Genomic DNA, 102,512 nt, shown 5'->3' with positions numbered 1-102,512 from the left:
TTCTTCGGCAGTGATCATGGTGGTGAACGTGGTGCCCTGCTGTATGGTCTGATCGGAACGTGCAGGCTGAACGGTATCGATCCAGAGGGTTACCTTCGCCATATCCTGAGCGTATTGCCGGAGTGGCCCATCAACAAAGTGGCCGAACTGCTGCCATGGAACGTAGATCTCACCAATAAATAGCCGTCAATACGGCGCTCACTTAACGCTTACGATATGTTAGAAGGTTACACGACTAAAACAACAGAAGACCGCGAAAGAATTTTGGCTGTACAGGCCGCGTTAGAGATAGCCAAAGCATCGGTAGGTTCTGTCGGAGCCAGCACACAATCAAGAGTAGCGGCTGACTTAAAAGCTGTTGCCAATGAAATCAGCGGATTGGCCGATGCTATACAAGCAGCTCTAGCCAAAAAGTAATCCGTAATTGCCTCTGTGTTAATCAACCCGCTTCGGCGGGTTTTTTTATGCGATCTGGGCTGATATCACATGAACAAAGAACCACGCATATACGGCAGCAAATGGGACCGTGAGCGTCTTATATTCCTTCGCGCTCATCCCTTATGCGTCATGTGTCACGAGCAAGGCAGGGTGACAGCGGCCACGGTGGTTGACCACATCATCCCGCACAAGCTGAAAGAGGCTCTGCGCTCTGGTGACAGCCAGGCAATAGCGAAGTCGCAGAAGCTTTTCTGGAGCCGTAAGAACTGGCAAGGGCTGTGTAAGCAGCACCATGACTCCACGAAGCAGAGGATGGAGAAACGCGGCACCGTCATCGGTTGTGATGAGCACGGCGTGCCGCTTGATCCTAACTCGCACTGGTTCAAATGATATCAATTCTCATATGAGGGGGGGCGGGTTAAAAGTCCAGAAAGCTGACTCTAAATGACCGCCGCCCATCCTTTTTGTACACAACCGCGAAATGAAAAGTTTTTTTCCGGGAGGTTCCGATGGCAGGACGTCGCCCGAAACCGTCCCACCTAAAAGTGGTGACCGGCAATCCGGGCAAGCGAAAACTTAACGATAAAGAACCCCAGCCCGCGAGAGAAATACCCAGCCCTCCGGCCCACCTTACCGACTGGGGAAAAGTCGCCTGGGGGAAACTCACTGTGCTGCTTGACGGTATGGGCGTACTTACCGTAGCTGACGTGCTGGCGCTGGAGCGCCTTTGTGATATTTACGCCGACATACTCCAGTTGCGACTTACGATCGCTGACGAGGGGAGGACGTATACCGTTCAGACTGAAGGCGGTTTTTTAATTAAGGCTAACCCGGCGGTTGCAATGCTGGCCGACGCGGATCGCCGCTTTAAAAGTTACCTGGTTGAATTCGGTCTTACCCCGGCTGCCAGAACGAAGGTGAAAGTTGATGGTGGAGAAAAAGAAGAAGACCCGCTCAACCAGTTCTTCGGTTGACCCCGCCACACGATACGCGATGGATGTGGAATCCGGCAGGGAAATTGCCGGACCCGATATACGCAATTCCTGCAAGCGTCACCTTAAAGATCTGGATTCTTGCCATGCGCGGGGCCTGCACTGGGACGCGTCGGCGGCACAGCGTGCTATCGACTTTTTTGCAAAAGTGCTGAAGCTCAATGGTGGTGAACATGAAGGCCAGCCCTTTAATTTATTGCCGTGGCAATGCTTCATCGTTGGTTCGATATTTGGCTGGAAAAACTCAGACGACTATCGCAGATATCGCATGGCTTATGTTGAATCCGGGAAAGGTTCCGGGAAGTCGCCGTTGGCAGCGGGTATAGCCCTTTACTGTCTGGTCGCCGACAAAGAGCCACGCGCCGAAGTGTATGCCGCTGCAACGAAAAAGGACCAGGCTATGATCCTGTTTCGTGATGCAGTGGCGATGGTGGATCAGTCACCGGCGCTGGCGCAGCGAATCCACAAATCAGGCGGAGCCGGGAAAGAGTGGAACCTTGCATTCCTGCAAACTGGCTCATTCTTCAGGCCTATCAGTTCTGATGACGGTCAGTCAGGTCCGCGCCCGCACTGTGCGCTGATTGACGAAATTCACGAGCACAAAAACAACCAGGTGGTTGAAATGATGCGCGCTGGGACGAAAGGCAGGCGGCAGGCGCTGATTTTCATGATCACCAACAGCGGCCACGATAAAACCAGTGTCTGTTATGACTATCACGAGTACGGGCGCAAGGTCGCTGAAGGGGCTATTGAGGATGACAGCTTCTTCTCATTCATCTGCTCACTTGATGAAGGGGAGGACCCTTTCAAGGATGAATCCTGCTGGAAAAAGGCGAATCCGTCGCTGGGTCACACCTTTACCGAGCGCTATCTGCGTGAGCAGGTCACACAGGCACGCGGCATGCCATCGAAGGAGAGCATTGTCAGACGCCTGAATTTCTGCCAGTGGGTTGACGCTGATAACCCCTGGATGAGCAGCGATGTCTGGATGGGGTGCGAAGAGGATTTTGACCTTCAGGAACTGCAGGGGGAGGAATGCTACGGTGGACTGGACCTCTCCGGTAGCCGTGACCTTACTGCGCTGGCACTGTTCTTTCCGAAAAAGCGGAAACTGCTGGTAGAGTTCTGGACACCAAAAGACACGCTGGCAGATCGCGCCAAAACAGACCGGGTTCCGTATGACGCCTGGGAGCGGGACGGATATATCCACACCACGCCAGGTAAAGCGGTTAAGTATGGGTTTGTTGCTGAACGAATAGCCGACCTTTCCCAGATGTTTTTTATAAAAGCTATCGCCTTTGACCAGTACCGCATCAAATATCTTGAACCAGAGCTGGAGGAAGCCGCTGTTTCTGTGCCGCTGATCCCTCACGGCCAGGGCTACTACAAAGCGCAGGAGTCAGGGTTGTGGATGCCACACTCTATCGAGCTTTTCGAACAACGTCTGGATGACGGCGAAATCATCATTAAAACAAATCCCTGTCTTCGCTGGAACGCGGCTTCTGCTGTAACTGAAGCCGATCAGAAAGAAAACCGCATATTTGCCAAGAAGAAAAGTACCGGCCGTATTGATGGTGTGGTTGCTTCAGCTATGGCAATAGGCGCAGCAGAAGGTGATGTCACTGACGATGGTGATTTAGAGGGCTTTTTTGACGATCCAATCATAGTGGGTATCTGATGGCTAAGAACAAGCAACCAGGGCGCGTAAAAAGCGCCCTTCTAAACTGGCTGGGCGTACCCATCAGTCTCACAACTGGTGAGTTCTGGCGGGAATGGTTTGGAACCAGCAGTAGTGGAAAAGTCGTTACCGCAGATAAGGTTATCCGGCTGTCTGCTGTGTGGGCATGCGTCAGACTTCTGAGTGAATCAGTTTCTACATTACCGCTGAAAATATACGAGCGGCAGCCGGATGGCTCACGTAAGTTAGCGCAGAATAATACGGCCTACCAGGTGCTGTGTCGACGACCTAACCCGGAAATGACCCCGTCGCGATTTATGCTGATGATCGTTGCCAGTATCTGTTTGCGTGGTAATGCCTTTGTCGAAAAACGTTTTATTGGTAGCAAGTTGGTATCCCTGATTCCGCTGTTGCCGCAGAATATGGTTGTTAAGCGTCTGGACACAGGGCAATTGCAATACACGTACACTGAGAATGGTACCCAGCGGAATATCCCCCTGAACACCATGATGCATATTCGTGGCTTTGGCCTCGATGGTGTGTGCGGCATGATGCCGACAATGGCGGGAATTGATGTGTTCGGTGCTGCTATGTCAGTGGATGAAGCTGCTGCAAAAATCTTCGAGAACGGTCTACAGAGTACGGGGTTTCTGTCTTCAAAAACCGCGCTCTCTAAAGAACAGCGCACCCGACTTCGTGAGAATCTTCAGGCGTTCATCGGTTCGAAGAACGCCGGAAAGCTTATGGTGCTGGAAAACGAACTGACTTATCAGAATGTCACGATGAACCCGGAGGCTGCACAGCTTCTTGAAAGCCGATCATTCAGCATTGAGGAAATTTGCCGATGGTTCCGCGTGCCGCCTTTTATGGTTGGGCATACGACAAAGCAAAGCAGTTGGGCTTCAAGTCTGGAAGGGATGAACCTGCTGTTCCTGACGCATACACTCAGACCGCTCTTGATAAATATTGAGCAGGAAATATCGCGCTGTTTACTTAATGGCGATGATGATCTCTTTGCCGAGTTTTCTGTTGAAGGCCTGTTGCGTGCTGACAGCGCCGGTCGCGCTGCATACTATACCAGCGCTTTGCAGAATGGCTGGATGTCGCGCAATGATGTTCGCCGTCTCGAAAACCTTCCACCAATTGAAGGCGGAGATATCTATACGGTTCAGCTTAACCTTACCCAACTGAAAAACCTTGAAAATGCCAACCCACAAGTTCAGGCACTGGCGCTGAGAGAACTGCATAACCATGTTTTCCCGGATATTCCTTTCGAACAGACACCGCTAAAACAGGCTGCTTAGGAGCCATTTCCCATGACAAAAAAACAACTTCCGGTTGCTCCGGCGGGTCGCCTCTGCGCGGGTGTAACCAGCGAGCCAATGCCAGCAGCGCTTGAGCGCTGGAATGGTGGCATTCGTGCGGCATCAAGCGATGACAACACCATCTCAATTTTTGATGTGATTGGGAAAGATTACTGGGATGAAGGCGTGACGGCAAAACGCATTTCTGGCGCACTTCGTTCACTGAATGGCGCTGATGTGACTGTCAACATCAACTCTCCCGGCGGCGACATGTTCGAAGGTCTGGCGATTTACAACCTGCTACGAGAGTACCAGGGGAAAGTCACAGTGAAGGTTCTGGGCATTGCCGCCAGTGCTGCCTCAATCATTGCTATGGCCGGGGATGATATTCAGATTGGTCGTGGTGCTTTTCTGATGATTCACAACTGCTGGGTGATTGCTGTAGGTAATCGTCACGACTTTGCCGAACTGGCTGTTTCGCTTGAACCTTTCGATAAAGCAATGGCAGATATCTACGCTGCCCGCTCCGGCCTTGAAATGGAGACGGTACAGAAACTGATGGATGCAGAGAGTTACATCGGCGGTAGCGATGCTGTTGAAAAGGGACTTGCTGACAGCCTTCTTTCTGCCGATGCCGTCAGTGACGGTGATGAATCACCCGCAGCAGCGCTGAGAAAACTGGATGCGTTGCTGGCAAAAACAAACACTCCGCGCTCTGAACGGCGGAAACTGATTAAAGCCCTCTCCGGTGGCATGCCAGGCGCTGTTACCAATCCTGACGGTACGCCGTGCGCTGCCGACGACATTAAACCTGAAACCATCAATTCACTTGAAAACGCACTGGTTGCGTTAGTCAAATAAGGACCATTTATGTCTGAAGTAAATGAAATTCTGAAAAAAGTTACCGCCAGCATCGAAGAGGCAACCAGCAAATTTAATGCAAAGGCAGAAGACGCGCTGAAAGAAGCGCAAAAGTCCGGCCAGCTTTCAGAAGAAACAAAAGCGGCTGTCGACAAAATGGCGTCTGAATTTAACGCTCTTCGTGAAGCAGAAAAGACGTTGAAAGCAGCCGTTGGTGACCTTGAACAACATGTCGCGCAGATGCCGCTGGCAAATGCAAAACAGGTTGTCGAGACTGTTGGCCAGCAGGTTATTTCTTCTGAAGCGCTGAAAACTTTTGCTGCCAGCATTGATGGCGGTAAGCGTATTAGTATTCCGGTTAAGGCGGCTCTTACTTCTGCCGATGTAGCAGAAGGAGTGGTTGAACCGCAGCGTTTGCCGGGTATCGATACGGCTCCGAAACAGCGTCTCTTTATCCGTGATCTGATTGCGCCAGGCCGTACTTCCTCTCCGGCCATTTTCTGGGTACAGCAAACGGGTTTTACCAATAACGCAGCCGTGGTACCGGAAAACACGCAGAAGCCGTACAGTGATATTGAGTTCACCCCTAAAATCACTGGCGTCAGTACTGTCGCCCACCTGTTCAAAGCATCCAAGCAGATCCTGGATGATTTCGCGCAACTTCAGTCAACCATCGATGCCGAAATGCGCTACGGGCTGAAGTACGCTGAAGAGCAGGAAATCCTCTTTGGTGACGGAACCGGAGTTCACCTTCATGGCATCGTTCCTCAGGCGTCTGTGTTTAACCCGGCGTTCACTGTTGCTCAGCAGAGTGGGATTGACGATCTGCGACTGGCAATGTTGCAGGCTCAACTGGCGCGCTTCCCGGCATCCGGTCACGTTTTGCACTTCATTGACTGGGCGAAGATTGAACTGACTAAAGACAGTCTGGGGCGCTATATCCTGGCGAACCCGGCGGCACTGACGGGTCCGACTCTTTGGGGGCTTCCGATTGTTGCCACCGAAGCTGCTGCCTTCCAGGGTAAATTCCTGACAGGTGCCTTCAACGCTGGCGCGCAGATCTTCGACCGTGAAGATGCAAACGTGGTCATTTCCACTGAGAACGCCGACGACTTCGAGAAAAACATGATCACAATCCGCTGTGAAGAACGTCTGGCGCTGGCCGTCAAACGTCCTGAAGCGTTCGTGTATGGTTCATTTACCGTACCGGCTCCGGGTGGAGAATAATACCTTATGCGGCCTGCGGGCCGCTTTTTATAGGTGGCATTATGAAGTTAATAGCACTTAAGCCGATCTATTTTGGCGGTATCGTTATTGTTGAAGGTCAGCAATTGAAAACGCTCGAGCAGCATGGGCGCGAGTTAATTGCTAAAGGTTATGCGCGACTGGCGGATGATGGCAATTCTCCACAGCTGGAACCGACTGACGCTAAAGCTGATAAAAAGGCGAAAAAGTAATGATCGATCTTGATGTGGTAAAACAGCACTGCCGCATTGATACCGACTTTACCGGCGATGATGCTTTGCTGAATTTATACACCGGCGCGGCTGCGAGGTATGTCCAGACATGGACACGGCGAACGCTCTATGAAAATGAAAACAGCCCTGGCTACGCAGAGGATGAAGATTCAATTCTGCCTGGTGATGATGTGAAAGCGGCCATGCTGCTGCTTATCGGTCACTGGTATGCAAATCGCGAAACGGTTTCAGTTGGTCAGACCGTGGCAGAAGTTCCTTTCGCCGTTGAGGCATTGTTGCAACCTTACCGTATTTATGGGGTGTAAACATGTCCTGTTCAGGATGCGCGCAACGTCGCGAGTGGATAAAAAAGTGGGCGAGAATTGCTTATGAACGAGCAACTGGTAAACGAACTGATGGTGGCACTGCGGGAACAGACAGCAGCACAGAAAGAACAGACGGAAGCGATAAACCGTCTGGCTGAATCAAACGTAGCTTTATGCGACGTCATTATTCAGGCGATGGCTGATGAAGACAGAGTTGATATTACTACCGTTAACGATATCACTCCGCAGTATCTAAGCCAAAAAGCTCGGGGGTAACATGCAAGCTGGGAAATTACGGCATCGGGTAACGATACAGGAACCGGTAAAGATTCAGAATCCTGAAACCGGTTCGGTCAATAACACCTGGCGTGATGTTGCGACTGTCTGGGCCGAAGTTTCCCCATTGTCAGCGCGTGAATTTATTGCTGCGCAGGCTTCTCAGGGTGAAATAACCACCCGTATTGTTATTCGCTACCGTGCCGGAGTTACCAGAAAACATCGCATCTTGTTTCGTGGTGCTGTGTATAACATCCATGGTGTTCTACCCGATCCAAAAAGCGGACGTGAATACCTGACGCTTCCCTGTTCTGAGGGGGTTAATGATGGCTGATAGTGTTGAGGTAAGTCTTACCGGGCTTGAATCACTTCTTGGGAAAATGGAGGCCATATCAGAAGTCACCCGTAATAAAGCCGGTCGGTTTGCATTGCGTAAGGCGGCAAACATTATAAGGGATCGGGCCAGAAGCAACGCGTCACGGGTTGATGATCCTCTGACTAAAGAAGCGATCCACAAAAATATCGTCGCCAGCTTCAGCAGCAAGCAATTCCGCAGGACGGGGGATTTGGCATTTCGTGTCGGGGTAATGGGCGGTGCGAGGCAGTATGCAAATACAAAGGCAAACGTCAGGAAAGGCAGAGCAGGCAGGACATACAAGACAGCAGGCGACAAAGGGAATCCTGGTGGCGACACCTGGTACTGGCGTTTTCTGGAATTCGGAACTGAACACGCCGCTGCAAAGCCTGTACTGCGACCTGCCATGAATGGCGTTGATAATGCGGTTATCAGTATTTTCGCTGAGGAAATGGAAAAGGCTATTGATCGTGCCGTTCGTCAGGCTACCAAAAAAGGAATAAAAGCATGATTGCGCCAGTTTTTGCCGTCTGCTCGGCGGACCTGAAAGTAAAGGAGTTGCTGGGCGATGATCCGGTGAGGCTTTATCCGTTTGGCATGCATGATGATGACCTGGTGTATCCATACGCGGTCTGGCAAAACATTGATGGTGAGCCAGAAAATTATCTGAAACAGAATCCTGATATTGACCGTTATTCAATCCAGGTGGATGTGTATGGGGACACCGACGAAGATGCTATTGCTGTGGCACGAGCGCTACGCGATGCCATTCAGAGTAAGGCCTACATAACCCGCTGGAACGCACAGGGTCGCGACCCATCAACCCTCAAATACCGCTATTCCTTTGACGTTGACTGGCTGGTCAACCGATAGCTCAAACCACTCACATCACACCGGCTAAAAGCCGGTTTTTTTATATCCGGAGATGACTATGTCAGTAGTGACTCAAGGCACTCAACTTTTTGTGCTCGCGAATGGTGTCGTGAGCGAAATCGAATGTATCACGGCATTTTCACCAGGTGGAAGCCCGGCAGATCAGATTGACGATACCTGTCTGAGTGAACGAAACACCCGTAAATATAAAAAGGGATTACGTACACCAGGGCAGGCTACAGCCACACTCAATGCCGATCCTCAGAACGCCAGCCACCTCATGCTCAGTAATATGGCTGAGTCTAACGACCAGAGTGACGTAACGTTTGCGATCGGTTGGTCCGATGGCGAATCATTACCAACCGTCGCGCCGGAAAGTGATCCGGATGCAGTTGACGGCCTGTCCCTGCCATCTGACCGAACCTGGTATGTTTTCAAAGGATACGTTTCCGACTTCCCGTTTGATTTCCAGGGGAATACCGTCGTGCAGACATCCGCAACTATCCAGCGTTCCGGTCAGGGCGGATGGATTCCGAAAGAGCAACCAGGCAGTTAATTAAGCGCGGGGAGTATTCCCCGCCCCATCGATGCTGATACCGGGAAATTTCATGAAACTGACTCTTGATACACTTAAAAAAACAGGTGCTTTCACAGGCCGTCCTGTTGAGAAAGAAATTAAATGGAAAGGTGCTGACGGGAAAGAACACATTGCTACAACATATATTCGTCCGCTTGGTTACCATACTGCAACGTCTGATGTTCTCGCTGGCTTAGGCAAGATTGATGGCGTGGCTGGTCGCATTGCTGCGTCCATTTGTGATGAGAATGGGCATCAGGTGTTTACCGTGTCTGATGTAACTGGTGAAGCTGATCCAGAGCGTGGCGCGCTGGATGGAAACCTTACGGTAGCTTTGCTGGTGGCAATTCAGGAAGTCAATGATCTGGGAAAGACGGACTCAGCGCAGAAGACGAAATCTGGTGCGAACTAGTCCTTAACGGGATTGGTGGACGTACCATTTCAGAAGCGCAGGAACGCCTCAGTTTTCTTGAGTTCCAGCAGTGGGTTCAGTACCGTCAGAAGTACGGAAGCCTAAACCCTATGATGAGGACAGAATGGGGGGCTGCTCTTGTTTCTTCTGTGCTGGCAAATGTTAACCGTAGCAAAAACACGCCACCTTTTCGGGTAGCAGACTTCGCACCGCATATTGCAGCGGCAGAGCGCACCGCCGCTAACGAACCAATCAGCCTTCAGGAGGCGATGAGGACCTGGGGATAACAGCAAAACTTGCGTCTGAATTTTTGCTTGATACTATCAATGTGCTTAAATTTCAAAGGGCGCTGTTATGAAACGGATAATATATTGTGTCATGTTTTTTTTATCGCTTTTTCAAAGTATATCTTTTGCAAATACAAAAGAATTCGATGATGGCATCAAATTAGTTTGCAACAATACTGGTGGCGAGCGAGATAAGGTTTGCTCACAGTACATTAAAAATCTAATATCAACTGCTATAGATCAAGGTAAAATTTCATATTTATGTGACGAGTGGAGTAAAAAAGGCCATGATGTCACTAAAGAACAAAGATGTATTGACGCAAAAGAATTTGAGTTATATTTCAATAAAAAATGATTAAATGTGAACCTAAAAGCTCGCACTAGCGAGCTTTTTTTATTTTGGAGGGGCTATGGCCGGAAAATCACTCGGTACGCTGACCATTGATCTTATTGCTAAGGTAGGTGGTTTTGTTTCCGGCCTAAGCCAGGCAGAAAGGTCATCACAAAAATGGCGTAAACAGGTACAGGCAGATGCAAAAGCGGCAGCGGTTGCGTTTACCGGGTTTGCAACCGCTGCCAGTGCAGCCGCTGTTGGCGTTGGTGTTGCTGGCTATAATTTATTAAAAAACACGTCAAAACAGATTACCGAGTCTGACCGTTGGGCTAAGTCTCTTAATATGTCTACGCAGTCTTTACTATCATGGCAGTATGCGGCTGAGAAGGCAGGTGTATCTGGCGACCAGATGGCCGATATCTTCAAGGATATTGGCGATAAAATTGGAGACGCTGTACTTAACAAATCTGGTGAGGCTGTAGACGCTTTGGATGCACTTGGGCTATCAGCTAAAAAATTAGCAGGTGAATCCCCAGATAAACAACTTCTAGCCATAAGTAATGCGCTAGGAAAGATAAAAACAAACGCTGAAAAAACCACGATACTCGAAAGTTTGGGCAACGATCTTTCTAAACTGCTTCCTTTGCTTGACCAGGGCGGTGATAAGTTACAGAAATATCTTAAGGCCGCGAAGGATTTCGGTGTTGCACCTGATGATGCTGATATTGAAAGCCTTGTTAAAGTAAATTCAATCTTTGAAGATATGGAAACCCAAATTAATGGGGTTAAGATTGAATTGGCTACTGGATTAGCAAAGGTTGACCTTACAAGTCTTCAGAAATCAATTAGCGACATGGGGGATGTATTTAAAGACCCTGAAGTTATTAAAGGTATCACCGACCTTGTTAGTGGAGTGGTTGACCTTGCTACCTGGCTTGTTAAGGTTGGAGCGGAAGCCGGAAAACTCATTGACCTCTACAAAGGCGGTAGCTCAGTAGGAGAAAATGCATCTAAAGAAGAAATTGAGCGCAGAATAAGGAACCTTACTGCCGATCTTGATGATGAAGGTTTTCTTGCGAGCGTAAACAGAATTGGTATGGATGTAAATAGTAAAAGGAAAGAAAGAGAACAATTAACACAGAGGCTTTTAATTCTTGACACTGCAAACAATCTTCCCCTTACCCCGGCATTTATCGGTAACTTAAATGATAAAACAAAAAGCTATAATAAAGATCCTGGCGAATCGAACGGAAAGACGAAAACCAATTCATCTGCAAATAAACTTGAATCTGCATTTAAATCAATGGAGACAAGTTATCTTCGTCAGATAGCTCTCATCGACACCACGGGAAAGAAAAGCGCCGAAGTAACTGAACAACAAAAGCTACAGTTTGATATCGCCAGTGGAAAGCTAACCGGACTTAATGAAGCCCAGAAGCAACGCCTTGAACAACTGGCAACAGAGGTGGATCGTCTCAATTCGGTTAAAAAGGCCAATGAGGAAAACTTAAAGGTCGCAGAATTTGTCGCAACACTCCAGGCGCAGAATGCTAACGCAGCAGCTTCTATGAATGCAGAAATAGCCGGAGCCGGGTTAGGGGACAAAGAGCGTGAACGCCTTCGTGAGCGCCTTGCCATTGAGCGTGAGTTCCTTGACCAACAAAGTGACCTACAGAAACGTCGACAGGGCAATGAAATTAGCCAGAACGTTTACGACAGAGAAACTGCGGCGCTTAGCGATGCTCTGCAACAACGGCTTGAATTGCTGGAAGACCACTACAAAAAACGAGATGAGCTTGAAGGTAACTGGATCGCCGGTGCACAGAATGGTCTGGCTAACTGGGTAGATACTTCCAGTGATTATTACACTCAGGTATCTGATTTAGTCGGTAATACGCTTGATGGGCTGGTGGATAACATGGCCGATGCGCTAAGCGGAAATAAAGCCGACTGGGCAAGCTGGGCAAACAGCGTGCTCAGCGAACTCCAGAAAGTTCTGCTCAGGGCAATCATGGTAAATAGCCTTAAATCTGCTGGTGAGAGCGGCTGGTTTGGTTCTCTTGGTGGGATGTTTGGTGGTTCTTCTGCCGGAGGTAGCACACCTTCAGGTCTATACGATGGCTTAACACTTAACGCTAAAGGTGGAGTCTATGACTCACCAGACCTGAGCAAATTCAGCAACGGTATAGTCAACAGTCCGACCATGTTTGCTTTTGCTAAAGGTGCGGGACTTATGGGAGAGGCTGGATATGAAGCCATCATGCCATTAACCAGAACCGCTGACGGTAATCTTGGCGTCCGTATGGTGGATGATACAGTTTCTTCTGTTGGCGGCGGTGGAGCCCAGGTTCAGCAAACCATTCAGCAGCATTTTTCCATCTCCGGTAACGGAGATGCGGCACTTAAACAGGCTATGCAGGAAGCCGCCCGTCAGGGGGCGAATGATGGCGCTAAGCAGGCGCGTCAAGATTTGCTTCAGGACTTTTCCAATCGGGGCCAGGCGCGTCGTTTGTTAGGCGTGTGATGCTTATTACCTCAGATGTAAGTTGGTCATACTTTTCTGAAAATAATTAATAAGGAGTTATTGTGAATAAATTTAACTTAACAGTGAAATCCTTTGACTTAAGCGGGGAAAACGTATCTGTATGGTTGGATGTTCACTCATTACGAGCAGCATCAATGCCGTTGTTCAGTATGCAGGTTGAAGTAGAGCGGAAAGAAAACGACAAGCTTTCCTCTTATGAATTGGAGGCGATAAAAAAAGCCGCCTCACTAATTCATGATATAGCTAACGAATTGGATGGGACGGCTTAAGCAATTATTTCAAGAAAGGTTCTGGCTTGCTATTACCAAACATTGCTCTTACTGGAGGTTGCATCAATTCATTGATAGCATGTTTAGGTATTGATGTCCCACCCATGGTTATTTTACTTAGTTCAGTAGTAAGCTGTTCCTTAAGAGCTTCGCTGAATTTCTGTTCACTACTTTGCTGATCGAGAACCTCAACGATGCCGTACAGCAGGAAATTTGCGGCAGCCTTTATCTTTTGATTCTCTTTCTGTAGTTCATTTATTTGACGCATGAGTTCTTGTATGGTTCTTTCCAATTTATTCTCCTTTTCAACATAATTACCCAACTTTTACTTTAAAGGTCAGTGTCCAACCACTGACGGGCTGAACCACACACTTTAACCAGGGTTAATGTCCCTTAACACCCTGACAAATGATCAGTATCGCCGTTGCGCGTATTTCTCCTGGAGTATTTATGGCTGCACTTGAATGGCCGGAAGATGTCTGTCCGGCGTCTTTGACGTGGCGACCAGAAAGCAACACCAAAACATTTCGCTCCCCCTTCAATGGTGCGTCACAGACAGTCCGTTATCCTGGCACCCGCTGGGTATGTTCTCTCACATTCAACAACCTGTCGGATGATAAATCCCGGCGTCTTGATTCGCTGATTGCTGAACTGGATGGTGAATATGGCAGGGTAAAAATCCATGACTGGGGAAGGGGCGGGCGCACTCCCGCGGGTTCGCCGGTGGTGAATGGTGCCAGTCAGACAGGGACACAATTGCAGACGCGCGGATGGACTCCTGGCGTAATGATTTTGAAACAAGGCGACTACATCACAGTGAACGATGAACTGAAGATGATCACTGCCGACGTGACGAGTGCTGCGAACGGGACAGCCATGATTACGTTTGCGCCAATGCTTCGTATTTCCCCGCCTGCTAATGCTGCGATTGAGGTGGCGAAACCTTACGGCATTTTCAAACTGAAGGATAACCAGCAAGGGGCGGGGAACCGGGTGCCTGGTGTGTTCACCAGTTACACGCTGGAGCTTGAGGAGGCGTTTTAATGTTGTATTCCCCATTTTCTGACGCAATGGTTGACCGGCTTTCCCGCGACCGGGTGACTGCGGTTATCGCCGCAAGCATCCAGTTTGAATCCGGCACTGTGTATGTGCATTCCGGTACCGGGACGATCGTACTGGGTGGCTACGTCTATTACGGCATGGGACGCATGGGCTCGATTGATGATGCCACTGAGACGAACACGACCAGCCCGACGCAGGTGAAGATGACGCTTTCCGGGCTTGACCTGTCACTGTTCGCCAAAACACTGAATGAACGTTGTGTTGGTCGCAATGCTGAAATCTACCTGGTTGCGATGGATGACAACGGCGTGGTGCAGGTTGCCGATCTTCTGTTTAAAGGGAAGGTATCGGGTACCGGGGCCACAGCCGGGGAAACCAACGCTCTTCAGTACACCATCAGTAATATTTTTGAAGACTGGCAACGACCTTTCCCGGATCGCTATACCGACGAATCACAGCAAGCCTCTTATTCTGGCGACCGCATATTCCGCTATGTGGCGCAGATGGCTGAGCGTTCCATTTTCTGGGGCAACAAAAAGGATGCGCCTGGGTTTACTTACAAGTGAGGAAGCATGAAGCACCCTGACTGGCAAAACAGATTAAATGCAGTGATGAAGGCCGCCATTGAGCGGCCTTTTTCATGGGGCAAACATGACTGTTGCCTGTTTGCGGCTGACTGCGCACAGGCCATGTGTGGCGATGACTATGCGGCAGACTGGCGTGGAACTTATGACAGTGAACCGGGGGCTAAAAAGGCCATTCTTCGCGGTGGTGGTTCACTTGAAAAAGTGATTGCACGATATCTCGACGAAGTACCGGTGAAACTGGCTCAGCGTGGGGATATCGCCATCGTCGAGAACGGCGGGGCAAAGTGCGCTGGTGTGGTGTATTCCGGTTCGGTCTGGGTGCCGGGTGAAAATGGTCTGGTGAGTTTACGAGTTAAACCGCTGAGTGTCTGGAGGGTTCGTTAATGCCTGCTGCTATTCCTGTCATTGCGACCGTTGCTGCAGGCGCAGCTGCTTCATACCAGTACTACGGGATCGCAATGGCGATCACCGTTGCTGCCCAGGTCGCAACTCAGGCTCTCACCAAAAAACCATCTATCGATTCATACCGTGACACATCAGAACGTAAACAGGTTCTTCGTGCCGCTGCCAGCGCGAAAACTGTTGTTTATGGACGTACCACTGCCGCCGGTACGTTGTTCTTTTCAGAAGAACAGCCAGGTCAGCAGGATGATGGTGAAATGTTGCACCTGTCCGTTGCTCTCGCAGGGCATTCATTATCCAGCATCGGAACGGTATGGCTCGGCGACGAACCCATCAGCAGTTATCCCGAGCATGCATCATTCCAGTTGCACACGAACCGGCAGACCGCTGATCCGTTCATGCTGTCGAACTGCCCGTCATGGAAAAATGACATGATCGGTAAGGGGATCACATGGCTTCGAGTATCCCTGAAATTCAGCGCAGAGAAATTCCCGTCCGGTATTCCCAATATCAAGGTAGAGAAGTTTGGGCGCGTCGTATACGACCCGAGAACAGGCCTGACCGGATACAGCAATAACGCTGCGCTGGTCATCCTGGACTATTACCGCAACTACCTGAAGGTTCCTGATTCAGACATCAACTGGGATCAGTTTCAGGAAGCCGCCAACATCTGCGATGAGGATGTGATCACCGGCGGCAATACCGTCGAAAGACGCTACACGATCAACGGTGAGTTTGACCTCAGCGAAAACAAGGTGAGCATTCTGGAGGGGATGCTTGCGGCCTGTGCAGGAGACGTGACCTACATTGCCGGCAAGCATGGTTTGCTGGTAGGTGCGTACTATGGTCCTGCAACGGAAGTGATCACCGAAAGCCAGCTGGCCGGTGATATTGAAATCATGCCGGAAGTCTCCCAGTCTGAGCGTGTAAACACTATCAAGGGAACCTTCGTCGATCCGCAACAGGGATTTACTGAAGCTGATTTCCCATCTGTCTCTGTAAGCGAGTGGGTGGCGGAGGACGGCGTCGAAATATCGCAGGATATGAAACTGCGATTTGTGACGAGTGAGTTTCAGGCCCAGCGCCTGGCTGATGTGAAGTTAAAGCGTACCCGTATTGCCAGAACGATGAACGTTACGCTGAATCTCAGCGGCTACCGATATCGTCCCGGAATGTATGTGAAGGTCAATTTCCCGTCTATCGGCATCGTGAACGTTGAGATGCGGGTGACGGACTGGAAATTCGGTGTGCAGAATGGCGTGCAACTGACACTGAAACAGGAAACGGCTGATGTATGGGGTGATGCTGTTGGAAAGCCTATAGAGCGGCCTCCGTTAACTCAGTTGCCGTCCGGTGGTGTTGCCCAACCGCAGAACATGAAGTACACCGTCGAAGAAATCGGTCAGGTGGTTCAGGGGATACTGTCCTGGGAAAATATCGGGCAGGTTGTTTATAACAAAGTCGTCATTCGTCGCAATGGACAGATGGTGCTTTCTGCCCAGGTGCCTGGGTCTTTCACTCGTCTGACAGGGTTGCCAAGGAATACCTACACTGCACATGTTTCAGCGGTGAACCAGATGGGGGCTGAATCGCCGGAAGCTTATCTTGAGTTCAGTGTTGAAGCGCCGCCGCCGCCCTCGCATGTTGATATTGAGCAGGGTTTCTTTGCGGTGACAATGATCCCCCGTCTTGCTGCTATCACCAACGTTTCCACCCAGTTCGACTTCTGGACATCAGGTGAAACGAAGCTTCCGGGCACCTCAACTGAAATCGTTGAGGGCAACGCCAGCAGAGAGGGGATGGGGACCACATGGACCAGCAATCAGTTGCAGGTCGGACATACCTATTACTGGTATATCCGGACCATTAACGCATTCGGTGCTTCTGCATTTATCGAAGTTCCTGCGCTGTGCTCAATGGACACGGGAAGCCTGATCGACCTCATTGATGATTCTGTTCAGAATTCCGAAGCGTTCCAGAACGTTAAAGGCGGGGTTGATACAAACCTTGAAGGCATAATGGAAAATGCCCTCGCCAATCACGGTACAGTTCAGCGTCAGTTTGAGCAGTATGGTGAAGTCAAAGCCGAAGTCATGACAGTGGCCACCACGGTTGCAAATCTGGATGGCGCATTCGCTGAACTGGCTGATTATGTTCAGGCGCAGATCGGGCCGGATGGTGAACTGATGGCGGCTGTAAATCAGAAATTAACAGCCGAAGTGAAAAACGATGGCACTGCGAAAGCGTCGTACACACTGAACCTTGGGATTGTCAGAAACGGTGTGAAATATAACACCGGGTTTGGTATGTCCATCGAGCCTTCAGGCAGCACCTATAAATCCACAGTGGTTTTTGCTGCTGATCAGTTCGGCATTTATTCTGGTAGCGATCCGGGAAATTACACCGCCGCCTTCTTTGTCTATAACGGGCAGGTATTTATCCGCGATGCGCTTATTCAGGATGCCAGTATCACCAATGCCAAAATTGCAAACTATATCCGCTCCAATAATTTCCTCGCCGGAACACGTGGCTGGAATATTGATAAGAGTGGTGACTGTGAATTCCATGGGAAACTGTATGCGACCAGCGGCCAGTTTGCATTTAACGGTGTGAACAATACGGTCGTTATTAACGGCAATGGAATTACTGTCAATCTGTCTGGTGGCGGGCGAGTCGTTGTTGGTAAATGGTAGGTGAATTATGCCGGAAGGTATTCTGATTGATTATAACGATGGTCGGCCAGTGATGGCGATTACAGCGGGGCTTCGTGCCCCGTCGTTTTGCACGAACTTTTCGGGGCGCGGTACGGCCGGTAATCAAATGACAATAAGCACCCCGCTAACACCAGGGTCACAGGTGATTGTCGTACCAACGAAGCCGGTCGAAGTACAGGATATCGTCGATAACCAGGTATTTCTTCAGATCCCCGTATTGATGGCGTCAGTTGCACGAAATGGGAATAGCGGAGTAATCATTAGCGGCGGTCCCCAGTTCGGATACAACCTGACTCCGCGGGACTGGAGCGGTACGGTTCTTGAGATATTGCCGGCAGGAACTTACAACACCGGCCTGCTGGTGGCTGACTCTACCGATTTCACTGCTATATCGAACAACGCTAAATTAATGACATGCGCATGGGTTGGGCAGTGGGTTGTGAATGGGTCTCGTGCTCTTCCTGTTAGCGGGATACCCTTCGCCCGCTGGGATAACGGAGGGGTATCAGTAGGATTCGACGGTACCAATATTATTGTGCGGGATACCAATTACACAGGGTCTGATGACGTCACCGGGAGCGTTACATTAGACCTGGTCATATTCAACAACACGGCCCCGGTTGGGGGACCTGGTATCACCATGACCAACTCAGCGGGGCAGGTGACATTTTCCACACTCAAGCGACCGTTTATTTACGAACGCCTTCTTACCGTGTCCGACAGTAACCAGACAGTCGGAACCAGCTTTACACAATTATGCTTCGTCGGGTCAAATAGCCGCAAGATTGGTGACTACGATAATGTGCGCTTTAAGGGGATGATTCGGTCCGGGAATAATATTCGCGCCGGGCTTAGTCGGGTTGTCGGTAATTATTATAACCAGGGGTTTAACAATAATTTTAACCAGAACATCGCAATGCCAATTCTTGTCCTTCCCCCCATGTATTGAGGAAATAATATGTCAGCAGGAACGTTAACCCTGACCAATAACTCAGATTTGGTCTCCGGGGTAGGCACCTCATTTTCCACGGAACTGACCGCTGGTGATTTTGTTGTCGCTACCGTTGGTGGCGTTACTTACACGCTGCCGGTTAAGTCCGTTGAAGGTGATACTGAAATCACCCTCATCAGCAAATATCCCGGACCGACACATCAAGGTTCTGCGTGGAATGCAGTACCACGTGCCACACAGAACCAGGTGACAGCGGCGCTGGTAGTGCAGAGCACCGAGGCGTTGCGTGGGCTGAACTATGACAAACAAAACTGGCAGGCTGTATTCAGTGTGGATGGTCATATCACCGTCATGTTGCCGGATGGCTCCTCCTTTTCTGGTCCTTCGTGGTTAAGTATTGCAAACATTCTGAACACACTGGATGTTGAGTATCTCGATCAACTTGCTGCACAAATCAAACAGGATGCACAGCAGGTTGAAGCCGATAAAAACACTGTCGTTGAAACTGCATCACAGGTATCAACTGATGCGCAGACTGCGTCCACTGCTGCAACTGGTGCGCAGGGCTCAGCCGCTGATGCTGCCGAGAGTGAAACGAATGCCGAAGGCTATAAGGAACTGGCTCGAAAATATGCGTTTAACCCGGAAGATAACCCGGTAACCGGTAGCGAATATTCAGCGCTTCACTATTCGGAGAAAGCGAGGAAATCCGCTGAAGAAGCGGCATCACACAACCCTGTTGAGGCACTCGTTAAATCGCTGAACCTGTCCGACCTGGCAGACCGTGCAGCCGCCTGGCTTAACCTCCGCCCTCTTGGGTCTACTCCGCTGGCAGGAGACCCCATAAACCCATACGACGCAACTACCATGCGTTGGGTTGAGAACTACGTAAGCGGCGGAGGTGGTACAGGGCCGACCATGAACGGGGTACAAAACTTCGGTGTAGGGTTGCCGACTTTGTGGACCAGTCGCGCGTTTATTCCGGCCTGGTCAGTGCTGTCCGACGGGCAATTACTAAACCGCGCTGACTGGCCTGAACTATGGGTGCACGCGCAGATGCACACACCGATCGATGATGCCGATTGGGTGGCTAACCCCGGGAAGCGTGGCAACTACTCAACCGGCGACGGATCGACTACTTTCCGTGTGCCAGACTTTAACGGTGTTCAAGCCAACTCAATTCCGGGACTGTTCGGACGTGGTGATCAGGGTGGGTTATTGCCAGCGGGCAATGTATACGAAAGCGCCGCACCTGACATTGCCGGTACATTAAACTTCCGGCAAGTTCGAGCGCCAGCGGGAGAATTAAATAATAACCTGGTTGGGAGTGGTGGCGCGTTCTCCACATCAACCGGAACAACAGGACAGTACGGACCTATTAGCCTCAACGGCACGCTAGCCACTGCGTTGCAGTTGCTATCATTTAAAGCTTCCGACAGTAACCCTGTATATGGGCGTAGCGCTAACCAGGTATGGCCTAACTCTTTTGTCGGTGTCTGGATCATCCGCGCATCCGGCGGGTTTACGGCGGCTAACACGCTATGGACAGTTACTAACGCGGACGCCTCTTTGCCGGGTTCTGGAACATTAGTAAAAGGCGGGGAAGTAAAATCCGTCTATCGCGCCGATGAGAAAACGGTGCACGAAATGGCTATGCAGTCCGGCTATACGGTTGGAAACAACTTAGCCGAAGGCAATATTACACAATCACGGTATGACGCATCCGGAGTTCTTGTTGAGGCGGAATCATATGGATTCAGGTCTAACGGCCTGGGTGGCTCAGTGATAACGCACATACCAGGACAGACAAACAGTTTTGGCAACTGGCAGAAACTTATCTCAACGCAAAGGACATATTTCTTAACTGGCGACACCGATACCCCGACCGGTGGTGTCGTGTTCGGGTTCAGTACCGGGCATGCTATAGCGGCGGCGGGGCAGTACGGACTTCAGGTATGCGGGCGGAATAGCGGTATGTGGTTCCGTTCAGTAGAGGGTGGCAATTTCCAGGGCTGGCAGAAGGTAACATCAGCAGCCGTATGTGATGCCACGCTTAAGGATGAGATCACTGATACAGACGGCACGTTATCGCTGGAAAACATCAAAGCGATGGAGTTAAAAACATTCGTCTATAAGGATGATGATAAGCGACGTGTACGGCGCGGGGTGATTGCCCAGCAGATCCGCAACATTGATCCGTGCTACGTCAAGGAAGTGCACAACGGTGACGAAGTAAACCTGGTGCTGGACAGCAACCCGTTATTGCTGGATGCCATTTCCGCCGTTAAGGTTCTGGCGCGGCAGGTGGAAGAGTTGCAGGCCGAATTAAAGACGCTGAAAGGCGAGTAAAAGAAGGGGGCCAGTAGGCCCCTTTTTTTGGGTTCAGTCTCTGAACAGTGATCTATGAGTTTAAAGATCAGCAAGATACTCAGCGTTAAATATTGATAGTTTCCGCCTGTATTAAACTGTGTCGAACCGGGCATGATAGTCCATTTCGGCATACTAAAACCTGTAATATTTGCGTATCCGAAGGCTGGTAATCATTATAAAAATTTAGCTCAATTTAGGTAACTAGTGGATATCGTCTATCAGTCTGTAGTAAACAATATAGAAGGATTTTCTTGCGTAAAATGAGGGGAGAGGGATTTGCTTACGTTTTATGAGATTGCATCAATCAACCATAGATTACTGGATATCAGTGATACATGGGCCGATTTGTGGGTGTGCCTTCACTATTTACCAGTTGGTATCGGAAGGGTAAGAATGCTTCGCTATACTAACTTGGTTGGTAGTAATTTGACCTTTGAGCAAAGAGGAAGATTGAAGGAAATAAATATAATAGCTCCTTCGCCGGTTCGAAACATAATTTTACGCAGAAGGGAAATTTATCCTGATGATGTTTATGTTTTCCAGAGTCATTCTAATCGAGTTAAAGCAGAGGAAAAACCCGTGACAGTTGTTGCATTTAACCGGGCGCTTAAGCTCGCCTCTTCGGGGGTTACGACAAAGAATGTCACCAGTAAATGCGCCTGAAAAAAGTTGCCGTTGTTCGTCGTATGCAGGAACGGACGGCGGCTGGCGATCGTTCGATAGTGCGAGTATTGAATGATTGCCAGCCGGTGCGGATTCTACATATGCAATATGACAAAACAATGCTCTTATTCTGACACCAGCCACATATCAGATTCTTCAAACATTTCCTCAAGCATGCGGTTCAGCCGTTCTTTCTCAGTTTTGGTGCAGTCGCTGTTTAAGGCGTTAGCCTGCATTGGCTTTACCCTCACCTCAGCATCGGGAAAAATCCGGTGCACCCGCTTCGTCAATTCGGCCAGAATGATGTTACTTGCACCTGGCAACCCGGCAACGTTTCTCTTGTCATAAACCAGCTCAACAAACATTTTTATCTTCTCCCTTTACTGGTTGGATATACAGTATTTATACTGTGTTTTTATACAGTGTCAATAGTAGATAGAGGTAACTATGGGCTTCCCTTCTCCGGCAGCGGACTACGTTGAGCGGCACATATCGCTAGACGAGAAATTTATTGAGCATCCATCAGCTACATACTTCATGAGAGCAGGGCAGACATACTGGAGAGAAGGCATTTTGAACGGTGCATTGTTAGTCGTTGATAGTTCACTTACGCCATGTGATGGTTCTCTTCTCGTCTGCAACATAGAGAATGAGCTAAGGATAAAGCGTTATCATTTACACCCAAGACCGCACCTGGTGAATCTGGAGAACGGTAAGCGCGAAGAGATACCAGACTTAACGGGTGACTACAATGTGACTTCGCCAGTATTTGGGGTGATCACTTACATCATCAACGATGCTCGCTCTGGTGAGTTTGATGATTGTCCTGTAATGTGAAAGCTTAAAATATTGTGTACATTTTTGGGTACATAATGCATTTAATATTTATGTATAAAATCATTATATTCAATTACTTATTAATTTTAATGACCTTATCCATTTAACTAAGGGGACGAAGCGGCACCGAGTATACCGGTTTTTGTTTGCCTCGGTAAGTGAGGGGCCGCCTGACTGTTCAAACCGTCGCCATTCAGGACTGTTTTTCCACCTTTTTCTGCGCGTTGTCTCTTTTTTGCGCCGCTATCCTGGCTTCTTCTTTACGCTTGTTGCTCATATCATTGCGGATCTGCGCGTGGCTCATCAGGGCAAAGATAAAGGTACCGCCGCAAATGTTTCCAGCAAGCGTCGGTAAGGCAAATGGCCAGAGGAAGTTGCTCCAGTGCAGCGTACCGTTAAATACCAGATAGAGAATTTCAACCGAACCCACCACGATGTGAGTGGTATCGCCCAGCGCAATCAGCCACGTCATCAGGATAATCACCACGATCTTCGCTGCGCCCGCTGCCGGGAACATCCAGACCATAGTGGCAATCAGCCAGCCGGAAATAATGGCGTTGGCAAACATTTCCGTGGGGCTGTTTTTCATCACCTCCATGCCTATCTTAACGAACGCATCACGGGTCTCTTCGTTGAAGATAGGCATGTATTCAAAGGCCCACGCTGCAATCGCAGTGCCCAGTACATTCCCCAACAGCACGATGCCCCACAGTCGCATTAACAGGCCCGCGTTACCGAACGTCGGATTTTGCATCACGGGCAACACGGCGGTGACGGTGTTTTCGGTAAATAGCTGCTGACGAGCCATAATGACGATGATAAAACCAAAGGTATAGCCGAGATTTTCCAGCAAGAAACTGCCCGGGACGCCCTTCAGCTCGACGTGGAAGATGCCTTTTGCCAGCAGTGAGGCTCCCATCGAAAGCCCGGCGGCAATGGCTGACCACAACAGCGCCATCGCATCCCGCTCCAGCTCTTTCTCCCCGTCCTGACGGATATGCTCGTGAATCGCCATCGCCCGCGAGGGGAGGCGGTCCTCATCCACTTCTATCTTCTTCCCGCTCTGTTTCTCTTCACTTTCGACGGCTAGCTCGTCGCTATGTGTATCTATCTTGTCGTTTTCATGATCAACCATCATTCATCCCCGGTATGAGCACAGACAAAATAAAGCGTAGCGGTTTTTCGCCTGAACCCCGTCAGGGCATACTCTGAAAACGCAAAAATGGTAACGTTTGTTTTTCGCTATCTCGCTAGAATAGAAGCGCGGCGATTCTGGTGTGACCAGGCTATGATCACATCAACGAGTTCGGTGATATAGACATCGTTTGACGTACTGTTACAATCGCTCACACCTTTACAGGCGGATACGGTAGCGTTCCGTCATGGATGGCAATCAGCGATAGCCATAATTAACAGGGAGACATTTATGAAGCTTCGCCTGTCGGCGCTTGCGCTGGGAACCACACTGCTGGTGGGGTGTGCAAGTTCTGGCACAGAACAGCAGGGGCGTTCAGACCCGTTTGAAGGGTTCAACCGCACCATGTACAACTTCAACTTTAATGTGTTGGATCCGTATATCGTTCGACCGGTGGCTGTCGCCTGGCGTGATTATGTTCCGCAGCCTGCCCGTAATGGTCTGAGCAACTTTACCGGAAACCTGGAAGAACCGGCGGTCATGGTGAACTATTTCCTGCAGGGTGATCCCTATCAGGGGATGGTGCATTTCACCCGTTTCTTCCTCAACACGATTCTGGGGATGGGCGGCTTTATTGACGTCGCCGGTATGGCTAACCAGAAACTGCAGCGCGTTGAGCCACATCGCTTCGGCAGTACCCTCGGCCACTATGGCGTAGGTTACGGTCCTTACGTGCAATTACCGTTCTACGGCAGTTGGACTATTCGTGATGACGGCGGTGATATGGCGGATACGTTCTATCCGGTTCTTTCCTGGCTGACCTGGCCGATGTCTATCGGTAAGTGGACGATTGAAGGGATTGAAACCCGCGCGCAGTTGCTGGATTCCGATGGTTTGCTGCGCCAGTCCTCCGATCCCTACATTATGGTTCGTGAAGCTTACTTCCAGCGTCATGACTTTATCGCGGATGGCGGGAAGCTCAAGCCGCAGGAAAACCCGAACGCGCAGGCGATTCAGGACGAACTGAAAGAGATCGATTCCGAGTGAGTCGATTGGGCAAATAAAAAGGTGAGCAAAAAGCTCACCTTTTTTACATCTGCAACTTTTACATCTGCAACAAATCAGAATGCGTAGTTGAAGTTGGTACCAAAGAGCCAGGCTTTACCTTCGGACTCGAACTGGTATGGACCTTCGCTAATTTTAACGCTCTGACCGTGCATGTAAGAGACGCCAACGTCCACTGAAGCATCTTTATTGAAGGCGTAGGTGGTACCGGCGCTCAGCCAGAAGCGGTCCTGATCCGGAATTGAGATAGAACGGTTTTGAGATGGAACCGGGCTATCATCGAAGGCGATACCGGTACGGAACGTCCAGTTGTCATCGTAGTAGTAGGTGGTACCCAGTGCGATGCGGTAGGCGTCTTTAAAGCCTTCATCTTTCTGGAACAACGTCTGACCACTGGTGGATTTCGCTTTCAGCTCCTGGAACTGACTCCAGCTGGTATAGGCCAGGCTGTAGTGAATAGCCCACTGCGGCGCCACGCGGTTATAACCCGACACTTCCCACATTTCTGGCAGGTTCAGGGTCAGATAACCCGACTGGGTTGCGCCGCCGGTAGCGGTCGGGATGCCCAGGTTGTAGTTGTTGATCGCTGGCGGCAGATCGCTGCTGTAGTTGCCTTTAAAATCAATTTTGACTTCCGAACGGTAGGTCAAGGCGTAGCGGTTGTTCTTATCCAGTTCATACAGGATCCCGGCGTTCCAGCCGAAGCCCCATTGGTTACCGTTCAGGTGGGCAATTTTAGTATCGCTCGGGATGCCGTTTGCGGTGGCAGCCAGTTGCTGACCCTGCGGCGTTTGTCCGGCAGGCGATTGCATTACCTGACCGGCGACCAGTTGACCCAGGTCACCGGCGAAGCGTTCGATTTTCGCCCGTGCATAAACGGCGTTCAGACCGAGACCAAAGCTCCAGGCGTCATCCAGGCGATAAGCACCGCTCAAGTTGAGGTTCATGGTTTCAAGGTCGGTGGTACCGCCGACAGAACCGCCCGCGTAGGTATCGTTAAACTCTGTCGCCAGACCGTAGTTAGAGGTAATTGATGCTCCCCAACCGAACTGATCGTTAATTGGCGCAACAAAGTGCGCGTTTGGCACCCATGCCGTTGGTGCGATGTTATCCGCATCAAGGCTACGGCCAGACGGCGAGCGTCCGCTGATGTTGACGTCCGGATCGATATAGACCGCACCCGCAGAAAACGTTGGGCGATCGAACATCGTGATCAGCGCTGGGTTACGGCTGACGTTACCTGCATCGTCTGCGATAGCGCCTTCACCCGAATAAGCCCGGCCGAGGCCAGAGGAAGAAAATTCGTTTAACTGAAAGCCTGCAGACCAGGCCTGGGTGGAGATAATTGCCACTGCGACTGCGAGAGCAGACTTTGTTAACAGGGTTTTCTGGCTCATGACCATAACCTCAATTGATTTATTTTTATACAAACTATGTTACATGGTGTAACAGGAGCGCGAAGTGTAGGGTCTGTGGTACGACTTAGAAATCAGACCAGTGGCGTGAGTATAGGTCTGACCAGATGAAATGTTGCAAGTATGTTTATAAGTTTTTTCAATTGTGATCTTAAAAACGCGATCCAGCTGGCAAAATTGACGGTTTGCGCACTCATTCTTTTGGGTGAAATTTGTTCTGGATCATTTTTAAGTGTGATTTCGGTCACTTATCGCATTTCGCACAATTAACAACTGGAGAGGCGAATGTGGGGAGCGTAAAATATCCCCATCGTTTATCTGGCACCCTGGGTGCAAAATACAGAGGAAATCTACAATGAGTAAATGCAGTGCTGATGAAACCCCGGTTTGCTGCTGTATGGATGTTGGTACCATCATGGACAACTCCGATTGCACCGCATCATACAGCCGCGTGTTCGCTAACCGCGCAGATGCAGAAGAGACGCTGGCGGCGCTGACCGAAAAAGCGCGTAGCGTGGAATCAGAACCGTGCAAAATCACCTCAACCTTCACCGAAGAGTCTGACGGTGTGCGTCTGGATATCGATTTTGTCTTCGCCTGTGAAGCCGAAACCCTGATCTTCCAGCTGGGTCTGCGTTAATCCCGCCTCGTTGTTTTTGATGCCCCGGTGATTTTTCCCGGGGCATTTTCATTTCAGGCAGTGATTATTCACTGTGCCATAGCTCTCACTTTCTTTGCGCACCGCTTGGCTAAATGTAAAAAATTGGTTAAGACTATGATCAGGTCAGACCACTTATTTTATTTTTACAGGGGAGTGTTATGCGTCAGGTTTTACCGCTGGTCACCCGTCAGGGCGATCGCATCGCCATTGTGAGCGGATTACGTACGCCTTTTGCCCGTCAGGCGACCGCCTATCATGGCATTCCCGCCGTCGATCTCGGCAAAATGGTGGTTGGCGAACTGCTTGCGCGCAGTGAAATCCCTGCCGATGTTATTGAGCAACTGGTTTTTGGGCAGGTCGTCCAGATGCCGGAAGCGCCGAACATTGCCCGTGAAATTGTGCTCGGGACCGGGATGAATGTGCATACCGATGCCTACAGCGTCAGTCGTGCCTGTGCGACCAGTTTTCAGGCCGTCGCTAACGTTGCGGAAAGCCTGATGGCCGGTACTATTCGTGCAGGTATCGCCGGCGGGGCGGACTCTTCTTCGGTGCTGCCCATTGGCGTCAGCAAAAAACTGGCGCGGGTGCTGGTTGATGTCAACAAAGCCCGCACGATGGGGCAGCGTCTGCAACTCTTTTCCCGTCTGCGCTTGCGCGATCTGATGCCCGTCCCGCCTGCCGTGGCGGAGTACTCTACCGGCCTGCGAATGGGCGATACCGCCGAACAGATGGCGAAAACCTACGGCATTACCCGTGAACAACAGGATGCTCTGGCGCATCGCTCTCATCAGCGCGCCGCCCAGGCGTGGGCAGAAGGAAAGCTGGCCGATGAGGTGATGACCACCTACACGCCGCCTTTTAAAGATCCCCTGTCTGAAGATAACAATATTCGCGGCAACTCCACGCTGGCGGACTATGCCAGACTGCGTCCGGCATTTGACCGGAAACATGGCAGCGTAACGGCGGCAAACAGTACACCGCTGACGGATGGCGCGGCGGCGGTCATCCTGATGACGGAATCCCGTGCCAAAGAGTTGGGGCTGGTTCCGCTCGGCTATCTGCGCAGCTACGCGTTTACCGCAATTGATGTCTGGCAGGATATGTTGCTGGGACCGGCCTGGTCCACGCCGCTGGCGCTGGAACGTGCGGGGATCACGATGGCCGATCTGACGCTTTTCGATATGCACGAAGCCTTTGCCGCGCAGACGCTGGCGAATCTCCAGTTACTCGGTAGTGAGCGCTTTGCCCGTGAGGTGCTCGGTCGGTCCCATGCCACCGGTGAAGTCGATGACAGCAAATTTAACGTACTCGGCGGCTCGATTGCCTTTGGACATCCGTTTGCCGCGACGGGCGTGAGGATGATTACGCAAACCCTGCACGAATTACGCCGGCGCGGTGGCGGCTTGGGTCTGGTCACCGCCTGTGCGGCGGGTGGACTGGGTGCGGCAATGGTTCTGGAGGCGGAATAATGGAAACGACATCGGCTTTTACGCTTAACGTTCGTCTGGACAACGTCGCCGTCATTTCCGTTGATGTCCCAGGAGAAAAGATGAACACCCTCAAGGCGGAATTCGCCTCCGAGGTTCGGGTCATACTTAAACAGATCCGTGAAAACAAGGCGATTCGCGGCGTCGTGATCGTTTCCGCGAAAGCGGACAATTTCATTGCCGGGGCGGATATCAATATGATTAGTCGCTGCAAAAGCGCGCAAGAAGCGGAAACGCTGGCGCGACAGGGGCAGCAACTGATGGCTGAGATCAACGCGCTGCCGATCCCGGTGGTTGCCGCCATTCACGGAGCCTGTCTGGGCGGCGGGCTTGAACTGGCGCTGGCCTGTCATGCGCGTGTCTGTACGGATGATGCGAAAACGGTTCTCGGTTTACCGGAAGTTCAACTGGGACTGCTACCGGGTTCAGGCGGCACCCAACGGCTTCCGCGACTGGTAGGCGTCAGTACGGCACTGGATATGATCCTCACCGGTAAGCAACTTCGCGCGAAGCAGGCGTTGAAAGCGGGGCTGGTGGACGAGGTGGTTCCGCAGACGATCCTGCTGGACGCCGCCGTGGAATGGGCGAAAAAAGATCGCCCCAGTCATCGATCCCTTCCGGTTCGTGAACGTATTCTGGCGGGCCCACTTGGGCGAGCGTTGCTGTTCCGCATGGTCGACAAGAAAACAGAACAGAAAACTCAGGGTAACTACCCGGCGACAGAACGCATTTTGCAGGTGATTGAAACGGGACTGGCGCAGGGCAGCAGCAGCGGCTATGACGCGGAAGCGCGCGCATTTGGCGAGCTGGCGATGACGCCGCAATCCCAGGCGTTACGTAATATCTTTTTTGCCAGTACGGACGTGAAAAAGGATCCGGGCAGTGAGGTTTCGCCAGGACCGTTACGCAGCGTCGGCGTATTAGGCGGCGGGCTGATGGGCGGGGGCATTGCATACGTTACTGCCTGTAAAGGTGGCTTGCCAGTTCGCATCAAAGACATTAATCCCAAAGGAATCAATCACGCACTGAAATACAGCTGGGATCAGCTTGAAACGAAGGTACGTCGCCGGCATATCAAAGCCAGCGAGCGTGACAAACAGCTGGCGCTGATTTCAGGTTCGGTGGACTATCGCGGCTTTTCCCATCGCGATGTGGTTATTGAGGCGGTGTTTGAAGATCTGTCGTTAAAACAACAGATGGTGGCGGAAGTTGAGCAAAATTGCGCATCTCACACCATTTTTGCGTCCAATACCTCATCTTTACCCATTGGCGATATTGCAGAAAAAGCGGCCAGACCCGAGCAGGTGATAGGTCTGCACTTCTTTAGCCCGGTTGAGAAAATGCCGCTGGTGGAGGTGATCCCGCATGCCACGACGTCGGGGCAAACCATCGCCACCACGGTTAAGTTGGCGAAAAAACAGGGCAAAACACCGATTGTGGTGCGTGATAAGGCTGGATTCTACGTAAACCGTATTCTTGCACCGTATATCAATGAAGCGATTCGCCTGCTAACCGAAGGCGAGCGGGTCGAACAGATCGACAGCGCACTGGTAAAGTTTGGTTTTCCTGTTGGGCCAATCCAACTTTTGGATGAGGTCGGAATCGACACAGGCACTAAAATTATACCGATACTGGAAGCCGCTTATGGCGAGCGTTTTAGCGCCCCTGCAAATGTTGTTTCATCAATATTGAATGACGATCGCAAAGGTAGAAAAAATGGTCGGGGTTTCTATCTTTATGGGGCGAAAGGGCGTAAAAGCAAAAAACAGGTCGACCCCGCAATTTATAGGCTTATTGGCGCGCAGGGGCAAAGTCGGCTCTCCACCCAGCAGATTGCGGAACGTTGCGTCATGTTAATGCTCAATGAGGCGGCGCGCTGCTTCGATGAGCAGGTGATCCGTAGCGCGCGCGATGGTGACATCGGCGCGGTGTTTGGTATTGGTTTTCCTCCGTTTCTCGGTGGCCCGTTCCGTTATATGGATTCTCTCGGCGCGGGTGAAGTGGTTGCGGTATTGCAACGTCTGGCTTCGCTGTATGGTCCACGGTTTTTGCCGTGCGATACGCTGTTACAGATGGCGGAGCGGGGTGAAAGTTTCTGGAAAGCAGATGCAACTGACCTGAATTAACAAGGTCAAATGTAAGGTAAATCCGTACTGAATGGTTGTGGTTTGGTTAAATTGTAAACACAGATTGACTATACTTACGCCATTGAGGTAAAACACAGCGTTTCATTCAGTGAACGGATAAGGCACAATGCCGGCCACTGCATTACAGCAACCCTGAGAGGTTTTAGCTGGGGTGCGTGTGATTCTGGTTAACAAAAGCGGTGCAATATGCAAGTTTTTATCATGCGTCACGGCGACGCGGCCCTCGATGCCGCCAGTGATTCGGTTCGTCCCTTAACCACCTGTGGTTGTGATGAATCCCGCCTTATGGCGAACTGGCTGAAAGGTCAAAAAGTGGATATCGAACGTGTTCTGGTGAGCCCGTTCCTGCGAGCCGAACAAACGTTGGATGTGGTAGGGGGATGCATGAACCTGCCAGGCGACGTGGATGTTTTGCCGGAGTTGACTCCCTGCGGCGATGTCGGTCTGGTCAGCGCTTATTTACAAGCTCTGGCCAATGAAGGTGTCGCCACCGCACTGGTGATTTCCCACCTCCCGTTAGTGGGTTACCTGGTGTCCGAGCTGTGCCCAGGCGAAACGCCGCCGATGTTTACCACCTCAGCGATTGCCAGTGTAACGCTGGATGACAGCGGAAAAGGGGTATTCAACTGGCAGATGAGTCCGTGTAACCTCAAAATGGCGAAAGCGATTTAACCTGTCGTCTTATCCTGTATCGGGATGAGGTTTGTCATACTCTCAAAGAGCCGCTGATGCGGCTCTTGTTGTTTTTGCGCTCAGGGCAGTTCCGGCGGTGCCCACTCTTCCACCTCGATCAGCACCAGCAGCGCGGCATCGCCGCCGTACTCTTTTGGTGCTTGATGGAAAGCCATGACATGCGGATGTTGCGCCAGCCACAGGGGCGTCTGTTGCTTCAGCACATGTTTGCCGTGACCGTGCATCACACAGGCGCAAAACACATGCTCCCGTCGACAGGCGGCAATCAGCGCGCCCAGTTCCTGCTTGGCCTGAAGCTGCGTCAGACCGTGTAAATCGAGAAACAATTCCGGAGAGTAATCGCCACGACGCATTTTCTTCAGTTCGAAATGGCTGACGTCAGGACGAACATATTTCACCGGGCCTTCCGTATTCAGCAGCGGCTGAAACTCATCAGAGAAATAGTGGCTGGCATCGGCCTGCTCAGAAAGCAGTCGCTTAACCGGAACTTCGGTGACCTTTTTACGTAGCGGGCGATGAACAATCGTGTCCTGTTTAATCTGACGGGTGCCGGTCATCAACTGTCGGAACAGCGCCTGGTCCTCCTCGCTGAGCGATGTTTTCTTTTTCATTCTGCGGTCTCATCTTTTTTTATTATCCGCTAGTTTACCCGACTCGATGCGGATGCGAATGCTCAAAACGCAATTTTCACCCGCTACCCCTGCGTGATTGCTGATTTATCGCCGTCTTCATGGCAAACTAGCCGCCGAAATTAATGCGAGCATGCCCTGGAGGAACAAATGGATAAAATTTTCGTTGATGAAGCAGTGAGTGATCTGCATACCATTCAGGACATGTTGCGCTGGGCGGTTAGCCGTTTTAGTGCGGCGAATATCTGGTACGGTCATGGTACGGATAACCCGTGGGATGAAGCCGTACAGCTGGTACTGCCCTCGTTGTATCTGCCGCTGGATATTCCCGAAGATATGCGCACCGCGCGCCTGACCTCCAGCGAACGCCACCGTATTGTTGAGCGCGTGATCCGTCGCGTGAACGAACGTATCCCGGTGGCCTATCTGACCAATAAAGCCTGGTTCTGCGGCCATGAGTTCTATGTCGATGAACGCGTGCTGGTGCCGCGCTCTCCGATTGGCGAGCTGATCAACAACCGCTTTGCGGGTCTGATTGCACAACAACCTCACCACATACTGGATATGTGTACGGGTAGCGGTTGTATCGCTATTGCCTGCGCCTACGCCTTCCCGGAAGCGGAAGTGGACGCGGTAGATATCTCGGCAGACGCGCTGGCCGTGACGGAACGCAACATTGAAGAGCACGGTCTGATCCATCACGTCACGCCCATTCGCTCCGATCTGTTCCGCGACCTGCCTAAGGTCCAGTACGACCTGATCGTGACCAACCCACCGTACGTTGACGCGGAAGATATGTCCGATCTGCCTAATGAATATCGTCATGAGCCGGAACTGGGGCTGGCGTCCGGTACTGACGGCCTGAAACTCACCCGTCGCATTCTGGGCAACGCGCCGGATTACCTGTCTGATGACGGTATTCTGATTTGTGAAGTCGGTAACAGCATGGTACATCTGATGGAACAATACCCGGATGTGCCGTTCACCTGGCTGGAATTTGACAATGGCGGCGATGGCGTCTTTATGCTGACCAAAGCCGAATTGATCGCTGCCCGCGAGCACTTCAGCCTCTATAAAGATTAAACCACAACGACAACAACGAGACCGCAATGGCAGGAAATACAATTGGACAACTCTTTCGTGTAACCACCTTCGGCGAATCGCACGGGCTGGCGCTCGGTTGTATCGTCGACGGTGTGCCGCCGGGCATTCCGCTGACGGAAGCTGACCTGCAACACGATCTCGACAGACGTCGCCCTGGCACGTCACGTTACACAACGCAGCGTCGTGAACCGGATCAGGTCAAAATCCTTTCCGGCGTGTTTGAAGGCGTAACGACAGGCACCAGCATTGGGCTGCTGATTGAAAACACCGATCAGCGTTCACAGGACTACAGCGCCATCAAGGACGTGTTTCGTCCCGGACACGCGGATTACACCTACGAGCAGAAATATGGTCTGCGCGATTATCGTGGCGGCGGACGTTCCTCAGCACGAGAAACCGCGATGCGCGTGGCGGCAGGGGCGATTGCTAAAAAATATCTCACTGAAAAATTTGGCATTATCATTCAGGGCTGTCTGACCCAGATGGGCGACATTCCGCTGGCGATCAAAGACTGGTCGCAGGTAGAGCTTAACCCTTTCTTCTGTCCGGACCCGGATAAGATTGAGGTGCTGGATGAACTGATGCGTGCGCTGAAAAAAGAGGGCGATTCCATCGGCGCGAAGGTAACCGTGGTCGCCAGCGGCGTACCGGCAGGGCTGGGCGAGCCGGTCTTTGATCGTCTCGATGCCGACATCGCCCACGCGCTGATGAGCATCAACGCGGTGAAAGGCGTCGAAATTGGCGACGGGTTTGACGTCGTGGCGCTTCGCGGTAGCCAGAACCGTGACGAAATCACCAAAGATGGGTTCCAGAGCAATCATGCTGGCGGTATTCTGGGCGGGATCAGCAGCGGTCAGCAGATCGTGGCCCACATGGCGCTGAAACCGACGTCCAGTATTACCGTCCCAGGGCGCACCATTAATCGCTTTGGCGAAGAGGTGGAGATGATCACCAAAGGACGCCACGATCCGTGCGTGGGGATCCGCGCCGTACCGATCGCGGAAGCGATGCTGGCGATCGTGCTGATGGATCACCTGTTACGTCAACGGGCGCAAAATGCGGATGTCAAAACGGATATTCCACGCTGGTAAGAGATGAAAAAAACCGCGATAGCACTGCTGGCACTGCTTGCCAGTACGACCAGTCTGGCGGCGACGCCGTGGCAAAAAATTGCCCAACCCGTGCCGGGCAGCGCGCAGTCAATTGGTGGCTTCTCGAACGGCTGCATTGTGGGGGCGGACACGCTTCCCGTGCAGTCCGAGCATTATCAGGTGATGCGCACCGATCAGCGTCGCTATTTCGGCCATCCCGACCTGGTGATGTTTATTCAGCGCCTGAGTACGCAGGTGAACAATCTTGGACTGGGAACGGTGCTGATTGGCGACATGGGAATGCCCGCCGGTGGTCGATTTAATGGTGGACATGCCAGCCATCAGACCGGCCTGGATGTGGATATTTTCCTGCAGTTGCCAAAAACGCGCTGGACTCAGGCGCAACTGCTGCGTCCCCAGGCGCTGGATTTGGTCGCCCGTGACGGTAAACATGTGGTGCCGACCCTGTGGAAACCGGAAATCGTCAGCCTGATTAAGCTGGCGGCGGAAGATAACGACGTCACCCGTATTTTTGTGAACCCTGCCATAAAACAGCAACTTTGCCTTGATGCCGGTACCGATCGCGACTGGTTACGTAAAGTGCGACCCTGGTTCCAGCATCGTGCGCATATGCATGTACGATTGCGTTGCCCTGCCGACAGCCTTGAGTGCGAAGACCAACCGTTGCCTCCTCCGGGCGATGGCTGCGGTGCCGAGCTGCAAAGTTGGTTTGAACCACCAAAACCTGGAACAACAAAGCCTGAGAAGAAGACACCACCTCCGTTGCCGCCTTCGTGCCAGGCGCTACTGGATGAGCATGTACTCTAATGGATAATTTTGCGGACCTGTTTATGGTCTCTCCGCTACTGTTGATGGTGTTGTTTTTTGTGGCAATGCTGGCTGGATTTATCGACTCACTGGCGGGCGGCGGCGGTCTGTTGACCATCCCCGCGCTGATGGCGGCAGGGATGTCTCCCGCGCAGGCGCTGGCGACCAACAAACTGCAGGCCTGCGGCGGCTCGATTTCTTCTTCGATTTATTTTATTCGCCGTAAAGTGGTGAACCTCGCTGACCAGAAACTCAATATCGCGATGACGTTTATTGGCTCGATGAGCGGCGCGCTGTTGGTGCAGCATGTGAAGTCTGACGTGTTACGTCAGGTCCTGCCGGTTCTGGTTATCTGCATTGGTCTCTACTTTTTACTGATGCCGAAAGTGGGTGAGGAAGACCGACAGCGTCGTCTGTACGGTCTGCCGTTTGCCCTGGTCGCCGGGGGTTGCGTAGGCTTTTACGATGGCTTTTTTGGCCCGGCGGCAGGTTCATTTTACGCGTTGTCATTTGTCATGCTGTGTGGCTATAACCTCGCTAAATCGACGGCCCACGCCAAGGTGCTGAATGCCACCTCCAATATTGGCGGTCTGCTGCTGTTTGTCATCGGCGGGAAAGTGGTTTGGGCCACCGGTTTTGTCATGCTGATCGGTCAATTTCTCGGGGCGCGAATGGGTTCCCGACTGGTACTGAGCAAAGGACAAAAGCTGATTCGCCCGATGATCGTCATTGTCTCGGCGGTGATGAGCATGAAACTTCTTTATGATAACCATGGACAGGAGATTCTCCACTGGCTGGGGATGAATTAATGAACAGTACGCACCGCTACGAACAGTTGATTGACATTTTTAACGGCTGCTTTGCCGATGATTTTAATACCCGTCTGATTAAAGGCGACGACGAACCGATCTATCTTCCTGCTGATGCAGAGATCCCGTATCACCGGATTGTCTTTGCGCACGGTTTTTACGCCAGCGCATTGCATGAGATTTCGCACTGGTGCATTGCCGGAAAGGCGCGCCGCGAGCTGGTGGATTTCGGTTACTGGTATTGTCCGGACGGTCGAGATGCGGCGACGCAGGGTCAGTTTGAAGATGTAGAAGTGAAACCGCAGGCGTTTGACTGGTTGTTCTGCGTGGCGGCGGGGTATCCGTTTAACGTCAGTTGCGACAACCTGGAAGGCGATTTTGAACCAGACCGCGTGGTGTTCCAGCGTCGGGTTCATGCACAGGTGATGGTGTATCTGGAGAACGGCATTCCCGAACGTCCGGCGCGATTCATTAAGGCATTACAGAATTATTATCACACGCCTGAACTTACGGCGGAACAGTTCCCGTGGCCAGAAGCGCTCAACTGAAGCCAGCGCCACGTTACAATGAGGAAAGAAGATGATCGCGGAGTTTGAATCACGCATTCTGGCATTAATCGATGACATGGTAGAGCATGCAAGCGATGATGAGCTGTTTGCCAGTGGGTATTTGCGTGGCCACCTGACGTTAGCCGTTGCAGAACTGGAAGGTACAGATGACCATTCTGCTCAGGCCGTCTATGCCAACGTCACCCGCAGCCTGGAAAACGCTATCGGTGCCGGTGAGTTGTCGCCGCGCGATCAGGCGTTAGTGAAAGAGATGTGGGACACGCTGTTCGAGAAAGCAGTGCAATAATCACGATAACGCCATCCGGCCTGGTTAACTTGCCGGATGGCGCGTCTGTTCATCCCATCGGTGTTTTAACCGCTTTCCCTTTCAACAATTTCCGCACCCATAAACGATTTGGATTTAATGCTGCCAGCGTGGCGGCATCCATCGGCATCGGTTCATTACTCATTTGTGAAGCCAGTATTTCTGCGCACAGGGGCGCGGAGCACAGCCCGCGGGAACCCAGCGCACCCAGCATAAATAAATCGTCATACACCGGCGCATTTGCCGCGCCCGCTTTGTTGTCGGCTAAATCGGCGTACTGCACCAGTGTGGCAGCGTAGTCCGGAACGCTTCCCACCATCGGCAAATGATCGCGGGTGGCGCAGCGCACGCCGCTGCGCGCCGCGTTGTCGCTGACATCGACCTCTTTGGCCCATTCCGCCGCCGGGAAGCAGTCAATCAAGCGCTGTCGATTTTGCTGCTGATCGTCTTCCCGATACTGCGTCTCTTCGCTGCCGCGATGGTAGCTGGCACCGATACAGTGCTGCTGATTAGCCGGGTTCTGCGGCGTGAGATAACCGTCATAGCACAGCACCTGACGAATCTTACAAAGCGCTGGCTTGGTCGGAATATGGCTGACCTGGCCGGCGACAGCGTAGACGGGCAACGGTTGTGTCTGCGTAAAATGGTTAATCTGATGACCGTTAGCCAGTACCACCACGGCATGTTCAGCGCAATTACCGTGCGTAAACTGCAAATTCCAGCCGGATGCAGACTGATTAAGTGCCGCCAGCGAATGCTGATAGTGACAGCGTAATCCCTGTTTTTCAGCAAGCAGAAGCACGGCGGCGGTTAATTGCGCCGGGCACAGCCAGCCGCCCAGAGGATACGTCACGCCGCCACAATCGGTATCGACGCCGGTAAGACGTCGCGCCTGTTCAGCAGCAACGGCGTTCGCCAGCGCTGACGGTAAATCCAGCGACAGCATCTGCGCGATTTTCTGCTGACTCTTGTCGTCCCAGCCCAGTTGCGTGACGCCACACCAGTCGTGATCGAACCTGACGGGCAGGGCGTCATAGAGACGACGGGCAAACGTAAACGCGGCGGGGAAAAAGAGGTTTATTGCCGCATCGTGTTTGCTGAGAAGAGGGTAGAGCGCCCCCTGACGGTTGCCGGACGCGCCCTGAGCGGGTTTATCATCCGCGCAATAGAGCGTGACCTGCCAACCGCGGCGCAACAGCGCCAGCGAAAGCAGCGCGCTGGCAATCCCGCCGCCAATGAGGGCAACCTCGCGTTTTTCACTGCCCTGACGGGAAAACCACGGCATTGATGCTGGCAGCGCGGGAGCGTGTTCCATCACGCCGCGCAGCATCTCGCGCTTGCGCCCAAAGCCTTTGCATTTCTGCATGGTAAAACCGGCTTCCTGTAAACCGCGACGGACAAATCCGGCAGACGTAAAGGTCGCCAGCGTACCACCCGGCCGAGCCAGTCTCGCCATCGCGTTAAACAGCGTTGGCGTCCACATGTCCGGGTTTTTGGCCGGGGCGAAGCCGTCAAGAAACCAGGCGTCGACTTTTTGATTCAGACTATCGTCAAGTTGATTGGTGAGTTCATTGATATCGCCAAACCAGAGATCGAGCGTGACGCGTCCTTCATCCAGCAGCAGACGGTGGCAACCCGCCAGCGGTAACGGCCACTGGGCCTGAAGCTGTCCGGCAAATTCAGCCAACTCCGGCCAGTGCTGATGTGCCGCCGTGAGATCGTCGCGGGTCAGCGGAAATTTTTCAAAACTGATGAAATGTAATCTTTGTAGCGTAGCCTCGGGCTGAGTGGCGCGAAATTCAGCAAACGCCTGCCAGAGCGTGAGAAAGTTCAGACCGGTGCCGAAACCGCTCTCCGCCACCACAAACAGCGGGTGAGAATGTTTTGCAAAACGTTCTGTGATTCGGTTGCCGCCGAGGAAGACATAGCGCGTCTCTTCCAGACCGTTGTCGTTGGAAAAGTAGACGTCGTCAAAATCTCGGGAAACAGGTGTACCCTCAGCGTTGAATTCGAGGTTGGCGGGTTGTATAGCGTATTGTTTCACGTAAGTTACTCGTCTGACAGGCAGTGTCACGATCTTAGCGATGTGTGCCAGGCGGCGCAAATTTCAGTACAAATTGGCTGATCGGACTTGTTCGGCGTACAAGTGTACGCTATTGTGCCAATCGAAACTTACTATAGTGCGATTACAGAGGTATTGAATGAAACGTGCAGTGATTACTGGCTTGGGCATCGTTTCCAGCATCGGTAATAACCAGCAGGAAGTCCTGGCATCTCTGCGTGAAGGACGTTCAGGGATCACTTTTTCTGACGAGTTTAAAGATGCAGGAATGCGTAGCCACGTATGGGGCAACGTCAAACTGGACACCACTGGTTTGATCGACCGTAAGGTGGTTCGTTTCATGAACGATGCCTCTATTTATGCCTATCTCTCCATGCGAGAAGCGATTGCAGATGCAGGCCTGAGTGAAGACGCGTATCAGAACAACCCGCGCGTTGGTCTGATTGCCGGTTCCGGCGGCTCTTCCAAAGCGCAGGTATTCGGTGCTGACGCAATGCGTAGTCCGCGTGGCCTGAAAGCGGTTGGCCCGTATGTGGTCACCAAAGCGATGGGCTCCGCAGTTTCTGCCTGCCTCGCAACACCGTTCAAAATTCACGGCGTAAACTACTCAATCAGCTCCGCCTGTGCGACCTCCGCACACTGCATCGGTAATGCGGTCGAGCAGATCCAACTGGGCAAACAGGACATCGTATTTGCGGGCGGCGGCGAAGAACTGGGCTGGGAAATGGCCTGTGAGTTCGACGCGATGGGCGCACTGTCCACCAAATATAATGACCAGCCTTCTAAAGCTTCTCGTACCTATGACGCGCACCGTGACGGTTTTGTTATCGCTGGCGGCGGCGGTATGGTGGTGGTTGAAGAACTGGAACACGCGCTGGCGCGTGGAGCCCATATCTACGCGGAAATCGTGGGCTACGGCGCGACGTCTGATGGCGCTGACATGGTGGCTCCGTCTGGTGAAGGCGCGGTGCGCTGCATGCAGATGGCGATGCACGGCGTTGATACTCCAATCGACTACCTGAACTCCCACGGTACCTCTACGCCAGTGGGTGACGTGAAAGAACTGGGTGCGATTCGCGAAGTGTTTGGCGATAACAGCCCGGCTATCTCCGCGACCAAAGCGATGACCGGTCACTCTCTGGGCGCTGCTGGCGTACAGGAAGCGATTTACTCTCTGCTGATGCTGGAACACGGCTTTGTCGCACCAAGCATCAACATCGAAGAGATGGACGAGCAGGCTGCCGGTCTGAACATTGTGACCGAAACTCTCGATCGTGAACTGACCACCGTTATGTCCAACAGCTTCGGTTTCGGCGGTACCAACGCCACGCTGGTGATGCGTAAACTGAAAGCGTAAGTGACTTTCTTAATAAGAAGGGGAGCCCGATTGCTCCCCTTTTTTGTTTCGTTGACAAAATGCATGCGTAGCAGGCAGACTTCAGGCCCATCATTATCTTCTGGATAATGCGTAAGCGTTTGACGTTATCCAACGCACCTTAATCCTGACGGTCAGGTGGAGGGGGCGTGGCAATTCCTCGCCTTACTCTGCATTCTGGAGTAACGCATGACAGCAGTAACCCATAAAGAAAAAACATCTGCAGCGAACACATCGCTTTTTCGCATCGCTTTTGCGGTCTTTTTGACCTACATGACGGTCGGCTTGCCGCTACCCGTTATTCCACTTTTTGTCCACCATGAGCTGGGCTATGGCAATACGATGGTTGGTATCGCCGTGGGAATTCAGTTTCTGGCTACCGTCTTAACACGCGGTTATTCCGGGCGACTTGCCGATCAGTACGGTGCCAAACGTTCTGCGCTTCAGGGGATGTTCGCCTGCGCGCTGGCGGGCGGCGCGTGGCTACTGGCGGCGCTGTTACCCGTTTCTGAACCGATCAAATTCGCATTATTGATAGTCGGACGTCTGATCCTCGGCTTTGGTGAAAGCCAGTTGCTCACCGGCACGCTGACCTGGGGACTGGGCCTGGTGGGGCCTGCACGTTCCGGCAAGGTGATGTCGTGGAACGGGATGGCGATTTACGTTGCGCTGGCTGCAGGCGCGCCGCTGGGGCTGCTCATCCACAGCCATTTTGGTTTTGCGGGTCTTGCGGGCACGACAATGGCGTTACCGCTGCTGGCATGGGCGTTTAACGGAACGGTGCGTAAAGTACCTGCTCATACGGGCGAGCGCCCCTCGCTGTGGAGCGTGGTGGGGCTTATCTGGAAACCGGGTCTGGGCCTCGCGTTGCAAGGTGTCGGATTTGCCGTTATCGGCACTTTTATCTCTCTCTATTTTGCCAGTCACGGTTGGGCGATGGCCGGCTTTACGCTGACCGCGTTTGGCGGGGCCTTTGTCATTATGCGCGTGCTGTTTGGCTGGATGCCGGACCGCTTTGGTGGGGTCAAGGTGGCTATCGCTTCCCTGCTGATAGAGACCGTTGGACTGATACTGCTCTGGCTGGCACCGACGGCGTGGTTTGCGCTGCTCGGGGCGGCATTAACCGGGGCCGGGTGTTCGCTAATCTTCCCGGCGCTCGGCGTTGAAGTGGTGAAACGCGTACCGTCGCAGGTTCGCGGTACCGCACTGGGGGGATACGCCGCATTTCAGGATATCTCTTACGCGGTCACCGGCCCGCTGGCGGGGTTGCTTGCCACGTCCTGTGGCTATCAATCTGTATTTCTTGCCGGAGCGATTTCGGCGGTACTGGGGATTGTGGTGACGCTGTTGTCGTTTCGCCGGGGCTAGATGACCAGCCAGAACACCAGTAACGCGATCAGCAGGGCGATAAACAACAGTCCGGGACGCGCGGTGAACGATCGCAGCGTCTCAATAAACGGTGCAAACGGACTGTAAATCGGCTGAATGTGGCGTGGATCGGTGAATTCCCGATCGCGCTCAACGCGCTTGAGGAAGATCTGATTCAGGAGGTCCTGTACCTGGGCGGTGGTGAGCACGGTTTGCGGTTGGAGCTGCCCGTTCTGCTGGGCGTAATCTTTCAAACTGGCCAGCTCGTCGGCTTCCAGCGGTTGCTTAAGCGCCGCCTGTAGCGATTGCAGAGTGGGAGCATGTTGCAGACTGAGGGTCTGACGCGCCTGTAGCCAGGTCGCCAGATGGGTGAAATGTTTTGCCGGGATCAGCTCACCGCTTTTCACGCCAGAGAGTTCCAGCATCGATTGCCAGATAAGCTTGCCGGATTCCCCCGTGGCGGCGGCCAGTTTAGTCACCAACTGATTTAACGTATTGTGTTCGGCTGGCATCAGCGGGCGATCGGTTGCCGGACGCTGTTGCGGCTGCGGGATCGACAACTGCCCCTGCTGTAAAAGCGTCAGTACGTTCTTAAGCTGTTCCGGTTTGAGTTGACTGAGCGCCGTTTGTCCGTACTGCTGGCGAATAAAATCGCTCACTGCCTGGCGGTTATTCCCCTGACTCAGCAATTCCGTCAACTGTGAAAGTACCTGACGGTTGGCATGATTCTGTTGGGCTACGCCAAGACGCTGGCTGAGATTTTGCTCCGCCGCAGGGAAATGACGTGACAGTAGCGGAGTGTCGCTTTTCACTCCAAGATCGTGCTTCATGCCGGCCCACACTTCCGCACTTTGCTGTTGCGTCAGTGAAATCAGGCGGGTTATCAGTCGTTCCAGTACGGTCCGCTGTTGCGTGGAGAGCGGTTGTTCGCCCGCCGTGGATACCGCAGGTTGCCCTTCGCCGGGAGGGTGCGCGGGAGTACCGGAAATAGGTTGCATCATCACTTATCCTTAAACCATCAATCTTAGCAAAGTATGCCTGGCGGCCAGATTATGGCACACTTGCCCGGTTAACTCTCGTTCTCAAACAGGTACGACAGACGTGAAAATTCTCGTTGATGAAAATATGCCTTATGCCCGCGAATTGTTTAGCCGTCTGGGCGAGGTCAAAGCGGTTCCTGGGCGCCCCATCCCTGTCGCTGAACTGGATGATGCCGACGCGTTAATGGTGCGTTCTGTCACCAAAGTGAACGCGTCATTGCTGGAGGGAAAGGCCATCAAGTTCGTTGGTACCGCAACTGCCGGCACCGATCATGTGGATGAGGACTGGCTTAAGCAGGCGGGAATCGGATTTTCAGCAGCGCCTGGCTGTAACGCCATTGCGGTGGTGGAGTATGTTTTCTCTTCGCTGCTGATGCTGGCGGAGCGTGACGGATTCGCATTGCGCGATCGTACCGTCGGGATTGTTGGCGTGGGTAACGTCGGGGGGCGCCTGCAGGCTCGGCTGGAAGCGCTGGGGATCCGTACGTTGTTATGCGATCCACCGCGCGCGGATCGTGGAGACGAGGGCGATTTTCGCTCGCTTGATGAGCTGGTACAGGAAGCCGATGTCCTGACCTTCCACACGCCGCTGTTTAAAGAAGGGCCATACAAAACGCACCATCTGGTCGATGAGGCGCTGATTGGTCGCCTGAAACCGGGCAGCATTCTGATTAATGCCTGTCGCGGCGCGGTGGTTGATAACGCCGCGCTGCTGGCGCGCCTTAACGCCGGGCAGGCGCTGAGCGTGGTCCTGGATGTCTGGGAAGGTGAACCGGATCTGAATGTCGAGCTGTTGAACAAGATCGATATTGGCACGGCGCACATTGCGGGCTACACGCTGGAAGGCAAGGCGCGCGGCACCACGCAGGTTTTTGAAGCCTGGAGCAAATTTATTGGTCGCGAGCAGCATGTCGCGCTGGATACCCTGCTGCCAGCGCCGGAATTTGGCCGCATTACGCTGCATGGACCGTTGGATCAGCCGACGCTGAAAAGACTGGTGCATTTGGTGTATGATGTGCGCCGCGACGATGCGCTACTGCGCAACGTTGCCGGAATACCGGGTGAATTTGATAAACTGCGCAAAAATTATCTCGAGCGCCGTGAATGGTCCTCACTGTACGTGATGTGCGACGACGCGGATGCGGCGGCGTTACTGTGTAAACTGGGTTTTAACGCGGTTCATCACCCGACACGTTAATGTCTTCTTAATGCTCCCTGACGAATAATCGGCAGGGAGGCTTATGCTTTTCTGGAGTAAACCACCATGTCTGAAGGCTGGAATATTGCCGTCCTCGGCGCGACGGGCGCCGTCGGCGAAGCGTTGCTTGAAACCCTGGCTGAACGTCAGTTCCCGGTTGGGGAAATTTTTGCGCTGGCACGTAATGAAAGTGCAGGCGAACATCTGCGCTTTGGTGGTAAGTCAGTGATGGTGCAGGATGCGGCTGAATTCGACTGGACGCAGGCACAGCTGGCCTTTTTCGTTGCCGGTGTCGACGCCACGGCAGCCTGGGTGGACGAGGCGACAAATGCGGGCTGTCTGGTCATTGATACCAGCGGTCTGTTCGCGCTTGAGCCGGACGTCCCGCTGGTGGTGCCAGACGTGAACCCGTTCGTGCTGGCAGACTACCGCAATCGTAACGTGATCGCTGTGCCGAACAGCCTGACCAGCCAGTTGCTGGCCGCGCTGAAGCCGCTTATCGATGAGGGGGGACTCTCTCGCATCACCGTAACCAGTCTGCTTTCTGCATCTGCGCACGGTAAGAAAGCCGTCGATGCCCTCGCCGGGCAGAGTGCGAAACTGCTGAACGGGATCCCCATTGATGACGATGATTTCTTTGGCCGCCAGCTGGCGTTCAATATGTTGCCGCTGTTGCCGGATCGCGAAGGCAGCGTGCGTGAAGAGCGGCGGATCGTCGATGAAGTGCGCAAAATCATGCAGGATGACGGGTTGATGATTTCGGCAAGCTGCGTACAGTCACCGGTGTTTTATGGCCACGCGCAGATGGTGGCATTTGAAGCGCTGCGTCCACTGGCTGCCGAAGAGGCTCGCGATGCCTTTGCCCGTGGCGAAGACATTGTGCTGTCGCAAGAGAGTGATTTCCCGACTCAGGTTGGCGATGCCACCGGCAGCGCGCACCTGTCCGTGGGCTGTGTGCGTAACGATTACGGTATGCCAGAGCAGGTTCAGTTCTGGTCCGTGGCGGATAACGTTCGCTTTGGCGGCGCGCTGATGGCGGTGAAAATTGCGGAAAAACTGGTGCAGGAGTACCTGTACTGATGTCTGACCAGCAACGCTCGCCGGTGTATAAAATTGCGCTGGGCATCGAGTATGACGGCAGCAAATATTATGGCTGGCAGCGTCAGAATGAAGTCCGCAGTGTGCAGGAAAAGCTGGAAAAGGCGCTCTCACAGGTTGCCAATGAGCCGATTAACGTCTTTTGCGCCGGACGCACCGATGCCGGTGTGCACGGCACCGGTCAGGTTGTGCATTTTGAAACCACCGCTTTGCGCAAAGATGCGGCATGGACATTGGGTGTAAATGCGAATTTACCTGGTGACATCGCGGTGCGATGGGTGAAAGCTGTACCGGAAGATTTTCACGCGCGTTTCAGCGCCACGGCTCGCCGATATCGTTACATCATCTACAATCATCGGTTACGTCCGGCGGTGTTAGGTAAAGGTGTGACGCATTATTATGAACCGCTGGACGCTGAGCGCATGCATCGTGCGGCGCAGTGTCTGATTGGCGAGAATGACTTTACGTCGTTTCGCGCCGTCCAGTGCCAGTCGCGCACGCCGTGGCGCAACGTGATGCACATTACGGTCTCGCGCCATGGCGCGTATGTGGTGGTCGATATCAAAGCGAATGCCTTTGTACATCATATGGTCAGGAACATTGTTGGCAGCCTGATGGAAGTAGGTGCCCACAACCAGCCGGAGAGCTGGATAGCAGAGTTGTTAGCGGCAAAGGACAGAACGCTCGCAGCGGCAACGGCGAAGGCCGAAGGACTGTATCTGGTTGCGGTGGACTACCCTGACCGGTTTGACCTTCCTAAACCGCCCATGGGCCCGCTCTTTCTGGCGGACTAATTCAAGTCGTATAAAGGCACAACTATGGACCTGATTTACTTCCTTATCGATTTTATCCTGCATATTGATGTGCACCTGGCGGAACTGGTCGCACAGTACGGCGTTTGGGTTTACGCGATTTTGTTCCTGATCCTGTTTTGTGAAACCGGACTGGTGGTGACGCCGTTCCTGCCAGGCGATTCCCTGCTGTTTGTGGCGGGGGCGCTGGCGTCGCTGGGCACTAACGATCTCAACGTGCACCTGATGGTGGTGTTGATGCTGATTGCCGCGATTGTTGGCGATGCGGTGAATTACACTATTGGTCGATTGTTCGGTGAGAAGTTATTCAGTAACCCGAACTCGAAGATTTTCCGCCGCAGCTATCTGGACAAGACGCATCAGTTTTACGAAAAACATGGCGGAAAAACCATCATTCTCGCCCGTTTTGTACCGATCGTCAGAACATTTGCGCCGTTTGTGGCGGGAATGGGACATATGTCGTATCGTCATTTTGCGGCTTATAACGTGATAGGCGCGCTGCTGTGGGTTCTGCTCTTCACCTACGCAGGTTACTTCTTTGGTACCATTCCGATGATTCAGAACAACCTTAAGTTGCTGATTGTCGGGATTATTGTGGTGTCTATCCTGCCGGGCGTGGTGGAAATTATTCGCCATAAACGCGCGGCGTCACGTGTAACAAAATAGAAACTAACTCGGCGGTTCGACCACTTTTTTGTCCAAAGTTTCGGGCTGTTATGTTTTAATGTGCAACATTCATGGTCTGTTGGGGGCAAAAATGGCATTATGCGCCCCCACGGCAAAACTGGAACACACCAGGTTCAGGCAGAAAGGTCATAAATGAGCTGGATTGAACGAATTAAAAGCAACATTACGCCCACCCGCAAGGCAAGTATTCCTGAAGGGGTGTGGACTAAGTGTGATAGCTGCGGTCAGGTTTTATACCGTGCTGAGCTGGAACGTAATCTCGAGGTCTGTCCGAAGTGTGACCATCACATGCGTATGTCGGCGCGTAACCGCCTGCATAGCCTGTTAGATGAAGGAACGCTGGTGGAGCTGGGTAGCGAACTTGAGCCGAAAGACGTACTGAAGTTCCGTGACTCCAAGAAATACAAAGACCGTCTGGCTTCCGCGCAAAAGGAAACCGGCGAGAAAGATGCGCTGGTGGTGATGAAAGGCACGCTTCACGGCATGCCGGTCGTCGCGGCGGCATTTGAGTTTGCTTTCATGGGCGGCTCGATGGGTTCTGTGGTCGGCGCACGTTTTGTGCGTGCTGTAGAACAGGCGCTGGAAGATAACTGTCCGCTGGTGTGCTTCTCCGCCTCCGGCGGCGCGCGTATGCAGGAAGCGCTGATGTCGCTGATGCAGATGGCGAAAACCTCTGCGGCGCTGGCAAAAATGCAGGAACGCGGTCTGCCGTACATCTCCGTGCTGACCGACCCAACGATGGGCGGTGTCTCTGCAAGCTTCGCGATGCTGGGCGATCTCAACATTGCTGAACCGAAAGCGCTGATCGGCTTCGCGGGTCCGCGCGTTATCGAACAAACCGTACGTGAGAAACTGCCGCCGGGATTCCAGCGCAGTGAGTTTCTGATCGAAAAAGGCGCTATCGATATGATCGTCCGCCGTCCGGAGATGCGCCTGAAACTGGCAAGCATTCTGGCGAAGCTGATGAATCTGCCGGCGCCAAATCCGGATACCCCGCGTGAAGGCGTGGTGGTGCCACCGGTGCCGGATCAGGAACCAGAGGCCTGATAACTGAAAAGGGCAGGGCCACAGGCGCTGCCCTTTTGCTTTTCTCAACGTAACGAATTTACGGGCATCATGAATAACAAACGTATTCCTAAAGCCGCGTCGCCCCTGGCCTCGTGGCTTTCTTATCTGGAAAACCTCCACGCGAAGACTATCGATCTGGGCCTTGAACGCGTAAGCCAGGTGGCTGCGCGGCTGGGCGTGCTGAAGCCTGCGCCGTTTGTCTTCACCGTGGCGGGCACCAATGGCAAGGGCACCACCTGCCGGACGCTGGAGTCCATATTGACGACAGCGGGATACAAAGTCGGGGTATACAGTTCGCCGCATCTGGTGCGCTACACCGAACGTGTGCGTGTGCAGGGCAATGAACTGCCAGAATCGGCCCACACAGAATCCTTTGCGGAGATTGAAGCGGCGCGTGGGGATATCTCGCTGACATATTTTGAATACGGCACGCTGTCTGCGTTGTGGCTGTTTAAGCAGGCGCGACTGGATGTGGTGATTCTGGAGGTCGGGTTGGGCGGACGACTGGACGCGACAAACATCGTTGATGCCGATATCGCCGTGGTTACCAGCATTGCGCTGGATCATACCGACTGGCTGGGGCCAGATCGTGAAAGTATTGGCCGCGAAAAGGCCGGCATTTTCCGTGCGGATAAACCAGCGATTGTCGGCGAACCCGAAATGCCCTATACCATCGCCGATGTGGCGCTGGAGAAAGGCGCACGCCTACAGCGCCGTGGCGAAGACTGGCAGTTTACGGTAACGGAGACGGGGTGGTCCTTCAGCGACTGCCACGGTACATTGACCGATTTACCGCTGCCACAGGTACCGCAACCCAATGCGGCGACCGCGCTGGCGGCACTGCGCGCCAGTGGCCTGAACGTCAGTGAACAGGCGATCCGCGACGGGATTGCTCAGGCGATTCTACCGGGACGTTTCCAGATTGTGAGCGAGTCGCCGCGCGTCATCCTCGATGTCGCGCATAATCCCCATGCGGCGGAATATCTGACCGGACGGCTGAAAATGTTGCCGAAAAAGGGGCGCGTTCTTGCCGTTATCGGTATGCTACATGATAAGGATATTGCGGGAACGTTGGCCTGGTTGAAAAGCGTGGTCGACGACTGGTATTGTGCTCCGCTGGAAGGCCCCCGGGGGGCGACGGCAGAGCAACTGCTGGAACATCTCGGTAAAGGCAGTGTCTATGACAGTGTCGCGCTGGCATGGCACGCCGCTCTGGCAGACGCGAGACCAGAAGATACCGTACTGGTGTGTGGTTCATTCCACACGGTTGCACATGTCATGGAAGTAATGGACGCGGGGAGAATCGGTGGCGAGTAAGTTTCAGAATCGTTTAGTCGGCACGATTGTGCTGGTCGCGCTGGGCGTGATTGTGCTGCCCGGGCTGCTCGACGGGCAGAAAAAACATTATCAGGATGAATTCGCGGCGATCCCGCTGGTGCCGAAACCCGGCGATCGCGACGAGCCGGATATGATGCCTGCGGCAACGCAGGCATTACCGACTCAACCACCGGAAGGGGCGGCAGAAGAGGTGCGGGCAGGCGATGCGGCGGCTCCGTCGCTGGATCCGTCACGCTATGCGTCAGCGAACAGTCCTGAGCTTGATACGACGCCAGCGCCCGTAGAACAACCCAAACCAAAACCGGTTGAAAAACCGAAGCCGCAACCGAAGCCACAGCCGACTGTGGACGCAACGCCCGCTCCGGTTCCCACTCCTGCGCCAAAACCGGCGGTGGAAGAGAAACCGGCACCGACGGGTAAAGCCTATGTTGTGCAGTTGGGTGCGCTGAAAAATGCCGATAAGGTCAATGAGATCGTGGGTAAACTTCGTGGCGCAGGTTTCCGGGTATATACTTCTCCGTCAACGCCAGTACAGGGTAAAATAACCCGTATTCTCGTGGGGCCGGATGCATCACGCGACAAGCTGAAAGGTTCGCTCGGCGAGTTACAGCAAATCTCCGGATTAAGCGGAGTGGTGATGGGGTACAGCCCGAACTAAGTTAGGGTTGCCTGATGGCGGCGCTCGGCGTCTTATCAGGCTTACCACCTTGTGTTTGTTGGCCGGATGAGGTGTTTACATCGCCATCCGGCAGTGCCCGAAGAGGCATAAAACGGTATGGCGTTGAATATTTTTTCAGCGCCATTTTTATTTACGCGCGGGAAGGAAATCCCTACGCAAACGTTTTCTTTTTCTGTTAGAATGCGCCCCGAACAGGACGACAGGGCGTAAAATCGTGGGACACATATGGTCTGGATTGATTACGCCATTATTGCGGTGATTGGTTTTTCCTGTCTGGTTAGCCTGATCCGTGGCTTTGTTCGTGAAGCGTTATCGTTGGTGACATGGGGTTGTGCTTTCTTTGTCGCCAGCCATTACTACACTTACCTGTCTGTCTGGTTTTCGGGCTTTGAAGACGAACTGGTTCGAAACGGGATTGCCATCGCGGTGCTGTTTATCGCGACACTTATCGTCGGCGCCATTGTGAACTACGTGGTAGGGCAACTGGTTGAGAAAACCGGTCTGTCAGGTACCGACCGGGTTCTGGGGGTCTGTTTCGGCGCGCTGCGTGGTGTGTTGATTGTTGCTGCCATTCTGTTCTTTCTCGACACCTTTACGGGCCTGTCGAAAGGTGAAGACTGGAGTAAGTCACAGCTGATCCCGGAGTTCAGTTTCATCATCAGATGGTTCTTTGACTATCTGCAAAGCTCGTCAAGTTTCTTGCCCAGAGCATAAGCGTTGGGTTGTAGCTTAACGAGGAAAAAGACGTATGTGCGGTATTGTCGGTATCGCCGGTGTTATGCCGGTTAACCAGTCGATTTATGACGCCTTAACAGTGCTCCAGCATCGTGGTCAGGATGCCGCTGGCATTATCACCATCGATGCAAATAACTGCTTCCGTTTGCGTAAGGCAAACGGCCTGGTGAGCGATGTATTCGAAGCGCGTCACATGCAGCGTATGCAGGGCAATATGGGCATCGGTCATGTGCGTTACCCAACGGCTGGTAGCTCCAGCGCCTCTGAAGCTCAACCTTTCTACGTCAACTCCCCGTATGGCATCACGCTTGCCCACAATGGCAACCTGACTAATGCCCACGAACTGCGTAAAAAGCTGTTTGAAGAGAAGCGCCGCCATATCAATACCACCTCAGATTCTGAGATCCTGCTCAATATCTTCGCCAGCGAACTGGATAAGTTCCGCCACTATCCGCTGGAAGCAGACAACATTTTTGCGGCAATTGCCGCGACCAACCGCCAGATCCGCGGCGCGTATGCCTGCGTGGCGATGATTATTGGTCACGGTATGGTCGCCTTCCGCGACCCGAACGGTATTCGTCCGCTGGTGTTGGGTAAACGTGATATCGGTGACGGCCGCACTGAGTATATGGTGGCGTCTGAGAGCGTTGCGCTGGATACGCTGGGCTTTGAGTTTCTGCGTGACGTTGCGTCGGGCGAAGCGGTCTATATCACTGAGAAAGGGCAATTGTTCACCCGTCAGTGTGCTGAAAACCCGGTCAGCAACCCGTGCCTGTTTGAGTATGTTTACTTCGCGCGTCCGGATTCCTTCATCGACAAGATTTCCGTCTACAGTGCCCGTGTGAATATGGGGACCAAACTTGGCGAAAAAATTGCCCGCGAATGGGAAGATCTGGATATCGACGTGGTCATTCCGATTCCGGAAACCTCCTGCGACATCGCGCTGGAAATTGCGCGTATTCTCGGTAAGCCGTACCGCCAGGGGTTTGTGAAAAACCGCTATGTCGGCCGTACCTTTATCATGCCGGGACAACAGCTGCGTCGTAAGTCCGTACGTCGCAAACTGAACGCTAACCGCGCTGAGTTCCGTGATAAAAATGTCCTGCTGGTGGATGACTCCATTGTGCGCGGCACCACCTCAGAACAGATTATTGAGATGGCGCGTGAAGCCGGGGCGAAAAAGGTCTATCTGGCCTCTGCCGCACCGGAGATTCGCTTCCCGAACGTGTACGGTATCGACATGCCTACCGCAAATGAACTGATTGCGCATGGTCGTGAAGTGGATGAGATTCGACAGATAATTGGCGCAGACGGTCTTATCTTCCAGGATCTTGACGATCTGATCGACGCCGTGCGTGCCGAGAACCCGGATATTCAGCAGTTTGAATGTTCCGTGTTTAACGGCGTCTACGTCACGAAGGATGTCGATCAGCAATATCTCGATTTCCTCGATTCCCTGCGTAATGACGATGCCAAAGCGGTCCAGTTGCAGAACGAAGTCGAAAACCTCGAGATGCACAACGAAGGGTAATCCTGACCTGCCAGGGGGCGAATCCCGCCCCCTGACTTGCAACTCCCCATAAAATCCTGCAAAGTCAGCCCAGAAGTCAGACAGGGCGATATATCATGAAACGACTCATAGTAGGGATCAGCGGTGCCAGCGGCGCCATTTACGGCGTGCGGCTGTTGCAGGTTTTACGCGATGTACCGGACGTTGAAACGCATCTCATCATGAGCCAGGCCGCCCGCCAGACGCTGTCGCTGGAGACCGATTTATCGCTGCGCGATGTCCAGGCGCTTGCCAACGTGACGCACGATGCGCGCGACATTGCCGCCAGCATTTCCTCAGGCTCATTTTCGACTGCCGGCATGGTGATTCTGCCATGCTCCATCAAAACCCTTTCCGGTATTGTGCACAGCTATACCGACGGCCTGTTGACCCGTGCGGCAGACGTGGTGTTGAAAGAGCGCCGTCCGCTGGTGCTGTGCGTTCGGGAAACGCCGCTCCATCTTGGGCATCTGCGCTTAATGACTCAGGCGGCGGAAATTGGTGCGGTGATTATGCCGCCGGTTCCGGCGTTTTATCATCGTCCTGTGACGCTGGATGATGTGATAAATCAAACGGTTAATCGCGTTCTCGATCAGTTTGATATCGCCCTGCCGCAGGACCTTTTTACCCGCTGGCAGGGGGCATAACATTGCGCTGTCAGCGTGCCTTTTTGCATCAGTTGCCCTGTTTCAGGGCAATTTTGTAACCGCGATCATATCCTCAACATTTAATTCGCTAAATCCATTCGAAACGCTGCGGTTCATCCGTCAGACCTGCTATCTTCAACATCAGGACAATATTGCAACGTTTTATTAACATATTTAACGTCGAATATCCCGGGCGGCGCGAAAATGGCATAAGACCTGCATGAAAAAGCCTGCAAACACACAACACAACGTAAAACATAATAAAGTCATTCCACTTGAGGGTTATGTATGAAGAAGTCAATTCTCGCTCTGTCATTGCTGATTGGTCTTTCTGCTACTGCATCCAGCTATGCGGCGCTGCCGCAAACGGTGCGCATTGGCACAGACACAACCTACGCCCCGTTCTCTTCGAAAGATGCCAAAGGCGACTTCATCGGCTTTGATATCGATCTGGGCAATGAGATGTGTAAGCGTATGCAGGTCAAATGTACCTGGGTCGCCAGTGATTTTGATGCGCTGATCCCATCACTCAAAGCGAAGAAAATTGATGCCATTATCTCTTCGCTCTCGATTACCGATAAGCGTCAGCAGGAAATCGCGTTCTCTGACAAGCTGTACGCGGCGGACTCGCGGTTGATTGCGGCGAAAGGCTCACCGATTCAGCCGACGCTTGACGCGCTGAAAGGTAAGCACGTTGGCGTGTTACAAGGCTCAACTCAGGAAGCGTATGCCAATGATATCTGGCGCAGCAAGGGCGTGGATGTGGTGGCCTATGCAAACCAGGATCTGATTTATTCCGACCTGACTGCGGGCCGTCTTGATGCGGCACTGCAGGACGAAGTTGCCGCCAGCGAAGGTTTCCTCAAACAGCCTGCGGGCAAAGACTATGCTTTTGCCGGTCCTTCCGTGAAGGATAAAAAGTACTTCGGCGACGGTACGGGCGTCGGTTTACGTAAAGATGATGCTGAACTGAAGGCCGCCTTCGATAAGGCACTTGCCGATCTGCGTCAGGATGGCACTTACGACAAGATGGCGAAAAAATACTTTGACTTTAACGTCTACGGTGACTGAAACCTCAATATGGGGAACGGATTGCACCGGTCGGGTTAACCATTACGGTGCGTGACAGGTGAATTGCACCGTTATGGTGCAATTAGTGCGGGTGAACAGGGTGGAAGTGCATATTTAAGCGCTTTTCATGCAAAATAAACCGGGCGACAGGGTAGAATGTTTTGCCTTGTCGACCCGATTAGTGGCACGATAACTGCACCTGGTCCTGTAAACATCCCCTATAAAAGACAGTCTGTTGAGGATAGTTATGAAAAAACTGGTGTTATCTCTTTCTCTGGTCCTGGCTTTCTCCAGTGCTACCGCAGCATTTGCCGCTATTCCGCAAAAAGTTCGTATCGGTACCGATCCGACCTATGCCCCGTTTGAGTCAAAGAATGCCAAGGGTGAATTAGTCGGTTTTGATATCGATCTGGCGAAAGAGCTGTGCAAACGTATTAATACACAATGTACCTTCGTTGAGAACCCGCTGGATGCGCTGATCCCTTCGTTAAAAGCGAAGAAAATCGACGCTATCATGTCCTCGCTTTCGATTACTGAAAAACGTCAGCAGGAAATCGCCTTCACCGACAAACTTTATGCAGCCGACTCGCGTCTGGTGGTGGCCAATGCGTCTGACATTCAGCCGACCGTTGAGTCGCTGAAAGGCAAGCGTGTCGGTGTGCTGCAGGGCACCACCCAGGAGACGTTTGGTAACGAACACTGGGCGCCAAAAGGCATTGAGATCGTGTCGTATCAGGGCCAGGACAATATTTACTCCGACCTGACTGCCGGACGTATTGATGCCGCATTCCAGGATGAAGTCGCCGCGAGCGAAGGCTTCCTGAAACAACCCGTTGGCAAAGATTACAAATTCGGCGGCCCGTCTGTGAAAGACGAGAAACTGTTTGGTGTAGGGACCGGTATGGGTCTGCGCAAAGAGGATAACGAATTGCGTGAAGCCCTGAACAAAGCGTTTGCAGAAATGCGCGCTGACGGAACTTACGAGAAGCTGGCGAAGAAGTACTTTGATTTTGATGTTTACGGCGGTTAATCACCGCAGGTGCAGATAAAGCCCGAAGATGTTTGACAGACTTTATGCCAGATGACGGCTTCGCCTTATCCGGCCTACGACGATGTTCTTGTAGGCCGGATAAGCGTAGCGCCATCCGGCATCAATGAAGTGTGTCATCACGTCAAAAGAGGCTTCTAACTCGCCACTCACGACAGGACAGGCAGCATGTTGTACGGGTTTTCAGGTGTTATTTTACAGGGCGCAATTGTCACGCTGGAACTGGCTCTCAGTTCCGTGGTGCTGGCCGTTCTGATCGGCCTCGTCGGAGCGGGGGCCAAACTCTCGCAAAACCGGGTGACGGGGCTTATTTTCGAAGGTTATACCACCCTCATTCGCGGGGTGCCGGATCTGGTGCTGATGCTGCTGATTTTTTATGGCTTGCAGATAGCACTCAACGCGTTAACCGATGCGATAGGCATCGGTCAGATTGATATCGACCCGATGGTCGCGGGTATTATTACGCTCGGCTTCATCTACGGTGCGTATTTTACGGAAACCTTCCGTGGCGCCTTTATGGCGGTCCCCAAAGGGCATATTGAAGCGGCAACGGCCTTCGGTTTCACCTCTTCCCAAATTTTTCGCCGCATTATGTTCCCGGCGATGATGCGTTATGCGCTGCCGGGGATTGGGAACAACTGGCAGGTGATCCTCAAAGCGACGGCGCTGGTCTCGCTGCTCGGTCTGGAAGATGTGGTAAAAGCCACGCAGTTGGCCGGGAAGAGCACCTGGGAGCCCTTCTATTTCGCCATCGTCTGCGGACTTATTTATCTGGTATTTACTACGGTTTCTAATGGTGTGCTGCTGTTCCTTGAGCGCCGCTACTCCGTCGGTGTGAAGAGGGCTGACCTGTGATCGAGATTATTCAGGAGTACTGGAAATCCCTGTTGTGGACGGACGGCTACCGCTTTACGGGCGTGGCGATAACGCTGTGGCTGCTGATCTCCTCCGTGGTGATGGGCGGCATTCTGGCAGTAATTCTGGCGATTGGCCGCGTTTCCAGTAACAAATTCATCCAGTTTCCCATTTGGCTATTCACCTATATTTTCCGCGGGACGCCACTGTACGTTCAGCTACTGGTGTTCTATTCAGGGATGTACACGCTGGAGATTGTCAAAGGCACGGATTTTCTTAACGCCTTCTTTCGCAGCGGTCTGAACTGTACCGTTCTGGCGCTGACGCTGAACACCTGCGCGTATACCACGGAGATTTTCGCTGGGGCGATCCGTTCGGTTCCACACGGTGAAATTGAAGCAGCGCGCGCGTATGGCTTCTCCTCGTTTAAAATGTATCGTTGCATTATTCTGCCTTCGGCGCTGCGTATCGCGTTGCCCGCGTACAGCAACGAGGTCATTTTGATGTTGCACTCCACGGCGCTGGCCTTCACCGCGACGGTTCCGGATCTACTGAAAATCGCCCGTGATATAAACTCGGCGACCTATCAGCCCTTTACCGCCTTCGGTATTGCCGCCGTGCTGTACTTAATCATATCGTATGTCCTGATAAGCCTCTTCCGCCGCGCGGAAAGGCGCTGGTTGCAGCATGTTTCCTCTAAATAATTCGAGTAACACGATGTCTGAGAATAAATTAAACGTTATCGATTTGCACAAACGCTACGGCGAACACGAAGTGCTGAAAGGGGTTTCGCTGCAGGCCAACGCCGGGGATGTGATCAGTATTATTGGTTCTTCTGGCTCGGGAAAAAGTACGTTTTTGCGCTGCATAAACTTCCTCGAAAAACCGAGTGAAGGGTCGATTGTGGTCAATGGCCAGAATATTAACCTGGTGCGTGACAAGGACGGTCAGCTAAAAGTGGCGGATAAAAATCAGCTTCGTTTACTGCGTACGCGCCTGACAATGGTGTTTCAGCACTTTAACCTGTGGAGCCACATGACGGTGCTGGAAAACGTCATGGAAGCGCCGATTCAGGTACTGGGCCTGAGCAAACAGGAGTCCCGCGAGCGGGCGATCAAATATCTGGCGAAAGTTGGTATTGATGAGCGCGCCCAGGGGAAATATCCGGTGCATCTTTCCGGCGGTCAGCAGCAGCGTGTGTCGATTGCGCGCGCGTTGGCGATGGAGCCGGAGGTGTTGCTCTTTGACGAACCGACCTCGGCGCTGGATCCTGAACTGGTGGGCGAAGTGCTGCGTATCATGCAGCAACTGGCAGAAGAGGGAAAAACGATGGTGGTGGTGACGCACGAAATGGGCTTTGCCCGCCATGTCTCCAGCCACGTTATTTTCCTGCATCAGGGGAAAATCGAAGAAGAGGGCAATCCGGAGCAACTCTTTGGCAATCCGCAAAGTCCACGTCTGCAACAGTTCCTGAAAGGATCGCTGAAGTAACATTTCTCTGTTGGCGTGGTGTTTTCAGCTAATAGTCCTGATAAGCGCAGCGCCTCAGGCTAACATTCAATGCCGGATGGGGGCGTAAACGCCTTATCCGGCCTACAGATCAACAAACGCCTCTGCCTCCAGACGGTATCCCCAGTCATCATAGTGGATACCGTTGACCTCAAACGCTTTCTCCAGTACCTGCGTACGCACAAATCCGAGCTTTTCCAGCAGACGAACTGAACCCCGATTCTCGGCGAGCACCCAGGCGTTGATGGCTTTCACACCGGCATCGCAAAAGGCATAGTTGCAGACGGCGCGAACGGCCTCGCTGGCGATACCGCGTCCCTGGGCTGCGGGGATGACGCAATAACCGATATCCGCTTCTTGCGGAAAATGATGGCTAACCTGTAAGCCAATGTCGCCCAGCGGTGTGGCATCGTGATGCTGGCGGATCACGAAGGTGTGTTTTGAGGTAAGGCGACGTGCAAACAATAAGCGTGTTTCGCGTTCGGGGCAGAGGTTGCCCATAAAACGCATGACGTCCGGATTTTCACGAAGCGCGAGGAAAAAGGGCCAGTCTGTGGGTTGAAACGGGGAAAGCGTCAGTCGTTCAGTGGTGAGTCGTGCCATAAAATCGCCATTCCGGGAGCCAGTGAGACTACCTTACCACCGGAATAGCGAGGGTGAACAGGGAAGACGTTAACGAACAACATCCGCCAGCGCTTCTTCAAGATCGTACCAACGGAAGGGAAATCCGGCGGCTTCCAGTCGTTTTGGCAGGGCGCGCTGCCCACCCAGCACCAGAACGGACGACTCGCCCATCAGCAGGCGAATCACCGTGGCCGGTACGCGAAGAATCGCAGGTCGCTGCAGGGCATGTCCTAGCGCATGAGCAAACTGTTCATTGCGTACCGGGTAGGGTGAGACCATGTTGAACGGCCCACGCAGATCGTTATCCAGCAGCCAGAGGATCGCATTGACCATGTCATCAATGTGGATCCAGGCCAGATACTGGCGACCGCTGCCGATTGGGCCACCGAGGCCCAGGCGAAAGGGCGGTATCATTTTGGCGAGGATCCCGCCTTTTGGCGCCAGCACCACGCCGGTACGCAGCAGGCACACGCGCGTTCTGTCGCTTTGCGCCTCACAGGCAATTTGCTCCCAGCGCGCGCAAAGCTTATGGGTGAATTCGTTATGCGGCGGCTCTTCCTCGGTGACAACCACTTCACCCAGATCACCGTAATAACCGGCGGCAGAACCTGAAATCAGGACCGACGGCGGCGTTTCACTGGCGTTAATGAGGTCCGCCAGTTTCTGGGTGATGCGCCAGCGGCTCTGGCACAGGCGATCTTTTTGCTCTGTCGTCCAGCGCTTGTCAGCAATGGGTTCACCGGCCAGGTTAATCACCGCATCGATGTCGTCGAGATTGTGCTTATCGTCCAGCGAGTTCCACAGGGTGACCCGATCATTAAGTTTTTTGCGGGCGTCATCGGGGCGGCGGGTCAGTACCGTCACCTGATGGCCCAGTTCCTGCAGGCGCGGGACCAGGTGTCCTCCGATAAGGCCAGTCCCTCCAGTTACCAGTATCTTCATGCAGCCTCCCGTGAAAGCGGTTAGCGCTGCCAGCTCAACGTCATGGAGACAGAATCGGCATAACGCAACGCGTGTAGTTTGTCGACTTCCACTTCAGCATAAGTGACCCAGTGGTGTTCGCGTGCGATATCGAGCACATCCTGGGTTAATTTTTCTAACAATGAGAAGCGGTTGTTCTCAACGTGCAGGATGATATTTTTGGTGATCGTGCGGTAGTTCAGCGCATCATTGATGTCTTCGCTGACGCGGGCTTTGTCTGCCGGATAGTGAATCGCAACGTTGATGACAATGTCCTGTCGGTTATTGATCTCTTCCTCTTTGATACCGATGAAAGTGCGTAAACGAAGGTTTTTTATACGAATAATAGCGTCATGATGTGACATTGCAGGTCTCCTCCATGTATGAACTCTCGCATGATACACGAGAACCCGGCCATGTTATTCTTTTGCACTCGCAGGATCCTGGTGCGCCCGCATCATCGCGCGTTCCGTGGCGGGTCGACTGCGAATGCGGTCAAACCAATTCTTCACAGCGGGAAACATGTCAAGGTCGACGCGCTGACGCTGCCAGGCGTTCACCCACGGCCAGCAGGCAATGTCGGCGATGCTGTAATGTTCACCGCCCAGCCACGGCGACGTTTCCAGCCGTTTATTGAGGACGTTATACAGCCGCTGTGTCTCCACCTGATAGCGTTCGATGGCGTAGGGGATGGCCTGCGGGGCGAAATGGTTGAAATGGTGATTCTGACCGAGCATCGGTCCCAGTCCGCCCACCTGCCAGAATAGCCATTGCAATGTGGTATGGCGCTCGCGCAATTCGCCGCTAAGCAACAGGCCGCTCTTTTCCGCCAGATAGATCAAAATGGCGCCGGACTCAAACAGGCTGAGCGGTGTGCCGCCATCGATCGGGGCATGATCGACGATGGTGGGGATTTTATTGTTGGGTGAAATGGCCAGGAAATCAGGGCGAAACTGATTTCCCTTACTGATATCCACCTTAATGAGTCGGTAGTCCAGTGCAGCCTCTTCAAGGAAGATCGTAATCTTGTGCCCATTGGGTGTCGGGGCATAATAGAGGTCGATCATTTCAGCTCCAGAAAGCATTGAGTGGAATTAGACAACCACAAGTATAGAAAGCCTGTTGCGCTGTGTGAGTTTTCATCAGGTGACAGCAAGCGAAAGACCCTCTATGTTGTGAGAAAAGCCTAATAACGACGAGGATGCTATGAGTAAACCCAACATCACGCTGTGGTCAGACGCGAATTTTTTCTCTCCCTACGTGCTATCTGCCTATGTTGCGTTGCAGGAAAAGGGGCTGCCGTTTAGCCTGAAAACCGTTGACCTGAACAGCGGCGAACATCTACAACCTGGCTGGCAGGGTTTTGCATTGACTCGCCGTGTGCCGTTGCTGGAAATCGATGGCTTTGAGCTGAGCGAGTCCTCCGCGATAGCTGAATATCTGGAAGACAGTTTTGCGCCACCCACCTGGGAACGAATCTATCCCCACGACCTGCAAAAGCGCGCGCGCGCGAGGCAGATTCAGGCATGGTTGCGCAGTGATTTAATGCCCATTCGAGAAGAGCGTCCGACGGATGTCGTTTTCGGAGGGGTAAAAAAAGGGCCGCTGAGCGACGCGGGGAAAGTCAGCGCGGAAAAACTGTTCGCCACGGCGGGGAATCTGCTGGCACACGACATGCCAAATCTTTTCGGAGAATGGTGTCTGGCCGATACCGATTTAGCCCTGATGCTCAACCGTCTGGTCCTCAATGGCGATGAGGTCCCTGAACGACTGGCGGAATATGCAGCATTTCAGTGGCAACGCGCATCTGTCCAGCGTTATATTGCGCTTTCCGCGAAGCGTTCAGGCTGATAAAGCGTCTACAATCCAGTATCATAATGTGGTTTTTGATGACACGGAGTATGTGATGAAACTGATGTTTGCATCCGACATTCACGGGTCCTTGCCTGCCACAGAACGCGTGCTGACGTTGTTTTCCCAGAGTGGCGCACAGTGGCTGGTGATACTGGGAGATGTACTCAACCACGGGCCGCGAAATGCCTTACCCGAAGGCTACGCGCCCGCTCAGGTGGCTGAGCGACTGAACGAACAGGCGGCGCAGATTATTGCGGTACGGGGAAACTGTGATAGCGAAGTGGATCAAATGCTGCTGAAGTTTCCAATGACCGCGCCCTGGCAGCAGGTGCTGTTGGATAATCAGCGGCTGTTTCTGACTCACGGCCATCTCTTTGGGCCGGATAGCCTGCCCGCTTTACGCGCCAGCGATGTCCTGGTGTATGGGCATACGCATCTGCCGGTGGCAGAAAAAAAAGGCGATATTTATCACTTCAACCCGGGTTCAGTAAGCATTCCTAAGGGGGGCTTTCAGGCAAGTTATGGCCTGCTGGACGATAATGTTTTAAGCGTTATCGCACTCAATGATCAAAGTATCATTGCACAGGTTGCGATTAATTCGTAATTTACCCCCACATATGTAAATGCGCCGTAAGAGCGCCAGAAAAAGAAGGTTTCCTGATGGTGGAACAGCGTCGTTTGGCAAGTACGGAATGGGTGGATATTGTGAATGAAGACAACGAAGTCATTGCACAATCCAGCCGGGAACAGATGCGAGCGCAGGGCCTGCGTCATCGTGCGACCTATATTGTCGTACACGACGGGATGGGCAAAATACTGGTGCAGCGTCGTACCGAGACAAAAGACTTTTTACCTGGAATGTTAGATGCCACTGCCGGTGGTGTTGTGCAGGCCGACGAACAACTGCTGGATTCTGCCCGTCGTGAAGCGGAAGAAGAGTTAGGCATTGCCGGCGTGCCATTTGCCGAACACGGTCAGTTCTACTTTGAAGATAAGAACTGTCGCGTCTGGGGGGCGTTGTTCAGTTGTGTGTCGCACGGCCCGTTCGCCTTACAGGAAGAAGAGGTCAGCGAAGTGTGCTGGCTGACGCCAGAAGAAATTACCGCTCGCTGCGATGAGTTCACGCCCGACTCTCTGAAAGCGCTGGCGCTATGGATGACCCGTAACGCCAAAAACGAAGCGGCCAGGTCAGAGTCGCAACAGGAGAAGCAGGAAGAGGCGGAGTAACCGCTCAGCAACTGTCCCTTACGCACAAACTGGAGGCGATCGGTTTTTGATCGCGCCAGTTGCCATCCTCAAACCGTGCCAGTAACGCGCGTCCAGCCTCAATACCAATCTTGCGATGGGGCACAGCCATCGTGGTTAACGGCGGCTGGCAAACCCTGCTCACATCACTATCGCCAAATCCGACTACCGCCAGATCGTCAGGCACTTTGATGCGTCGTCGCTGACACTCATACAGTACGCCACAGGCCAGTTCATCCGACACGCAAACCAGCGCGTCGAGTTCGGGCCAGGCGAGAATAAATTCGGGCAACTGCGAAGCGCCGGTGGAAAAGTTGGGGGGGAGCGCCGCGTTAATCACTCGATTCGGCGACATGTGGTGGCGCAGCATCGCCTTATACCAGCCTTGCAAGTGCTGCTGAAAAATCCACTGTTCCTGATTGGCGCAGAGCAGTCCAATGTTTTGATAGCCGCGTTGAATCAACATTTCGGTGAGTTCAAACATTGCTGCGACGTTATCAATACCAATGTTCATATCAATGGGATCGCTACGAATCGCGCCCATCTCCATGACCGGGATCCTGGCGTTTTTCAGCCAGTTCCGCACGGTGTCGCTGTGCTCGACGCTGAGCAAAATGGCGGCGGCAATATTGGAGGCCAGCAGCGTCTCAAGCAGCGTTTCTTCCTGTTCCAGGCGATGACGGGACTCTGCCAGCATGATCTGGTATCCGGCGGGCTGCAGGACTTCCTGCAATCCAGCGAACATTTCCGAGCAGCCAGCCTCTGAAAGATTTGGCACTACCATCGCAATGGTTCGTGATGACGCAGACGCCAGCGCACTTGCAGCCAGATTGGGCATGTAGCCCAGTTCATGCACTGCAGCGTCTATTTTTTCCCGGAGTTTATCGGAAACCTGTTCAGGCGTGCGCAGTGCACGAGAGACGGTCATGGTGCCGACACCGGCAAGGTGAGCGACATCCGCAATGGTCACCTTGCCTGTACTACGTCGTTTTCGGGTCAGAGACATACACATTCCTGCGCAATTACAATCGGTTGAGCCGCTTTTTATCGTCATTTTTTGCTTCGTATGCAGGGCAAGTATACGCCTTTAATGACTTTCATTGCTGTGATTTTACCCGGCAATTGTATTTTGATAGCGCTATCACATATCTGAACGATATCCCATGATAGCGCTATCTTTGTGAGAATGATCGCAGATAAGGTTTCATGGGTTGAATAAAGTTTGCTCACATTGAGCAAGAAATGAGGAGGGGACGTGCTGAATAAATGGTTAACGGAGTCAACCATCATGCTGCGCGAGAGCGTTGAGGACTGGCAGCAGGCTCTTGCGTGGTGTGCCAGACCTTTGCTTGCTGCCGGGATTATTACACCGGAGTACCTTACCGCCATCGTCGCGCAGCATCATCAACTGGGACCTTACTACGTCCTGGCACCGGGTCTGGCAATGCCGCATGCCAGACCGGAAGAAGGCGCAACAGCATTAGGGCTCTCATTGTTAAAACTGGAGCACGGTGTTTCATTTGGCGCAGGCGAATTTGATCCTGTCGACATTATTATCATGCTCGCGGCGCCGGATAAACATAGCCATATTGCCATGATATCCGCACTGGCTGAATTATTTTCAAGCGACGAGGATCTGGTGCGATTACATCAGGCAACAACCCTGGAGGAAATTAAAAAAATCATTTCACGTTTCTGATGTAAGTCATATTGGCATCTTCTAAAACATGACGCGAAAGCGTGATGCGGACGTACTCTACTTAAAAAAGGGGATAACAATGAAAATTCTGGCAATTTGTGGTTCTGGCCTGGGCAGCAGTTTTATGGTCGAAATGAATATTAAAAAAGTGCTCAAGAAACTTAATATTCAGGCAGATGTTGAACATTCCGATCTCTCCTCCGCCACGCCTGGAGCTGCCGATCTGTTTGTGATGGCAAAAGATATTGCCGCCAGTGCCAGCGTACCGGAAACTCAACTGGTGGTGATTAATAATATTATCGATATCAATGAACTGGAAGCGCAATTGCGCGAATGGTTCGACAAACAATAACTGTAAATGCACACCATCATGCAAACAGCCCGATGGCGGTTGCGCGCTGATGTGCATAAAGCGAGGTGGATATGTTTATCCTTGAAACGCTGAATTTTGTTGTTGATATTCTTAAAGTCCCTTCCGTGCTGGTGGGGTTAATTGCATTAATTGGCCTGGTCGCGCAAAAGAAAGCTTTTTCCGATGTGATAAAAGGGACAATTAAAACGATTCTGGGTTTTATTGTTCTTGGCGGCGGCGCAACGGTGCTGGTGGGATCGTTAAATCCGCTAGGCGGGATGTTTGAGCACGCATTTAATATTCAGGGCATCATTCCTAATAACGAAGCCATTGTCTCTATTGCTCTCGAGAAATATGGCGCCTCAACCGCGCTTATTATGGCGTTCGGGATGGTGGCGAATATTATTGTCGCCCGCTTCACGCGCCTGAAGTATATCTTCCTGACCGGGCATCATACGTTTTATATGGCCTGCATGATCGGCGTTATTCTGACCGTCGCCGGATTCGACGGGATCGGACTCGTCTTTACGGGCTCGCTGATTCTGGGGCTGGTGATGGCTTTTTTCCCCGCGCTGGCGCAGCGGTATATGCGGCGGATCACCGGAAATGATGAGATTGCCTTTGGTCACTTCGGCACTCTGGGATACGTGCTGTCAGGCTGGATCGGCAGCGTCTGCGGCAAAGGTTCCCGTTCGACCGAAGAGATGAACTTACCGAAGAACCTGAGCTTCCTGCGCGACAGTTCAATCTCTATCTCCCTGACCATGATGGTAATCTATCTGATTATGGCGATCAGCGCCGGTCGGGAATATGTCGAAAGTACCTTCAGCGGCGGGCAGAACTATCTGGTTTACGCCATCATCATGGCGATCACCTTTGCCGCCGGGGTGTTCATTATTCTGCAAGGTGTCCGTTTGATTCTGGCGGAAATCGTCCCGGCGTTTACCGGTTTTTCTGAAAAACTGGTGCCTAACGCGCGACCGGCGCTGGACTGCCCGGTGGTCTATCCCTATGCCCCGAATGCGGTACTGATTGGCTTTCTGTTCAGTTTTCTCGGCGGGCTGGTGGGGCTGTTTCTGTTGGGACAGATGAAACTGGTGCTGATCCTGCCAGGCGTTGTCCCACACTTTTTCACTGGCGCAACGGCCGGGGTGTTTGGTAACGCCACCGGTGGGCGTCGCGGGGCCATGATTGGCGCGTTTGCCAATGGCCTGTTAATCACCTTCCTGCCGGTTCTCCTCCTGCCCGTGCTGGGCGCGATTGGTTTTGCCAATACCACTTTCTCGGATGCCGATTTTGGCGTCGTTGGCATTGTGCTCGGCAACCTGGCGCGTTATCTGTCGCCTTTTGCCATCACGGGACTGGTTGTGGCGTTGTTTGCGCTGTTGGTGGCCTGGAACCTGTTCGCGAAAAACCGGACGGTAACGGGTCAGACTAAGGAAAATAATGGAGCCAAATCATGAGTGTGAAGGCGGTAACGCAACTGGCGCGCGAGATTCGCATCGCCACCCTGAAGTCGCTTATTGATCTCGGCTTTGGCCATTTTGGCGGCTGTATGTCGGTGGTGGAAACGCTGGCGGTTTTGTATGGCGAGGTGATGAACATTGACCCTGCCGATCCGGACTGGCCAGAGCGGGACTATTTCGTGTTATCAAAAGGCCATGCCGGACCGGCGCTGTATAGCACGCTGGCGCTGAAAGGTTACTTCCCGGTCGCAGAGTTGAGCACGCTGAACCAGAACGGCACGCGTCTGCCCAGTCACCCGGACAGGCTTAAGACGCGTGGCGTTGATGCGACGACAGGATCGCTGGGGCAGGGCATTTCTATCGCCGGGGGGATGGCGCTGTCGCACAAACTGGCGCAGCGGACTAACCGGGTATTCTGCATTGTGGGTGATGGCGAGCTCAATGAAGGACAGTGCTGGGAAGCGTTCCAGTTTATCGCTCACCATCGGCTGAACAACCTGACGGTCTTCGTTGACTGGAATAAGCAGCAACTGGATGGCGAACTGGATGACATCATCCACCCGTTTTGTCTTGAAGATAAATTTCGTGCGTTTGGTTTTGAGGCGTTCACGGTGAAAGGGGATGATATCCCCGGCCTGCTGGCGGTGGTCCAACCGGTTCTGGATAACCAGGCACGTCCACGCGTTGTGATTCTTGACAGCGTCAAAGGGCAGGGGGTGCCGTATCTGGAGCAATTAACCAACTCACATCACCTGCGCCTGACGGATGAGACCAGACATGCGCTGAACGATAATCTTCGCCAACTGGAGGCTACGCATGATTAAGCTCGCGCCCGCAGGACAAAAAGACAGTGTGGAGATGCGCAAGGTTTATGCCGGTTTTGTCGCGAAAGAAGTGGCGGCGGGAAGCCCGATCATTGCGCTGGAAGCGGATTTGATGAGCTCCATGGCGATGGACGGCGTGGCGCGCGAGTATCCGCAGCATGTCATTAATTGCGGCATCATGGAGGCGAACGTTATTGGTACTGCGGCAGGGCTGGCACTGACCGGACGCAAGCCGTTTGTGCATACCTTTACGGCGTTCGCCAGTCGCCGCTGTTTCGATCAACTGTTTATGTCGCTCGATTATCAGCGGAGTAACGTCAAAGTCATCGCCTCCGATGCCGGCGTGACCGCCTGTCATAACGGCGGGACGCACATGTCTTTCGAAGATATGGGCATCGTTCGCGGGCTGGCGCATTCGGTGGTGCTGGAGGTTACTGATGCCGTCATGTTTGACGATATCTTACGCCAACTGATTGACCTCGACGGGTTCTACTGGGTGCGCACCATCCGTAAACAGGCACCGAGTATTTACGCCCCGGGATCGACCTTTACGCTGGGGAAAGGAAATGTGTTGCGGGAAGGCAATGATGTCACCCTGATTGCCAATGGGATTATGGTGGCTGAAGCGCTGGAAGCGGCACGACAGCTGGAGCGGATGGGGGTCAGTACGGCCGTCATCGACATGTTCACCCTCAAGCCTGTCGATCGCATGCTGGTGAAGAACTATGCCGAAAAAACGGGGCGGATTGTGACCTGTGAAAATCACAGTATCCATAACGGGCTGGGATCGGCGGTAGCGGAAGTGCTGGTAGAAACCTGCCCGGTTCCGATGCGGCGGGTTGGCGTCAGGGAACGCTATGGACAGGTCGGCACCCAGGACTTCTTGCAGGAAGAGTATGGACTCACCGCGGCGGCGATTGTGACTGCGGCAAAATCACTGCTTTAGAAAGGAGAAACCGGATGAGCGCTAACGCTTATCCGGCCTACGAGGATAAGAAATATTGTAGGCCGGATAAGACGCGTTAGCGTCGCCATCCGGCATGTTGGATCAATGGTATCCCATAATCTGTGCGCCAATCACCACCATGCTGGACATAATAAACAGCAGTCCCAACAGCGTCGCACCCACTTTCAGCCAGTTACGAAAATCCACCCGACAGACGCCTAACGTCGCCATCAGTGACGCTGAGGTCGGATAGATGATATGGCTAAAGCCATCGCCAAACTGGAACGCCAGCACGGTTACCTGACGATTAACACCTACCAGATCGCCGAGCGGCGCTAACAGCGGCATGGTCAACGCCGCCTGACCGGATCCCGAGGTAACAAAGAAATTGAACACGGCCTGGAAGAGCAGCATAAACCACGCGGCAACGGCGTTATCCAGCCCGCTGATGCCGTTGGCAATGCTGTGCAACAGCGTATTCAGCACGCTCGCGTCACCTGCTTCGCCGTTGCCTACCAGCAGCAATATGCCTTTGGCAAAACCTACCAGCAGGGCAGGGGCAATCATCATGCGTGCACCTTCGGTGAAAGAGGACGCCATAATGTTGACCGTCATGCCGTTAAGGCGAAAAATAACGGCGATAATGCCAATCACCAGGCCCATGGTGAAGAACTGGCTGGCGATTTCTGGAATAAACCACGCGTTGACGATGACGCCCCAGACAACCCATACCATCACGCCGGTCAGAACCAGTAGTACCAGCCAGTCGCCGATCGTGAAGCGTCGCTCGACAACATCATCCTGCTGCTCGCGGAAGAAACGGTCAGATTCATGTACGCGCGACAGAAGCGGGTTCTTTTTCACCCGCGAGGCGTAGGCCAGGGTAAACGTCAGGCCAATCAGCGTTGAAATGACCCATACCACGATACGCAGACCGGAACCGGAGAGGACGGGAACGCCGGCGATACCCTGAGCAACCACCACGCAGAAGGGATTCATCCACGAACTGGCAAAGCCAATTTGTGTTGCAATATAGGTCACCAGCACGGTGGTGATACTGTCATAGCCCAGCCTCACCATCAGCGGCGCGATGATGATCGCAAAGGCGACCGCCTCTTCCCCCATACCGAATACCGCGCCGCCCAGCGAGAAGAGAATAAACAGCACCGGGATAAACAGAACCTCGTTGCCTTTGGTATGGCGGATCAGCGCCAGAATGCCATTATCAATCGTTCCTGTACGCATGACGATGCCAAACGCGCCACCAATCACCAGCATAAACATGATGATGCCAACGGCGGTGCCGAATTTAGAGCCAGAAGTCAGCCCTTCAAACGGGAAGTTCATCAGGCCCGGACTTTCGTCACCGGTGGTAAAGAACTTCACCGGGTGATACTGCGCTTCACCTGCCTCGTTGGTCAGAATGCGAAAGGAGTGCGGGTCGACCACTTTACGGGTTTTTGTCTGACCATCGACCTGGTATTGCACCTCCTGGCTGTCAAACATCCCGACGGGGACAACCCAGGTTGCAAGACTGGTTAAAATGGCGACAAAGAAAATAATCACCAACGTATCGGGCATGGCCCATTTTCTTCTGGTTGGCTGTGTTTCGGTTACTGCAGACATGACAGACTATCCCTGTTGCAAAGCAAAGAGGCTAAGTATGCAAACAGGCGAATGGTTATTCATTGATACAGCGCAGTTAAGCCAAAAAATCAGATTTTGCAACGCTGAAAGGACGGAAATAAAAAATCCGGAAATCGTTGAAATTTCCGGATGTTGACTGGGCTCGTGAGAGCCCAGGGGAGGCAGTTTACTGCTGCTGCTGTGAAGACTGAATCGCGGTCAGAGCGATGGTGTAGACGATATCGTCAACCAGCGCGCCACGGGACAGGTCGTTCACCGGCTTGCGCATACCCTGCAGCATCGGCCCGATGGAGATCAGGTCGGCTGAACGCTGTACCGCTTTGTAGGTGGTGTTACCGGTGTTCAGATCCGGGAAGATGAACACGGTAGCGCGACCGGCAACCGGAGAGTTCGGCGCTTTGGATTTCGCGACATCAGCCATCACGGCGGCATCGTACTGCAGCGGACCGTCGATCATCAGGTCAGGACGTTTTTCCTGCGCCAGACGAGTCGCTTCACGCACTTTTTCTACGTCGCTACCCGCGCCAGAGGTGCCGGTGGAGTAGGAGAGCATTGCGACGCGCGGTTCGATACCAAAGGCAATTGCGGAATCGGCGGACTGGATTGCGATCTCAGCCAGCTGTTCAGCGGTCGGATCCGGGTTGATCGCGCAGTCGCCGTAAACGTAAACCTGTTCCGGCAGCAGCATGAAGAATACGGAGGAAACCAGTGAACTGCCCGGCGCCGTTTTGATCAGCTGCAGCGGCGGACGAATAGTATTAGCCGTGGTGTGAACGGCACCGGATACCAGACCGTCAACTTCGTCTTGTTCCAGCATCAGCGTACCGAGAACCACGTTGTCTTCCAGCTGTTCGCGGGCAACGGTTTCGGTCATGCCTTTGCTCTTACGCAGTTCAACCAGACGTGCGACATAGCTATCGCGGACCACTTCCGGATCAACGATTTCGATGCCAGCGCCGAGTTCAACGCCCTGAGACGCCGCAACGCGGTTGATCTCTTCCGGATTACCCAGCAGCACGCAGGTTGCGATACCACGTTCAGCACAAATGGCTGCCGCTTTCACGGTACGCGGTTCGTCGCCTTCCGGCAGCACAACACGTTTACCGGCTTTACGCGCCAGTTCGGTCAACTGATAGCGGAAAGCTGGCGGAGACAGACGACGGCTACGCTCAGAGGTCGCGGTCAGAGACTCGATCCAGTCAGCGTTGATGTAGTTCGCCACGTACTCCTGAACTTTCTCGATACGTGCGTGATCGTCAACCGGCACTTCCAGGTTGAAGCTCTGCAGGCTCAGAGAGGTCTGCCAGGTATTGGTGTTCACCATGAATACCGGCAGGCCGGTCGCGAAAGCGCGTTCGCACAGTTTAGAGATGCGCGCGTCCATTTCGTAACCACCGGTCAGCAGCAGGGCGCCGATTTCTACGCCGTTCATCGCGGCCAGACAAGCGGCAACCAGCACGTCCGGACGGTCAGCGGAGGTGACCAGCAGGGAACCGGCACGGAAGTGTTCCAGCATGTGCGGAATGCTGCGCGCACAGAAGGTGACAGACTTCACGCGACGCGTGTTGATGTCGCCTTCGTTAACGATGGTGGCATTCAGGTGACGCGCCATGTCGATAGCACGGGTAGCGATCAGATCAAAGCTCCACGGCACTGCGCCGAGAACCGGCATCGGGCTGCTTGCGGTGAGCTGCGCCGGATCAACTTTCACGACCTGCGCTTTGGAAGAGTCGTCGAAAATCTCGGACAGATCCGGGCGAGTACGACCCTGTTCATCAACCGGGGCGTTCAGTTTGTTAACGATAACGCCGGTGATGTTGGTATTTTTTGTGCCGCCGAAGCTGCTGCGAGTCAGTTCAATACGCTCGTTCAGCTGTTCTGGCGTATCGGTGCCCTGAGACATCACGAAGACGATTTCTGCATTCAGCGTTTTAGCGATTTCGTAGTTCAGAGACTGCGCAAACTGGTGTTTACGGGTTGGGACCAGGCCTTCAACCAGTACCACTTCTGCGTCTTTGGTGTTCGCGTGGTAGTTCGCGATGATCTCTTCCATCAGCACATCTTTCTGATTGCTGGACAGCAGAGACTCAACGTGGCTCATCTTCAGCGGTTCAGCCGCTGTGACAGAGGAGTTTGCACGAACGATAGCGGTGGTCTGGTCTGGCGCATCGCCACCGGCGCGTGGCTGGGCGATTGGCTTAAAGACACTCAGACGAACGCCTTTGCGTTCCATAGCGCGGATGACGCCGAGGCTGACGCTGGTCAGGCCGACGCTGGTTCCGGTAGGGATCAGCATAATAATACGGGACACGGTTTATCCTCTTTCGTTACCGCCCGTTGGGCGGGTTACAAAACAGCACCGCCAGCTTAGCTGGCGGTGTGAAATCAGGCAGTCAGACGGCACGCGTCTTGCGCGATAACCAGTTCTTCGTTGGTTGGGATCACCACCGCAGGACGGGTACCTTCCTTGTTGATGAAACCAGACTTGCCGAAACGCGCAGCCAGGTTACGTTCATGATCAACTTCAAAGCCCAGCACGCCCAGTTTACCCAGAGACAGCTCGCGAACCATGGCCGCGTTCTCACCAATACCGCCGGTGAAGACAACCGCGTCCAGACGACCGTCCATCAGCGCCGTGTAGGAACCGATGTACTTCGCCAGACGGTGGCAGTAAACGTCCATTGCACGTTTCGCGTCTTCTTTGGTGGTGTAGTTGTCTTCAACGTAACGGCAGTCGCTGGTGACTTCGGTCAGACCCAGCAGGCCAGACTCTTTGGTCAGCATTTTGTTGATCTGATCAACGCTCATGCCCAGCGTGTCGTGCAGGTGGAAAATGATTGCCGGGTCGATATCACCAGAACGGGTACCCATTACCAGACCTTCCAGCGGGGTCAGACCCATAGAGGTATCAACACATTTACCGTTGCGGATAGCCGAAACAGAACCACCGTTGCCCAAGTGGCAAGTGATGATGTTCAGTTCGTCTACCGGTTTGTTCAGCATTTTTGCCGCTTCCTGAGTGACGAAGAAGTGGCTGGTACCGTGCGCGCCATAACGACGAACGCCGTGTTCTTTGTACAGGCTGTACGGCAGGGCATAGAGGTAAGACTCTTCCGGCATAGTCTGATGGAACGCGGTGTCAAACACAGCTACGTTTTTGTCTTTTAACTGCGGGAAGGATTTCAGCGCTTCTGCGATCCCGATCAGGTGAGCCGGGTTGTGCAGCGGTGCGAAAGAGGCAGAATCTTTGATGCCCTGAATAACAGAGTCATCGATAACCACGGAGCTGGTATACTTCTCGCCGCCGTGTACGATACGGTGACCGATTGCAGTCAACTGCGCAGACAGTTCTGGTTTTTGTGCCAGAATAGTATTAACGATAAAGTTCAGCGCTTCACTGTGAGCGGCGCCTGCACCTAAAGCCGCTTCTTGTTTACCGCCGTCCATTTTCCATTTGATACGTGCTTCTGGGAGATGGAAACATTCGGCTAAACCAGAAAGGTACTCTTCACCGTTAACTGCATCGATGATTGCAAATTTCAGTGAGGAGCTACCGCAGTTCAGAACCAGTACTAACTTACTCGACATGGAAGTACCTATTATTGATACGTGGCTAAAAAAACGTCAGGGAGCCATAGAGCGTAGCGCAGTGTGACGCTGACATTTATGATTAACATCATGCCAGTTGTCTTTTTTGGCATGATGGAAGAAATACCTTTGAGTCTATGCCATTTTGCGTATTTTTCAGCCAATGGCATACTATATGTAAATTTGACGACTCAATGATTTTGGACTACAGGCCATTTACAGGCCGCTACAGGATACCCGATAGTGGGTATCAATGACAAAATGTTTTGAACGTTGTCCCGCATAGTTGTTGTTTTGCACAAATATTTGAATTTTTATATGTGAAGTTGAGGTAAGCCATGTCGACGCCGGATCATCGCTCCGTAAATTTTTTTAGCCTTTTTCGTCGGGGGCAACATTACTCAAAGACGTGGCCAATGGAAAAGCGCCTTGCACCCGTCTTTGTTGAGAATCGCGTGATACGGATGACGCGTTACGCGATCCGCTTTATGCCGCCGATCGCCATCTTTACCCTGTGCTGGCAGATAGCACTGGGCGGCCAGTTAGGGCCTGCCGTCGCCACCGCGTTGTTCGCGCTCAGCCTGCCGATGCAGGGGCTGTGGTGGTTAGGAAAACGTTCCGTCACGCCACTGCCGCCCTCTATTCTGAACTGGTTTTATGAAGTCAGAGGCAAATTACAGGAAGCAGGGCAAGCGCTCTCCCCGGTTGAAGGAAAGCCGGATTACCAGGCGTTAGCTGACACGCTTAAGCGTGCCTTCAAACAACTCGATAAAACTTTCCTTGATGATTTGTAATTGACCCCGGATTACGCATATAAAAGAAGGCATATTGATGCCTTCTTTTTTTTCACTTTTTTCACCGTAGTAGAGTGATACAGGAGTCCCAAATGGAAATGACCAACGCTCAACGTCTTATTTTGTCTAATCAATACAAAATGATGACTATGCTCGATCCGACTAACGCCGAGCGCTATCGTCGTCTGCAGACGATTATTGAACGCGGTTACGGTCTGCAAATGCGCGAACTGGATCGGGAATTTGGCGAGCTGAAAGAGGAAACCTGTCGTACGGTTATCGACATCATGGAGATGTATCATGCCCTGCACGTCTCATGGGCCAATCTGAAAGATGCGCAAAGTATTGATGAGCGTCGGGTGACTTTCCTGGGTTTTGATGCCGCAACGGAAGCGCGCTACCTCGGCTACGTTCGCTTTATGGTGAATGTGGAAGGCCGTTACACCCATTTTGATGCCGGCACACACGGTTTCAACGCCCAGACCCCTATGTGGGAAAAATATCAGCGGATGTTAAGCGCATGGCATGCCTGCCCGCGTCAGTACCATTTGAGCGCCAACGAAATCAACCAAATCATCAATGCCTGAGGAGGTGAACGTGCAGTGCAAAGGCTTTCTGTTTGACCTGGATGGAACTCTGGTTGACTCTTTACCCGCAGTGGAACGCGCATGGTGTAACTGGGCCGATCGTTTTGGGTTGACGCATGACGACGTATTGAGTTTTGTTCATGGCAAGCAGGCGATCACCTCTTTGCGTCACTTTATGGCGGGCAAACCTGAGGCGGAGATCGCCGCTGAATTTACGCGTCTGGAGCGAATTGAAGCGACAGAAACGGCGGGCATCACTGCGCTGCCCGGTGCGGTTGCACTGCTCAACCATCTGAACAAGGCCGGGATTCCGTGGGCGATTGTGACCTCCGGGTCAATGCCGGTTGCTCGTGCGCGTCATCAGGTGGCCAATCTGCCGGCACCGGAGGTTTTCGTTACCGCTGAGCGGGTCAAACGCGGTAAGCCTGAACCGGATGCCTACCTGTTGGGGGCGCAGTTGCTGGGGTTAGCGCCGCACGAATGCGTGGTGGTGGAAGATGCTCCTGCAGGTGTGCTCTCGGGATTGGCTGCAGGTTGCCATGTTATCGCGGTAAATGCCCCGGCGGACACGCCGCGTCTGGATGAGGTCGATTTCGCGCTGACCAGTCTGGAGCAGCTTTCGGTGACCAAACAACCGAACGGTGATGTGGTCGTATTAAGAAATACCTGATCATGATTTAGCCCCGATTTGTCGGGGCTTTTTTATGGCAGAATCACTCCATCTTCTCATCTGACAAGGATAGGTTGTGAACGGTGAATTGATCTGGGTTCTCTCGCTGTTGGCGATTGCCGTTATTTTGTTTGCGACGGGCAGAGTGCGTATGGACGCGGTAGCTCTGTTGGTCATCGTAGCCTTTGTTCTGAGTGGAACATTGAGTCTTACCGAAGCCTTTTCTGGCTTCAGCGACCCTAACGTGGTGTTGATTGCCGCGCTGTTTATCATCGGCGACGGACTGGTGCGTACCGGTGTGGCGACCGTCATGGGCACCTGGCTGGTGAAAATGGCGGGCAGTAGCGAAGTTAAGATGCTGGTCCTGCTGATGCTGACCGTTGCCGGACTGGGCGCGTTTATGAGTTCAACTGGTGTTGTCGCTATCTTTATCCCCGTGGTACTCAGCGTCTCGATGCGTATGCAAACCTCGCCATCGCGCCTGATGATGCCACTGAGTTTCGCAGGGCTTATCAGCGGCATGATGACGCTGGTGGCCACCTCGCCAAACCTGGTGGTTAACAGTGAATTGCTGCGTGAAGGCCATGCTGGTTTCAGTTTCTTCAGCGTTACACCTATCGGTCTGGTCGTGCTGGTGCTGGGCATTATCTATATGCTGCTGATGCGTTTTATGCTCAAAGGCGACAATCCGCAACAGCAACGGGATGGCTGGAAGCGTCGTACCTTCCGCGATTTGATCAAAGAATATCGCCTGACCGGGCGTGCGCGTCGACTGGCGATTCGTCCGGGGTCGCCGATGATCGGTCAGCGCCTCGACGATCTCAAACTGCGCGAGCGCTATGGCGCCAACGTGATCGGTGTTGAACGCTGGCGGCGTTTTCGGCGGGTGATTGTGAATGTGAACGGGGTTTCGGAGTTTCGCGCCCGCGACGTATTGTTGATTGATATGTCTGCCGCCGATGTCGATCTCCGTGAATTCTGTAGCGAGCAATTGCTGGAGCCGATGGTGCTGCGCGGGGAATATTTCTCCGATCAGGCGCTGGATGTGGGAATGGCGGAAATTTCGCTGATCCCGGAATCGGAGCTGATTGGCAAGTCGGTGCGGGAAATTGGTTTTCGTACCCGTTACGGGCTGAACGTGGTTGGTCTGAAACGCGACGGCGTGGCGATCGAGGGCTCGCTTGCCGATGAGCCGCTGCTGATGGGCGATATCATCCTGGTCGTCGGTAACTGGAAGCTGATCGGTATGCTGGCGAAGCAGGGGCGAGATTTTGTTGCGCTTAACCTGCCGGAAGAGGTGAGCGAGGCTTCACCTGCGCACAGCCAGGCCCCGCACGCTATTTTCTGTCTGGTTCTGATGGTCGCGCTGATGCTGACCGACGAAATTCCTAATACCGTTGCGGCAATTGTTGCCTGTCTGCTGATGGGGAAATTCCGCTGCATTGACGCCGAAAGCGCGTACAAAGCGATTCACTGGCCAAGTATCATTTTGATCGTCGGCATGATGCCTTTTGCGCTGGCGTTGCAAAAGACCGGCGGTGTGGATCTGGCGGTGAAAGGGTTGATGGACGTCGGCGGCGGCTATGGGCCGTACATGATGTTGGGTTGTTTGTTTGTGCTGTGTGCGACCATTGGCCTGTTTATCTCAAATACCGCAACGGCGGTATTAATGGCGCCGATTGCCCTGGCGGCGGCGAAATCGATGGGCGTTTCCCCTTATCCATTTGCGATGGTGATTGCGATGGCGGCGTCAGCGGCCTTTATGACGCCGGTTTCATCACCGGTCAACACGCTGGTGTTAGGGCCGGGGAATTACAGCTTTAGCGATTTTTTGAAGCTGGGCGTTCCGTTCACCCTCATCGTGATGGCGGTATGCGTGGTGATGATCCCAATGTTGTTCCCGTTTTAATATTGTGCCGCATTGCCGGATGGTGCAAACGCGCATCCGGCAAACGATTACAGCGGAGAATCCTGGCTAATTTCATCAAGAGAAAGGTGGAAGCTGGGGACAAAGACCTCCATGAAATAGTCCATCTCCGGGCTCCGGCGTGATTCCAGCGTTTTTTCCAGCCGCGTCTTCGCCAGCAGGAATTCATTATTTCCCGCCGACAACTCTTCCAGACACTTCAGATACGCACACAGCGCGTCGGCCTGTTTCACAATTGATTTTTCTTCTTCGCTATATGCATGCTCATCAATCAGCGGCGCAAAAATATCCCGCAATTCATCGGGCACCATATCGACCAGTTTCTGCTGAGCGATTTTCTCAATAGCCTTATATTCCTGGGCGATTTGCGAATTGAAATATTTCACCGGTGTGGGCAGATCGCCGGTCAGCACTTCTGAAGCGTCGTGATACATCGCCAGTAACGCAATGCGCTCGGCATTAACCTGACCGGCAAATTTCCGGTTTTTGATTGCCGCCAGCGCATGGGCCACCATCGCGACCTGGAGGCTATGCTCAGAGACGTTTTCTGTGCGCACATTGCGCATTAAAGGCCAGCGGTTAATGAGTTTGAGGCGGGAGAGATGGGCAAAAAAATGACTCTGCTTCATAGTGACCTTTTCATGATAACAACCTGGAGGTCATTGTGCGCAGAGAAGGCCGCCGGATGCAAATACTCGTCATACTTCACGTTGCATGTGCGTTGGCTTTCGAGTTACTCGTCTCATCCATGAGACTCGCCCTTCCGGGCCGTCGCTCCGCGACGTTCAAATCTGTTCCTGACAGATTTGTCATTCACCCCAGTCACTTACTCGTGTAAGCTCCTGGGGATTCATTGCGTCGCCGCGTTACTCGACCAATGGTCTCGCCCCTTCGGGGCCAGCGCTTACGCTGTTCAAAAACACCTATGGTGTTTTTGTCCTGCAACGCGAATTATGTAGAGTATTCTGGCGGTTGATTTTCAGATTACAACTGCCGATATCCCGACAGGAAACGACTAAATTTGCTCAGCGACATTTCGATATCGTCAATGCGGGGCAGGGTGACGATACGCACATGGTCTGGCCACGGCCAGTTAAACGCCGTGCCCTGAACCAGCAGGACTTTTTCCTGTAACAGGAAATCGAGCACCATTTTCTGGTCGTCGTGAATATTGAAACGTTTGGCGTCAATTTTCGGGAACATATACAGCGCACCGCGCGGCTTCACGCAGGAGACGCCCGGAATATCGTTGATCAATTCCCAGGCGCGGTTGCGCTGCTCATACAGACGTCCACCGGGCATGATAAATTCACTGATGCTTTGGTAACCGCCCAGCGCCGTCTGAATCGCGTGCTGCGCCGGCACGTTGGCACAAAGACGCATCGATGCCAGCATCTCCAGCCCTTCGATATAACCTTTCGCATGCTTCTTCGGACCGTTGAGAACCATCCAGCCCTGACGGAATCCGGCCACGCGATAGGTTTTGGACAGGCCGTTAAACGTGATGGTCAGCAGGTCTGGCGCCATCGCGGCAATGGAATGGTGCTCGGCGTCGTCATACAGGATTTTATCGTAGATCTCATCGGCAAAGATGATGAGGTTATTCTGCCGCGCGATCTCGACTATCTCCATCAACAGTTCTTTGGAATAGACCGCACCGGTCGGGTTGTTTGGGTTAATAATGACGATCCCACGGGTACGCGGCGTGATTTTTGCGCGGATGTCGTCAAGGTCCGGGAACCAGTCGGACGACTCATCACACAGATAATGCACTGCATTCCCACCGGAGAGCGCGACGGCCGCCGTCCACAGCGGGTAATCCGGCGCGGGCACCAGCATTTCGTCCCCACTGTTCAGCAATGCCTGCATTGCCTGCACAATCAGTTCCGAAACGCCATTGCCGATATAGATATCTTCGACGGTGACGTCACGCATACCACGAGCCTGATAATGCTGCATGATGGCTTTACGTGCGGAATAGAGGCCTTTCGAATCGGAATAACCCTGCGCGGTAGGCAAATTACGAATGACGTCCACCAGAATCTCATCGGGGGCATCAAAGCCAAAGGGGGCGGGGTTACCAATGTTCAGTTTCAGGACTTTATTGCCTTCTTCTTCAAGGCGTTTCGCTTCCTTCAGAACAGGACCGCGGATGTCATAACAGACGTTATCTAATTTGCTGGATTTCTCAATGGGGGACATGAATCTTGACCTTTATGCTGTTATCACCACTTCCTGCCGTGGAAGTCAGTTTGAAACAATGTACTCCCACGGCGGGGCGTTTTGAAGGCTTTGCAGAAGAAGATTTTGCTGAATGGTTAAGCGCTATTGTGCTGTTATCGACTGGTTTTCAGCGGTTTTTCAGAGTCAAAAATAGCTGTTGTTGTGTTTTTTAGCATGATATTTCAGAGTTTTTGCTTATGGTTGGCGTATTCTCTTGCCGGGAAAAGGTTCTGCGCTCGTGAAATTTCGGGGTAACGCTTACGTCATTTAATAATTCGTAAATACTGAAAGATTAACTGTCGGCTGTGTTATCGGGATGTACGGGAACCCTGATGGTGTAAATCTAATGTTAAGCAGGATTTATGAATGACCTTGGATCTCATTAATTATTATTTAATAATTAAAAAGGCTTTACGTAAGTCGGGAATAATAGCAGCCTGGTTTGAGAAACATAACAAAACTTTGCATCAGATTATTCGTATTAAGGCTTATAAATAAAAAGGTTTTAGGTTAAGATACGCATGAGGAAATGACATGTGGTCGCGTGATTTGTTAATATCCCGAATGGGGTTTTGCGGCTAACTTACTGCCATGTATGCTTATTTCTCGTTGATGTATGCTCAGTTCCATTCTTTACATTTACACTTTTACATCCAGACAATGGCAGAAATCTGCATACACTTTAATAGGTCAGCCCGTTCTTAACGAAATAACCTGAGTGATCGCGTAAGGTATTATTACGTAAGAAAGGGAGTAGCATTTCGCCAGTCTCATGATATACCTATTTACTTTCACCTGCTGTCAGCGGGTGACTCTGCTAAGGAAGCGCATTACAAAGGGAATTGCTTGATTTTGTATGCACAGCATTAACAAGCTCAGTATGAGCCGCCAGTAAGTGAAAAATTATGATAAATGCAAATCGTCCGATAATTAACCTCGACCTCGATCTGCTGAGAACATTTGTTGCTGTTGCCGATCTGAACACATTTGCAGCAGCGGCTGCAGCGGTGTGTCGTACTCAGTCTGCGGTGAGCCAACAGATGCAGCGCCTCGAGCAGCTCGTGGGAAAAGAACTCTTCGCTCGTCACGGTCGTAACAAACTGTTGACTGAACACGGCATTCAGCTTCTGGGTTACGCCAGAAAAATTTTACGTTTCAATGATGAGGCTTGCTCATCATTGATGTTCAGCAATCTTCAGGGAGTATTAACTATCGGGGCTTCTGATGAATCCGCCGATACGATACTGCCTTTTCTTCTGAATCGCATTAGTTCGGTTTATCCGAAACTTGCGCTGGATGTCAGGGTGAAGCGAAATGCCTTCATGCTCGACATGCTGAAATCGCAAGAGGTGGATCTGATCGTCACCACCAATCGTCCAGGATCGTTTGAAAGCCTGACGCTGCGTACCTCACCGACGCACTGGTACTGTGCCGCAGAGTATGTGCTGCAAAAGGGCGAACCGGTTCCGCTGGTGTTATTGGACGATCCCAGTCCGTTCCGTGATGTGGTCCTTGCCACCCTGAATGCGGCGAATATCCCCTGGCGACTGGCTTATGTCGCGTCGACACTGCCGGCGGTACGCGCGGCGGTGAAGGCCGGTCTCGGCGTGACGGCGCGCCCGGTAGAAATGATGAGCCCGGACCTGCGCGTGCTGGGGGCAGTTGACGGATTACCCCCGTTGCCGGACACCGAATACCTGCTCTGCCGTGACCCGGCGTCGAAGAACGATCTGGCGCAGGTCATCTATCAGGCGATGGATACCTGGCAGAATCCGTGGCAGTACAGTCCGATTACCCCGGAAGGGGGAGATGATTCCGTGCTGGTCGAAGGAGACTATGAGTAACGGATCACAAAAAAGTCATTAAAAAATGTAAGTGTAAAAAAGAGCCACTGGTGATTAAAAAACATCCAGTGGTTCTTTTTTTGTACTAATATCCTTAACGGACGGGTGGGAAAAGGTAAAAATCCTCATAAATCAGCGAGTAGACGTTGCGATAAAAAAACGCGTAAAAAATAAGCAAAATTCGCAACTCAACGCTCTCATGTTAAAAAACGAGAGAAATTGTTGCTGTTTTTTGGGGTGGATTAACAAAAGCGTGTCACAGATCAAGAAAATACTCCTTTTTAGGGGAAGGCTTTTGGATCAATTCCTGTCAAAATAGGCGCGATTTTTCCTACTTACTTCACAACGGACACGATTCAACAACATCCCTTTTTAGCCTGTGAACCGATCAACACGGTGCTAAAGCGCATTAAATGTTAAGGGTGTTGTTATCATGTAAATTAATGTGAGGAAACTTTTGTCAAAGTTGACAAAAGGTTATAGAAAGGAGTAAAAAACCCCATCAATTGGCTGTCTAAAACATTTTTTGCAGCGATTGTAAGGTTTTTTTTATTCCTCCCCATGAATCGATGTGGCGTTCATCTGCCGAAAAGAGCAGAGAATTTGGCGCTACTTTTGATGAGTAAGCAATGAGTATGTCAACATCCACTGAAGTCATCGCTCATCACTGGGCATTCGCTATCTTTCTTATTGTTGCCATTGGCCTGTGCTGCCTGATGCTTATCGGCGGTTGGTTTTTAGGCGGTCGCGCACGCGCGAGGTCAAAAAACACCCCGTTTGAATCAGGTATCGACTCGGTCGGCACCGCCCGCTTACGCCTGTCTGCCAAGTTTTATCTGGTAGCCATGTTCTTCGTTATCTTCGACGTTGAAGCGCTGTATCTGTTCGCATGGTCGACCTCTATCCGTGAAAGCGGCTGGGTTGGCTTTGTGGAAGCTGCAATTTTTATTTTTGTGTTACTGGCAGGTCTGGTTTATCTGGTGCGTATTGGCGCGCTGGACTGGACGCCCGCGCGTTCACGCCGCGAGCGTATGAACCCGGAAACGAACAGTATCGCTAATCGTCAACGCTAACCGCGAGGCATTAAGATGGATTATACGCTCACCCGCATAGATCCTAACGGTGAGAACGACCGTTACCCCCTGCAAAAGCAGGAGATCGTAACCGACCCCCTGGAACAGGAAGTTAACAAAAACGTGTTCATGGGCAAACTGCATGACATGGTTAACTGGGGTCGCAAAAACTCAATCTGGCCTTATAACTTCGGCCTTTCCTGCTGCTACGTTGAGATGGTGACCTCGTTCACCGCCGTGCATGACGTGGCGCGCTTTGGTGCGGAAGTTCTGCGTGCTTCACCGCGTCAGGCCGACCTGATGGTGGTGGCGGGGACCTGCTTTACCAAAATGGCGCCGGTCATCCAGCGTCTCTACGACCAGATGCTGGAGCCGAAATGGGTGATTTCCATGGGCGCGTGTGCCAACTCCGGCGGTATGTACGATATTTATTCGGTAGTGCAGGGCGTTGATAAGTTTATCCCTGTGGATGTTTACATCCCGGGTTGCCCGCCGCGTCCGGAAGCGTACATGCAGGCGTTAATGCTGTTGCAGGATTCCATTGGCAAAGAACGTCGTCCGCTCTCCTGGGTGGTTGGCGATCAGGGCGTTTATCGCGCCAACATGCAGTCAGAGCGCGAGCGTAAACGCGGCGAACGCATTGCAGTAACGAATCTGCGTACACCAGACGAGATTTAATTTGCGCCTGTCGGCAGCAGCATTTTCTTCGCCCATCACTACATAAATTCAGCGAAGCTCTGTCGACAGTCACCACGGACCATTTGCAATGGTGAACAATATGACCGACTTAACCGCGCAAGATGCCGCATGGCAGACCCGGGATCACCTTGATGACCCGGTCATCGGCGAACTGCGCAACCGTTTTGGGCCGGATGCCTTTACCGTTCAGGCGACTCGCACCGGGGTACCCGTTGTTTGGGTCAAGCGTGAACAATTACTGGAAGTGGGCGATTTCTTAAAGAGATTGCCGAAACCTTACGTCATGCTGTTTGACTTACACGGCATGGACGAACGTCTGCGCACACACCGCGAAGGGTTACCCGCCGCGGATTTTTCCGTTTTCTACCACCTGATTTCCATTGAGCGCAATCGCGATATCATGCTCAAGGTGGCATTGTCAGAAAACGATCTGCGCGTGCCGACCTTCACCAAACTGTTCCCGAACGCCAACTGGTATGAGCGTGAAACCTGGGAAATGTTTGGCATTGATATTGAAGGTCACCCGCACCTGACGCGCCTGCTGATGCCACATACCTGGCAGGGCCACCCGCTACGTAAAGACTACCCGGCGCGTGCCACCGAATTCGATCCGTTTGAGCTGACTAAAGCGAAACAGGATCTGGAAATGGAAGCGCTGACTTTCAAACCGGAAGACTGGGGTATGCAGCGCGGAACCGAAAACGAGGACTTCATGTTCCTCAACCTCGGCCCGAACCACCCGTCCTCTCACGGTGCATTCCGTATTGTGCTTCAGCTTGATGGCGAAGAAATTGTCGACTGCGTGCCTGACATCGGCTACCACCACCGTGGTGCTGAAAAGATGGGTGAACGTCAGTCCTGGCACAGCTATATTCCGTATACCGACCGTATCGAATACCTCGGCGGCTGCGTTAACGAGATGCCGTACGTGCTGGCAGTGGAAAAACTGGCGGGCATTACCGTACCGGAACGCGTTAACGTTATCCGGGTGATGCTCTCCGAACTGTTCCGCATTAACAGTCACCTGCTGTATATCTCGACGTTTATTCAGGACGTCGGCGCCATGACGCCGGTCTTCTTTGCCTTTACCGATCGCCAGAAAATCTACGACATCGTGGAAGCGGTCACCGGCTACCGTATGCACCCGGCCTGGTTCCGTATCGGCGGCGTGGCGCATGACCTGCCGCGCGGTTGGGACAAACTGCTGCGTGAGTTCCTCGACTGGATGCCGAAGCGTCTGGCTTCTTACGAGAAAGCCGCACTGCAAAACACCATTCTGAAAGGGCGTTCGCAGGGCGTTGCCGCTTACGGTAAGAAAGAAGCGCTGGACTGGGGTTGCACCGGCGCGGCGCTGCGTGCGACCGGTATTGATTTCGACGTGCGTAAAGCGCGCCCTTACTCTGGCTATGAAAACTTTGACTTTGAAGTGCCGGTTGGCGGCGGGGTTTCCGACTGCTACACCCGCGTAATGCTGAAAGTTGAAGAGTTGCGTCAGAGTCTGCGCATCCTTGAGCAGTGCCTCAACAACATGCCGGAAGGCCCGTTCAAAGCGGATCACCCGCTGACGACGCCGCCGCCGAAAGAGCGCACGCTGCAACATATCGAAACCCTGATCACCCACTTCCTGCAAGTGTCGTGGGGCCCGGTCATGCCGGCGAACGAGTCCTTCCAGATGGTGGAAGCGACCAAGGGTATCAACAGTTACTACCTGACCAGTGATGGCAGCACCATGAGTTATCGTACCCGTATTCGTACCCCGAGCTATGCGCATCTGCAGCAGATCCCGGTGGCAGTACGTGGCAGCCTGGTGTCCGACCTGATCGTCCATCTGGGTAGTATCGATTTTGTTATGTCAGATGTGGACCGCTAATTATGCACGAGAATCAACAACCACAAACCGAGGCTTTTGAGCTGAGTGCGGCAGAGCGTGAAGCCATTGAGCACGAGAAGCACCACTACGAAGACCCGCGTGCGGCGTCCATTGAAGCGCTGAAGATCGTTCAGAAGCAGCGCGGCTGGGTGCCGGACGGTGCTATCCACGCGATCGCCGATGTGCTGGGGATCCCGGCCAGCGATGTCGAAGGTGTTGCGACGTTCTACAGCCAAATCTTCCGCCAGCCGGTGGGTCGCCATGTGATCCGCTATTGCGATAGCGTGGTATGCCATATCAACGGTTACCAGGGGATTCAGGCTGCGCTGGAGAAAAAGCTCAACATCAAGCCGGGGCAGACGACCTTCGACGGTCGCTTTACGCTGCTGCCGACCTGCTGCCTGGGGAACTGCGATAAAGGGCCGAACATGATGATCGATGAGGATACTCACGCTCACCTGACCCCGGAAGGCATTCCTGAACTGCTGGAGCGGTATAAATGAAAGACATTATCCGTACTCCCGAAACGCATCCGCTGACCTGGCGGCTGCGTGATGACAAACAGCCCGTCTGGCTGGACGAATACCGTAGCAAGAACGGCTACGAAGGTGCGCGTAAGGCGCTGACCGGTCTGTCGCCGGACGAGATTGTCAACCAGGTAAAAGACGCTGGCCTGAAAGGGCGCGGCGGCGCGGGCTTTTCCACGGGGCTTAAGTGGAGCCTGATGCCAAAAGACGAATCCATGAACATCCGTTACCTGCTGTGTAACGCCGATGAAATGGAGCCGGGCACCTATAAAGACCGTTTGCTGATGGAACAACTGCCGCACCTGTTGGTAGAAGGCATGTTGATCTCCGCGTTTGCGCTGAAAGCGTACCGGGGTTACATCTTCCTGCGCGGTGAATACATTGAAGCCGCCGTGAATCTGCGCCGTGCGATTGCGGAAGCGACCGAAGCCGGTCTGCTTGGCAAAAACATTATGGGCACCGGTTTTGACTTCGAACTGTTTGTCCATACCGGGGCAGGGCGTTACATCTGCGGTGAAGAGACTGCGCTTATCAACTCCCTCGAAGGCCGTCGCGCTAACCCGCGCTCGAAGCCGCCGTTCCCGGCGACCTCTGGCGCATGGGGTAAACCGACCTGCGTCAACAACGTGGAAACGCTGTGTAACGTTCCGGCGATCCTTGATAACGGCGTGGAGTGGTATCAGAACATTTCGAAGAGCAAAGATGCCGGTACCAAGCTGATGGGCTTCTCTGGTCGCGTGAAGAATCCGGGACTGTGGGAACTGCCGTTCGGTACCACCGCGCGTGAGATCCTCGAAGATTACGCGGGCGGTATGCGCGATGGGCTCAAGTTCAAAGCCTGGCAGCCCGGCGGCGCGGGAACCGATTTCCTGACGGAAGCGCACCTCGATTTGCCAATGGAATTTGAGAGCATTGGTAAGGCCGGAAGCCGTTTGGGTACGGCGCTGGCGATGGCGGTTGACCACGAGATTGGCATGGTGGGGCTGGTGCGAAACCTGGAAGAATTCTTCGCCCGTGAATCATGCGGTTGGTGTACGCCATGTCGTGACGGCCTGCCGTGGAGCGTAAAAATTCTGCGTGCGCTGGAGCGTGGTGAAGGTCAACCGGGGGATATCGAGACGCTTGAGCAACTGTGTCGTTTCCTCGGTCCGGGTAAAACCTTCTGTGCACACGCACCGGGTGCGGTTGAGCCGCTACAGAGCGCCATTAAATATTTCCGCGAAGAATTCGAAGCTGGCATCAAGCAGTCGTTCAGTAATACCCATGCGATTGGTGGTATTCAGCCGAACCTGCTTAAAGAGCGCTGGTAAACGTTTTACGCGAAAGCATTCAAGCTACGTCAAGGCGGCGACTGAGAGAATCCACTGAGCTTACTGATGTAAGTGACTGGGGTGAACGAAGGAAGCCAACGCCGAGGTAGCTTGAAGGATAAAGCGGAAAAGAAATTCGATTAACGCTCAGTCTCTGACTGAGCCAACTGGAAGCATGCTGACTATGGCTACGATTCATGTAGACGGCAAAGAATATGAGGTCAACGGAGCGGACAACCTGCTGGAAGCTTGTCTGTCTCTCGGCCTTGATATTCCGTACTTTTGCTGGCATCCGGCGCTGGGAAGCGTTGGTGCTTGCCGCCAGTGTGCGGTGAAGCAATACCAAAACGCGGAAGACACGCGTGGTCGCCTGGTGATGTCTTGTATGACACCGGCCACCGAAGGCACGTTTATTTCGATTGACGACGAAGAAGCGAAACAGTTCCGCGAAAGCGTGGTGGAGTGGTTAATGACCAACCACCCGCACGATTGTCCGGTCTGTGAAGAGGGCGGTAACTGTCATCTTCAGGATATGACCGTGATGACCGGCCACAGTTTCCGTCGTTATCGTTTCACCAAGCGTACTCACCGCAATCAGGACCTCGGACCGTTCATCTCTCACGAAATGAACCGCTGTATCGCCTGCTATCGCTGCGTGCGTTACTACAAAGATTATGCAGACGGCACCGATCTTGGCGTGTATGGCGCGCACGATAACGTCTACTTCGGTCGCCCGGAAGATGGCACGCTGGAAAGCGAGTTCTCCGGCAACCTGGTGGAAATCTGCCCGACCGGCGTCTTCACTGATAAAACGCACTCCGAGCGTTATAACCGTAAATGGGACATGCAGTTTGCACCGAGCATCTGCCAGCAGTGTTCCATCGGCTGTAACACCAGCCCGGGCGAGCGCTACGGCGAACTGCGTCGTATCGAAAACCGCTACAATGGGACCGTTAACCATTACTTCCTCTGCGACCGCGGTCGTTTTGGCTATGGTTACGTGAACCTGAAAGACCGTCCGCGTCAGCCGGTACAGCGTCGTGGCGATGACCTGATCACCCTCAACGCCGAGCAGGCGATGCAGGGCGCGGCAGACATTCTGCGTCAGTCGAAGAAAGTGATTGGCATCGGTTCTCCGCGCGCCAGCGTCGAGAGCAACTTCGCGCTGCGTGAACTGGGAAAACTTCTACACCGGGATTGCACATTCCGAGCAGGAACGTCTGCAACTGGCACTGAAAGTGCTGCGTGAGGGCGGAGTGCATACCCCTGCGCTGCGTGATATCGAATCTTACGATGCGGTGCTGGTGCTGGGCGAAGACATCACTCAGACCGGTGCTCGCGTTGCGCTGGCCGTGCGTCAGGCGGTAAAAGGCAAAGCACGCGAAATGGCGGCAGCCCAGAAAGTGGCTGACTGGCAGATTGCGGCGATCCTCAACATCGGCCAACGTGCGAAGCATCCGCTGTTCGTGACCAACGTGGACAACACGCGTCTGGATGATATCGCTGCCTGGACCTACCGTGCGCCGGTTGAAGATCAGGCGCGCTTAGGTTTCGCTATCGCCCACGCGCTGGACAACACGGCACCAGCCGTTGACGGCATCAGCAGCGATTTGCAAAACAAAATCGACGTGATCGTTCAGGCGCTGGCCGGGGCGAAAAAACCGCTGATTATTTCTGGCACCAACGCCGGTAGCACTGAAGTGATTCAGGCGGCTGCCAACGTGGCGAAAGCGCTGAAAGGTCGCGGGGCTGACGTCGGCATCACGATGATTGCCCGTTCTGTTAACAGTATGGGCCTGGGCATTATGGGTGGCGGTTCACTTGATGATGCGTTGACTGAACTGGAAACCGGTCGTGCAGACGCGGTGGTAGTGCTGGAAAACGATCTGCATCGTCACGCGTCGGCAACGCGCGTGAATGCCGCGCTGGCAAAAGCGCCGCTGGTAATGGTGGTTGACCATCAGCGCACCGCGATCATGGACAACGCCCACCTGGTGCTTTCTGCGGCAAGCTTTGCCGAAAGCGACGGTACGGTCATCAACAACGAAGGCCGCGCTCAGCGTTTCTTCCAGGTTTACGATCCGGCGTACTACGACGCCAACACCATTATGCTGGAAAGCTGGCGCTGGCTGCATTCGCTGCACAGCACCGTGCAGAGCCGCGAAGTGGACTGGACGCAGCTTGACCACGTTATCGACGCTGTAGTTGCCGCGATACCTGAACTGGCCGGCATTAAAGACGCTGCGCCGGATGCCACCTTCCGCATTCGTGGACAGAAACTGGCGCGTGAGCCGCACCGTTACAGCGGTCGTACAGCCATGCGCGCGAACATCAGCGTTCATGAACCGCGTCAGCCGCAGGACAAAGACACGATGTTTGCCTTCTCGATGGAAGGGAACAACCAGCCGTCCGCGCCGCGTTCACAGATTCCATTTGCCTGGGCTCCGGGCTGGAACTCCCCGCAGGCGTGGAACAAGTTCCAGGATGAAGTGGGCGGTAAGCTGCGTCATGGCGATCCGGGTGTGCGTCTGATCGAAGCGTCAGAAGGCGGTCTGGATTATTTCACGACCGTTCCGGCGAGCTTCCAGGCGCAGGACGGACAGTGGCGTATCGCGCCGTACTACCATCTGTTTGGTAGCGACGAATTGTCTCAGCGCGCGCCGGTCTTCCAGAGCCGCATGCCGCAACCGTACATCAAACTCAACCCGGCCGATGCCGCGAAGTTGGGCGTGAATGCCGGTACCCGCGTCTCCTTTAGCTACGATGGCAATACGGTCACGCTACCGGTTGAAATCGCTGAAGGGTTGACGGCAGGGCAGGTCGGTTTGCCGATGGGCATGCCGGGCATTGCCCCTGTTCTGGCGGGCGCACGTCTTGAGGATCTGCAGGAGGCACAACAATGAGTTGGATTACACCGGATCTGATTGAGATCCTGCTGACCATCCTCAAAGCGGTGGTGATCCTGCTGGTGGTGGTCACCTGCGGGGCATTCATGAGCTTTGGCGAACGTCGTCTGCTGGGGCTGTTCCAGAACCGTTACGGACCGAACCGTGTAGGCTGGGGCGGTTCGCTCCAGTTGGTCGCGGACATGATTAAGATGTTCTTTAAAGAAGACTGGATCCCGAAATTCTCGGATCGCGTCATCTTTACGCTTGCGCCAATGATTGCCTTTACTTCGCTGCTGTTGGCGTTTGCCATCGTGCCGGTGAGTCCGGGTTGGGTGGTTGCGGATCTGAACATCGGGATCCTGTTCTTCCTGATGATGGCGGGTCTGGCGGTGTATGCGGTGCTGTTCGCCGGTTGGTCGAGCAACAACAAATACTCGCTGTTGGGTGCAATGCGTGCGTCTGCGCAGACGCTCAGCTACGAAGTGTTCCTCGGACTTTCCCTGATGGGCGTGGTGGCGCAGGCCGGTTCATTTAACATGACCGACATCGTCAACAATCAGGCCGATATCTGGAACGTTATTCCGCAGTTCTTTGGTTTTGTCACCTTCGCTATCGCAGGCGTGGCGGTGTGTCACCGTCACCCGTTTGACCAGCCGGAAGCCGAGCAGGAACTGGCCGATGGTTATCACATTGAATACTCCGGGATGAAGTTCGGTCTGTTCTTTGTGGGGGAGTACATCGGTATCGTCACCATTTCTGCGCTGATGGTTACCTTGTTCTTCGGTGGCTGGCATGGCCCGTTATTACCGCCATTCATCTGGTTCGCGCTGAAAACCGCGTTCTTCATGATGATGTTCATTTTGATTCGTGCGTCGTTACCGCGTCCTCGTTATGACCAGGTAATGTCCTTCGGCTGGAAGATCTGCCTGCCGCTGACGCTCATCAACTTGCTGGTAACGGCGGCTGTCATTCTCTGGCAGGCGCAATAAGGGACACAAAGACCATGACCTTAAAAGAATTGTTAGTAGGTTTCGGCACCCAGGTACGCAGTATCTGGATGATCGGCCTGCACGCGTTCGCGAAACGCGAAACGCAGATGTACCCGGAAGAGCCGGTCTATCTACCGCCCCGTTTTCGTGGTCGTATCGTTCTGACGCGCGACCCGGACGGCGAGGAGCGCTGCGTTGCCTGTAACCTGTGTGCGGTAGCGTGTCCGGTAGGCTGTATTTCTCTGCAAAAAGCGGAGACCAAAGACGGTCGCTGGTATCCGGAGTTTTTCCGCATCAACTTCTCACGCTGCATTTTCTGCGGTCTGTGCGAAGAAGCCTGTCCGACAACCGCGATTCAGCTTACGCCAGATTTCGAACTGGGTGAGTACAAGCGCCAGGATCTGGTTTACGAGAAAGAGGATCTGCTGATCTCCGGTCCGGGTAAATATCCGGAATATAACTTCTACCGGATGGCAGGTATGGCAATCGACGGCAAAGATAAGGGCGAAGCAGAGAACGAAGCTAAGCCTATCGACGTCAAGAGCCTGTTACCGTAAGGAGAGGGGCAATGGAGTTCGCTTTTTATATCTGTGGCCTGGTCGCCATTCTCGCTACCTTGCGGGTGATCACCCATACCAATCCGGTGCACGCGCTGCTGTACCTGATTATTTCGCTGCTGGCGATTTCTGGAGTGTTCTTCTCGCTGGGGGCTTACTTCGCGGGTGCGCTGGAAATTATCGTTTATGCCGGCGCCATTATGGTGCTGTTCGTGTTCGTGGTGATGATGCTTAACCTGGGCGGTTCTGAAATCGAACAGGAGCGCCAGTGGCTGAAACCGCAGGTGTGGATTGGTCCGGCGATTCTGTCGGCCATCATGCTGGTGGTGATTGTGTACGCCATTTTGGGTGTTAACGACCAGGGTATCGACGGTACGCCAATCAGCGCGAAAGCGGTGGGTATTACACTGTTCGGGCCTTATGTACTGGCGGTTGAGCTGGCGTCCATGCTGCTGCTGGCGGGGCTGGTTGTCGCCTTCCACGTCGGTCGCGAAGAGCGCTCTGGCGAAGTGCTGAACAACCGGAAAGACGACAGCGCGAAAAGAAAAACGGAGGAGCACGCATGATCCCCTTACAACATGGACTGATCCTCGCTGCGATTTTATTCGTTCTGGGCTTAACCGGTCTGGTTATCCGCCGCAATCTGCTGTTTATGCTGATCGGTCTGGAAATCATGATCAACGCTTCCGCGCTGGCCTTTGTGGTCGCCGGTAGCTATTGGGGCCAGACCGATGGTCAGGTGATGTATATTCTCGCTATCAGCCTTGCGGCTGCCGAAGCGAGTATTGGACTTGCGCTGTTGCTGCAACTTCATCGCCGTCGCCAGAACCTGAACATCGATTCAGTAAGTGAGATGCGTGGATGAACATGCTTGCCTTAACCATCATTCTGCCATTGATTGGCTTTGTCCTGCTGGCGTTCTCTCGCGGACGCTGGTCAGAAAATCTCTCCGCCACCGTAGGCGTGGGCTCCATCGGTCTGGCGGCGCTGGTCACCGCCTTTGTGGGTGTCGACTTCTTCGCGAACGGCAAGCAGGCGTTTAGCGTCCCGCTGTGGACGTGGATGTCTGTCGGTGACTTCAACATTGGTTTTAACCTGGTACTGGACGGCCTGTCGCTGACCATGCTGTCGGTGGTCACCGGTGTTGGCTTCCTGATCCACATGTTCGCGTCCTGGTACATGCGCGGTGAAGAGGGGTATTCCCGCTTCTTCGCCTACACCAACCTGTTTATCGCCAGCATGGTTGTTCTGGTGCTGGCCGATAACCTGCTGTTGATGTACCTCGGCTGGGAAGGGGTGGGTCTGTGCTCCTATCTGCTGATCGGTTTCTACTACACCGATCCGAAGAATGGCGCGGCGGCCATGAAAGCGTTTGTCGTGACCCGTGTGGGTGACGTGTTCCTCGCCTTCGCACTGTTCATTCTGTACAACGAACTGGGCACCCTGAACTTCCGCGAGATGGTGGAACTGGCGCCGGCACACTTCGCCGCAGGCAACAATATGCTGACGTGGGCGACGCTGATGCTGCTGGGTGGCGCGGTCGGTAAATCGGCACAGCTGCCGTTGCAGACATGGCTGGCTGACGCGATGGCGGGCCCGACGCCTGTTTCCGCGTTGATCCACGCCGCAACGATGGTCACCGCCGGTGTCTACCTGATTGCCCGTACCCACGGCCTGTTCCTGATGACCCCGGAAATTCTGCATCTGGTGGGTATCGTTGGTGCGGTGACGCTGGTGATGGCAGGGTTTGCTGCCCTGGTACAGACCGACATCAAACGCGTACTCGCCTATTCCACCATGAGCCAGATAGGCTACATGTTCCTGGCGCTGGGCGTTCAGGCATGGGATGCGGCGATTTTCCACCTGATGACGCACGCCTTCTTTAAAGCGCTGCTGTTCCTGGCGTCCGGTTCCGTCATTCTGGCCTGCCATCACGAACAGAACATCTTCAAGATGGGCGGCCTGCGTAAGTCCATTCCGCTGGTTTATCTCTGCTTCCTGGTGGGGGGCGCGGCGCTGTCGGCACTGCCATTGATTACTGCTGGCTTCTTCAGTAAGGATGAGATTCTGGCGGGGGCCATGGCAAATGGTCATATCAATCTGATGGTGGCAGGTCTGGTCGGTGCATTCATGACCTCCCTGTATACCTTCCGTATGATTTTCATCGTGTTCCACGGTAAAGAACAAATTCACGCTCATGCAGGGAAGGGGATTACTCACCACCTGCCGTTGATTGTCCTGATGATTCTGTCCACCTTCATTGGCGCGCTGATTGTACCGCCGCTGCAGGGGGTATTGCCGCAGACAACAGAACTTGAGCATGGCCGCGTGATGACCCTGGAAATTACCTCTGGCGTGGTGGCGATTGCGGGCATCCTGATTGCTGCATGGCTGTGGCTGGGTAAACGTACGCTTGTGACGTCGATTGCCAACAGTGCGCCTGGCCGTCTGCTGGGGACCTGGTGGTATAACGCCTGGGGCTTCGACTGGCTGTACGACAAAGTGTTCGTTAAGCCATTCCTTGGCGTCGCCTGGCTGCTTAAACGCGATCCGCTTAATGCGCTGATGAACGTACCGGCAATTCTTTCCCGCTTCGCAGGTAAAGGTCTGCTGTTCAGCGAGAACGGTTATCTGCGCTGGTATGTCGCGTCAATGAGCATTGGCGCCGTCGTGGTGCTGGCACTGCTGATGGTATTGCGTTGAGTTTGAGGATTGGGGTGTTTTGCCCGGTGGCGCAGGGCTTACCGGGCCTACGAAACGTAGGTCGGATAAGCGCTAGCGCCATCCGACAGTACCCAAAAGAATTTTCGAAATTCGTTGAAAATCAGGTCCTTTAGAGGACTTTTACAAGGAATAAAGATCACCATGTTATTACCCTGGTTGATACTAATCCCCTTTATCGGTGGCTTTCTGTGCTGGCAGACCGAACGCTTTGGCGTGAAGGTGCCGCGCTGGATAGCGCTGGTAACCATGGGACTGACGCTCGCGCTTGGCCTGCAACTGTGGCTACAGGGCGGCTATTCGCTGACGCAATCTTCTGGCATTCCGCAGTGGCAGTCTGAATTTGTCCTGCCGTGGATCCCGCGCTTTGGCATCTCAATTCATCTGGCAATCGACGGCTTGTCGCTGCTGATGGTGGTGCTAACCGGCCTGCTCGGCGTTCTGGCGGTACTGTGCTCCTGGCGAGAAATCGAAAAATATCAGGGCTTTTTCCACCTGAACCTGATGTGGATCCTCGGCGGCGTTATCGGTGTGTTCCTTGCCATCGACATGTTCCTGTTCTTCTTCTTCTGGGAAATGATGTTGGTGCCGATGTACTTCCTGATCGCGTTGTGGGGCCATAAGGCGTCTGACGGTAAAACGCGTATCACGGCGGCAACCAAGTTCTTCATTTACACCCAGGCGAGTGGTCTGGTGATGCTGATTGCCATCCTGGCGCTGGTGTTCGTTCACCACAATGCGACCGGCGTGTGGACCTTCAACTATGAAGACCTGCTGAAAACCCCGATGTCGCACGGCGTCGAGTATCTGCTGATGCTGGGCTTCTTCATCGCGTTTGCGGTGAAAATGCCGGTGGTTCCGCTGCACGGCTGGCTGCCGGATGCGCACTCCCAGGCCCCGACCGCGGGTTCCGTTGACCTCGCCGGTATTTTGCTGAAAACCGCCGCTTACGGTCTGCTCCGCTTCTCCCTGCCGCTGTTCCCGAACGCGTCGGCGGAATTCGCGCCTATCGCGATGTGGCTGGGTGTCATCGGTATCTTCTACGGTGCGTGGATGGCGTTCACGCAGTACGACATCAAACGTCTGATCGCCTACACCTCGGTTTCACACATGGGCTTCGTGCTGATTGCCATCTACACCGGCAGCCAACTGGCATATCAGGGGGCGGTGATTCAGATGATCGCGCACGGCCTGTCCGCGGCGGGTCTGTTCATTCTGTGTGGTCAGTTGTACGAACGTCTGCACACTCGCGACATGCGCATGATGGGCGGTTTGTGGGGCAAAATGAAATGGTTGCCTGCACTGTCTATGTTCTTCGCGGTGGCGACGCTGGGTATGCCAGGTACCGGTAACTTCGTTGGCGAATTCATGATCCTGTTCGGCAGCTACCAGGTGGTTCCGGTCATCACCGTGATTTCGACCTTTGGTCTGGTGTTTGCCTCTGTTTACTCGCTGGCGATGCTGCATCGCGCTTACTTCGGTAAAGCAAAGAGCCAGATTGCAAAACAAGAACTGCCAGGGATGTCGCTGCGTGAGCTGTTTATCATCCTGTTGCTGGTCGTGCTTCTGGTACTGCTTGGCTTCTATCCGCAGCCGATTCTGGATACCTCGCATTCTGCGATGAGCAACATCCAGCAGTGGTTTGTTAATTCCGTTACTACTACAAGGCCGTAAATCGCCATGACAATAACTCCACAACACCTGATTGCGCTGCTACCGCTGCTGATCGTCGGCTTGACGGTGGTGGTTGTGATGCTCTCCATTGCGTGGCGACGCAATCACTTCCTCAATGCCACGCTGTCGGTCATTGGGCTTAACGCCGCGCTGGTTTCGCTCTGGTTTGTTGGCCAGGCTGGCGCGATGGATGTCACCCCGCTGATGCGGGTTGACGGTTTCGCGATGCTCTATACCGGACTGGTTCTGCTGGCGAGTCTGGCGACCTGTACCTTTGCCTACCCGTGGCTGGAAGGCTATGACGACAACCGGGAAGAGTTCTACCTGCTGGTGCTGATTGCCGCGCTGGGCGGTATTCTGCTGGCGAACGCGAATCATCTGGCGGCGCTGTTCCTCGGTATCGAGCTTATCTCCCTGCCGCTGTTCGGCCTGGTGGGTTATGCGTTCCGTCAGAAACGATCGCTTGAAGCCAGTATCAAATACACCATCCTGTCTGCCGCCGCCTCTTCATTCCTGCTGTTCGGTATGGCGCTGGTGTACGCGCAGTCTGGCAACCTGTCGTTTGTTGCGCTTGGTAAGAGCCTCGGCGACGGTATGCTGAACGAGCCGCTGCTGCTGGCAGGCTTCGGGATGATGATTGTGGGACTGGGCTTTAAACTCTCGCTGGTTCCGTTCCACCTCTGGACGCCAGACGTGTACCAGGGCGCTCCGGCTCCGGTTTCCACCTTCCTGGCGACGGCGAGCAAAATCGCTATCTTCGGTGTGGTGATGCGTCTGTTCCTGTACGCGCCGGTTGGCAACAGTGAAGCGGTTCGCGTGGTGTTGGGCGTGATTGCCTTTGCCTCCATCATCTTCGGTAACCTGATGGCGCTGAGCCAGACCAACATCAAGCGTCTGCTCGGTTACTCGTCTATCTCTCACCTCGGCTACCTGCTGGTGGCACTGATTGCCTTGCAGAGCGGCGAGATGTCAATGGAAGCGGTCGGCGTTTACCTCGCCGGTTACCTGTTCAGCAGCCTCGGCGCATTCGGCGTAGTCAGCCTGATGTCCAGCCCGTACCGTGGCCCGGATGCCGATTCTCTGTTCTCCTACCGTGGTCTGTTCTGGCATCGTCCGATCCTCGCGGCAGTGATGACGGTGATGATGCTGTCTCTGGCCGGTATCCCGATGACGCTGGGCTTTATCGGTAAGTTCTACGTGCTGGCAGTCGGTGTGCAGGCGCACCTGTGGTGGCTGGTTGCCGCTGTGGTGGTGGGTTCCGCGATTGGTTTGTACTACTACCTGCGCGTTGCCGTGAGTCTGTACCTGAGCGCACCGCAGCAGCTTAACCGTGATGCGCCGTCTAACTGGCAGTACAGCGCAGGCGGCATCGTGGTGCTGATCTCCGCGCTGCTGGTGCTGGTGCTGGGTATCTACCCGCAGCCGCTGATAAGCATCGTGCAGTTAGCCGCACCGCTGATGTAAGCGAAAAGCAGAAACGACAAACCCGCTCCGGCGGGTTTTTTTATGCCGAATTCCATACGATGAAATACGTAAGGCGTGATTCGGTTATGGTATAACGCAGATGCCTACGTGACAGGATGCAAAAATGTTCTTTACACATTCATCAACTTCATCCATTGGCTATTGGTTTACAGGTGCAGATGAGCACCAGAATCTTATTGTTGGTAATAAGATTAAAAATGCGCACCGTGGTCCACCGTGGATGGTTGTGGATCAAACGATCTCCTCGGTGATTGTAACGGCCAGGCACTGGCCTGGTCGTTTATGGCGTGTTCGTGTCATCAGGATGGGCGACATGTCTGGGTTGGTCGCTAACCCTGGCTACTGGCGCGCCAGTAAAATTGAGCTGATCGAAGCACTTTCCTGCGGTGTGCTGTTTGGCATGGCAGGGGAAGCAATAGTGACGCTACTGCAAGATATCAAATGTATAGACACAGAGCGGGCTGCGCTACTACAGACAAACCTGCCAGCGGATGCGCAACAACTCTGGCAACTGGCCTGGAAAAACTGGAATCGTCGTTTGCCCTCGCCAAGAACTGAGTATGATGATGAAAACGAAGAATTAACGCTGGGATGGCCTGGGCGTGATGACAAGGAGGTCTCTCCTGTCGGACGTGGTTTTATGCTGGTACAGGAACTCTTCCGCCAGCATGTCCGCGAAACTCAAGGCTCTGCGGCCTTTATCCGGGTTGAGGAGGACGGAGAGACAGAAGAATATCTGACGCCTCTGTGGTCAGCGGCTATACGGGCGCTGTTGTTTCGGATGATGGCGTTGGCAGAACGGGAATATCTTAGCCCGAGCGAATTCGCTCAATTAAGCCAAAGCTGGAACGCTGTTTTTGTCGGGAAACCCTGCATTCGTGACCGCCCAGGGGGGCTGCGGTAGGGTATAAATAAAGACTCCAGCGTGCCAGCCTGGCGCAAAAGAGAAACGGCCTGAAGAGAGGGCCGTTCGTCTTTCAATACTCAGTATTCCGTGCACTCAAAACATCTTAAGCGAACCTCAGGCAATCAGCTGACGGCTGACCAGCGGGCCGCTGACGTTTTGCGCCGCACGGTCCATCACTTCCTGAATAACGGATGACAGTTCATTGACCTCAAACTTTGCCACGTAGCCATCGGCTTTAACTTTGCGGACGTGATCTTCGTTGGCGCTGCCGGAGAGAGAAGAGTGAATCACCACCGGGATCTTCTTCAGCCGCTCGTCGGTTTTGATTTTCCGGGTGAGGGTGAAACCATCCATCTCCGGCATTTCAAGATCGGTTAGCACCAGTGCGATCTTCTCGCTGATCGCTTTGCCTTCCGCCTCCGCTTCCTGCGTCAACTGCTGGATTTTGTCCCACGCATCTTTACCGGTGACGTGCATCTGGTGGGGAATCTCCATTGCCGTCAGCGCTTTCTCCAGCATCGCGCGGGCCACGCGGGAATCTTCCGCGACAATGGCGACGGCACCGGGAGTGATGTTGAACTTATTGGTTTTCAGTTCCGTTGCGCGCAGGTCGTGATTCGACGGCACGATGTCATACAGGATCTGCTCAACGTCGAGCACCAGCGCCAGGTTGTTGGTCTCTTTGTCCTCATCCAGACAGGCGATACTGGTGATATAGCGGCCGTTCACCGCTTTCTCTGCGGTGTGTACCTGCTTCCAGTCCAGGCGCATAATGTTTTCCACTGACTCGACGGCGAAGGCCTGCACGCTACGGGCGTATTCGGTGATCAGCAGAATGTTGAGCCCATTCTCCGGTTTGCAGCCGGCAACGGCCGGGAGGTCAATGACCGGAATAACCTGATCGCGAATGTTGACCATTCCCAGCAGGGGGGCCTTCATCCCCGCCGGACGGGTAAAGGCAGGCATGGGTACAATTTCGCGCAATTTAAACACGTTAATGCCAAACAGCTCGGACTTCTGTTCGTGCAGGGAGTTTCCCAGGCGAAACAGCAGCAGCTCAAAGCGGTTGGACAGGGTCAGATTCGCCCTGTCATCGATATCTTTCTGGAAATTATCCATTCTGCCCTCAGTGTGAATACAGCGTTTTTACTGTTATCGGCACTGAGGGCGAAAAATGGAGCACTAAACCGTGAAAACGGCGAAATCGTCGGCAAGTTCCGTGGCAGGAAAGATTGCCTGACACTCTGCCAGCAGTCGCTGGCAGCCTGCGGCGTCATAGCGAGAACTGACGTGCGTCATGATGAGTTTCCCGACCTCGGCCTCCCGAGCCAACAGCGCCGCCTGGCGGGTAGAACTGTGTCCACGGCTGTTGGCCTTTTCTTCCATAGACGCATCCAGCGTGGTTTCGTGAATCATCACATCAACCCCTTTCGCCAGCGCAAGCGAGGATGCACAGGGCGCGGTGTCGCCAAAAATCGCAACCGCTTTACCGGGCGTCGCCGGGGCAAGAAAATCCGCACCGCGTATCACGCTGCCGTCTTCCAGCGTAACCGTTTTGCCGGCTTTCAGATCCTGAAACCAGGGCCCGGCTTTCACTCCTGCGGCTTTCAGCGCCCTGGCGTTCAGCGCGCCGGGTTTATCATGCTCTTCAACGCGGTAGCCGTAGCATTCCAGCGGGTGTTCAAGCGGGTAAGCCGTCACTTTTCGCAGCCCGTCATCAAGAATTTCCCCGGCGGTGATTTCGACGATTTCCAGCGGATAGTCGGTCCAGGAGCCGCTCAGGCGCAGCGCGGTTTCAGTAAACTCACGCAGTCCCTTCGGGCCGTAAAGCGTCAGCGGGTGAGCATTGCCCGCCATCGAACGGCTGCACAATAATCCCGGTAAACCGAACAGATGATCGCCGTGCAGATGGCTGATGAAAATCCGTTCAATCTTGCCGGGATGATGTGCCGTGCTCAACATCTGATGTTGTGTGCCTTCACCACAGTCAAACAGCCACAGAGCGGGCTGCGTCGGGTGCTGATGATGCAGCAAAATGGCCGTCACGTTACGTGCCCGCGTGGGAACGCCAGCCGAGGTGCCTAAAAAGAGAAATTCCATTATTTCATTACACTTTTGAAAAATAATCTGGCTAGTATAAATCGTTTACGGAAAAAGGAGCGCACGATGATTACCTGGCAAGACCTGCATCATTCGGAATTAACCGTCCCTCAACTCTATGCGCTGTTAAAACTGCGCTGCGCGGTGTTTGTCGTGGAGCAGAACTGCCCCTATCTTGATGTGGACGGTGACGACCTGGTGGGTGATAACCGTCATATCCTCGGTTGGCATGATGGCGAACTGGTGGCGTATGCGAGGATTCTGAAAAGTGCTGAAGATCTTGAACCCGTAGTGATTGGACGGGTGATCGTCAGTGAAGCGTTACGTGGTGAAAAACTGGGTCAAAACCTGATGGCGCAGGCGCTGGCATCCTGCCAACGACGCTGGCCGGAGAAGGCGCTGTATCTGGGCGCACAGGCGCATTTGCAGGAATTCTATGCGCGATTTGGTTTTACGCCGGTCACTGACGTGTACGATGAAGATGGCATCCCTCATGTGGGGATGGCGCGCGAAGCGATTCGGGCGTGATCCTGAGTCATTGTCTATAGTTAGGGGCAGGTTTTACTAACATGGAGAACGAGAATGTCTTATCAATTTGGTGATTCGCGTATTGATGACGACCTGACGTTGCTGAGTGAAACGCTGGAAGAGGTGCTGCGTTCCTCAGGGGATCCTGCCGATCAAAAGTACATCGAGCTGAAAGCGCGGGCGGAACAGGCGCTGGATGAGGTCAAAAAACGCGTAAGCCAGGCTTCAGATAGCTACTATTATCGCGCCAGGCAGGCGGTTTATCGTGCGGATGATTATGTACACGAAAAGCCCTGGCAGGGGATTGGTGTGGGCGCAACGGTCGGACTGGTGCTCGGTTTACTGCTGGCACGGCGCTAACCTGTAACCGGGATCGCATTTCCTCCCTAAACTGGGGTACTGCTTTTTTTCCGCAGTACCCCGTATAATGTGAGGTTTTTAACAGGGAGAGGTCCGCGTGCATTCACTCACTACTGCGCTGGAAGGTCTGACGCATCTTTTGTCGCAGGCGATCCCGGCGGCACCAGGCATTCGGGTTCTCGATGTTCCTTTCCCCCTCAATGACGCCTTTGATGCGTTAAGCTGGCTGGCAAGTCAGTCCATTTATCCGCAATTTTACTGGCAGCAGCGCAATGGCGATGAAGAGGCCGCGGTGCTGGGTGTCGTTGCCCTTTTTTCCTCGCTTGATGAGGCGCAACGCTTTCTTCGCCAACATCCGCAGCAAACCGACCTGCGTATCTGGGGGTTAAACGCGTTCGACCCTCAGCAGGGCAATCTCGTGTTACCGCGACTTGAGTGGCGGCGCTGTGCGGGCGTAGCGGTGCTGCGTCTGCATCTGTGGAGCGATGTTTCTCTGCGCGAGGATGCTGACCGGGCGCTGACCTTCCTGGCTTCGCTGGCGAGCGTAAAACCGTTGCCGACGCTACGTCTGAGCAAAACGGGTGAACAGCACTGGCCTGAAAAAGCGGGCTGGATAAACCTGATTGAGCAGGCCACTCAGACGATTGCCGACGGTGAACTGGATAAAGTGGTGCTGGCGCGCGCCAGCGACCTGCTATTTTCTCGCCCGGTGAATGCCGCTGCCGTTATGGCCTCGAGTCGCCGTTTGAATCTGAACTGCTACCATTTTTACATGGCTTTTTGCGCCGAGCGCGCGTTCCTTGGCTCGTCTCCGGAACGTCTCTGGCGTCGTCGTGATACCGCGCTACGCACCGAAGCGCTCGCCGGTACGGTGGCGAATCATCCTGATGATTATAAGGCCTGGCAACTGGGCGAATGGCTGATGAAGGACGACAAAAACCAGCGCGAAAATATGCTGGTAGTCGAGGATATTTGTCAGCGCCTGCAGGACTACACTCACTCACTGGACGTTTTGCCACCGCAGGTGCTGCGGTTGCGAAAAGTGCAGCACCTGCGACGTTGCATCTGGACGGCGCTGAATCAGGCGGACGACACGTTGTGTTTACTGCAGTTGCAGCCGACGGCGGCCGTCGCTGGGATCCCCCGCGAGCGGGCGCGGGCATTTATTCAACAACATGAACCCTTTGCGCGGGAATGGTACGCCGGGTCGGCGGGCTATCTGTCATTACAGCAAAGCGAATTTTGTGTCTCGCTGCGGTCGGCGAAAATCAGCGGTAACGTGGTTCGACTGTATGCCGGCGCGGGTATTGTTCGCGGGTCAGATCCTGAGCAGGAGTGGCAGGAAATCGACAATAAAGCCGCCGGCCTGCGATCTTTGTTACAGATGGATGGATAATGAGTCACATATTCCCGACTCATATCAATAATCCCTTTTTTCCGTTCTTTATACTGAGTCGCAATATTGATACCGGACAATCTCATGTCAGTAAGCGCATTTAACCGACGCTGGGCGGCGGTCATTCTGGAAGCATTAACTCGCCACGGTGTCAGGCATGTTTGCATTGCCCCTGGCTCACGTTCCACGCCGCTCACCCTGGCAGCGGCGGAAAATTCGACCTTTATTCACTACACCCATTTTGATGAGCGTGGTCTTGGTCATCTGGCGCTGGGACTGGCGAAGGTGAGCAAACAGCCCGTTGCTGTGATAGTGACCTCCGGCACGGCGGTGGCTAACCTTTATCCGGCACTGATTGAAGCGGGGCTGACCGGTGAAAAATTGATTCTCCTGACGGCCGATCGTCCCCCTGAACTGATTGACTGCGGCGCGAACCAGGCGATTCGCCAGGCGGGCATGTTTGCCTCGCATCCGTCACAAACGCTTTCCCTCCCGCGTCCGACGCAGGACATTCCGGCCCGTTGGCTGGTGTCGACCATCGACAATGCGTTGACCTCGCTACATGCTGGCGCGGTTCACATCAACTGTCCATTTGCCGAGCCGCTGTATGGCGAGATGGATGAGACCGGTCTGGCCTGGCAACAGCGCCTCGGTGACTGGTGGCAGGATGACAAGCCCTGGCTGCGCGAAGCGCGTCGGCTGGAGAGTGACAAACAGCGCGACTGGTTCTTCTGGCGCCAAAAACGCGGCGTCGTCGTCGCCGGGCGAATGAGCGCGGAAGAGGGCAAAAAAGTTGCGCTGTGGGCGCAGACGTTAGGCTGGCCGCTGATTGGCGATGTGCTGTCGCAAACCGGACAGCCGCTTCCGTGCGCCGATCTCTGGCTCGGTAATGCGAAGGCGGTGACGGAACTCCAACAGGCGCAAATTGTGGTGCAACTGGGGAGCAGCCTGACCGGAAAGCGCTTACTGCAATGGCAGGCAAGCTGTGCGCCTGAAGAGTACTGGATTGTCGATAATATCGAAGGACGGCTGGATCCTGCTCACCATCGTGGTCGTCGTCTGGTCGCAAAAATCGGCGACTGGCTGGAACTGCATCCAGCGGAAAAACGTCAGCCGTGGTGTGTAGACATACCGCGTCTGGCGGAGCAGGCCTGGCAGGCCGTGGTGGCGCGTCGGGATACCTTTGGCGAGGCACAACTGGCGCATCGTATTCGTGACTATCTGCCTGAACAGGGGCAGCTTTTCGTCGGCAACAGCCTGGTGGTGCGCTTGATTGATGCGCTGTCAAAACTCCCGGCCGGTTACCCGGTTTACAGTAATCGTGGAGCCAGCGGCATTGATGGCCTGTTATCGACGGCCGCCGGTGTGCAGCGCGCCAGCGCGAAATCGACGCTGGCTGTCGTGGGTGATTTATCGGCGTTGTATGACCTCAATGCGTTAGCCTTGCTGCGCCAGGTTTCCGCGCCGTTCGTCTTGATTGTGGTGAACAATAACGGCGGGCAGATTTTCTCGCTACTGCCCACGCCGCAGA

Annotated in this window: 104 protein-coding genes and 1 pseudogene (1 of these 105 running past the window's edge); 86 read left to right on the top strand and 19 right to left on the bottom strand. The window is 53.5% G+C overall.

What is annotated here, in order from left to right; all coding sequences use genetic code 11:
• The 20 genes from QQZ17_RS23840 to QQZ17_RS23750 form a co-directional block, all read left to right on the top strand.
• Positions 1-183: transposase domain-containing protein (locus QQZ17_RS23840; protein WP_284554197.1), on the top strand; the 183-nt coding region annotated here is incomplete at its 5' end.
• 33 nt (positions 184-216) lie between these two features.
• Positions 217-417: a hypothetical protein gene (locus QQZ17_RS23835; RefSeq protein ID WP_181627679.1), complete on the top strand. Its 201-nt coding sequence runs from the start codon at positions 217-219 to the stop codon at positions 415-417.
• Positions 418-486: 69 nt separating this feature from the next.
• Positions 487-828: an HNH endonuclease gene (locus tag QQZ17_RS23830; RefSeq protein ID WP_275257544.1), complete on the top strand. Its 342-nt coding sequence runs from the start codon at positions 487-489 to the stop codon at positions 826-828.
• A 119-nt stretch (positions 829-947) separates the two neighbouring features.
• Positions 948-1,412, top strand: a complete 465-nt coding sequence (locus QQZ17_RS23825; protein ID WP_125340033.1) for a phage terminase small subunit P27 family — start codon at positions 948-950, stop codon at positions 1,410-1,412.
• On the top strand, positions 1,366-3,108 hold the full coding sequence (locus QQZ17_RS23820; RefSeq protein ID WP_125340032.1) for a terminase large subunit: 1,743 nt from the start codon (positions 1,366-1,368) through the stop codon (positions 3,106-3,108). The genes QQZ17_RS23825 and QQZ17_RS23820 overlap by 47 nt, the downstream gene beginning before the upstream one ends.
• Positions 3,108-4,412, top strand: a complete 1,305-nt coding sequence (locus QQZ17_RS23815; RefSeq protein ID WP_125340031.1) for a phage portal protein — start codon at positions 3,108-3,110, stop codon at positions 4,410-4,412. Before QQZ17_RS23820 ends, QQZ17_RS23815 begins: the two co-directional genes overlap by 1 nt.
• Before the next feature lie 12 nt (positions 4,413-4,424).
• Positions 4,425-5,273 carry a head maturation protease, ClpP-related gene (locus QQZ17_RS23810; protein WP_125340030.1) on the top strand — a complete coding sequence of 283 codons (849 nt, stop codon included), beginning with the start codon at positions 4,425-4,427 and terminating at the stop codon, positions 5,271-5,273.
• A 9-nt stretch (positions 5,274-5,282) separates the two neighbouring features.
• Positions 5,283-6,500, top strand: coding sequence for a phage major capsid protein (locus tag QQZ17_RS23805; protein ID WP_125340029.1), 1,218 nt, complete (start codon positions 5,283-5,285; stop codon positions 6,498-6,500).
• Between the two features lie 41 nt (positions 6,501-6,541).
• Entirely contained in the window at positions 6,542-6,730 is a 189-nt protein-coding gene (locus QQZ17_RS23800) for a DUF7210 family protein (RefSeq protein WP_125340028.1), read from the top strand.
• Positions 6,730-7,056, top strand: coding sequence for a head-tail connector protein (locus QQZ17_RS23795; RefSeq protein WP_192502306.1), 327 nt, complete (start codon positions 6,730-6,732; stop codon positions 7,054-7,056). Before QQZ17_RS23800 ends, QQZ17_RS23795 begins: the two co-directional genes overlap by 1 nt.
• A 63-nt stretch (positions 7,057-7,119) precedes the next feature.
• A complete protein-coding gene (locus QQZ17_RS23790; protein ID WP_104446305.1) occupies positions 7,120-7,332 on the top strand; it encodes a hypothetical protein in 213 nt (70 codons plus the stop codon).
• Position 7,333: 1 nt separating this feature from the next.
• A complete protein-coding gene (locus QQZ17_RS23785) occupies positions 7,334-7,666 on the top strand; it encodes a phage head closure protein (RefSeq protein ID WP_150546927.1) in 333 nt (110 codons plus the stop codon).
• Entirely contained in the window at positions 7,659-8,198 is a 540-nt protein-coding gene (locus QQZ17_RS23780) for an HK97-gp10 family putative phage morphogenesis protein (protein WP_192503169.1), read from the top strand. The genes QQZ17_RS23785 and QQZ17_RS23780 overlap by 8 nt, the downstream gene beginning before the upstream one ends.
• Complete coding sequence (gene gp17, locus QQZ17_RS23775; protein ID WP_104446308.1) at positions 8,195-8,560, top strand: tail completion protein gp17; 366 nt, start codon at positions 8,195-8,197, stop codon at positions 8,558-8,560. The genes QQZ17_RS23780 and gp17 overlap by 4 nt, the downstream gene beginning before the upstream one ends.
• A 58-nt stretch (positions 8,561-8,618) precedes the next feature.
• Positions 8,619-9,116 (top strand): phage tail tube protein, encoded by a 498-nt coding sequence (locus tag QQZ17_RS23770; protein WP_104446309.1) that lies wholly within the window; start codon positions 8,619-8,621, stop codon positions 9,114-9,116.
• A 52-nt stretch (positions 9,117-9,168) separates the two neighbouring features.
• On the top strand, positions 9,169-9,549 hold the full coding sequence (locus tag QQZ17_RS23765; RefSeq protein WP_192502307.1) for a phage tail assembly chaperone family protein, TAC: 381 nt from the start codon (positions 9,169-9,171) through the stop codon (positions 9,547-9,549).
• A 110-nt stretch (positions 9,550-9,659) separates the two neighbouring features.
• Positions 9,660-9,836, top strand: coding sequence for a phage tail assembly protein T (locus QQZ17_RS26515; protein WP_443984478.1), 177 nt, complete (start codon positions 9,660-9,662; stop codon positions 9,834-9,836).
• A 67-nt stretch (positions 9,837-9,903) separates the two neighbouring features.
• Entirely contained in the window at positions 9,904-10,191 is a 288-nt protein-coding gene (locus QQZ17_RS23760) for a hypothetical protein (protein ID WP_104446312.1), read from the top strand.
• A 55-nt stretch (positions 10,192-10,246) separates the two neighbouring features.
• Entirely contained in the window at positions 10,247-12,694 is a 2,448-nt protein-coding gene (locus QQZ17_RS23755; RefSeq protein ID WP_284554196.1) for a phage tail tape measure protein, read from the top strand.
• A 62-nt stretch (positions 12,695-12,756) separates the two neighbouring features.
• Entirely contained in the window at positions 12,757-12,984 is a 228-nt protein-coding gene (locus tag QQZ17_RS23750; RefSeq protein WP_240935389.1) for a hypothetical protein, read from the top strand.
• Between the two features lie 4 nt (positions 12,985-12,988).
• On the opposite strand, the gene QQZ17_RS23745 is transcribed toward QQZ17_RS23750, so the two are convergent.
• On the bottom strand, positions 12,989-13,276 hold the full coding sequence (locus QQZ17_RS23745; protein WP_284554195.1) for a hypothetical protein: 288 nt from the start codon (positions 13,274-13,276) through the stop codon (positions 12,989-12,991).
• Between the two features lie 158 nt (positions 13,277-13,434).
• On the opposite strand from QQZ17_RS23745, the gene QQZ17_RS23740 reads away from it, so the two are divergent.
• From QQZ17_RS23740 to QQZ17_RS26340, 6 genes are read left to right on the top strand one after another with little or no spacing between them, the layout of a single operon-like run.
• Entirely contained in the window at positions 13,435-14,028 is a 594-nt protein-coding gene (locus tag QQZ17_RS23740) for a hypothetical protein (RefSeq protein ID WP_284554194.1), read from the top strand.
• Entirely contained in the window at positions 14,028-14,612 is a 585-nt protein-coding gene (locus tag QQZ17_RS23735) for a hypothetical protein (protein WP_284554193.1), read from the top strand. The genes QQZ17_RS23740 and QQZ17_RS23735 overlap by 1 nt, the downstream gene beginning before the upstream one ends.
• 6 nt (positions 14,613-14,618) lie before the next feature.
• On the top strand, positions 14,619-15,017 hold the full coding sequence (locus tag QQZ17_RS23730) for a DUF6950 family protein (protein ID WP_109740134.1): 399 nt from the start codon (positions 14,619-14,621) through the stop codon (positions 15,015-15,017).
• A complete protein-coding gene (locus QQZ17_RS23725; RefSeq protein ID WP_284554192.1) occupies positions 15,017-17,728 on the top strand; it encodes a phage tail tip fiber protein in 2,712 nt (903 codons plus the stop codon). Before QQZ17_RS23730 ends, QQZ17_RS23725 begins: the two co-directional genes overlap by 1 nt.
• 7 nt (positions 17,729-17,735) lie before the next feature.
• Entirely contained in the window at positions 17,736-18,698 is a 963-nt protein-coding gene (locus tag QQZ17_RS23720; protein WP_284554191.1) for a DUF6453 family protein, read from the top strand.
• Positions 18,699-18,707: 9 nt separating this feature from the next.
• Positions 18,708-21,050: a tail fiber domain-containing protein gene (locus QQZ17_RS26340; protein WP_342395161.1), complete on the top strand. Its 2,343-nt coding sequence runs from the start codon at positions 18,708-18,710 to the stop codon at positions 21,048-21,050.
• A gap of 809 nt (positions 21,051-21,859) precedes the next feature.
• On the opposite strand, the gene QQZ17_RS23705 is transcribed toward QQZ17_RS26340, so the two are convergent.
• The gene (locus QQZ17_RS23705; protein WP_104446768.1) at positions 21,860-22,099 is read right to left on the bottom strand and encodes a DinI family protein; all 240 of its coding nucleotides are present in this window, start codon (positions 22,097-22,099) and stop codon (positions 21,860-21,862) included.
• 82 nt (positions 22,100-22,181) lie between these two features.
• Between QQZ17_RS23705 and QQZ17_RS23700 the strand changes: the two genes are divergently transcribed.
• On the top strand, positions 22,182-22,571 hold the full coding sequence (locus QQZ17_RS23700) for a HumD family translesion DNA polymerase (RefSeq protein WP_284554190.1): 390 nt from the start codon (positions 22,182-22,184) through the stop codon (positions 22,569-22,571).
• 193 nt (positions 22,572-22,764) lie between these two features.
• Here the strand turns inward: QQZ17_RS23700 and QQZ17_RS23695 are convergent, their stop codons facing one another.
• Positions 22,765-23,706 carry a formate/nitrite transporter family protein gene (locus tag QQZ17_RS23695; protein WP_152406284.1) on the bottom strand — a complete coding sequence of 314 codons (942 nt, stop codon included), beginning with the start codon at positions 23,704-23,706 and terminating at the stop codon, positions 22,765-22,767.
• Between the two features lie 291 nt (positions 23,707-23,997).
• On the opposite strand from QQZ17_RS23695, the gene mlaA reads away from it, so the two are divergent.
• Positions 23,998-24,753 (top strand): phospholipid-binding lipoprotein MlaA, encoded by a 756-nt coding sequence (gene mlaA, locus QQZ17_RS23690; protein ID WP_152403284.1) that lies wholly within the window; start codon positions 23,998-24,000, stop codon positions 24,751-24,753.
• A 74-nt stretch (positions 24,754-24,827) separates the two neighbouring features.
• Here the strand turns inward: mlaA and fadL are convergent, their stop codons facing one another.
• Entirely contained in the window at positions 24,828-26,168 is a 1,341-nt protein-coding gene (fadL, locus tag QQZ17_RS23685; protein WP_152403287.1) for a long-chain fatty acid transporter FadL, read from the bottom strand.
• 373 nt (positions 26,169-26,541) lie between these two features.
• Here fadL and QQZ17_RS23680 point away from each other — a divergent pair, with 373 nt between their 5' ends.
• From QQZ17_RS23680 to sixA, 4 genes are all read left to right on the top strand, one after another.
• Positions 26,542-26,826 carry a YfcZ/YiiS family protein gene (locus QQZ17_RS23680; protein ID WP_046483140.1) on the top strand — a complete coding sequence of 95 codons (285 nt, stop codon included), beginning with the start codon at positions 26,542-26,544 and terminating at the stop codon, positions 26,824-26,826.
• Between the two features lie 179 nt (positions 26,827-27,005).
• The gene (fadI, locus tag QQZ17_RS23675; protein WP_152403289.1) at positions 27,006-28,316 is read left to right on the top strand and encodes an acetyl-CoA C-acyltransferase FadI; all 1,311 of its coding nucleotides are present in this window, start codon (positions 27,006-27,008) and stop codon (positions 28,314-28,316) included.
• Positions 28,316-30,460: a fatty acid oxidation complex subunit alpha FadJ gene (gene fadJ / locus QQZ17_RS23670; protein WP_284554189.1), complete on the top strand. Its 2,145-nt coding sequence runs from the start codon at positions 28,316-28,318 to the stop codon at positions 30,458-30,460. Before fadI ends, fadJ begins: the two co-directional genes overlap by 1 nt.
• A gap of 207 nt (positions 30,461-30,667) precedes the next feature.
• Complete coding sequence (sixA, locus tag QQZ17_RS23665) at positions 30,668-31,153, top strand: phosphohistidine phosphatase SixA (protein ID WP_152403292.1); 486 nt, start codon at positions 30,668-30,670, stop codon at positions 31,151-31,153.
• Between the two features lie 80 nt (positions 31,154-31,233).
• Here sixA and smrB read toward each other — a convergent pair whose 3' ends face one another.
• Entirely contained in the window at positions 31,234-31,785 is a 552-nt protein-coding gene (gene smrB / locus QQZ17_RS23660; protein ID WP_046483131.1) for an endonuclease SmrB, read from the bottom strand.
• Positions 31,786-31,953: 168 nt separating this feature from the next.
• On the opposite strand from smrB, the gene prmB reads away from it, so the two are divergent.
• From prmB to QQZ17_RS23630, 6 genes are read left to right on the top strand one after another with little or no spacing between them, the layout of a single operon-like run.
• Positions 31,954-32,886 carry a 50S ribosomal protein L3 N(5)-glutamine methyltransferase gene (prmB, locus tag QQZ17_RS23655; protein WP_152403294.1) on the top strand — a complete coding sequence of 311 codons (933 nt, stop codon included), beginning with the start codon at positions 31,954-31,956 and terminating at the stop codon, positions 32,884-32,886.
• Between the two features lie 26 nt (positions 32,887-32,912).
• Positions 32,913-33,998 (top strand): chorismate synthase, encoded by a 1,086-nt coding sequence (gene aroC, locus QQZ17_RS23650; protein ID WP_152403296.1) that lies wholly within the window; start codon positions 32,913-32,915, stop codon positions 33,996-33,998.
• A 3-nt stretch (positions 33,999-34,001) separates the two neighbouring features.
• Positions 34,002-34,826, top strand: a complete 825-nt coding sequence (gene mepA / locus QQZ17_RS23645; RefSeq protein ID WP_152403298.1) for a penicillin-insensitive murein endopeptidase — start codon at positions 34,002-34,004, stop codon at positions 34,824-34,826.
• The gene (locus tag QQZ17_RS23640) at positions 34,826-35,635 is read left to right on the top strand and encodes a sulfite exporter TauE/SafE family protein (RefSeq protein ID WP_152403300.1); all 810 of its coding nucleotides are present in this window, start codon (positions 34,826-34,828) and stop codon (positions 35,633-35,635) included. The genes mepA and QQZ17_RS23640 overlap by 1 nt, the downstream gene beginning before the upstream one ends.
• Complete coding sequence (locus tag QQZ17_RS23635; RefSeq protein WP_152403302.1) at positions 35,635-36,183, top strand: elongation factor P hydroxylase; 549 nt, start codon at positions 35,635-35,637, stop codon at positions 36,181-36,183. The genes QQZ17_RS23640 and QQZ17_RS23635 overlap by 1 nt, the downstream gene beginning before the upstream one ends.
• 31 nt (positions 36,184-36,214) lie before the next feature.
• Entirely contained in the window at positions 36,215-36,490 is a 276-nt protein-coding gene (locus QQZ17_RS23630) for a YfcL family protein (RefSeq protein ID WP_152403305.1), read from the top strand.
• 49 nt (positions 36,491-36,539) lie between these two features.
• Here QQZ17_RS23630 and mnmC read toward each other — a convergent pair whose 3' ends face one another.
• The gene (gene mnmC, locus QQZ17_RS23625) at positions 36,540-38,552 is read right to left on the bottom strand and encodes a bifunctional tRNA (5-methylaminomethyl-2-thiouridine)(34)-methyltransferase MnmD/FAD-dependent 5-carboxymethylaminomethyl-2-thiouridine(34) oxidoreductase MnmC (RefSeq protein WP_152403307.1); all 2,013 of its coding nucleotides are present in this window, start codon (positions 38,550-38,552) and stop codon (positions 36,540-36,542) included.
• A gap of 157 nt (positions 38,553-38,709) precedes the next feature.
• On the opposite strand from mnmC, the gene fabB reads away from it, so the two are divergent.
• Together fabB and QQZ17_RS23615 are read left to right on the top strand one after the other, a co-directional pair.
• Positions 38,710-39,927, top strand: a complete 1,218-nt coding sequence (gene fabB, locus QQZ17_RS23620) for a beta-ketoacyl-ACP synthase I (protein ID WP_152403309.1) — start codon at positions 38,710-38,712, stop codon at positions 39,925-39,927.
• 207 nt (positions 39,928-40,134) lie between these two features.
• Positions 40,135-41,313, top strand: a complete 1,179-nt coding sequence (locus QQZ17_RS23615; RefSeq protein ID WP_152403312.1) for an MFS transporter — start codon at positions 40,135-40,137, stop codon at positions 41,311-41,313.
• Here QQZ17_RS23615 and flk read toward each other — a convergent pair.
• Positions 41,310-42,311, bottom strand: a complete 1,002-nt coding sequence (flk, locus tag QQZ17_RS23610; RefSeq protein ID WP_152406285.1) for a flagella biosynthesis regulator Flk — start codon at positions 42,309-42,311, stop codon at positions 41,310-41,312. The genes QQZ17_RS23615 and flk overlap by 4 nt on opposite strands.
• A 103-nt stretch (positions 42,312-42,414) precedes the next feature.
• Between flk and pdxB the strand changes: the two genes are divergently transcribed.
• From pdxB to hisP, 15 genes are all read left to right on the top strand, one after another.
• Entirely contained in the window at positions 42,415-43,551 is a 1,137-nt protein-coding gene (gene pdxB, locus QQZ17_RS23605; RefSeq protein WP_152403314.1) for a 4-phosphoerythronate dehydrogenase PdxB, read from the top strand.
• A gap of 66 nt (positions 43,552-43,617) precedes the next feature.
• Positions 43,618-44,631 carry an aspartate-semialdehyde dehydrogenase gene (locus tag QQZ17_RS23600; protein ID WP_152403316.1) on the top strand — a complete coding sequence of 338 codons (1,014 nt, stop codon included), beginning with the start codon at positions 43,618-43,620 and terminating at the stop codon, positions 44,629-44,631.
• Entirely contained in the window at positions 44,631-45,443 is an 813-nt protein-coding gene (truA, locus tag QQZ17_RS23595) for a tRNA pseudouridine(38-40) synthase TruA (RefSeq protein ID WP_152403318.1), read from the top strand. Before QQZ17_RS23600 ends, truA begins: the two co-directional genes overlap by 1 nt.
• A gap of 24 nt (positions 45,444-45,467) precedes the next feature.
• Positions 45,468-46,127 (top strand): DedA family protein, encoded by a 660-nt coding sequence (locus QQZ17_RS23590; RefSeq protein WP_046483093.1) that lies wholly within the window; start codon positions 45,468-45,470, stop codon positions 46,125-46,127.
• Positions 46,128-46,280: 153 nt separating this feature from the next.
• On the top strand, positions 46,281-47,195 hold the full coding sequence (gene accD / locus QQZ17_RS23585) for an acetyl-CoA carboxylase, carboxyltransferase subunit beta (RefSeq protein WP_042317761.1): 915 nt from the start codon (positions 46,281-46,283) through the stop codon (positions 47,193-47,195).
• A 69-nt stretch (positions 47,196-47,264) separates the two neighbouring features.
• Complete coding sequence (gene folC / locus QQZ17_RS23580; RefSeq protein WP_152403320.1) at positions 47,265-48,533, top strand: bifunctional tetrahydrofolate synthase/dihydrofolate synthase; 1,269 nt, start codon at positions 47,265-47,267, stop codon at positions 48,531-48,533.
• On the top strand, positions 48,523-49,212 hold the full coding sequence (gene dedD, locus QQZ17_RS23575) for a cell division protein DedD (RefSeq protein WP_152403322.1): 690 nt from the start codon (positions 48,523-48,525) through the stop codon (positions 49,210-49,212). The genes folC and dedD overlap by 11 nt, the downstream gene beginning before the upstream one ends.
• A 246-nt stretch (positions 49,213-49,458) precedes the next feature.
• Positions 49,459-49,947, top strand: a complete 489-nt coding sequence (gene cvpA, locus QQZ17_RS23570) for a colicin V production protein (RefSeq protein ID WP_046483084.1) — start codon at positions 49,459-49,461, stop codon at positions 49,945-49,947.
• Between the two features lie 34 nt (positions 49,948-49,981).
• Positions 49,982-51,499: an amidophosphoribosyltransferase gene (purF, locus tag QQZ17_RS23565; RefSeq protein ID WP_152403325.1), complete on the top strand. Its 1,518-nt coding sequence runs from the start codon at positions 49,982-49,984 to the stop codon at positions 51,497-51,499.
• A gap of 95 nt (positions 51,500-51,594) precedes the next feature.
• Positions 51,595-52,164, top strand: a complete 570-nt coding sequence (locus tag QQZ17_RS23560; protein ID WP_152403327.1) for a UbiX family flavin prenyltransferase — start codon at positions 51,595-51,597, stop codon at positions 52,162-52,164.
• A gap of 288 nt (positions 52,165-52,452) precedes the next feature.
• On the top strand, positions 52,453-53,235 hold the full coding sequence (gene argT / locus QQZ17_RS23555; protein ID WP_061074829.1) for a lysine/arginine/ornithine ABC transporter substrate-binding protein ArgT: 783 nt from the start codon (positions 52,453-52,455) through the stop codon (positions 53,233-53,235).
• 247 nt (positions 53,236-53,482) lie between these two features.
• Entirely contained in the window at positions 53,483-54,265 is a 783-nt protein-coding gene (hisJ, locus tag QQZ17_RS23550; RefSeq protein ID WP_152403329.1) for a histidine ABC transporter substrate-binding protein HisJ, read from the top strand.
• Between the two features lie 186 nt (positions 54,266-54,451).
• Positions 54,452-55,138, top strand: coding sequence for a histidine ABC transporter permease HisQ (locus tag QQZ17_RS23545; protein ID WP_152403331.1), 687 nt, complete (start codon positions 54,452-54,454; stop codon positions 55,136-55,138).
• Positions 55,135-55,842, top strand: a complete 708-nt coding sequence (gene hisM, locus QQZ17_RS23540; RefSeq protein WP_061074826.1) for a histidine ABC transporter permease HisM — start codon at positions 55,135-55,137, stop codon at positions 55,840-55,842. Before QQZ17_RS23545 ends, hisM begins: the two co-directional genes overlap by 4 nt.
• Positions 55,843-55,855: 13 nt before the next feature.
• Positions 55,856-56,629: a histidine ABC transporter ATP-binding protein HisP gene (gene hisP / locus QQZ17_RS23535; RefSeq protein ID WP_046483066.1), complete on the top strand. Its 774-nt coding sequence runs from the start codon at positions 55,856-55,858 to the stop codon at positions 56,627-56,629.
• Positions 56,630-56,731: 102 nt separating this feature from the next.
• Here the strand turns inward: hisP and QQZ17_RS23530 are convergent, their stop codons facing one another.
• The 4 genes from QQZ17_RS23530 to yfcG all read right to left on the bottom strand — a co-directional run bounded on the left by QQZ17_RS23530 (position 56,732) and on the right by yfcG (position 59,298).
• Positions 56,732-57,250 carry a GNAT family N-acetyltransferase gene (locus QQZ17_RS23530; protein ID WP_152403333.1) on the bottom strand — a complete coding sequence of 173 codons (519 nt, stop codon included), beginning with the start codon at positions 57,248-57,250 and terminating at the stop codon, positions 56,732-56,734.
• A gap of 69 nt (positions 57,251-57,319) precedes the next feature.
• Entirely contained in the window at positions 57,320-58,213 is an 894-nt protein-coding gene (locus tag QQZ17_RS23525) for a TIGR01777 family oxidoreductase (protein WP_152403335.1), read from the bottom strand.
• A 20-nt stretch (positions 58,214-58,233) separates the two neighbouring features.
• On the bottom strand, positions 58,234-58,596 hold the full coding sequence (folX, locus tag QQZ17_RS23520; RefSeq protein ID WP_043000007.1) for a dihydroneopterin triphosphate 2'-epimerase: 363 nt from the start codon (positions 58,594-58,596) through the stop codon (positions 58,234-58,236).
• 54 nt (positions 58,597-58,650) lie between these two features.
• Complete coding sequence (gene yfcG, locus QQZ17_RS23515) at positions 58,651-59,298, bottom strand: GSH-dependent disulfide bond oxidoreductase (RefSeq protein WP_152403337.1); 648 nt, start codon at positions 59,296-59,298, stop codon at positions 58,651-58,653.
• Positions 59,299-59,437: 139 nt separating this feature from the next.
• On the opposite strand from yfcG, the gene yfcF reads away from it, so the two are divergent.
• The 3 genes from yfcF to yfcD are packed head-to-tail and all read left to right on the top strand — an operon-like array spanning position 59,438 to position 61,312.
• Entirely contained in the window at positions 59,438-60,082 is a 645-nt protein-coding gene (gene yfcF / locus QQZ17_RS23510) for a glutathione transferase (protein ID WP_152403339.1), read from the top strand.
• Positions 60,083-60,137: 55 nt separating this feature from the next.
• Positions 60,138-60,689, top strand: coding sequence for a phosphodiesterase (gene yfcE / locus QQZ17_RS23505; protein WP_152403341.1), 552 nt, complete (start codon positions 60,138-60,140; stop codon positions 60,687-60,689).
• A 56-nt stretch (positions 60,690-60,745) separates the two neighbouring features.
• Entirely contained in the window at positions 60,746-61,312 is a 567-nt protein-coding gene (yfcD, locus tag QQZ17_RS23500; RefSeq protein WP_042317782.1) for an NUDIX hydrolase YfcD, read from the top strand.
• Positions 61,313-61,316: 4 nt separating this feature from the next.
• Here the strand turns inward: yfcD and QQZ17_RS23495 are convergent, their stop codons facing one another.
• Positions 61,317-62,336, bottom strand: coding sequence for a LacI family DNA-binding transcriptional regulator (locus QQZ17_RS23495; RefSeq protein ID WP_152403343.1), 1,020 nt, complete (start codon positions 62,334-62,336; stop codon positions 61,317-61,319).
• A gap of 249 nt (positions 62,337-62,585) precedes the next feature.
• On the opposite strand from QQZ17_RS23495, the gene QQZ17_RS23490 reads away from it, so the two are divergent.
• The 5 genes from QQZ17_RS23490 to QQZ17_RS23470 all read left to right on the top strand — a co-directional run bounded on the left by QQZ17_RS23490 (position 62,586) and on the right by QQZ17_RS23470 (position 66,617).
• A complete protein-coding gene (locus QQZ17_RS23490) occupies positions 62,586-63,029 on the top strand; it encodes a PTS sugar transporter subunit IIA (protein ID WP_152403345.1) in 444 nt (147 codons plus the stop codon).
• 79 nt (positions 63,030-63,108) lie between these two features.
• A complete protein-coding gene (locus tag QQZ17_RS23485; protein WP_152403347.1) occupies positions 63,109-63,381 on the top strand; it encodes a PTS sugar transporter subunit IIB in 273 nt (90 codons plus the stop codon).
• A gap of 71 nt (positions 63,382-63,452) precedes the next feature.
• Entirely contained in the window at positions 63,453-64,844 is a 1,392-nt protein-coding gene (locus QQZ17_RS23480) for a PTS ascorbate transporter subunit IIC (RefSeq protein ID WP_152403349.1), read from the top strand.
• On the top strand, positions 64,841-65,671 hold the full coding sequence (locus QQZ17_RS23475; protein ID WP_152403351.1) for a transketolase: 831 nt from the start codon (positions 64,841-64,843) through the stop codon (positions 65,669-65,671). The genes QQZ17_RS23480 and QQZ17_RS23475 overlap by 4 nt, the downstream gene beginning before the upstream one ends.
• Complete coding sequence (locus tag QQZ17_RS23470) at positions 65,664-66,617, top strand: transketolase family protein (RefSeq protein WP_152403353.1); 954 nt, start codon at positions 65,664-65,666, stop codon at positions 66,615-66,617. The genes QQZ17_RS23475 and QQZ17_RS23470 overlap by 8 nt, the downstream gene beginning before the upstream one ends.
• Before the next feature lie 102 nt (positions 66,618-66,719).
• Here the strand turns inward: QQZ17_RS23470 and yfcC are convergent, their stop codons facing one another.
• From yfcC to ackA, 3 genes are all read right to left on the bottom strand, one after another.
• A complete protein-coding gene (yfcC, locus tag QQZ17_RS23465) occupies positions 66,720-68,243 on the bottom strand; it encodes a putative basic amino acid antiporter YfcC (RefSeq protein ID WP_152403355.1) in 1,524 nt (507 codons plus the stop codon).
• Positions 68,244-68,430: 187 nt separating this feature from the next.
• A complete protein-coding gene (pta, locus tag QQZ17_RS23460) occupies positions 68,431-70,575 on the bottom strand; it encodes a phosphate acetyltransferase (protein ID WP_152403357.1) in 2,145 nt (714 codons plus the stop codon).
• 74 nt (positions 70,576-70,649) lie between these two features.
• Positions 70,650-71,852, bottom strand: coding sequence for an acetate kinase (ackA, locus tag QQZ17_RS23455; RefSeq protein ID WP_152403359.1), 1,203 nt, complete (start codon positions 71,850-71,852; stop codon positions 70,650-70,652).
• Positions 71,853-72,190: 338 nt separating this feature from the next.
• On the opposite strand from ackA, the gene yfbV reads away from it, so the two are divergent.
• The 4 genes from yfbV to QQZ17_RS23435 all read left to right on the top strand — a co-directional run bounded on the left by yfbV (position 72,191) and on the right by QQZ17_RS23435 (position 75,812).
• A complete protein-coding gene (yfbV, locus tag QQZ17_RS23450; protein ID WP_042317796.1) occupies positions 72,191-72,646 on the top strand; it encodes a terminus macrodomain insulation protein YfbV in 456 nt (151 codons plus the stop codon).
• A 92-nt stretch (positions 72,647-72,738) separates the two neighbouring features.
• Positions 72,739-73,233 (top strand): YfbU family protein, encoded by a 495-nt coding sequence (locus QQZ17_RS23445; RefSeq protein ID WP_042290698.1) that lies wholly within the window; start codon positions 72,739-72,741, stop codon positions 73,231-73,233.
• Positions 73,226-73,903: a sugar phosphatase gene (locus QQZ17_RS23440; RefSeq protein ID WP_152403361.1), complete on the top strand. Its 678-nt coding sequence runs from the start codon at positions 73,226-73,228 to the stop codon at positions 73,901-73,903. The genes QQZ17_RS23445 and QQZ17_RS23440 overlap by 8 nt, the downstream gene beginning before the upstream one ends.
• Positions 73,904-73,979: 76 nt before the next feature.
• The gene (locus QQZ17_RS23435; RefSeq protein ID WP_284554188.1) at positions 73,980-75,812 is read left to right on the top strand and encodes an SLC13 family permease; all 1,833 of its coding nucleotides are present in this window, start codon (positions 73,980-73,982) and stop codon (positions 75,810-75,812) included.
• 47 nt (positions 75,813-75,859) lie between these two features.
• Here the strand turns inward: QQZ17_RS23435 and yfbR are convergent, their stop codons facing one another.
• On the bottom strand, positions 75,860-76,459 hold the full coding sequence (gene yfbR / locus QQZ17_RS23430) for a 5'-deoxynucleotidase (RefSeq protein ID WP_042317802.1): 600 nt from the start codon (positions 76,457-76,459) through the stop codon (positions 75,860-75,862).
• A 355-nt stretch (positions 76,460-76,814) separates the two neighbouring features.
• Entirely contained in the window at positions 76,815-78,032 is a 1,218-nt protein-coding gene (gene alaA, locus QQZ17_RS23425) for an alanine transaminase AlaA (RefSeq protein ID WP_152403365.1), read from the bottom strand.
• Between the two features lie 926 nt (positions 78,033-78,958).
• Here alaA and lrhA point away from each other — a divergent pair.
• The 15 genes and pseudogenes from lrhA (at position 78,959) to QQZ17_RS23350 (ending at position 96,594) form a co-directional block, all read left to right on the top strand.
• Entirely contained in the window at positions 78,959-79,897 is a 939-nt protein-coding gene (gene lrhA / locus QQZ17_RS23420; RefSeq protein ID WP_042317805.1) for a transcriptional regulator LrhA, read from the top strand.
• 629 nt (positions 79,898-80,526) lie between these two features.
• A complete protein-coding gene (gene nuoA / locus QQZ17_RS23415) occupies positions 80,527-80,970 on the top strand; it encodes an NADH-quinone oxidoreductase subunit NuoA (protein ID WP_042317806.1) in 444 nt (147 codons plus the stop codon).
• A 15-nt stretch (positions 80,971-80,985) separates the two neighbouring features.
• Positions 80,986-81,648: an NADH-quinone oxidoreductase subunit NuoB gene (gene nuoB / locus QQZ17_RS23410; protein ID WP_003028075.1), complete on the top strand. Its 663-nt coding sequence runs from the start codon at positions 80,986-80,988 to the stop codon at positions 81,646-81,648.
• Positions 81,649-81,736: 88 nt separating this feature from the next.
• Positions 81,737-83,539 (top strand): NADH-quinone oxidoreductase subunit C/D, encoded by a 1,803-nt coding sequence (gene nuoC, locus QQZ17_RS23405; RefSeq protein ID WP_152403367.1) that lies wholly within the window; start codon positions 81,737-81,739, stop codon positions 83,537-83,539.
• Positions 83,540-83,541: 2 nt separating this feature from the next.
• Positions 83,542-84,042, top strand: coding sequence for an NADH-quinone oxidoreductase subunit NuoE (nuoE, locus tag QQZ17_RS23400; protein ID WP_042317807.1), 501 nt, complete (start codon positions 83,542-83,544; stop codon positions 84,040-84,042).
• The gene (gene nuoF, locus QQZ17_RS23395) at positions 84,039-85,376 is read left to right on the top strand and encodes an NADH-quinone oxidoreductase subunit NuoF (protein WP_152403369.1); all 1,338 of its coding nucleotides are present in this window, start codon (positions 84,039-84,041) and stop codon (positions 85,374-85,376) included. The genes nuoE and nuoF overlap by 4 nt, the downstream gene beginning before the upstream one ends.
• Positions 85,377-85,560: 184 nt before the next feature.
• Positions 85,561-88,279 (top strand): annotated as a pseudogene (gene nuoG, locus QQZ17_RS23390) (NADH-quinone oxidoreductase subunit NuoG).
• Positions 88,276-89,253: an NADH-quinone oxidoreductase subunit NuoH gene (gene nuoH / locus QQZ17_RS23385; RefSeq protein ID WP_152403373.1), complete on the top strand. Its 978-nt coding sequence runs from the start codon at positions 88,276-88,278 to the stop codon at positions 89,251-89,253. The pseudogene nuoG and the gene nuoH overlap by 4 nt, the downstream one beginning before the upstream one ends.
• A 14-nt stretch (positions 89,254-89,267) precedes the next feature.
• On the top strand, positions 89,268-89,810 hold the full coding sequence (nuoI, locus tag QQZ17_RS23380) for an NADH-quinone oxidoreductase subunit NuoI (RefSeq protein WP_005129470.1): 543 nt from the start codon (positions 89,268-89,270) through the stop codon (positions 89,808-89,810).
• A gap of 11 nt (positions 89,811-89,821) precedes the next feature.
• Positions 89,822-90,376 carry an NADH-quinone oxidoreductase subunit J gene (gene nuoJ, locus QQZ17_RS23375; RefSeq protein WP_152403375.1) on the top strand — a complete coding sequence of 185 codons (555 nt, stop codon included), beginning with the start codon at positions 89,822-89,824 and terminating at the stop codon, positions 90,374-90,376.
• Positions 90,373-90,675: an NADH-quinone oxidoreductase subunit NuoK gene (gene nuoK / locus QQZ17_RS23370; RefSeq protein WP_000612644.1), complete on the top strand. Its 303-nt coding sequence runs from the start codon at positions 90,373-90,375 to the stop codon at positions 90,673-90,675. The genes nuoJ and nuoK overlap by 4 nt, the downstream gene beginning before the upstream one ends.
• The gene (gene nuoL / locus QQZ17_RS23365) at positions 90,672-92,513 is read left to right on the top strand and encodes an NADH-quinone oxidoreductase subunit L (RefSeq protein WP_152403377.1); all 1,842 of its coding nucleotides are present in this window, start codon (positions 90,672-90,674) and stop codon (positions 92,511-92,513) included. Before nuoK ends, nuoL begins: the two co-directional genes overlap by 4 nt.
• A 162-nt stretch (positions 92,514-92,675) precedes the next feature.
• Positions 92,676-94,205, top strand: a complete 1,530-nt coding sequence (gene nuoM, locus QQZ17_RS23360) for an NADH-quinone oxidoreductase subunit M (protein WP_152403379.1) — start codon at positions 92,676-92,678, stop codon at positions 94,203-94,205.
• Between the two features lie 6 nt (positions 94,206-94,211).
• On the top strand, positions 94,212-95,669 hold the full coding sequence (nuoN, locus tag QQZ17_RS23355; protein ID WP_152403381.1) for an NADH-quinone oxidoreductase subunit NuoN: 1,458 nt from the start codon (positions 94,212-94,214) through the stop codon (positions 95,667-95,669).
• Between the two features lie 124 nt (positions 95,670-95,793).
• Positions 95,794-96,594, top strand: coding sequence for a hypothetical protein (locus tag QQZ17_RS23350; protein ID WP_284554187.1), 801 nt, complete (start codon positions 95,794-95,796; stop codon positions 96,592-96,594).
• A 117-nt stretch (positions 96,595-96,711) separates the two neighbouring features.
• Here QQZ17_RS23350 and QQZ17_RS23345 read toward each other — a convergent pair whose 3' ends face one another.
• Positions 96,712-97,716: a chemotaxis protein gene (locus tag QQZ17_RS23345; protein WP_152403384.1), complete on the bottom strand. Its 1,005-nt coding sequence runs from the start codon at positions 97,714-97,716 to the stop codon at positions 96,712-96,714.
• A 63-nt stretch (positions 97,717-97,779) separates the two neighbouring features.
• On the bottom strand, positions 97,780-98,697 hold the full coding sequence (gene rbn / locus QQZ17_RS23340) for a ribonuclease BN (RefSeq protein ID WP_152403386.1): 918 nt from the start codon (positions 98,695-98,697) through the stop codon (positions 97,780-97,782).
• 66 nt (positions 98,698-98,763) lie between these two features.
• On the opposite strand from rbn, the gene QQZ17_RS23335 reads away from it, so the two are divergent.
• The 4 genes from QQZ17_RS23335 to menD form a co-directional block, all read left to right on the top strand.
• A complete protein-coding gene (locus QQZ17_RS23335) occupies positions 98,764-99,225 on the top strand; it encodes a GNAT family N-acetyltransferase (RefSeq protein ID WP_152403388.1) in 462 nt (153 codons plus the stop codon).
• A 54-nt stretch (positions 99,226-99,279) separates the two neighbouring features.
• A complete protein-coding gene (elaB, locus tag QQZ17_RS23330) occupies positions 99,280-99,585 on the top strand; it encodes a stress response protein ElaB (protein ID WP_042317819.1) in 306 nt (101 codons plus the stop codon).
• Positions 99,586-99,682: 97 nt separating this feature from the next.
• Positions 99,683-100,981, top strand: coding sequence for an isochorismate synthase MenF (menF, locus tag QQZ17_RS23325; RefSeq protein WP_152403390.1), 1,299 nt, complete (start codon positions 99,683-99,685; stop codon positions 100,979-100,981).
• Positions 100,982-101,065: 84 nt separating this feature from the next.
• A protein-coding gene (gene menD / locus QQZ17_RS23320; protein ID WP_152403392.1) for a 2-succinyl-5-enolpyruvyl-6-hydroxy-3-cyclohexene-1-carboxylic-acid synthase crosses the window boundary here: on the top strand, positions 101,066-102,512 show its 5' portion. Its footprint extends 224 nt past the window's final position; the window shows 1,447 of its 1,671 coding nt (coding positions 1-1,447); the start codon lies at positions 101,066-101,068; its stop codon lies off the right edge, out of view.

It is taken from the genome of Citrobacter sp. T1.2D-1, from assembly GCF_950098555.1.
GTDB classification, from domain to species: Bacteria; Pseudomonadota; Gammaproteobacteria; order Enterobacterales; family Enterobacteriaceae; genus Citrobacter_A; species Citrobacter_A telavivensis.
This window is presented reverse-complemented; position numbering and strand designations above follow the sequence as displayed.

Bases quoted from the DNA above. Each gene is read 5' to 3' on its own strand.
- elaB (WP_042317819.1), top strand. From the start codon at position 99,280: ATGTCTTATCAATTTGGTGATTCGCGTATTGATGACGACCTGACGTTG.
- smrB (WP_046483131.1), bottom strand. From the start codon at position 31,785: ATGAAAAAGAAAACATCGCTCAGCGAGGAGGACCAGGCGCTGTTCCGA.
- QQZ17_RS23470 (WP_152403353.1), top strand. From the start codon at position 65,664: ATGATTAAGCTCGCGCCCGCAGGACAAAAAGACAGTGTGGAGATGCGC.
- hisP (WP_046483066.1), top strand. From the start codon at position 55,856: ATGTCTGAGAATAAATTAAACGTTATCGATTTGCACAAACGCTACGGC.
- QQZ17_RS23770 (WP_104446309.1), top strand. From the start codon at position 8,619: ATGTCAGTAGTGACTCAAGGCACTCAACTTTTTGTGCTCGCGAATGGT.
- QQZ17_RS23345 (WP_152403384.1), bottom strand. From the start codon at position 97,716: ATGGATAATTTCCAGAAAGATATCGATGACAGGGCGAATCTGACCCTG.
- QQZ17_RS23820 (WP_125340032.1), top strand. From the start codon at position 1,366: ATGGTGGAGAAAAAGAAGAAGACCCGCTCAACCAGTTCTTCGGTTGAC.
- cvpA (WP_046483084.1), top strand. From the start codon at position 49,459: ATGGTCTGGATTGATTACGCCATTATTGCGGTGATTGGTTTTTCCTGT.
- yfbR (WP_042317802.1), bottom strand. From the start codon at position 76,459: ATGAAGCAGAGTCATTTTTTTGCCCATCTCTCCCGCCTCAAACTCATT.
- yfcE (WP_152403341.1), top strand. From the start codon at position 60,138: ATGAAACTGATGTTTGCATCCGACATTCACGGGTCCTTGCCTGCCACA.
- QQZ17_RS23805 (WP_125340029.1), top strand. From the start codon at position 5,283: ATGTCTGAAGTAAATGAAATTCTGAAAAAAGTTACCGCCAGCATCGAA.
- flk (WP_152406285.1), bottom strand. From the start codon at position 42,311: ATGCAACCTATTTCCGGTACTCCCGCGCACCCTCCCGGCGAAGGGCAA.
- QQZ17_RS23760 (WP_104446312.1), top strand. From the start codon at position 9,904: ATGAAACGGATAATATATTGTGTCATGTTTTTTTTATCGCTTTTTCAA.
- aroC (WP_152403296.1), top strand. From the start codon at position 32,913: ATGGCAGGAAATACAATTGGACAACTCTTTCGTGTAACCACCTTCGGC.
- yfcG (WP_152403337.1), bottom strand. From the start codon at position 59,298: ATGATCGACCTCTATTATGCCCCGACACCCAATGGGCACAAGATTACG.
- QQZ17_RS23630 (WP_152403305.1), top strand. From the start codon at position 36,215: ATGATCGCGGAGTTTGAATCACGCATTCTGGCATTAATCGATGACATG.
- QQZ17_RS23350 (WP_284554187.1), top strand. From the start codon at position 95,794: ATGTTCTTTACACATTCATCAACTTCATCCATTGGCTATTGGTTTACA.
- QQZ17_RS23765 (WP_192502307.1), top strand. From the start codon at position 9,169: ATGAAACTGACTCTTGATACACTTAAAAAAACAGGTGCTTTCACAGGC.
- QQZ17_RS26340 (WP_342395161.1), top strand. From the start codon at position 18,708: ATGTCAGCAGGAACGTTAACCCTGACCAATAACTCAGATTTGGTCTCC.
- QQZ17_RS23780 (WP_192503169.1), top strand. From the start codon at position 7,659: ATGGCTGATAGTGTTGAGGTAAGTCTTACCGGGCTTGAATCACTTCTT.
- folX (WP_043000007.1), bottom strand. From the start codon at position 58,596: ATGTCACATCATGACGCTATTATTCGTATAAAAAACCTTCGTTTACGC.
- prmB (WP_152403294.1), top strand. From the start codon at position 31,954: ATGGATAAAATTTTCGTTGATGAAGCAGTGAGTGATCTGCATACCATT.
- lrhA (WP_042317805.1), top strand. From the start codon at position 78,959: ATGATAAATGCAAATCGTCCGATAATTAACCTCGACCTCGATCTGCTG.
- truA (WP_152403318.1), top strand. From the start codon at position 44,631: ATGTCTGACCAGCAACGCTCGCCGGTGTATAAAATTGCGCTGGGCATC.
- fadL (WP_152403287.1), bottom strand. From the start codon at position 26,168: ATGAGCCAGAAAACCCTGTTAACAAAGTCTGCTCTCGCAGTCGCAGTG.
- fadI (WP_152403289.1), top strand. From the start codon at position 27,006: ATGCGTCAGGTTTTACCGCTGGTCACCCGTCAGGGCGATCGCATCGCC.
- QQZ17_RS23830 (WP_275257544.1), top strand. From the start codon at position 487: ATGAACAAAGAACCACGCATATACGGCAGCAAATGGGACCGTGAGCGT.
- sixA (WP_152403292.1), top strand. From the start codon at position 30,668: ATGCAAGTTTTTATCATGCGTCACGGCGACGCGGCCCTCGATGCCGCC.
- QQZ17_RS23795 (WP_192502306.1), top strand. From the start codon at position 6,730: ATGATCGATCTTGATGTGGTAAAACAGCACTGCCGCATTGATACCGAC.
- QQZ17_RS23590 (WP_046483093.1), top strand. From the start codon at position 45,468: ATGGACCTGATTTACTTCCTTATCGATTTTATCCTGCATATTGATGTG.
- QQZ17_RS23695 (WP_152406284.1), bottom strand. From the start codon at position 23,706: ATGGTTGATCATGAAAACGACAAGATAGATACACATAGCGACGAGCTA.
- nuoN (WP_152403381.1), top strand. From the start codon at position 94,212: ATGACAATAACTCCACAACACCTGATTGCGCTGCTACCGCTGCTGATC.
- nuoA (WP_042317806.1), top strand. From the start codon at position 80,527: ATGAGTATGTCAACATCCACTGAAGTCATCGCTCATCACTGGGCATTC.
- QQZ17_RS23445 (WP_042290698.1), top strand. From the start codon at position 72,739: ATGGAAATGACCAACGCTCAACGTCTTATTTTGTCTAATCAATACAAA.
- QQZ17_RS23800 (WP_125340028.1), top strand. From the start codon at position 6,542: ATGAAGTTAATAGCACTTAAGCCGATCTATTTTGGCGGTATCGTTATT.
- fabB (WP_152403309.1), top strand. From the start codon at position 38,710: ATGAAACGTGCAGTGATTACTGGCTTGGGCATCGTTTCCAGCATCGGT.
- argT (WP_061074829.1), top strand. From the start codon at position 52,453: ATGAAGAAGTCAATTCTCGCTCTGTCATTGCTGATTGGTCTTTCTGCT.
- nuoC (WP_152403367.1), top strand. From the start codon at position 81,737: ATGGTGAACAATATGACCGACTTAACCGCGCAAGATGCCGCATGGCAG.
- QQZ17_RS23725 (WP_284554192.1), top strand. From the start codon at position 15,017: ATGCCTGCTGCTATTCCTGTCATTGCGACCGTTGCTGCAGGCGCAGCT.
- QQZ17_RS23755 (WP_284554196.1), top strand. From the start codon at position 10,247: ATGGCCGGAAAATCACTCGGTACGCTGACCATTGATCTTATTGCTAAG.
- mlaA (WP_152403284.1), top strand. From the start codon at position 23,998: ATGAAGCTTCGCCTGTCGGCGCTTGCGCTGGGAACCACACTGCTGGTG.
- QQZ17_RS23485 (WP_152403347.1), top strand. From the start codon at position 63,109: ATGAAAATTCTGGCAATTTGTGGTTCTGGCCTGGGCAGCAGTTTTATG.
- QQZ17_RS23530 (WP_152403333.1), bottom strand. From the start codon at position 57,250: ATGGCACGACTCACCACTGAACGACTGACGCTTTCCCCGTTTCAACCC.
- alaA (WP_152403365.1), bottom strand. From the start codon at position 78,032: ATGTCCCCCATTGAGAAATCCAGCAAATTAGATAACGTCTGTTATGAC.
- QQZ17_RS23440 (WP_152403361.1), top strand. From the start codon at position 73,226: ATGCCTGAGGAGGTGAACGTGCAGTGCAAAGGCTTTCTGTTTGACCTG.
- QQZ17_RS23810 (WP_125340030.1), top strand. From the start codon at position 4,425: ATGACAAAAAAACAACTTCCGGTTGCTCCGGCGGGTCGCCTCTGCGCG.
- QQZ17_RS26515 (WP_443984478.1), top strand. From the start codon at position 9,660: ATGATGAGGACAGAATGGGGGGCTGCTCTTGTTTCTTCTGTGCTGGCA.
- rbn (WP_152403386.1), bottom strand. From the start codon at position 98,697: ATGGAATTTCTCTTTTTAGGCACCTCGGCTGGCGTTCCCACGCGGGCA.
- purF (WP_152403325.1), top strand. From the start codon at position 49,982: ATGTGCGGTATTGTCGGTATCGCCGGTGTTATGCCGGTTAACCAGTCG.
- QQZ17_RS23790 (WP_104446305.1), top strand. From the start codon at position 7,120: ATGAACGAGCAACTGGTAAACGAACTGATGGTGGCACTGCGGGAACAG.
- yfcC (WP_152403355.1), bottom strand. From the start codon at position 68,243: ATGTCTGCAGTAACCGAAACACAGCCAACCAGAAGAAAATGGGCCATG.
- QQZ17_RS23705 (WP_104446768.1), bottom strand. From the start codon at position 22,099: ATGTTTGTTGAGCTGGTTTATGACAAGAGAAACGTTGCCGGGTTGCCA.
- QQZ17_RS23545 (WP_152403331.1), top strand. From the start codon at position 54,452: ATGTTGTACGGGTTTTCAGGTGTTATTTTACAGGGCGCAATTGTCACG.
- QQZ17_RS23835 (WP_181627679.1), top strand. From the start codon at position 217: ATGTTAGAAGGTTACACGACTAAAACAACAGAAGACCGCGAAAGAATT.
- QQZ17_RS23615 (WP_152403312.1), top strand. From the start codon at position 40,135: ATGACAGCAGTAACCCATAAAGAAAAAACATCTGCAGCGAACACATCG.
- nuoM (WP_152403379.1), top strand. From the start codon at position 92,676: ATGTTATTACCCTGGTTGATACTAATCCCCTTTATCGGTGGCTTTCTG.
- QQZ17_RS23475 (WP_152403351.1), top strand. From the start codon at position 64,841: ATGAGTGTGAAGGCGGTAACGCAACTGGCGCGCGAGATTCGCATCGCC.
- QQZ17_RS23600 (WP_152403316.1), top strand. From the start codon at position 43,618: ATGTCTGAAGGCTGGAATATTGCCGTCCTCGGCGCGACGGGCGCCGTC.
- nuoE (WP_042317807.1), top strand. From the start codon at position 83,542: ATGCACGAGAATCAACAACCACAAACCGAGGCTTTTGAGCTGAGTGCG.
- QQZ17_RS23680 (WP_046483140.1), top strand. From the start codon at position 26,542: ATGAGTAAATGCAGTGCTGATGAAACCCCGGTTTGCTGCTGTATGGAT.
- folC (WP_152403320.1), top strand. From the start codon at position 47,265: ATGAATAACAAACGTATTCCTAAAGCCGCGTCGCCCCTGGCCTCGTGG.
- QQZ17_RS23480 (WP_152403349.1), top strand. From the start codon at position 63,453: ATGTTTATCCTTGAAACGCTGAATTTTGTTGTTGATATTCTTAAAGTC.
- QQZ17_RS23730 (WP_109740134.1), top strand. From the start codon at position 14,619: ATGAAGCACCCTGACTGGCAAAACAGATTAAATGCAGTGATGAAGGCC.
- yfcF (WP_152403339.1), top strand. From the start codon at position 59,438: ATGAGTAAACCCAACATCACGCTGTGGTCAGACGCGAATTTTTTCTCT.
- ackA (WP_152403359.1), bottom strand. From the start codon at position 71,852: ATGTCGAGTAAGTTAGTACTGGTTCTGAACTGCGGTAGCTCCTCACTG.
- QQZ17_RS23525 (WP_152403335.1), bottom strand. From the start codon at position 58,213: ATGAAGATACTGGTAACTGGAGGGACTGGCCTTATCGGAGGACACCTG.
- QQZ17_RS23495 (WP_152403343.1), bottom strand. From the start codon at position 62,336: ATGTCTCTGACCCGAAAACGACGTAGTACAGGCAAGGTGACCATTGCG.
- QQZ17_RS23335 (WP_152403388.1), top strand. From the start codon at position 98,764: ATGATTACCTGGCAAGACCTGCATCATTCGGAATTAACCGTCCCTCAA.
- nuoJ (WP_152403375.1), top strand. From the start codon at position 89,822: ATGGAGTTCGCTTTTTATATCTGTGGCCTGGTCGCCATTCTCGCTACC.
- accD (WP_042317761.1), top strand. From the start codon at position 46,281: ATGAGCTGGATTGAACGAATTAAAAGCAACATTACGCCCACCCGCAAG.
- QQZ17_RS23640 (WP_152403300.1), top strand. From the start codon at position 34,826: ATGGATAATTTTGCGGACCTGTTTATGGTCTCTCCGCTACTGTTGATG.
- QQZ17_RS23785 (WP_150546927.1), top strand. From the start codon at position 7,334: ATGCAAGCTGGGAAATTACGGCATCGGGTAACGATACAGGAACCGGTA.
- yfcD (WP_042317782.1), top strand. From the start codon at position 60,746: ATGGTGGAACAGCGTCGTTTGGCAAGTACGGAATGGGTGGATATTGTG.
- QQZ17_RS23815 (WP_125340031.1), top strand. From the start codon at position 3,108: ATGGCTAAGAACAAGCAACCAGGGCGCGTAAAAAGCGCCCTTCTAAAC.
- QQZ17_RS23635 (WP_152403302.1), top strand. From the start codon at position 35,635: ATGAACAGTACGCACCGCTACGAACAGTTGATTGACATTTTTAACGGC.
- yfbV (WP_042317796.1), top strand. From the start codon at position 72,191: ATGTCGACGCCGGATCATCGCTCCGTAAATTTTTTTAGCCTTTTTCGT.
- hisJ (WP_152403329.1), top strand. From the start codon at position 53,483: ATGAAAAAACTGGTGTTATCTCTTTCTCTGGTCCTGGCTTTCTCCAGT.
- nuoB (WP_003028075.1), top strand. From the start codon at position 80,986: ATGGATTATACGCTCACCCGCATAGATCCTAACGGTGAGAACGACCGT.
- QQZ17_RS23740 (WP_284554194.1), top strand. From the start codon at position 13,435: ATGGCTGCACTTGAATGGCCGGAAGATGTCTGTCCGGCGTCTTTGACG.
- fadJ (WP_284554189.1), top strand. From the start codon at position 28,316: ATGGAAACGACATCGGCTTTTACGCTTAACGTTCGTCTGGACAACGTC.
- QQZ17_RS23720 (WP_284554191.1), top strand. From the start codon at position 17,736: ATGCCGGAAGGTATTCTGATTGATTATAACGATGGTCGGCCAGTGATG.
- QQZ17_RS23560 (WP_152403327.1), top strand. From the start codon at position 51,595: ATGAAACGACTCATAGTAGGGATCAGCGGTGCCAGCGGCGCCATTTAC.
- nuoL (WP_152403377.1), top strand. From the start codon at position 90,672: ATGAACATGCTTGCCTTAACCATCATTCTGCCATTGATTGGCTTTGTC.
- nuoK (WP_000612644.1), top strand. From the start codon at position 90,373: ATGATCCCCTTACAACATGGACTGATCCTCGCTGCGATTTTATTCGTT.
- nuoF (WP_152403369.1), top strand. From the start codon at position 84,039: ATGAAAGACATTATCCGTACTCCCGAAACGCATCCGCTGACCTGGCGG.
- QQZ17_RS23735 (WP_284554193.1), top strand. From the start codon at position 14,028: ATGTTGTATTCCCCATTTTCTGACGCAATGGTTGACCGGCTTTCCCGC.
- nuoH (WP_152403373.1), top strand. From the start codon at position 88,276: ATGAGTTGGATTACACCGGATCTGATTGAGATCCTGCTGACCATCCTC.
- nuoI (WP_005129470.1), top strand. From the start codon at position 89,268: ATGACCTTAAAAGAATTGTTAGTAGGTTTCGGCACCCAGGTACGCAGT.
- mepA (WP_152403298.1), top strand. From the start codon at position 34,002: ATGAAAAAAACCGCGATAGCACTGCTGGCACTGCTTGCCAGTACGACC.
- QQZ17_RS23700 (WP_284554190.1), top strand. From the start codon at position 22,182: ATGGGCTTCCCTTCTCCGGCAGCGGACTACGTTGAGCGGCACATATCG.
- QQZ17_RS23825 (WP_125340033.1), top strand. From the start codon at position 948: ATGGCAGGACGTCGCCCGAAACCGTCCCACCTAAAAGTGGTGACCGGC.
- gp17 (WP_104446308.1), top strand. From the start codon at position 8,195: ATGATTGCGCCAGTTTTTGCCGTCTGCTCGGCGGACCTGAAAGTAAAG.